At 53.3% G+C, this 115343-nt stretch carries 74 protein-coding genes, 1 tRNA gene and 3 pseudogenes (1 of these 78 running past the window's edge); 68 read left to right on the forward strand and 10 right to left on the reverse strand.

All coding sequences use genetic code 11. The features are described 5' to 3' along the window. A partial coding sequence (locus DMG62_09585) for a hypothetical protein (protein ID PYY23084.1) occupies positions 1-1864 on the reverse strand: 1864 nt, incomplete at its 3' end. A 311-nt stretch (positions 1865-2175) separates the two neighbouring features. Between DMG62_09585 and DMG62_09590 the strand changes: the two genes are divergently transcribed. The 24 genes from DMG62_09590 to DMG62_09705 all read left to right on the forward strand — a co-directional run bounded on the left by DMG62_09590 (position 2176) and on the right by DMG62_09705 (position 38213). Continuing rightward, a complete protein-coding gene (locus DMG62_09590; GenBank protein ID PYY23085.1) occupies positions 2176-3300 on the forward strand; it encodes a hypothetical protein in 1125 nt (374 codons plus the stop codon). Continuing rightward, on the forward strand, positions 3290-5623 hold the full coding sequence (locus DMG62_09595) for a hypothetical protein (GenBank protein ID PYY23086.1): 2334 nt from the start codon (positions 3290-3292) through the stop codon (positions 5621-5623). Before DMG62_09590 ends, DMG62_09595 begins: the two co-directional genes overlap by 11 nt. Before the next feature lie 85 nt (positions 5624-5708). Beyond that, a complete protein-coding gene (locus DMG62_09600) occupies positions 5709-6482 on the forward strand; it encodes a hypothetical protein (protein ID PYY23087.1) in 774 nt (257 codons plus the stop codon). 80 nt (positions 6483-6562) lie between these two features. Further along, the gene (gene asnB, locus DMG62_09605; protein ID PYY23088.1) at positions 6563-8527 is read left to right on the forward strand and encodes an asparagine synthase (glutamine-hydrolyzing); all 1965 of its coding nucleotides are present in this window, start codon (positions 6563-6565) and stop codon (positions 8525-8527) included. Between the two features lie 60 nt (positions 8528-8587). Then, positions 8588-9850, forward strand: coding sequence for a hypothetical protein (locus DMG62_09610; protein PYY23089.1), 1263 nt, complete (start codon positions 8588-8590; stop codon positions 9848-9850). Positions 9851-10387: 537 nt separating this feature from the next. Then, on the forward strand, positions 10388-11116 hold the full coding sequence (locus tag DMG62_09615) for a hypothetical protein (GenBank protein ID PYY23090.1): 729 nt from the start codon (positions 10388-10390) through the stop codon (positions 11114-11116). A gap of 47 nt (positions 11117-11163) precedes the next feature. Beyond that, complete coding sequence (locus DMG62_09620; GenBank protein PYY23091.1) at positions 11164-12402, forward strand: glycosyltransferase family 2 protein; 1239 nt, start codon at positions 11164-11166, stop codon at positions 12400-12402. A gap of 80 nt (positions 12403-12482) precedes the next feature. Beyond that, positions 12483-13193 carry a phosphoheptose isomerase gene (locus DMG62_09625; GenBank protein ID PYY23092.1) on the forward strand — a complete coding sequence of 237 codons (711 nt, stop codon included), beginning with the start codon at positions 12483-12485 and terminating at the stop codon, positions 13191-13193. A 96-nt stretch (positions 13194-13289) separates the two neighbouring features. Further along, positions 13290-13997 (forward strand): hypothetical protein, encoded by a 708-nt coding sequence (locus tag DMG62_09630; GenBank protein ID PYY23093.1) that lies wholly within the window; start codon positions 13290-13292, stop codon positions 13995-13997. Next, a complete protein-coding gene (gene galE / locus DMG62_09635) occupies positions 13910-14989 on the forward strand; it encodes a UDP-glucose 4-epimerase GalE (protein PYY23094.1) in 1080 nt (359 codons plus the stop codon). Before DMG62_09630 ends, galE begins: the two co-directional genes overlap by 88 nt. A 21-nt stretch (positions 14990-15010) precedes the next feature. Further along, the gene (locus DMG62_09640) at positions 15011-16444 is read left to right on the forward strand and encodes a hypothetical protein (GenBank protein ID PYY23095.1); all 1434 of its coding nucleotides are present in this window, start codon (positions 15011-15013) and stop codon (positions 16442-16444) included. Next, positions 16413-17510 (forward strand): GHMP kinase, encoded by a 1098-nt coding sequence (locus DMG62_09645; protein PYY23096.1) that lies wholly within the window; start codon positions 16413-16415, stop codon positions 17508-17510. Before DMG62_09640 ends, DMG62_09645 begins: the two co-directional genes overlap by 32 nt. A gap of 83 nt (positions 17511-17593) precedes the next feature. Then, complete coding sequence (locus tag DMG62_09650) at positions 17594-19315, forward strand: hypothetical protein (protein ID PYY23097.1); 1722 nt, start codon at positions 17594-17596, stop codon at positions 19313-19315. Between the two features lie 40 nt (positions 19316-19355). After that, positions 19356-20129 carry a hypothetical protein gene (locus DMG62_09655; protein ID PYY23098.1) on the forward strand — a complete coding sequence of 258 codons (774 nt, stop codon included), beginning with the start codon at positions 19356-19358 and terminating at the stop codon, positions 20127-20129. A gap of 137 nt (positions 20130-20266) precedes the next feature. Then, positions 20267-22198, forward strand: coding sequence for a hypothetical protein (locus DMG62_09660; GenBank protein ID PYY23099.1), 1932 nt, complete (start codon positions 20267-20269; stop codon positions 22196-22198). A gap of 12 nt (positions 22199-22210) precedes the next feature. Next, the gene (locus tag DMG62_09665; protein ID PYY23100.1) at positions 22211-23494 is read left to right on the forward strand and encodes a cytochrome P450; all 1284 of its coding nucleotides are present in this window, start codon (positions 22211-22213) and stop codon (positions 23492-23494) included. A gap of 51 nt (positions 23495-23545) precedes the next feature. Beyond that, on the forward strand, positions 23546-25012 hold the full coding sequence (locus DMG62_09670) for a hypothetical protein (GenBank protein PYY23101.1): 1467 nt from the start codon (positions 23546-23548) through the stop codon (positions 25010-25012). 13 nt (positions 25013-25025) lie between these two features. Then, positions 25026-28331 carry a hypothetical protein gene (locus DMG62_09675; protein ID PYY23102.1) on the forward strand — a complete coding sequence of 1102 codons (3306 nt, stop codon included), beginning with the start codon at positions 25026-25028 and terminating at the stop codon, positions 28329-28331. Continuing rightward, on the forward strand, positions 28328-29137 hold the full coding sequence (locus tag DMG62_09680) for a hypothetical protein (protein ID PYY23103.1): 810 nt from the start codon (positions 28328-28330) through the stop codon (positions 29135-29137). The genes DMG62_09675 and DMG62_09680 overlap by 4 nt, the downstream gene beginning before the upstream one ends. After that, a complete protein-coding gene (locus tag DMG62_09685) occupies positions 29134-30084 on the forward strand; it encodes a hypothetical protein (protein ID PYY23104.1) in 951 nt (316 codons plus the stop codon). Before DMG62_09680 ends, DMG62_09685 begins: the two co-directional genes overlap by 4 nt. A 171-nt stretch (positions 30085-30255) precedes the next feature. Next, on the forward strand, positions 30256-33189 hold the full coding sequence (locus DMG62_09690; protein PYY23105.1) for a hypothetical protein: 2934 nt from the start codon (positions 30256-30258) through the stop codon (positions 33187-33189). Positions 33190-33388: 199 nt separating this feature from the next. Then, positions 33389-34933 (forward strand): hypothetical protein, encoded by a 1545-nt coding sequence (locus DMG62_09695; GenBank protein PYY23106.1) that lies wholly within the window; start codon positions 33389-33391, stop codon positions 34931-34933. Between the two features lie 61 nt (positions 34934-34994). Next, positions 34995-36272, forward strand: coding sequence for a hypothetical protein (locus tag DMG62_09700; protein PYY23107.1), 1278 nt, complete (start codon positions 34995-34997; stop codon positions 36270-36272). 99 nt (positions 36273-36371) lie between these two features. Beyond that, positions 36372-38213, forward strand: a complete 1842-nt coding sequence (locus DMG62_09705; GenBank protein ID PYY23108.1) for a hypothetical protein — start codon at positions 36372-36374, stop codon at positions 38211-38213. 196 nt (positions 38214-38409) lie between these two features. On the opposite strand, the gene DMG62_09710 is transcribed toward DMG62_09705, so the two are convergent. After that, complete coding sequence (locus DMG62_09710; GenBank protein PYY23109.1) at positions 38410-39852, reverse strand: hypothetical protein; 1443 nt, start codon at positions 39850-39852, stop codon at positions 38410-38412. An 81-nt stretch (positions 39853-39933) separates the two neighbouring features. Continuing rightward, positions 39934-40449, reverse strand: a complete 516-nt coding sequence (locus DMG62_09715; GenBank protein PYY23110.1) for a hypothetical protein — start codon at positions 40447-40449, stop codon at positions 39934-39936. Between the two features lie 229 nt (positions 40450-40678). Here DMG62_09715 and DMG62_09720 point away from each other — a divergent pair, with 229 nt between their 5' ends. The 3 genes and pseudogenes from DMG62_09720 (at position 40679) to DMG62_09730 (ending at position 43580) form a co-directional block, all read left to right on the forward strand. Next, a complete protein-coding gene (locus tag DMG62_09720) occupies positions 40679-41158 on the forward strand; it encodes a hypothetical protein (protein PYY23111.1) in 480 nt (159 codons plus the stop codon). 219 nt (positions 41159-41377) lie between these two features. Then, a pseudogene (locus tag DMG62_09725) lies at positions 41378-43222 on the forward strand (hypothetical protein). Next, positions 43113-43580: a hypothetical protein gene (locus DMG62_09730; protein PYY23112.1), complete on the forward strand. Its 468-nt coding sequence runs from the start codon at positions 43113-43115 to the stop codon at positions 43578-43580. The pseudogene DMG62_09725 and the gene DMG62_09730 overlap by 110 nt, the downstream one beginning before the upstream one ends. Here the strand turns inward: DMG62_09730 and DMG62_09735 are convergent. Beyond that, positions 43469-43753, reverse strand: coding sequence for a GlsB/YeaQ/YmgE family stress response membrane protein (locus DMG62_09735; GenBank protein ID PYY23113.1), 285 nt, complete (start codon positions 43751-43753; stop codon positions 43469-43471). The two genes, DMG62_09730 and DMG62_09735, sit on opposite strands and share 112 nt — an antisense overlap. 224 nt (positions 43754-43977) lie before the next feature. On the opposite strand from DMG62_09735, the gene DMG62_09740 reads away from it, so the two are divergent. Both DMG62_09740 and DMG62_09745 read left to right on the forward strand, forming a co-directional pair. Then, positions 43978-45378, forward strand: a complete 1401-nt coding sequence (locus DMG62_09740; GenBank protein PYY23114.1) for an alpha-L-fucosidase — start codon at positions 43978-43980, stop codon at positions 45376-45378. Positions 45379-45413: 35 nt separating this feature from the next. After that, positions 45414-47393, forward strand: a complete 1980-nt coding sequence (locus DMG62_09745) for an alpha-glucosidase (protein ID PYY23115.1) — start codon at positions 45414-45416, stop codon at positions 47391-47393. 213 nt (positions 47394-47606) lie between these two features. Here the strand turns inward: DMG62_09745 and DMG62_09750 are convergent, their stop codons facing one another. Together DMG62_09750 and DMG62_09755 are read right to left on the reverse strand one after the other, a co-directional pair. Beyond that, positions 47607-49742: a S9 family peptidase gene (locus DMG62_09750; protein PYY23116.1), complete on the reverse strand. Its 2136-nt coding sequence runs from the start codon at positions 49740-49742 to the stop codon at positions 47607-47609. 87 nt (positions 49743-49829) lie between these two features. Further along, positions 49830-51641, reverse strand: a complete 1812-nt coding sequence (locus DMG62_09755; GenBank protein ID PYY23117.1) for a methylmalonyl-CoA mutase — start codon at positions 51639-51641, stop codon at positions 49830-49832. 714 nt (positions 51642-52355) lie between these two features. On the opposite strand from DMG62_09755, the gene DMG62_09760 reads away from it, so the two are divergent. The 5 genes and pseudogenes from DMG62_09760 to DMG62_09780 all read left to right on the forward strand — a co-directional run bounded on the left by DMG62_09760 (position 52356) and on the right by DMG62_09780 (position 56061). Then, positions 52356-53003 (forward strand): RNA polymerase subunit sigma-24, encoded by a 648-nt coding sequence (locus tag DMG62_09760; protein PYY23184.1) that lies wholly within the window; start codon positions 52356-52358, stop codon positions 53001-53003. 20 nt (positions 53004-53023) lie between these two features. Then, positions 53024-53251 (forward strand): annotated as a pseudogene (locus DMG62_09765) (hypothetical protein). A gap of 351 nt (positions 53252-53602) precedes the next feature. Further along, positions 53603-54148, forward strand: a complete 546-nt coding sequence (locus DMG62_09770; GenBank protein ID PYY23118.1) for a shikimate kinase — start codon at positions 53603-53605, stop codon at positions 54146-54148. After that, the gene (locus DMG62_09775) at positions 54145-54858 is read left to right on the forward strand and encodes a hypothetical protein (protein PYY23119.1); all 714 of its coding nucleotides are present in this window, start codon (positions 54145-54147) and stop codon (positions 54856-54858) included. The genes DMG62_09770 and DMG62_09775 overlap by 4 nt, the downstream gene beginning before the upstream one ends. 51 nt (positions 54859-54909) lie before the next feature. Further along, positions 54910-56061, forward strand: coding sequence for an AI-2E family transporter (locus tag DMG62_09780; protein PYY23120.1), 1152 nt, complete (start codon positions 54910-54912; stop codon positions 56059-56061). A gap of 53 nt (positions 56062-56114) precedes the next feature. Here DMG62_09780 and DMG62_09785 read toward each other — a convergent pair whose 3' ends face one another. Then, positions 56115-60362: a carboxypeptidase regulatory-like domain-containing protein gene (locus DMG62_09785; GenBank protein ID PYY23121.1), complete on the reverse strand. Its 4248-nt coding sequence runs from the start codon at positions 60360-60362 to the stop codon at positions 56115-56117. Positions 60363-60672: 310 nt separating this feature from the next. Between DMG62_09785 and asd the strand changes: the two genes are divergently transcribed. The 12 genes from asd to DMG62_09845 all read left to right on the forward strand — a co-directional run bounded on the left by asd (position 60673) and on the right by DMG62_09845 (position 81448). After that, positions 60673-61725 (forward strand): aspartate-semialdehyde dehydrogenase, encoded by a 1053-nt coding sequence (gene asd / locus DMG62_09790; GenBank protein PYY23122.1) that lies wholly within the window; start codon positions 60673-60675, stop codon positions 61723-61725. A 216-nt stretch (positions 61726-61941) separates the two neighbouring features. Then, positions 61942-63270, forward strand: coding sequence for a lysine-sensitive aspartokinase 3 (locus tag DMG62_09795; GenBank protein PYY23185.1), 1329 nt, complete (start codon positions 61942-61944; stop codon positions 63268-63270). A gap of 181 nt (positions 63271-63451) precedes the next feature. After that, on the forward strand, positions 63452-64138 hold the full coding sequence (locus DMG62_09800; protein ID PYY23123.1) for a 4-hydroxy-tetrahydrodipicolinate reductase: 687 nt from the start codon (positions 63452-63454) through the stop codon (positions 64136-64138). Between the two features lie 73 nt (positions 64139-64211). Next, positions 64212-64433, forward strand: a complete 222-nt coding sequence (locus tag DMG62_09805; protein ID PYY23186.1) for a zinc ribbon domain-containing protein — start codon at positions 64212-64214, stop codon at positions 64431-64433. A gap of 43 nt (positions 64434-64476) precedes the next feature. Further along, the gene (locus DMG62_09810) at positions 64477-65490 is read left to right on the forward strand and encodes an alpha/beta hydrolase (GenBank protein ID PYY23124.1); all 1014 of its coding nucleotides are present in this window, start codon (positions 64477-64479) and stop codon (positions 65488-65490) included. Positions 65491-65740: 250 nt separating this feature from the next. Beyond that, a complete protein-coding gene (locus DMG62_09815; GenBank protein PYY23125.1) occupies positions 65741-67837 on the forward strand; it encodes a hypothetical protein in 2097 nt (698 codons plus the stop codon). A 367-nt stretch (positions 67838-68204) separates the two neighbouring features. Continuing rightward, positions 68205-71417 carry a hypothetical protein gene (locus DMG62_09820; protein PYY23126.1) on the forward strand — a complete coding sequence of 1071 codons (3213 nt, stop codon included), beginning with the start codon at positions 68205-68207 and terminating at the stop codon, positions 71415-71417. A 78-nt stretch (positions 71418-71495) separates the two neighbouring features. Continuing rightward, on the forward strand, positions 71496-72554 hold the full coding sequence (locus DMG62_09825; protein ID PYY23127.1) for a hypothetical protein: 1059 nt from the start codon (positions 71496-71498) through the stop codon (positions 72552-72554). A 476-nt stretch (positions 72555-73030) separates the two neighbouring features. Then, complete coding sequence (locus tag DMG62_09830; protein PYY23128.1) at positions 73031-76231, forward strand: hypothetical protein; 3201 nt, start codon at positions 73031-73033, stop codon at positions 76229-76231. A 192-nt stretch (positions 76232-76423) separates the two neighbouring features. Further along, the gene (locus DMG62_09835) at positions 76424-77575 is read left to right on the forward strand and encodes a hypothetical protein (GenBank protein ID PYY23129.1); all 1152 of its coding nucleotides are present in this window, start codon (positions 76424-76426) and stop codon (positions 77573-77575) included. A gap of 472 nt (positions 77576-78047) precedes the next feature. Beyond that, positions 78048-81194: a hypothetical protein gene (locus DMG62_09840; protein ID PYY23130.1), complete on the forward strand. Its 3147-nt coding sequence runs from the start codon at positions 78048-78050 to the stop codon at positions 81192-81194. 177 nt (positions 81195-81371) lie between these two features. Further along, positions 81372-81448: transfer RNA gene (locus tag DMG62_09845), tRNA-Pro, on the forward strand. 38 nt (positions 81449-81486) lie between these two features. On the opposite strand, the gene DMG62_09850 is transcribed toward DMG62_09845, so the two are convergent. Then, complete coding sequence (locus DMG62_09850; GenBank protein ID PYY23131.1) at positions 81487-82845, reverse strand: nucleotide sugar dehydrogenase; 1359 nt, start codon at positions 82843-82845, stop codon at positions 81487-81489. 344 nt (positions 82846-83189) lie between these two features. Between DMG62_09850 and DMG62_09855 the strand changes: the two genes are divergently transcribed. After that, positions 83190-84194 (forward strand): hypothetical protein, encoded by a 1005-nt coding sequence (locus tag DMG62_09855; GenBank protein PYY23132.1) that lies wholly within the window; start codon positions 83190-83192, stop codon positions 84192-84194. Between the two features lie 185 nt (positions 84195-84379). Here DMG62_09855 and DMG62_09860 read toward each other — a convergent pair whose 3' ends face one another. Further along, on the reverse strand, positions 84380-84616 hold the full coding sequence (locus DMG62_09860) for a hypothetical protein (protein ID PYY23133.1): 237 nt from the start codon (positions 84614-84616) through the stop codon (positions 84380-84382). Between the two features lie 65 nt (positions 84617-84681). On the opposite strand from DMG62_09860, the gene DMG62_09865 reads away from it, so the two are divergent. The 5 genes and pseudogenes from DMG62_09865 (at position 84682) to DMG62_09885 (ending at position 95199) form a co-directional block, all read left to right on the forward strand. Further along, complete coding sequence (locus DMG62_09865) at positions 84682-84936, forward strand: hypothetical protein (protein PYY23134.1); 255 nt, start codon at positions 84682-84684, stop codon at positions 84934-84936. A 196-nt stretch (positions 84937-85132) separates the two neighbouring features. Continuing rightward, positions 85133-91270: a hypothetical protein gene (locus DMG62_09870; protein PYY23135.1), complete on the forward strand. Its 6138-nt coding sequence runs from the start codon at positions 85133-85135 to the stop codon at positions 91268-91270. A gap of 375 nt (positions 91271-91645) precedes the next feature. Next, positions 91646-92689 carry a glycosyltransferase family 2 protein gene (locus DMG62_09875; GenBank protein PYY23136.1) on the forward strand — a complete coding sequence of 348 codons (1044 nt, stop codon included), beginning with the start codon at positions 91646-91648 and terminating at the stop codon, positions 92687-92689. A gap of 77 nt (positions 92690-92766) precedes the next feature. Then, positions 92767-93786 (forward strand): annotated as a pseudogene (locus DMG62_09880) (hypothetical protein). Between the two features lie 192 nt (positions 93787-93978). Beyond that, a complete protein-coding gene (locus tag DMG62_09885; protein PYY23137.1) occupies positions 93979-95199 on the forward strand; it encodes a hypothetical protein in 1221 nt (406 codons plus the stop codon). 30 nt (positions 95200-95229) lie between these two features. Here the strand turns inward: DMG62_09885 and DMG62_09890 are convergent, their stop codons facing one another. After that, the gene (locus DMG62_09890) at positions 95230-96138 is read right to left on the reverse strand and encodes a hypothetical protein (GenBank protein PYY23138.1); all 909 of its coding nucleotides are present in this window, start codon (positions 96136-96138) and stop codon (positions 95230-95232) included. A 464-nt stretch (positions 96139-96602) separates the two neighbouring features. Here DMG62_09890 and DMG62_09895 point away from each other — a divergent pair, with 464 nt between their 5' ends. From DMG62_09895 to DMG62_09970, 16 genes are all read left to right on the forward strand, one after another. Continuing rightward, positions 96603-97706, forward strand: a complete 1104-nt coding sequence (locus DMG62_09895) for a sigma-54-dependent Fis family transcriptional regulator (GenBank protein ID PYY23139.1) — start codon at positions 96603-96605, stop codon at positions 97704-97706. A gap of 112 nt (positions 97707-97818) precedes the next feature. Next, a complete protein-coding gene (locus DMG62_09900) occupies positions 97819-98403 on the forward strand; it encodes an antitermination protein NusG (protein ID PYY23140.1) in 585 nt (194 codons plus the stop codon). 38 nt (positions 98404-98441) lie between these two features. Then, positions 98442-99047 carry a hypothetical protein gene (locus DMG62_09905; GenBank protein PYY23141.1) on the forward strand — a complete coding sequence of 202 codons (606 nt, stop codon included), beginning with the start codon at positions 98442-98444 and terminating at the stop codon, positions 99045-99047. 17 nt (positions 99048-99064) lie between these two features. Beyond that, positions 99065-100369 carry a hypothetical protein gene (locus DMG62_09910; GenBank protein PYY23142.1) on the forward strand — a complete coding sequence of 435 codons (1305 nt, stop codon included), beginning with the start codon at positions 99065-99067 and terminating at the stop codon, positions 100367-100369. Then, positions 100366-101976 carry a lipopolysaccharide biosynthesis protein gene (locus DMG62_09915; GenBank protein PYY23143.1) on the forward strand — a complete coding sequence of 537 codons (1611 nt, stop codon included), beginning with the start codon at positions 100366-100368 and terminating at the stop codon, positions 101974-101976. The genes DMG62_09910 and DMG62_09915 overlap by 4 nt, the downstream gene beginning before the upstream one ends. A 4-nt stretch (positions 101977-101980) precedes the next feature. Then, positions 101981-102913: a hypothetical protein gene (locus DMG62_09920; protein PYY23144.1), complete on the forward strand. Its 933-nt coding sequence runs from the start codon at positions 101981-101983 to the stop codon at positions 102911-102913. After that, positions 102910-103767: a hypothetical protein gene (locus tag DMG62_09925; GenBank protein ID PYY23145.1), complete on the forward strand. Its 858-nt coding sequence runs from the start codon at positions 102910-102912 to the stop codon at positions 103765-103767. Before DMG62_09920 ends, DMG62_09925 begins: the two co-directional genes overlap by 4 nt. Before the next feature lie 42 nt (positions 103768-103809). Next, positions 103810-106092 (forward strand): hypothetical protein, encoded by a 2283-nt coding sequence (locus DMG62_09930; protein PYY23146.1) that lies wholly within the window; start codon positions 103810-103812, stop codon positions 106090-106092. A 472-nt stretch (positions 106093-106564) separates the two neighbouring features. Continuing rightward, a complete protein-coding gene (locus tag DMG62_09935) occupies positions 106565-107542 on the forward strand; it encodes a glycosyl transferase (GenBank protein ID PYY23187.1) in 978 nt (325 codons plus the stop codon). Positions 107543-107650: 108 nt separating this feature from the next. Further along, positions 107651-108652: an oxidoreductase gene (locus DMG62_09940; GenBank protein PYY23147.1), complete on the forward strand. Its 1002-nt coding sequence runs from the start codon at positions 107651-107653 to the stop codon at positions 108650-108652. After that, positions 108649-109158 carry an N-acetyltransferase gene (locus tag DMG62_09945; GenBank protein PYY23148.1) on the forward strand — a complete coding sequence of 170 codons (510 nt, stop codon included), beginning with the start codon at positions 108649-108651 and terminating at the stop codon, positions 109156-109158. The genes DMG62_09940 and DMG62_09945 overlap by 4 nt, the downstream gene beginning before the upstream one ends. A gap of 106 nt (positions 109159-109264) precedes the next feature. Then, positions 109265-110473 (forward strand): erythromycin biosynthesis sensory transduction protein eryC1, encoded by a 1209-nt coding sequence (locus tag DMG62_09950; GenBank protein PYY23149.1) that lies wholly within the window; start codon positions 109265-109267, stop codon positions 110471-110473. 52 nt (positions 110474-110525) lie between these two features. After that, the gene (locus tag DMG62_09955; protein ID PYY23188.1) at positions 110526-111578 is read left to right on the forward strand and encodes a UDP-N-acetylglucosamine 2-epimerase (non-hydrolyzing); all 1053 of its coding nucleotides are present in this window, start codon (positions 110526-110528) and stop codon (positions 111576-111578) included. A gap of 47 nt (positions 111579-111625) precedes the next feature. Beyond that, entirely contained in the window at positions 111626-113329 is a 1704-nt protein-coding gene (locus DMG62_09960) for an oxidoreductase (protein PYY23150.1), read from the forward strand. Further along, positions 113304-114458 carry a transcriptional regulator gene (locus DMG62_09965; GenBank protein PYY23151.1) on the forward strand — a complete coding sequence of 385 codons (1155 nt, stop codon included), beginning with the start codon at positions 113304-113306 and terminating at the stop codon, positions 114456-114458. Before DMG62_09960 ends, DMG62_09965 begins: the two co-directional genes overlap by 26 nt. Positions 114459-114478: 20 nt before the next feature. Continuing rightward, a protein-coding gene (locus tag DMG62_09970; protein ID PYY23152.1) for a hypothetical protein crosses the window boundary here: on the forward strand, positions 114479-115343 show its 5' portion. The gene runs 833 nt beyond the window's last position; the window shows 865 of its 1698 coding nt (coding positions 1-865); its start codon is at positions 114479-114481; the stop codon falls past the right edge of the window.

Consider the following 115343-nt stretch of genomic DNA (forward strand, 5'->3'; position numbering starts at 1 on the left):
GAGCTCCATTGCTGTCGGTTTCGTCGATGCTGCTGTCGGTCAAGCGTTTCACGGCACAGCCGAAGGCAGGATCGGTATAGCTCTGGCCCTTGGCCGGCGGTACAAACGTCGCCCAGTTCGTAGGAATATGCACTAGCCCGTCATTCTGCTTGCCGCAGAGCGGAGTAGAGGAGCTAGTTACTCCCGTTCCGCTGAGCGAGACAGCGGGACTGTTCGAAGCGTTACTGACGAAACTGACGCTGCCGGTTGCGCTCGCACTAGCCGTTGGCGCAAACACCACAGAGAATGAGGTGCTCTGTCCTGCCGCAAGTGTCACTGGCAGCGTGAGCCCATTCAGCGTGTAGGTGCTGCTCCCGGTGAGCGACGCGGAAGAGACCGTTACAGTTCCGCCGGACGCAGCAAGCGTGCCGGAAAGGCTGCTCGTACTTCCAACCACAACGTTACCGAAAGAGAGCGAGCTGGGGGTAGCCGTCAATTGCAGGACGGGCGCGGTGACTCCGGTACCGGCGAGTGGAACTGTTACCGAATTGTTGGAAGCATCACTCAGAATCAAAATCTGTCCAGAAGCAGCGCCAGCAGAGGTCGGTGAAAACTTCGCGAGGTAGCTCGTGCTTTGGCCAGGCGTAAGCGTGAGCGGGACAGTGACGCCGCTTCCGCTGAAGCCCGCGCCGGAAGTCGTGATCTGAGAAATGGTCAGATTCGCATTGCCGGTGTTGCTGATTGCTATTGATTGCGTGGCGCTGCTTCCTACGTTGACACTGCCGAAGCTGGCACTGGTTGGGTTGGGGGTGAGTAGACCTGCCGGAGCCGCTGCGCCAGTACCGGTTAGGGAAACGAGAGTCGGGCTATTGGAAGCGTTGCTCACGAATGAGATTTGTCCGGAGGCGCTGCCCGCCGAAGTTGGAGCAAATTGTGCAGTGTAGGTGGCGCTTTGACCGGGCGTAAGCGTTAGTGGAACAGCGATGCCGGTTCCGCTGAAGCCGGCGCCGGATGTCGTAATCGACGAAATAGCCACGTTTGCATTGCCGGTATTACTCACCACGATCGATTGGGTGCCGCTGCTTCCCACGGTGACATTGCCGAAATTGGCAGTGGTCGGATTAGCGGTGAGTTGAACCACGGGGGCGGCTGCGCCTGTACCGGTCAGAGAAACAAGACTCGGGTTGTTCGAAGCGTTGCTCACGAATGAGATCTGTCCAGAGACACTGCCTGTCGAAGTGGGCGCAAATTTTGCTGTGTAGGTAGCGCTTTGTCCGGGAGTAAGTGTCAGTGGAACAGTGATGCCGCTTCCGCTGAAACCAGCACCTGATGTCGTGACCGATGAAATCGTTAGGTTCGCATTGCCGCTATTGCTGATTGCGACTTGCTTCGTCGATGAATTATTTACAACCACGCTGCCGAAACTCAGCGAAGCCGGAGAGGCAGAGAGAGAAGCCGCAGGTGGAGCCGCACCCACTGCAGTCAGCGATATTGAGTTCGGAGAATTCGTTGCGTTGCTGACGATAGCCAAATTCCCAGAGCTAGTGCCGGCAGTCTGAGGATTCGCCATTACGCTGATCGTCGTGCTTTGTCCTGGCGCCACGGTCAGCGGGAGTGAAGGCGCCGAGACACCGAAAGCTGAACCCGTAATGTTTAGCTGGGTGATCGTTACGCTGGCGGTTCCATTTGCGGTCGCCGTGACACTCTTGCTGGATGTAGTTCCAGTGACCACGCTTCCGAAGTCGAGAGTCGTAGAGCTGAGGCTAAGCTGGCTTGTCGCAGAAGGAGCGGGAGCCACGCCTGTGGTTCCACACCCTGAGATCACGATCGCCATTAGGGCAACGAAAGGAAAGAGTTTGCGGACGAGAACAAGTGGATGGTTCACGCGACGATCCTCCTTAGCGGGTTCGGTTGTTACCCTTGTGGCTCCACGTGATCCGAACAGGGGTATGAGGGGCTTGCTAATGACCAAAATGGTAGGCTCAGCGGGTTCGCGATTGCAGATTACGGCGGACCGAAAAGAACCAATTCAGGACAATGTCCGCCGGTAGCGAAGCTCAATGCCGATTCGATACTTTCGTAACGTTGTCTGTTAGAGCGGATGTTATGCGCAAAAGTTCTCTTGGCTTGTCAGAACCCGGAATTCCTTTGGAATGACGGAAAAACACAGGAAATGAAGTGTAACGGCTTTCGCGAATGAGCTCGCTCGTGAAGATTCTCCAAATCGGGAATTATCCACCGCCGCTTTGTGGCTGGTCGATACAGACCAAATTACTTGTCGAAGAAATTCGTCGGCGCGGAATTACCTGCGACGTGCTCAATCTTAGCGAGAACCATCGCAGGAAAAGCCCGGACTATATCGACGTTCAGAACGGTCTCGACTACTTATGTAAGGTGATCCGGTTTGCACTCAGCGGTTATCACTTTCAAGTGCACGTGAACGGCCAAGATACAACGGGATACCTGCTGGCGCTCGCCGCTGCGATCATTGGCCGGCTCACACGATGTCCTGTGGCCTTGAGCTGGCGCGGCGGATATCAGCAGAAATACTTTCCTCGGGCAGAGGCCTCTGTAGCACGTTGGGCTTTTCAGCTGCTGTTTCGATTGGCTGGCCAAATCTCCTGCAACAGCACGCCGGTCAAATCTGCGATTGAGCGATATGGAATCGACTCCGCTCGGGTGTCCGCCATTCCTGGCTTCTCGGCGCAGCACCTGGACTTCCGGCCAGTGGTTCTCTCCGCCGAAATCGAGACTTTTCTAAAACAGCGCGAAATGGCTTTCTTCTGCTATGTCTCATTTCGTCCCGAGTACCAACTGCCAGTGCTACGCGAAGGCATGCAACAGTTCCGAAAACTTTATCCGAGAGCAGGATTCGTTTGGCTTGGATTTCCGTGTAAGGAAATGGCGGCTGCAGTTCGATTCGTGAACGATTGGCCAGAAGGCGAGCGCCAGAGCTTACTCCTGCTGGGGAACCTGACACACGACGAGTTCTTGACCTTATTAAGCCGAAGCTTTGCAGTAATTCGTACTCCTATGTGCGATGGCGTTTCTGCCTCAGTGCTAGAGGCGTTAGCGCTCGGAATTCCTGTCATAGCCAGTGACAATGAACATCGCCCTGATGCTGTCGTAACTTTTCGCGACGGTGACGCAGAGGATCTCTGCCGGAAACTCATTCACGTCGTCTCACACTACAAACAAATCAAGCAGCAGACCCGTTTTGAAGGTGCAGAAGACAATATCGCACGAACAGCTGACTGGTTGCTGGCAGATTCAGCCAGCACTGAACGGTTTGCCCGGAGCAACCTCGCCCATGCGGACTAGCAATTATTTGTACGAACGCTGCCGGCGATTGGCAGGCATGAGTTTGGACGAATTGCGCGTACGTACAGCTCAGGAGTTTACAAAGCGTTGGGATCTTGCCCTGTGTCGATTGGGCCTTCCTCTTCTCAAAGAAGATTCATGGCCATTGCCACACTTTTCCGATTCCTTCTTCTTTAAGCGTGACGAAGTGCCGCGGATTGCGGATGTGCTCGGCAAGCGCGTTCCTGAAGTTGTGGAGCAGATTATCGATCAGGCCGAGCAAATCTGCCGGCATCGGTTCGATCTTCTTGGCTACAAGGGAATTGACTATGGCCAGGAAATAGATTGGCATTCCGATGCGGTACATGGTAAGTGCGCCCCTCGCCTCCCATGGTTCCAAATCCGCTACCTCGATTTTGCGCAGGTCGGCGACGCAAAAATCATCTGGGAACTAAGTCGGCATCAGCATCTGGTCACGCTTGCCAAAGCGTACCGCTTGACTGGAGAAGAGCGTTACTCAAAGGAGCTGTTTCAGCAGTGGTATGACTGGAAGGGGCAAAATCCGTACTGTGTGGGAATTAATTGGGCTAGCAGTTTAGAAGTTGCTTTCCGAAGCCTGTCCTGGCTCTGGGTTTGGTATTTGCTCGACGGCTGTTCGAATCTCCCAAGCCGATTTTCGAAAGATCTTCGACATTCGCTGATATTGAACGCGCGTCATATTGAACGATTTCTTTCAACCTACTTCTCACCAAATACACATTTGCTCGGCGAGGGTGTCGGACTGTTCTTTATTGGAACTTTGCTTCACGGGTGCCAATCGGCAGCACGCTGGAAAGCACTTGGTTGGACAACGGTTTTGAAGGAAGCGCAGCGCCAGGTGCGACCCGACGGCGCGCACTTTGAACAGTCTACGTACTACCACACCTATGCGGTCGATTTCTTCATACATGCACGAATACTGGCTGGATTGAACGGAATTACCGTTCCAGTCCATCTCGACAGAACAATCGAAAAGATGCTTGACGTCTTGCATTCCTTCGGAAGTGCGGGACCCGTGCCTCGATTTGGTGACGACGATGGCGGCAGAGTCTTCGATCCGCGACGTAACAGGAGTGAGCATCTGCTCGATCCTCTGGCAACCGGAGCAGTACTTTTCAATCGCTCTGACTTCAAGAGTCTGGTTGGTGATATCAGAGAAGAAACAATTTGGCTGCTGGGGTCCCATTCGGTTAGGCGATTCGATGAAGTAGATAGCAACAAATCCACGTTTAAGTCATTCGCGCTACGGTCAGCTGGAGTTTACGCGATGTGCCATTCCGGACCTGCTCGACACCAGTTCGTAATCGACGCAGGTCCTCAAGGAACAGGATTAGCTGGACATGGACATGGAGATGCACTGAGCGTCCAACTCACTCTGGACGGCTACCCCATGCTGATAGACCCAGGTACGTTTGTTTATGCGGATACATTTGAACGAGATTTGTTCCGCGGAACTGCTAGTCACAACACCGTGCAAATTGACGGCATGAGCCAGGCAGAACCGCGAGAGCCGTTCAAGTGGCGATATTTGCCGAAGGTTACGGTAGAGAGATGGCTCACCAACCCTGTCTTTGATTTCTTCATAGGTTCACATGATGGGTATGCCCGCCTCAAAGATCCAGTTCGGCATCAAAGATACATCTTCTATCTAAAGTCTCACTTTTGGCTCGTTCACGATGTCCTCAGGGGCGCAGCTTTCCACAAGCTCGACCTTTCCTGGCACCTAGCACCTGGTTCTCTATCCTCAATCTCAGGAGGTGCGATCTTCGTCAGCGCTGAACAACGGGAGGCGCTGGCTCTACTCTCTACGGGCAGCTCGCATTATGCAGCCAGGCTTTTGCAAGGTTGGCATTCACCAACGTATGGCAATAGAGAACGATGCCCAATTTTTCGAATTAGCTCTCAAACGCAGTTGCCCGCAAGCTTTGCGACTTTACTGATCCCATTAGAAGAACCTACCGGGTTTAACGGGACATTGCAGCCGTTTGAAGGGGAACAGACAGGAGTATCAGTTCGGGCCTATACATATTCAACGGCTGCTGGGTCGACGCAACATATGGTCTTCGCCGATGCTGCCGGAAGCTGGCAACTTGGAGGCTTGGTTAGCGACGCCCGATTTTTGTACTACTCGATTGGCAATGCAAACCGGCTGCAGCAATTTGCGTTGTGCGATGGCAGCCATTTAGAAATTGATGGTGAACTACTCTTCAAAGCCACAGATGTTGTCCCGCAATTCAACTGGGTTTCGCAAGAGAATACATCTCATCTTTCTCACTCAAGCGAGCTTTCGGCAGCCCTCGTATAGACACATCCCCGACTTACGCCGCGGTCGCTACTACATGCGCTAGACGCACAAAACCACTGAGAGTCTAGACAAAAGAGGTTGGACAATGCAGATTCACCATGAGGAATTGAGCGACGTTACTCGCTATATCGATAACAAGCGCCACCTCACGCTCGAAGATCACCGCGCTACGTTCGAGGCCTACATCAGGCGCATAGGCCAGTTCAAGATGGTTGACCGGAGTACGAAGCTGCTTGAAATTGGGATCGGTACTGGATGGTTTCCGATCATGTGCAAGGCGCAAGGCCTCTCCTGCAAAGGGCTGGAGATCAGTCCCCAGCTGGTGGAGTACACCCGCGCGTTCGGGAGAAGATATGGAATCGAGCCTGACGTCGAAGTTGGGAATATTGAAACATACGACCTCGGCTTAGCCCAATACGACATTATTATCGCTTCGTCAGTCTTTGAGCATATAGAGAATTGGAAGGAAGCGATGAGAAAGAGTTATGCGGCCTTAAAGCCGGGCGGTGTGCTCTTCTTTGAATCCACAAACAAGTTCAGTTTCAGTTCGGGAGAATTCGATTTTCCGTTTTACGGCTGGCTTCCGGATCGATGGCGCTACCGCTTGCGCATTGCACGGCAAGGAGCGGACATCATGAACCTGGGAATCGACTTCCACCAGTTCACGTATCCATTGTTGAGGCGAGTGTTTCGCGATCTTGGATTCAGACAAATCGTGGATCGGGTGTCACTGGCTAATATCGATGCCATGGCTTCTTCCTGGAAACGACTTCTTATAAGAGGAGCCAGGCAGTTCAGTCTCCTGCGCCAGTTGGTTCTCCTCTTCGTCGATTGCACGACCTTTGTTTGCGTAAAGTGATGTGGGCGTTCTGATTCGCACAGAGTAAGACACCTGACACTGCATAGAAAAGCATAAGTTCTCATTCAATCGAACAAACTATGTGTGGTATCTGCGGAATCCTTGCGATTAGAAATGGAGTGTTGTCGGCGCCCCACGTCGAGGCCATGTCCAGATCCTTGCGTCACCGTGGACCCGATGACAGCGGATTATTGATATTGCCTCCGGTTGCATTCGGATTCCGCCGACTTAGTATTGTTGATCCTTCTGGCGGTCACCAGCCGATGAGCAACGAGGACCAGAGTGTATGGATTGTCTTCAATGGAGAGATCTACAACCATCCCAAGCTTCGTCCCATTCTTGAAACGCGCGGTCATCGATATGTGACGAACAGCGATACGGAAACCATCCTTCATTTATACGAGGAATATGGAGAAGACTGCGTTCATCATTTGCAGGGGATGTTTGCATTCGCAATTTGGGATCGCGTGCGACGAAAGCTCTTCTGCGCCCGGGATCGGCTCGGGATAAAACCTTTCTATTATGCGACGACGGCGGGCGATTTCGTATTTGCCTCAGAAATCAAAGCGCTGCTCGAGGTGCCTGGTCTTCGACATGAAGTGAATCGACGCGCACTCCCGGAATTCTTTGCCTTTGGTTATCTCTCCTCGGCGGAAACACTCTTTAAAGACATATATAAGCTCTTGCCTGGACATCGCTTGTCGATAGATTTGAACGCAGAAGAGAAGAGCCCTCACGTAACTCAGTATTGGGACCTGGACATCTCGCGCTCGGAATCGAGTGTCGCCGAAGCAGACTACGTTAACCAGTTTGACAGTCTTTTCACTGAGACGATCCGAATGCACCTAATGAGCGACGTCCCTCTCGGTGTGTTTCTGAGTGGCGGGCTAGACTCAAGCGCTATCGCCGCCGTAGTTGCGGATCTTCGCAAGGACGCCATCCAAACGTTCGCAGTAGGCTATAAGGAAGATAGCTTCAGCGAACTTCCCTTTGCGCGTCAGGTCGCCAGCCATATCGGAGCTGTCCATAACGAGGTCGTTCTCGGTCCGAATGATTTTATTGAGAGTCTGCCTCAGCTAATTTGGCATGAAGATGAACCGCTGGTCTGGCCCTCGAGCGTGGCGCTGTACTACGTAGCTCGTTTGGCTAATCAGAAGGTAAAGGTGGTGCTCACTGGTGAAGGAGCAGATGAGGTCTTTGCTGGTTATTTGAAATACCGGGCGACTCTCTGGAACATGCGCGCGGCGCCTGTCTACAAAAACCTCTTTCCTAACTTTGCCCAGGATCTTGCACAGAAACTGCCTGAATCACGATTCGTTCCCGATTGGATCCGACGCAAGCTGCGCCATTCGTTTGTGTACTATCGCGACAGTTTCGAAAAGATCCATTTCGACAACTTTTATTCGGTCTTTTCGGGAGATCAACAGCGCGAATTATTTAGTGATGAGGTCGATGGAGAACTACGCGAGATCAATCCTTACAAAAACTCGATGCGCTACTCGCCCTCGAAGGCAGGCAATGGTGATTTACTGAACCAGCTTCTCTATCTCGATATCAAGACATATTTGGTGGAGTTGCTCATGAAGCAAGACCAGATGAGCATGGCCGCATCCATTGAGAGCCGGGTACCATTCCTGGATCACAAGTTGGTCGAGTGGGTTGCTCAATTGCCCGCGAATCAGAAGGTGCGAGGATTATCCGGAAAATACTTGCTTCGCCGCACGATGGCTCGACGTCTGCCGAAGGAAATAATTCGCCGTAACAAACGCGGATTTCCCACGCCAATTCGGCCCTGGTTACGCTATCAATTATTCGACAAACTCACCTCCGTTCTGACCGACGGACGCATGGCGGAGCGCCGACTATTCCGCCCTGGATATGTCGAAACATTGCTCAATGCCCATCGGCAAGGATTTTCCGATGCAACAGAGCGCTGCTGGCGGCTTCTAAATTTTGAACTCTGGAATCGAATTTTCCTGGATCGCGATCAGTCGGCATTCCATCCTGGGATGAATCGGAGTGAGAGCGCGATGGTTGCCGCCTAATTCGGAAACTTACAGAAACGTCATAGTCCGAAAATAGAACCATCCCACAGCTCTTATCACATGAAAATCCTGCTGGCGGTGCCGCGGCCTCTCTTTCCTGCCGATACAGGTGGAAAGATACGGTCGCTGAACATTTTTTCGCGTTTGGCCACACGTGCTGAAATTCATGCTGTCTCTTTTGCGGATCCTGTTTCTGACGCTGCAGGAATCGCTCAGATGGAGGCGACATTCGCAACGTACACACCGGTATTCTGGCGGGAACCGAAGAAATATTCGTTGACTTTCTATGCAGAACTTCTAGGCAATCAATTCAGCTCGATGCCGTATTTCCTGGCAAAGTGCAATCTTCCGCGATTTCGGCGCGCGGTCGAAAAGTTGCTCGCGAGCACTCGGTTCGATCTGGTCTTCTGTGATTTCTTACATACAGCTGTGCCACTGCAGCCACTTGAGTTCAGGCCAAAGGTAGTGTTTGAACACAACGTCGAATTCTTGCTCCGAAAACGCAAGTGGGAGAGGGAGGAGCAACCCCTACGTAGATTGGTGCTCGGCAGGGAATGGAAGAAAACGCACGCCATCGAGTCTGAAGTCTGTAGATCCTTTGATCATGTGATCGCAGTCTCGGACGATGATCAGCGCACTTTGCAGCGGAACTTTGCAGTGCAAAATGTTTCCACCGTTCCTACCGCCGTCGACACTGATTTTTTCCGACCACGTGAAGAAGCGGCGATTCCCAAACGGCTGGTCTTCGTAGGGTCCATGGATTGGGAGCCGAACGAAGACGGAATTCTATGGTTTTGCAGGGATATTTACCCACTCATTCGAAAGCAGATGCCGGGAGTGACCCTTAATGTCGTCGGCCGGAATCCCTCCTCAAAACTTCAGAGGGTGGTTTCAGGAGATTCTTCAGTACAGATTACTGGATGGGTTCCAGACATTCGTCCGCATCTTGCCCAGGCCGAGGTGGTGGTCGTTCCATTGCGGGTTGGGGGAGGAACCCGAATCAAGATTCCTGAGGCCATGGCGATGGGAAAACCAGTTGTCTCGACTCCTCTCGGTGCCGAGGGCCTTCCATTTCGGGACGGTAATGAGCTTTGCATTGCCGAAGAGCCTGAACAGTTCTCCCGAAAAGTTCTCGAACTGTTGGACAACATTACCCTTCGAACTTCTATTGAACAAACAGCCCGCGACCAAGTAGTCGCCGGATATGGATGGATTGCGGCCGTAGATAGACTCGAACAGACGCTCTTGCGAGTAACATCGTCCACACTAACAGGTATGACGATTCAGCAGGACCAAACACACTCAGTGTACGCGAGTCTATGAGTACCTCGAATGTAATCGGAGCAAACGAAGCCATTCCGGTCCCGGATCTGGCTGGTGCAAGCTTCGGAGAGCCGGCCTGCGAATGGACGTTCGTCTTTGTTTGGCTGTTTACGTTTGCAATCTACGCGCGACCAGAAGATATTCTGCCGTCACTCGGTGAGCTGCATTTGACATTCGCTCTTGGTTTGTGCGCCGGCTTAGCTTATTTCCTAGCTCTTGGGTCGGGCGGCACCCGCATCTCCTGGAGTCCACAACTCCAAATAGTCAGCCTGCTCACGATTTGGTTTTTCGTAGGCGTCCCCTTCGCTTATTGGAAAGGCGGAAGCCTTCATCAACTCGTGCATCCCTGGCTGAAGACATTTTTCATATTCTTTCTGCTAACGCAAGTGCTGGTAACTGCCGATCGGATTCAGAAGCTTCTTTGGGCAATTATTCTTAGTGAGCTGCTGGTAACTGCATACTCCATCGTGGAGTCTTCGAAGGTGATGTGGGTCGGTGACCGAATGCTTGGTGTAAGTCTCGGGATTCTCGGTTGGAATTTTCTGGGCATTGCTGCTGCTTCTACGATTCCTTATATGGCCGCATTGTTCGTTTTGCGGAAGTCTTATAGCCTTATCATTTCTGCTCGTCTTGCGTGGCAGTGCTCGAGGGAAAATGGTAGGTGTTGCAACCGTCCTGGCACTGATGGTTTCCGTTAGCCTGGCTCCAACCGTTTTCTGGGAACGTGTCGGAACTCTGTGGAACAGCTCGGAGTTGCAAGCGAACATGACAGCCGCATCGGCGAGAGAATCCACAGAGGATCGCCTGGTCGCATTGAAGCAAGCTGTTGAATACACTCTAGAGCACCCGATCTTCGGCTTGGGGATCGGAAACTTCGGAATTGCCAGTGGTATCGACGTGGGTCAATCCACTGCTTGGCGGAGCACACATAATACTTATGCCGAGATATGTTCCGAAGCCGGCGTCCCGGCGCTGCTGCTCTTCATAGGACTGATCATTACTACATTGCGCAATTTGACCAAGATAATCAGAACGATTGCTGCAAAAGATGCGGAACTCGATCTGATGGCACGTGCAACATTGGTCAGCGTCCTATCGTTCAGTTTCGGGGCTATCTTCGCCCACTTGACGTACGAGTACTACCTTTATTACTTGATCGCCATTGCAGTGGGACTTCAGCAGAGAGCTCGTGCCAGCGTGGAACTGGCAACAACAGACTGGATACCAGAATATAACGCGAATTCCAGCTTACCTAAGATGGTGTAGACCTCGTTGTGGCGCATTACAGTCTAGACATTTTATTTTGGAGCTGCATGGGAGGCGTAGTGTATCACTATGCCGGTTATCCATTGCTGCTTTTCATCGTGTCCACGCTTTCTCAAGCCAAGTCAGATCTGTTGTATTTACTTGGAAGAAGTAACCGGCGTTGTGAACCAGTTATGCGTGAACTTCCGCGTGTCGCTCTTCTGATCTCTGCGTACAACGAAGAGTCGGTTATTCAAGCCAAAGTAAAGAACTGTTTCGAAATTGATTATCCAGTTGACCGATTGGAGATGTTCTTCGGACTGGACGCACCGACCGATTCGACGCACGAGCTCTTAGCTCACATCGCCTGCAATCGCGTTAATGTAGTCGAGTTCATTACGCGGCGCGGAAAGCTTGCTGTCTTGTGCGATCTCGCACAGCGAACTTCGGCCGAGATTCTGGTGTTTACAGACGCTAACACAATGCTTGCGCCGAACTGCATTCGAAACTTTGTGCGCCACTTCAGCGATCCACAGGTGGGCTCTGTCAGTGGCGAGGAGATCCGGACTGTCGGTCCGGGCACTGATCCGGCCGCCGAGTCCGTTTACTGGCGGTATGAATCAGCAATGAAAATTCTCGAAAGCAGGCTCAACTGCTCGCTTGGAGGAAATGGAGCTGCGCTAGCAATAAGGCGATCACTCTTTCGACCGACGAAGCAATCGATTGTCGAGGATTTCCAAATACCGCTCGAAATTCGATTCAAGGGATTCCGAGTCGTTTACGACCCGGAGGTTATTGCGGTCGAGGAGATTACCCCAAATTATGCTGCTCAGTTTGCACGCCGTGTGCGCATAGGCGCAGGCAATTATCAAACTCTATTCAGGAACCTCGACTATCTGAATCCCTTGCAAGGGTTGCTTGCATTCTGTTTCTTTTCCCACCGAGTCCTTCGTTGGCTAGTGCCTTTGTTCCTCGTCACTGCGCTCGTCTGCAGCGTTGTTATGGCGAGAGATCCCGAATTTGGGCTTTTGGCTGTTTTGCAATGCGCTTTTTATCTGATGGCTGTGGCAGGGTATTACCGGAAAAAGGGCGGGAGGCCCGCAGGTCTGTTCTCTGTTCCGCTGTACTTTTGCTCGATGAATCTGGCCCTACTTCTGGGATTCCATGCTTACCTAACAGGTCGGCAGAGTGTTGTGTGGAATGCGACTCCGCGGCGATTCGATTCTCGGACTCAGCAAGAGAGTTTGCTTAACAGACCTGTCGATCTCGAAGCTTCGAGTTCTGCTCTACAACGCCCGGCCGCCTGACACAGTAGATTATCGCCTGACTACAAATCGCACAGGTCGGCCCGATTGAGCGCGGAACGACCTTGAAGGAGACTCCGCAAATGCAAAAGCACACATCAGCATCGATTATCGAAATGCCGGCGCCACCGAGAAGTGGCACTCTTCTCGAGGGTATCGCAGGAACAACAAGAGCGAGCACGGCGATTGCGAATGCTCATAGTTACTTCGCCAATTACAGCGAAGTCATCTCCGAATTGCCCTATAGAGACATTGAGCAAGCAGTAGATGTGTTGTACGAAGCCTACCGGGAAGACCGAAGAGTATTTCTGTTCGGAAATGGAGGTAGCGCGGCGCTTGCATCACATCTCGCCTGTGACTTGGGCAAAGGAACTTGTTTAGCGGGAGCGCGCGAGAGGCGCTTTCGCGTTCTAGCACTGACTGACAACATACCGCTTATAACTGCCTGGGCTAATGACACCTCTTACGAACAAATTTTTGCAGAACAGCTGTGCAACTTCATTCAACCCGGCGATGTTGCTTTTGGTATCAGCAGTAGTGGATCGTCTCCAAATGTTCTGCTAGCCCTTCAGGTGGCTCGGGAGCTCGGCGCAACCACGATTGGATTGACTGGCTTCAAAGGCGGCCAGATGCCGGCGCTTTGCAATATCTGCATCATCATTCCATCGGACAATATGCAAATCATTGAGGATTTGCAGCTCAGTATTTCGCATGCGCTGTTCACAGTGATTCGTCACCGGATCACCGGTCAAAATCTAAGCACCATGACCAGTGCTGCGACGGTCGCTGCGTGAGTCTTCGTAAGAGGCAATCAGGATTGTCAGTGGCGGCTGCTCTGAGTAGGCGTTTCTCCTCTACCTCAAGCGTTCTCTACATTCGAAAATAAGTCCGTGAGTGCGACTCACTTCCGAGCAGTGCTGACTTCCAATAACCAATTCAAAGTGAGAACAGACATTCTCGAATCTGGGAAACTCGCGGTTAGAAGGCCTGAAGAGCTCCACTTACAGCTTCTTTTGAAACGTTGTATAGATCTGGTCGGAGCCATTGTTTTGCTTATTTTGCTTTCGCCGATCTTTATCCTCACGGGATTATTCGTGTACTGCGGCGACGGAGCCCCCATCCTCTATCGCCGACGCGTTGTACGTGTAGTCGGTGAGTTCGATGCTTTCAAGTTCCGAACGATGCGCCGAGACGCGGACAGTATTTTAGCTTCTAATCACGCGCTCCAGGCTGAATATCAGCGTAACTTCAAGCTTGTCAACGATCCGCGTGTCACGAAGCTAGGAGTTTTTCTACGAAAATTCAGCATTGACGAGCTCCCTCAACTATTCAACGTGCTCTTTGGCCAGATGAGCCTCGTCGGGCCGCGCATGATCACCGCTCCAGAGCTCGAAAAGTACGGCGCTTACAGCAGGCTCTTGCTTTCGGTGAGACCCGGATTAACAGGATATTGGCAGGTTTGTGGCCGGCAGAACGTCTCTTACCGCGACCGAGTCCGAATGGACGTTGAATACCTGCAAAACTGGAGCTTGGGAATGGACTTAGCGATTCTGCTTCGAACTCCATTGACGGTCTTAAGAATGGAAGGAGCGTTGTAGTGGAACGAATATTAGTAACTGGAGGTGCAGGGTACGTGGGATCGGCCTGCTGCGCTCGATTACTGCAGCGGGGCTATTCTCCCGAGATAATCGATAACTTTTCTACCGGACACGCACACGCTGTTCCGAAAGCTGTAACCGTACACAACTGTGATTTTGGCGATGGCGTTGGATTAGCAAAGCTCTTAACCTCAAAGACCTTTGACGTTGTATTTCACTTCGCGGCAAAGGCATTGATCCCTGAATCGGTAACAAGTCCAGGATCGTTTTTCGCTACCAATGTCGCGTCTGGCATTGTCATGCTGGAAACTCTTCGGAAATATGGAATTCGTAAATTTGTTTTTTCGTCTTCCGCAGCTGTCTATGGCTCGCCGAAAGTGGTTCCTATTCCCGAAGATCACGAAAAAGAGCCCACGAACGCATATGGGGAAAGCAAGTTAATTTTCGAGCAGGTTCTCAAGTGGTATGCCTCCGCTTACCAGTGGAGCATAGTCGCGTTTCGATACTTCAATGCCTGCGGCGGAGGAGCAGATTGGGGCGAACGACATGATCCAGAGACGCACATCATCCCCTTACTATTGCAGGTGGCTTCAGGCCGACGAGAGTTTTTCGAGATCTATGGAACTGACTACCCAACTCCCGACCGAACATGCCTGCGTGACTACGTAAACGTGATGGACATTGCGGAGGCACACATTCTGGCTTTGCAGAAGTTAGGTTCACCGGGCTTTCACGCTTACAACATCGGTACCGGCACCAGTTATTCCGTCAAGGAGATCTGGGACGTAGCATCCAGTGTCACTGGGAGAAGAATTGAGTTACGAGCTGCGCTACGACGTCTGGGTGATCCGGCGGTATTGTGCGCCAGTCCGAAGAAGCTCATGACTGAATTTGGCTGGAAGCCAATGCACTCCGATTTAGAGAAGATTATTGCGGGTGCTTGGGCCTGGGAACAGGCGCTTTGTGAACGAGTATTTGCAAGGGCCGCCTGAATTGTCGGCACGATAGGGATTATGAACCGGACATTGCGGCAATTGATTTTGAGTGCGGACCTGTTGTGGATTGTCATTTCCTTTGGACTCGCCCAGATCTTGCGGAATCATCTACTTCCCAACTCTGATGTTCTGCCACGATCCACTTATGCTTCTGCAGCTTTGATCGCGGCATCGATCTGGACTTTGCTTTACTTCAGCAAAAACTTAGAAGGCTTCTGCCGTGGATGGTACTTGCCAAGCGTCTTCGCTCAAGTAATTGTGGGCGTCTTCTGCATGATGATTTCGTTGGTGGCCTATGGATTCCTTTCCAGGCACTATTACTCCCGACTGGTGCTGCTCTACTTGGCATGTTTCTTGCCAGCGGGATTCATAACCGTCAGATGTCTTGCATGGTGGCTCGTCAAATCGCGAGTGCACAACTGGGTAAAGCGCCGGGTAATCATTATTGGCTCCGGCCGTATCGTACGCGAACTTCTAATTAAGATTGCCCGTCATCCGGAAGCATCGTTGGAGGTGGTTGGGGTCCTGTTCCCGGCCCTCACGGAATCGGCAAACGAACACTGGAATGAGGGCTGCGGTACCGTGTCACTTCGAACTTTGAACATTCTGAACTTGATACAAGAGAAGAGTGTTCAGGAACTGATTCTCGTTGAACCTGTGCCGCCAGGATCCGAAACAGAGGAGCTGATATCGAGCTGCCAACGGCAGGGTATAAAGGTTCATCTTGTCCCGCATCGGTACGAGCTCTACCTTTCCAAAGCGAGGCTCACAGAGATTGAGGATGTGCCACTACTCTCGTTAGAAGAGCAAACGCTTTCGGTCACCGGATTACAACTCAAAAGAGCAATCGATTTCACAGGAGCACTCTTTCTACTGCTCCTCAGTGCGCCGCTGCTGATCCTTTCAGCAGCAATATTGTGCTGGAACAAGCACGGGAATGTGTTTAGAAGGGAACTGCGGTGCGGTAAAGATGGAATCCCGTTCTGGATGTACCGCTTGAACATCGATCGCGATGGGTCGGTATTGGACACCTACCAGCGAAGCCTTGTGCAGTTCAGCGCCACTGAATTGCCGCAGCTCATCAACGTTCTAAAGGGGGAAATGAGCCTTGTTGGGCCGCGCCCAGAATCGCCCGAAAGGGTGAAGCATTATTCAATGTGGCAACGCCAGCGTCTTACGGTGAGACCGGGACTCACGGGACTCGCTCAGGTAAATGGGCTGCGAGAACAACACTCATCAGATGAGAAAGTTCACTTTGATCTTCAATATATCTTTCACTGGTCTTTATTTCTGGATCTCTCGTTAGTTTTACAAACGGCGTGGACGCTGTTTCTTAGGCTCGTCAATGACAATCGGCTCGCGATCGCGCCTTTACTGAAGCCAACACTCGATCCTGATCTCGCTATTGGAAGGATATGGAATGCTAATAGTACGCAGTCCGGTACGGATTAGTTTTGGGGGTGGCGGGACTGACCTGCCGGCGTATTACGAGAAGTTCGGCGGCGCCGTTCTCAGCACTTCCATCAACAAGCACTTCTACACTATTTTGCAAAAGAGAACAGACGGCAAAATCCAGGTGATTTCGTCAGATCTGCGCGTGGTAGAAACCTGGCGAGACATTTCACGGATGAACGTGAAATGCAGTGCTCTTGAGATTCCTCTTTCGGTAATAAAAGAGCTTGGCCGTGATCTTTCGGTCGATCTCTTCCTCGCTTCCGAGATTCTTGCCGGTACTGGACTGGGGTCGTCAGCGAGTGTCTGTGTTGGAGTCTTAAAGGCTTTCGCCACCTACCTCGATCTTTCATTATCAAAATACGACTTAGCGGAGCGCTCGTTCCACATCGCGCGCAACATTCTCGGGAAACCCGTGGGAAAACAGGATGAATATGCAGCTGCCTTTGGAGGAATGAACTTCATCACATTTAATCAGGATGGCAGCACGAATGTGGAGCCGCTTGAGCTGAGAAGCGATCATCTTCGTGAGTTCGAGAGCAATCTCATGTTGTTTTTTACCGGTGCTGCACATAACTCATGGAAGCTTCTTCACGAACAGGAGCAATCGACAAAGAAGCAGGGCGGCACTACGGTCGAATCGTTGCATCAACTTCGGGATTTCGCTGAACAGATGCGTCGCGCATTGTTAAAAGGCGACCTGCTGACATTTGGTGGCTTGTTGCACGAGAGTTGGGAAGCCAAGAAGAAGATATCCTCAGCAATCTCGAATTCACTGATCGATGAGGCGTATGCATTGGCTCGGCAGAATGGTGCTTTAGGCGGAAAGATCGCGGGCGCAGGAGGCGGTGGCTTTCTGCTGTTATTTTGCGAGCAAAAGCACCAGGAAAAGGTTCGTGATGCCATGGCCAACCTTCAGTTACGCGAGATGGCCTTTGCACTGGACTCGCAGGGCGTGAAAGTTGTGGCCAACGATCCGTTTATCGATAGAGACGAAAAGTGCGGAATGCGGTGGACCTTTGCTCCAGCCTTCAGTCTGCGCACCGCGATGGGCATTCCATCTTGAGATGCATTGCGAATCGCGTATTTCCTGAGCGTATTCGACTATCGACTAACTGAGAGAAACTTCATCGGGCTCTAACCTCAGATATGAAGCCTTTTCAGATTCTACTTTTATCGGGAGTTCGGCCGTCGCGCACGCATAGAGTTGCGAATCGAATGATGCAAGAAGTGCGCGGAGTGAAGGTCTGCGGAATTGTGCAACAGCCCGTGCTCTTGCTCCCAGTGGTTCAGCAATGCCTCGCGGCCGGGCTTTCGGAGCATACATTTAAGTCCTCACAAAACTCCTCGCAAATGCGACGTTGCCTTCATTTGCTTTTCAGATGGTTCATGCATTACATGCTGTGGTGGGTGCACGGGGCTCCCAGTAGTTGGAATGATAAGAAGGAATTCGAACGCGCCGGGCTCATTCGGGAAGGTCAACGCAGTGGGTACCAATTCCTGCAGGTGGACTCTGACTATGATCTCAAGATTCGGAATTTCCTGCGCGAACTCAACCCTGATTTGATCGTCCTCTTGGGCGATCTTCCATTGAAGGACCTCGCTGCATTGCCGCTCTTGATTCGAGTATCACAACGGGAAGGAACCACCAAAGAAAAAAACGTTCAGTTAGCGATCGAATACCTGGAGAGCGGTTCGGATCAATCGTGCCCGATAACGTCGTTCAAGCTTCCAATGCAAGCCTACGACACTCCGATCGGTGTCGCTTTGAAAATGGATTTGATAGCTGACGACTTGCTTGTCCAGATCGTTGCAAATTTGACGTGCAGAAGTGCGGCCGAGACGTCCAGAGAAGTAAACGCATGGATGCAAAGAATGCTCTCCCCCTATATGGAGCAACTCGAACATGCTCCCTCAATCCAGCAACAACCGACCACACCTCGACGCCATCGCTCCGTATGGAAACTGTGTCTCGAAACGATATTCTTGTGCTCGCCATGGTTCGCTGGAAGGAATTTTTATCGCCGCCTGCGGGGCCGATATCCCGTGCTGGTACTAGCACATCACTTGATATCAGATCGGCCGCACTATATGGGGGTTTCTACCGAAAACTTCTGGCATGAGGTTTGCTTCTTACGGCGGCATTATCAGATTGTTGCCTTATCGACAGCTGCGGAGCTTCTACGCTCAGGTCGTGTTAAGGTCCCGACTCTCGCTATTACTTTTGACGACGGATACGGCGAGAATTTTGTGAATTTGCGAGCTGTGGCTGAGGAGTTCGGAATCCCGATTACTTTGTTTGTGAGCACGGAACCAGTAGAAGAGCATCGTGAATTCGAGCACGATCTGAGACGCGGCACCAAGGGTGCTTTCCCGCTGACGTGGGACCAGATCGGATATTGGGATCGAATGGGAGTGGAGATCGGTAGTCACACGCGTACGCACTTCGACTGTGGTTCTGATCGTACGAGACTGGAGCCGGAGATCGTGGGATCAAAGAATGAGTTGGAAGCTCATCTCGGGAAACAGATACGCTTCTTTGCTTTTCCCTTTGGTAAGCAGCGGAACATATCTTCGGACGCGCTGCAGCTGGCAGCCGATACATACATCTGTTTTGCATCGGCGTTCGGTGGCGAGAATTTTCCTAAAAAAGGGATGGACCATTCGCATTTTTTTCGAAAGAACTTCTACCCGCATCCGTGGGAACTTGAACTGGAATTGCAATCCGTTTTTCACCTCGTCGATCGAATCAAAGTGTGGTTCTCGCCTCCGCTACAGGAATCGGCCTACTCAAGCGAGGTGAGTACTATTTCGCCTTTCACTACACAGGCGGACACACGGCACTTAGTTCCCACCAACGAAACGAATTGATAATTCTTCCGCCCCAAGTCTTAGACTTAAACAGTCGCCGATGACAACGCTGACACACGTCGACACTGCCCTCTGCAGCTCGATTAGCCAAGCTCAACCGATCGGTTGCGCGCGAGTGTTGCAGTCAATACGCCTTGAGGCCACTCGAATTGTGAAACGTTCACTTCTTCTCGATGACCGCCTTGCATTTGCGATTACTTCCGCAAATGATGGAGTCGACGGAATCTTACCCCTCGAGGAGAAAAGGCTTTTCACACCTCGTGCTTCCAGTAAGAGATTGAGGGAATGGGCTTCAGGCAGAAGAGCAGCTCGCCTTGCGCTTAAACAGCTCGGTTTTGAAAATTCGCCTCCGATTTTGCGCGGAGATGGGGGAGAGCCCTTATGGCCTGAGGGGGTTGTGGGTTCGATCACTCACTGCTACCCGTGGAGCTTGGCCATGGTCGTGAGATCCTCGGCTCCTTTGAGTATCGGAATAGATTTGGAGTCCCAACTTAGGATGGGAAAAGTTGATATTAGCAGTGTAGTCTGTCGAAAACCGGAGCTTGAATGGATATTTGCCGACGGCGATTGCCAAGCGCGGCTCATGATGATCTTCTCGGCGAAAGAAGCTGTCTACAAGGCTCTTCATCCTGTGTGCCGAAAGTATATCGACTTCCAGGACGTTGAGTTGTCGTGGGTTCCAGAAGAATCCAGATTTGTTGTCCGCTTTTCAGCTGCGTTCGAGGAACGCTTTTTGGTTAACCGCGTATGCAGTGTCCACTGCTGGCAGCAAGATACTTTCGTGTTTACTTGTTCAACTCTGCAGACCTTGTAACATCAGGCCTTAGCGCGCCTCCAAACCTGCGCAAATGTGCTGATTCCGCAGAAGCACAGACCGCAACAACAAATCTCATTGAATGTAAGTCAGTCATCTAGCTGATGCACTCGTAGCGTTCCAAGGAGGGTAATTGTATGTCGCACGTTTCTACACACTCATTCCGGAGTGAATCTTCTCTCGGGAATCTAGACCAGCTGATGCTGGGAATGCGCAGTCCAACGCTTCAAGAGTTGTCGCCGGATGGGTGTGTACACCAGCTCGTGGCTGCTCAGGCCGCTGCAGCGCCAAGTGCGATTGCTCTAACTCATGGCAAGTCTTCTGTGACTTATGAAGAACTTGATCAGCGAGCAAATCGTTTAGCCCATTTATTGCGCTCTCTCGGTGTTGGTCCAGATGTTGTTGTGGCCATTTACTTGAACCGCTCCGTGGCAATGGTTGTTGCAGCCCTCGCGGCTTTGAAGGCAGGCGGCGCATATCTCCCCCTCGATCCGAACTACCCGACAGATCGGCTGACGTTTCTTTTGAAAGATGCTCGGACTCGAGTTGTTGTGACTGGCGAGTGCATGACAAGCGCGTTGCCAGCGCAACCAGAGCACGTCGTGGTGGTAGACCCAGGAGGAAAGATAGCGGTCGATAAACCATCACACTCACTCGACGTCGATGTGAAACCGGAGAATCTGGCCTACGTAATCTATACATCCGGTTCAACTGGTCAGCCGAAAGGTGTTGAACTTACTCACCGAGGATTATCGAATCTTTTGCTCTGGCATCATAAAGCCTTTAAAGTAATCGCTTCTGATCGGGCAAGTCAGATGGCGGCGTTGGGTTTCGACGCTGCGGTTTGGGAAATCTGGCCGTATCTCACGGCAGGCGCGAGTGTGCACCTAGCTGATGGATTTGCGGTGAATGAGCCTACGGCCGTCCGAGATTGGCTGCTCTCTCAGGGCATTACCATTACTTTCCTCGCAACTCCTTTGGCGGAACGTGTTATGACGCTCGAATGGCCTGCAAAGGCAACTCTACGCTTGATGCTCACCGGCGCCGATACTCTTCACCATTACCCTTCGCGTAAGCTACGCTTTCAGTTGGTCAACAACTACGGTCCCACTGAGTGCACTGTAGTAGCTACCTCCGGAGTTGTTCCTGCTACGCCCGAGCAAGCAGATCGCCTGCCAACAATCGGTCGTCCAATCACGAATGCTCAAATCTACATTTTGAACGAGGAAATGCAGCAAGTGGCGATAGGTGAGTCTGGAGAAATCTACATTGGAGGAAAGGGTCTTGCTCGAGGCTATCGAAATCGGCCGGATTTGACTGCCGAGAGGTTTGTTCCTAACCCCTTCAGTCCAGAGCTCGGCGAGAGACTCTATAGGACAGGAGACTTAGCTACTTATCTTCCGAATGGGGAAATCGCATTTCTTGGTCGGATCGATGAGCAGATTAAGGTTCGAGGGTATCGCATAGAGCCGGCCGAAATTGTAAAGGCTCTCGATGAACATCCAGCGGTCCAGGCAAGTACCGTTGTGGCGCGAGAGGTCGAGCCGGGAGACAAACGTCTGGTCGCCTACTTTGTACCTGCTTTGAGCACTCAACCTACTCACACAGAGTTGCGCAACTTCCTTGCTGGACGCGTCCCAGAGTACATGGTTCCAGCGATCTTCGTGAAACTGGATACCCTGCCTCTTAACGCAAGCGGTAAGGTCGATCGCGCCGCGCTTCCGGCTCCCAACACATCCAACACAGTACGCGACGGCGCATTCGTTGCGCCTAGAACGCAAATGGAAGAATCGTTAGTGAATATGCTCGCTACATTACTCGATCTCGAGCAAGTCAGCGTCGAGGACAACTTCTTTCTACTAGGTGGCCATTCTCTGTTAGGTACGCAGCTTATAGCCAGAGTCCGCGACACGTTCGGCATAGAGCTCAGCCTGAAGAGTCTTTTTGATGCACCAACGGTCGCAAAGCTTTCAGAGGAGGTTGAGTCGCTGCTCCTTGCAAAGCTCGAGGCAATGAGCGAGGACGAGGCCCAGCGACTACTTGGGGGCGCCGCGCCGGCAGCCGCATAGCGGGGTTTTGCAATGACAGCACAGGTTCAACCCATATCTACCGCTTCCTCAGCAGACCGCACTCTGAGTCTTTACCATCTCCTTGACCCAGAGGTTCTCGCGAATCCATACCCACTGTTTCATCGACTCCGAAGTGAGGATCCAGTGCACTGGGATCCTTTCCTACACGCCTGGGTCGTGACTCGATACAACGATGTTGTAACCGTTCTTCACCATTACTCTGCCGCACGTACGCCTTCTCCTGAGCAGCTTACCGAAATGGGACTGGGCGCTCTCAATCCAATTGCGCAAGTCATGGTGAAACAAATGCTTTTTCTGGACGCTCCCGCGCACACGCGGATGCGCAGCCTGGCGGCCCATGCCTTCACCCCTCAACGTGTCGAGGTGCTGCGTTCCCATATTAGAGAAATTGCCAATGCCTTACTGGACAAGGTGGAGAGCCAAGGTCACATGGACGTGATCGCTGACCTGGCGGAGCCTCTGCCTTGTATTGTTACTGCCGAAATGCTCGGCGTACCCGTGGAAGATCATCAGCAGCTGAAAGTCTGGTCCCAGGACTTTGCCGAGATGCTCGGAAATTTCCAGCACAATCCAGATCGAGCATCAAGAGTGTTGAGAAGCACTCTTGCGATGGTCGATTACTTCCGCTGCGCAATACGGGAGCAGCGCCTCAACCCGCGCGATGGTCTTGTTAGATCATTAATGAATGCTGAGATTGATGGCGACCGTTTTACGGACGAAGAAATCATTGCCAACTGTATTGTAACTATGGTTGGTGGCCAGGAAACGACAACTAACTTGATAGGCAACGGCGTGCTTTCTCTGCTACGTAATCCAGACCAATTGGAAAAGTTACGATCCGATCTCTCGCTGATCCCCTCTGCCGTTGAGGAGATGCTCCGTTACGAAAGCCCCAGCCAGCATACTGCAAGGCTCGCTCCCGAAGATACAATCCTAGGCGGAAGGAGGATTGCGAAACGGCAGGCAGTGATCGCGGTGATGGCGGCCGGCAACCGCGATCCCGAGAGATTTCCGGACCCAGACCGGTTGGATATCACTCGCACGAACAATCGCCATCTTGCATTTGGTTGGGCGGCGCACTTCTGCTTCGGTGCTGCGCTGGCGCGGATTGAAGGACAAACAGCTTTTGAGCTAATGCTGCGCCGACTGCCCAACTGGATTCTCGAGCCAGAACGGCTTGTCTGGCGGACCAATTTGGGACTGCGCGGATTGACAAAGCTGCGAATCCGCTTCACCGAACAGGTAGCAGCCGCCAATTCAGCGCCACTGAACTAAATACACCTAGCGGGTCATTCCATCGTTATCTGCAAGAACGGAGTAAAAAGCATGGCATCTAGCGCGCCACTCTCGGATACGAAGCGAATGCTTCTGGAAAAATATGTTCGAGGAGAGGCCTTCCGATCTCTACCTCAGGCCAGCACGATAACTAAGCGGCCAGCGGGAGCACCAGCTCCCTTGGCTCCCTCTCAAGAGCGTATCCTACGCCGCGAAAGACAAGTTCCAGAAATTCCGCCGCTTTACAACGAGTCCGTCACAATTTACCGATTCGGTGCTCTCGACATAGATGCTCTTGAGCAAGCGTTTACCGAAGTCATTAGGCGGCATGAAATCTGGCGAACTACGTATACGACTGTGAACGGCACTGCTGTTCAAGTGGTACATCCCGCGCCGGAACACATCCCCATTCCTTTCATTGATCAGCGTACCGTACCTGAGCACCGGCGCCTGGCCGACACTGTGCGGCTGATTTCAGAAAATGCTCGCAGACCCTTCGATATGGAGAAGGGTCCTTTGGTCCGCGCTTCTTTAGTCAGGTTCTACGATGGTGAGTTCCGGTTGTACTTGATCGTTCACCAAAGCGTTCTCGACGGAGTGTCGGTTTATCAGGTTCTGCTCACCGAGCTATCAGCGCTGTACGACGCTTTCTCGACTGGCAAACCATTGCCACTTACCGAGCCCTCCATCCAATTCGGTGATTATGCCTATTGGCAACGACAGAATCTGCAAGGAGAAACCCTGCAGCGGCAGCTGACGTATTGGAGAACCCAGCTCTGCGGTGATTTACCAGCGCTCGCTTGGCCAACGACTAAGCCGCGACCAGCAAAGCAGTCGTTTCGAGGAGCGATTCAGCCGTTCGCGTTTCCCAAGGCTGTTGGCGATCGTGCAAAATCACTGAGTCAACAGATGGGAGTTACGCTGTTCACGACTCTACTAGCTGCATTTGTTGTATTACTCCATATCTATACGAAGCAGGTAGATTTCATCGTTGGGACAGTTTCGCCAGTTGGCCGTAAACGCTCTGAAGTTCAGAATCTCATCGGTTATTTCCTGAACCCAGTTCCCTTGAGGTTTTGGATCGGAGACGGTCCAACATTTCAGGACTTGCTTTTCCGCGTTCAGGAGGTTGTCGCCGGAGCTCTTACTCATGACGATGTCCCATTCGAATATCTGGCGGAAGAATTGCAACCGAGCTCCGATCCCAGTCGAAACCCGTTCTTCACCGTCGCGGCATCCCTCGAGCCCCCGTTAGCGGATGTTGGCCCACATTGGAGTCTCACTCCGATGGACGTCGAATCCGGAGGCGCTCGGTGGGACCTCTATTTTGTCTGGGATAACCGACCCAGTGGAATGATTGGACGCGTTCAATACAATCCGGACCTGTTCGAGTGCGAGGAAATCACTTCCCTCATCGCAGACTTTCAGGAAGTACTTGAGAAGCTAGCGAGCAATCCAGGAGAAAAGGTTTCTAATCTCCGCCTCGAGTCGTCACACTGTTCAGCGGCTTCAATCTGAGCTGACTACGAATATGAGAGAGATGACAAGCAACGACATTACGATTCTTCAAGCGCCGGATTCAGCCCGTGATGTAACGCACCTCTCAGAGAGCAAGCGGAAGCTCCTCGAAGGCCTGATGCGGGGTGCGCGTCTCAATTCTAGTGAGCGGATTCCCGCCATCACTCCTCGTCCAAACCAAACGAGGGTTCCTCTTTCTTTGCAACAATTGCAAGTGTGGTTACACGCTGGAATGGCGGTTGAGGTCCCGTTCTACAACGAGACCATAACTTTTCATCGTCAAGGTCCACTCTCTCCGGATGTATTGCAACGCTGTTTGTGTGAGGTTGTGCGCCGCCACGAAATTTGGCGAACGACTTTCGAGATTCAAAACGGCGAGCCGGTTCAGATTATCAATCCACCTCCGTCCATTTTTCCTCTCGAAGTTGCGGATCTCTCGGAATTGCCAGAATCTCAGCGGGTGCAGAAAGCGGCCGGCCTGGCGAGGGAGAATGCAAGACGTCCCTTCGACGTAGGCAAAGGGCCGCTGCTGCGTGCATTTCTCGTTCGAATGGGACGCGCGGATCACCGGCTGTATATGACTTTCCACCAGCTCATTTTTGACGGTATAACGGCTCAGCGAATTTTCCTTCGCGAAATTGCGACTCTCTATGACGCCTTTTCTGCCGGGAAGCCCTCGCCTCTTCCGGAACCGCTGATTCAATACGGCGACTTTGCCTACTGGCAGCGAGATCAACTGGCACCGGATGTCTGGGCGCGAGAACGGTCTTTTTGGGAAAAGCAGCTCGCCGGAAAGCTGCCAGTTTTGGAGTGGCCCTCTGGGCATCAGCGCCCAATATTGGAAACGCATCGTGGTGAGATCCTGCGATTCACGTTCGAAGAGGCAACAATTGGTCCGGTGAGAACCCTCAGCCAGCGGGAAGGCGCGTCGATGTACATGACGCTGCTCGCAGCGTTTGGGACCGTGTTGCATAGGTACACAGGGCAAGATGACATTATTATCGGAGGACTGAGCGCAGGTCGCAATCGCACCGATACGGAATCAATCCCGGGCTTCTTCGTAAATCCTCTAGCACTCCGCATCGATTTTTCGGGCAACCCAACATTTCGAGAGGTACTCAACCGTGTTCGCACAATGGTGCTGGAGAGTCTAGCTCACGCAGAGCTTCCTTTCGCTCAAGTCGTTAAGCAAGTTCAGCAGAAATCAGACCCCAGCCGACACCCGCTATTTCAGATCATGCTTTCCCAGCAGCCACGTGATTCGGCGAATCCGGATGGATGGGACTGGGCGATCGAGGAAGTCTCCAACGGTGGCTCGAAAATGGATTTGTTCGTGATTCTCGACGATCGCGGCGACGGAATCTTTGGCTCGACTACCTACAATCCCGATTTCTTCGATGGATCGACGGTCTCCCGCTTCGTCGGCCATTGGCGGACACTGCTGCAAGCTGCGGGGTTGAATCCTGATGAGCACATCTCGGAGTTGCCGATGTTGACCGAAGCAGAGCGAAATCAGATCCTGGTCGAATGGAACAATACCCAGCGAGATTACGAGACCGATGCTTGTTTGCATGAGCTCATCGAGCGTCAGGTTGAGCAGAGCCCAGATGTTCCGGCGACCATTTATGAACAGCATCAATTGAGCTATCGGGAGCTGAATGCTCGAGCTAATCAACTGGCACATCATCTTCGCCAACTCGACGTAGGTCCTGAGACCCTGGTCGGCGTCTGCATGGAACGATCAATTGAAATGATCGTGAGCCTGCTCGGCATTCTCAAAGCAGGTGGTGCCTATGTTCCTCTCGATCCTGAGTACCCAAAAGATAGATTGCGCATGATGCTCGATGATAGCCGAGTTCCGGTTCTACTTACTCAGAAGCACTTATTGGAAAAACTGCCAGCCTCGTCTTCACAATTAATCTGTGTGGATTCAGATTGGGAGCAAATCGCTCGAGAGAGTCGCTCGAATCCAGACGGCGTTGCAAGGCCGCACAATGCCGCCTATGCGATCTATACATCTGGTTCGACCGGAAAACCAAAGGGAGTCCTCAATATTCATTCAGCGATCGTGAATCGATTGTTGTGGATGCAGGACGCCTACGGATTGACGAATGACGACCGTGTTCTGCAGAAAACGCCTTATAGCTTTGATGTATCAATCTGGGAATTCTTCTGGCCGCTCATAACGGGTGCCTGTCTGGTAATCGCCAAGCCTGGTGGGCACAAAGATCCGGACTATTTAATGAATTTGATTTACCGGGAGAAAATAACGACTCTTCACTTTGTTCCTTCCATGCTGCAGGCTTTGCTGGAAGTGAACGGTCTTGAAGCTTGCAGTTCGTTAAGACGCGTAATTTGCAGCGGCGAAGCTTTATCTCTCGAAGTTCAGAGGCGTTTCTTCGCTCGTTGTAAGGCCGAGTTGCACAACCTGTATGGTCCAACAGAAGCAGCGGTCGACGTTACCTTCTGGCAGTGCCAGGCTGAACACGACCAACCGATAGTCCCGATTGGCCGTCCGATAGCGAACGTCACAATCTACGTCTTAGATCGAAATCTTCATCCAGTGCCGGTAGGAATTCCTGGAGAGCTACACATAGGAGGGGTGGCTCTGGCCCGAGGGTATTTAAATCGCCCGGAACTAACTGCACAAAAGTTTATTTCCGATCCTTTCAGCAGCGCACCCGGAGCACGTCTCTATAAGACAGGAGACCTGGCACGTTATATGCCCAATGGCGCCATAGAGTTTCTGGGCCGCATCGATGATCAAGTTAAAATTCGCGGATTTCGCATTGAGTTGGGCGAAATTGAAGCGGTTTTGCATGAACATCCGGCGGTTCGCGACGCGCGCGTCATAGTTCGAGAGGACCTCCCGGGTGATCGCCGTCTGGTCGCTTATATCGTAACTCTCCAGGGCGGGACCTCTTCTGGGGAAGAAATCCGCGAATTCCTGAAAGAAAAACTGCCTGGCTATATGGTCCCAACGCTAGTGACCATTGATCATTTACCAGTGACGCCTAACGGGAAATTGGATCGCCGTGCTCTTCCTACGCCTGAACGCGAGGAGCACGAAGAGACATTTGATGAACCTACAGACGAGATCGAACAAATGCTGGCGGAGATTTGGACGGACGTTCTCGGCGTGGAGCGTGTCGGCCTGTACGACAATTTCTTCGATCTCGGCGGACACTCTCTCTTGGCGATGCACGTAGTTGCCCGGTTGCGAAGCCGGCTGGATCTGCGCATAAGACCCAATGAGCTTGCTTTCCAGACGCTCGGACAAATTGCAGCTAGCTGCAAAGAGCAATTGCATTGCGCATGAGCCCGCATAACGGCATAACACCTTTCTATTTCGGTCTGCCCGATAAGCCGCTTTTCGGTTGCTACCATAAACCGCGAGCTGGACGCGACCGTCAATGCGCTGCAGTTATTTGTCAACCAATGGGGCACGAATACATCAATTGTCACCGTGCCCTGCGGCACCTGGCCAGTCGCCTCGCTGATGCTGGCTTTCCCGTTTTGCGCTTTGATTATTACGGCTGCGGCGATTCCGCCGGTGAGCCCGCAGATGGTGGAATCGCTCGATGGATGAAGGACATCTCTGCCGCCATCTCTGAAATAAAGACTTGGACGAGTCTGAGTGACGTCTGCGTGATTGGAGTCCGATTAGGTGCCGCTTTGGCAACCTTGACCGCCGTTCAGAACGGTGGTTTTGAGAGCCTCGTGCTTTGGGATCCCGTGGTGGAGGGACGAGGCTATCTTCAAGAGCTTCTTAGCCTGCAAAAGGAAATGCTGCGTTTCCGCCCCAAACCAATCCGGCGCAAGTGTCTTTCGGGTTTCATTGAAGTGCTCGGCTTTCCATTGTCAAACGATCTCTGTTCCGAACTGGAAAAGATTAATCTGCTGCAGATTTCGAAAAAACCCGCCAGGAACGTGCTAATCATCCGAAGCTGCCAATCAGGCGATGAGGGCGCTCTGGAAGGGCATCTGAATCAAAGTGAAGCTTCGACGACAGGCGACCTACTAGATATTCCCAAGGTCTGGTTACCAACGGTTGATGGCAGCCTATTAGTTCCTAATAAGGCACTTCAATCAGTAGTCTCTTGGGTCTCGAGAATTCACGCATGAGAGAACAAGCTGTCGTCTTTGGCGAGTCGAACTCGCTGATTGGGATCGTAACTGATCCTTCAGAACCGAGTCGGACTCTTAACACAGGTGTCATTTTGCTGAATCCAGGTGTTGTGCACCGCGTCGCCCCTGGCCGCGTTTACGTGAAAATAGCACGAGCCCTTGCGGGAGCCGGTTTCGTCGTTCTTCGGTTTGATTTTTCAGGGATTGGCGATAGTGCGGTTCGCCGGGATAATCTTCCGTTCGAAAAGAGCGCAGTGGCGGAAACACAAGACGCAATAGAGTTTCTAAAGGGCACTCGAGAAATCGAACGGTTCATTCTTCTAGGCGGATGCTCGGGAGCGCGCGTCTCGTTTCGGACTGCCTGCTCCGACCGGCGTGTGGTTTGCGCAATTCCGATTAACTTCCCAGTCAGCGACGATGAAGACAGCAATCCCGATCTGATAAATCAGCGCGTTGCGCAATACTATTGGAAATTTGCTTTTTTCAACCTGAAGAGTTGGATCAAGCTGTTTACTGGCAAAGCCGACTACAGCAAGATATTTAAAGCATTGCGCTCTCAGGCAAGGCGTCGTCTTAGCTCGGAGCGCACGATCTCGTCGGAGTCGCCTCAGCTTGCCGAGGACTTAAATCTGCTAGGTAGTCGAGGCGTTCGGCTTGTCTTTCTGTATTCAGAAAATGATCCACGTCTGGGCGAACTGCGTGAAGCAGGCGGAAAAGGGCTCAAGCGACTGTGTGAGCTGGAAAAGATTCAGCTTGAGGTCATTCGCCGGGCGGACCATACCTTCAGTTCGCTTGACGATCAAGAGCGACTTGTAGAAGCGATTCTTGCCCATGTTGAAACGATAACTCCCGCCAGGGCTAATTGCGCAAGTACTATTCGAGATGGCAATAGAGCGGCTCATCAAGTTCTCGGTTTAACCTGTACTGAAGCGCAGCCTGGCTGATCAGATAGAGGGGCGGATTTCTGGAATGCGTTTGCAGGCTCCTAGCCGCATGATGCTAAATAACACAGCCGCCGTAAACAATGAATCAGAACTCCTTAGCTCCGTCAAACTAGCAGCGAATAAGTATCGACAACTTCTGAAGGTCTTACTCCCCCACTATCAGGTGAAACTATGGCTTGTGTCGAGAATCGTCTAAACGTACAAATGCCCGAGGTTTGCCCATTCGGAGCTACAACTTTGCCCGCGGTCGAGCAGCGTCCATTACCAGTTCAGCTGTTGCCAGCTGAACGCGAGTTCTACGCTTCATATTCCTGGTCTCTGAACATTTATCCAACTGTTCGCGAGGTCATCGCGCATCTTCGCGCCGAGGTTAACAGGTTGAGCGGGGCAGAGGAACCGTGGCAGCGGGCTGAAATGCTGACGAACATCTTTCTATTCTGCTGCGCAATTGCAAACGAAGTTGACGATTATCTTGTGGGAAGACCTCGCGATTTCTCAAAGCTTTCCAAGCTTCCGCTTGGCGGAGCGGTGCTGCGGGCAATACGGCCCTTTGTACGTAATGGCCAAAGATTTCAAGAATGGAGACTGCGAGATCTTCGGGCCTGGAGAGATAGATGGCACGTTGAGTTCGACGAATATCTGCAGAGCTTTGTCAGCGGAGAGTTCCTTTCTTCAGAGACGTCACCCCTGGCTGGGCTGATAACGGCATTCTCGAATCGACTTCCCGCCCAGCTCTTAGATCGGCGCCTCAGAAATCCTGCATTTTTTCACGGTCGCGATCTTACCCACTTTGACATCTTGAGCTTAGGCGACAAATTTGTCACTCGATTCCCGGATCCGAGCAAACCTATTGTGCTTGTGGGATTACGCACCGCCGGGTCGTACTTCGCACCTTTGGTACGAGCATATCTTCGAAAAAAAAGCTACGAAAATGTTGAGTTGGTCACTCTTCGCCCACGCAGTACTTTGAGCCAGGCTGAAAAGGCACACCTTGCTTCGTGTGCTAAACAGGAAATGATAGCTGTCTTGCTGGATGAGGCTCCTATCGGCGGAGGATCGACGGCAGAAGTGATCAAGCACCTGGAAAAGTTAGGTTTTCACGAAGATCGAATCGTTGCTTTGTTGCCCATTCACCGCCTTCACACTGACTGGAAAAAAGGCTGGGATACACAAAGAATTGCAAAGGCCTGTGCTCTAACTCTCGAACCACATGAATGGTACAAGGAAAAAGCTCTGGCAACTGAGTCTGTCGGGCCTCTTCTGAATGAATACTTCCAAGCGCGTGGCTATCTTTCCGCAGAAGTGATTAACAGTTCTAAAGCAGAGCGCTTGAACTTTGAACTGCAATTACTTTCGGATGAAAAATATCATACGCGGCACAAAAAGATTTATGAGGTCCATTTGCAAAAAGCTTCAGGGGATTTCGAAGTCCGCTTTGTCTTCGCAAAGAGTGTGGGTTGGGGTTGGCTTAGTTATCATGCCTTCACAGTTGGCGAGAGACTATCCAACTTTGTGCCTCCCGTGCTCGGGCTCAGAAACGGCTTCCTTTATACTGAGTGGAGACCCCAAGCGAGCGGCCACGTTGCAGAAATCTCCAACGCTCAGCTGAGCACTATTGCATCCTACATTGCTGCGCGTAAGCGCACGCTCCCGTTACACGACGACCCTAGCTCGGATTTAATTCGCGAGAAACAGCACACTGCGCATGAAGAGTTATTGAATACGCTGAGCCGGGCATATGGGTCGAGGATTGTGCGATTCCTCAAGCGACCTGAAGTCCAACGTCAGCTTGCACGATATGCCTGCCCCTACCCTACTTTGATCGACGGAAAGATGCGTGGAGTTGAATGGGTCGCAGGATCTTCAACATTCTTCAAGGCTGATTTTGAGCATCATGGTATGGGGAAGAAAGAGCTTGAGATGACGGATCCTGCCTATGACCTGGCAGAAGCCATTCTTCACTTCAAGCTTTCGGAAGGGCAAGAGCACGAACTCGTTACTCGATACAGCGAAGAATCTGGCGATCTGGATGTAAACAACCGACTGCTTCTTAATAAGCTGCTTGCGGGGCGTTGGTCGATGAATCAGGCCCTGGCGAATATCAGAGACACGCGTTTATTACACCGGGTGCAGGATTCGAATCGGCAATATCTGGATGCATGTGACTTTTTGACGAGACACACAATGCGGTTCTGCGCAGCCTTCTGCAATCGCCCGAAGGCTTCAGCGTGGCGCTCGCCGATAGTTGCGCTGGATATCGATGGAGTCATTGACAAACCGGTATTCGGCTATCCGTCCACCACTGCAGCCGGTATTGAAGCGATCGCGCTTCTCCATTCGCATGGCTTTGTTGTTGCCCTTGATACAGCCCGATCTCTTTCTGAAGTGAAGGATTATTGCCAGACTTATGGATTTGTCGGAGGAGTGGCCGAATACGGCAGTGCAATATGGGATGTGGTTGCTGGACGAGAACGTGCTCTCGTTGGGCCCGAAGCCTTAGCGCAATTGGACCGAGCCAGGAAGGCACTCCGGACAGTGCCCGGTATTTTTATAAACGAGGATTATCAATACTCTATTCGAGCCTACACCTACAGTAAAGAACAAACCTCCGCCCTGCCCACCATGCTCATTCAGAATCTAATCGGAACTCTCAATCTGGATCAGCTTAGATTTCATCAGACAACTCTTGATACTGCGATACTTGCCAAGAGTGTAGATAAGGGTACGGGATTGATCGAGCTTATCAACGGGGTAAGCGTCAATGATCCTGAAATCATAGCGATTGGAGACTCAGAGCCAGATCTCGCCATGTTTCGAGTGACCACGCGATCCTACGCTCCTTCACACATCTGGTGTCGTGCCGAGGCGGAGGCACTGGGATGCCGCGTAGCTACTAAACCTTTGCAGTCGGGATTGCTCGAGAGCGTCCGCTCGTTGATCCATCCAGACGGAAAATGTTGTGAACTTTGCAAATCATGTGAGAAGGCGTGGAGCAAGTCTGATGATTTGATTCTGCGCCTTTTGCAAGTAGCCGATCAGAAAAGGCTTAAATTGCTCATGACCACCGCAGTGAATCCTCGTGTATGGCGGGCTTGTTTGCGGTAATCCTAAATGTGAGTAGTATCCAGCCCAGCTGCGCACGAGTAGCGACGCAGGTCTCTTCTTTGCCTTCAATAAAGCATAGATTTTTCTTGTGGCCGCCTATCTAAATTGCTGTAACTTCGCCGGTCGGGCATGAATGATCGAAAGATGAAAAGAAAATAAGTAAACTTGCGCAGCAGATTCATGGCAACAAAGGAACGTGATGCTACGTCGCGTCTTGCACGCCGCTAATGCCATCATTTTGGGAAATGTGATTACTCGGGCCGGAGGTCTAATTCTGGTCCCGCTTTTCTTGAAATATTGGTCAGCCACTCTCTATGGGGAGTACCTTGCGCTGTTTGCAGCCGCTGGTTACCTGTCCAGTCTGGATATCGGCATGCAGGGGGCGGCTGTCAATCGGCTTACTCAAGCTTACGCAAGACAGGATCTCGATGAATATCAGGCTGTCCAACATACGGCTCTGACGTTTTTCATCATTCTCGCCGCGACCGTTACAGTCCTGGTTGCATGTCTTGCATGGCTATTACCTATCCCAAAATGGATCGGCCTCAGGCTTACACCGCCCGCAATAGCCACGCAGGTTATTATCCTCTTAGCTGCCTGGGTGATGTGGTCAATGCCAGTGCAAGTGGCTACCGCCACTCACCAAACGATGGGAAAGTTGGCGCGCACACAGTGGATCCGAAACGCGCAACAGGTGATCGTGGTAGTCCTCACCTCATTTGCGGTAATCGCTGGTGCAGGAATGAGAACCATTGCGTTCCTACAACTGCTGACCGTTGGACTACTTGCCTTATTCATGATCATGGAGCTGAGGTCTCAATATCCGGCGCTTACGCCTGGAATTACTGGGGCCAAACTTTCTTTGCTCAAGGAACTGATGCACCCGAGCTTCTTGTTCGCACTAATCATGGTCGGAAACTTAGTTGCTTTTGAGGGCAGTATTCTTCTCGTGTCGGCGGCAATGGGCGGTCTCGCGGTTGCCATGCTTTCAATCTCGAAATCATTGGTGGACGTCATCCGTTTAGGTCTGTATAGCATCAGCCTGGCGTTCTGTCCTGATTTTGCGCGAATGGAGGCGCTGGGTGAACTTGAAAAACTGCGAAGGATTCATCGGCTTTTGGTTGCTGGCACGGCCGCTATAACTCTCGCACTCGTCGCCAGTTTCTGGTACGAAGGTCCAGAGTTCATCAGCATGTGGACGCGTGGCCGTATTACTCCCGATGCGATGTTATTGCGGTTGTTTTTGGTCTTGATGGCATTCCAGACCTCATGGGCCGCCAGCTCAACGGTAGCTCGAGCGAGCAACAAGCACAATGCGCAAGCGATCGGCTACTTCTTCGCAGCAGTTATTGGCATTGCTTTTGTTGCGGCATTGCTGCCGCGTCTTGGAACCTGGGCTGTGCCTGTGGGACTGACGTTAGGCGAGGCAATCTGTTGTTACCACTTTGTGATTAAGTCCACGTGCCGCATGATCAATGAGCCTTACGCGCCTTTTGCTGTGCGCTTCTGGTTTGGATTCGTCGCAGTGGCCACTGCAGTCCTCGCTGTGGGATGGATCGTGCACATGATACATGCACCGATGCTGATTCGCTGGATCTTAATGGGGTGTCTCACAATGGTGGTCGCCGCCGCTTGCGGATGGGTAGCCTGGCTGATGCCCGAAGATCGTCTGCTACTCCTGCCGAAGCTCCGCGCTCAGCTCAGCATCTCTGACATCAAGACCTGGCAGCGGCTGAATCCGTAGAGCAACCATCTTGGCCGTTTACATCTTCAATCGCCCCACCAGTGTACTTTTTCGCACATGAATATCTGTCGGTGCGGGCCATTTCTTCCAAACAAAGCAAAAATCGGGCAGAGTATCTGGGCGACTGACATTTCATGTTCAACGGGCCGCCATACTGCAACCGGGAGCGAGATGGACGCGAGTCGGCTTCTCAGATACTTACTTGAGACTAGAGAAATTGATTTTGTCGTTGCAAAGACTGTTCTCCGGCCTTCCGTTGCCAAAGAGAAAGCGGACGACCGCCGCATTGCCCTGGGGCACCGAGTCACCCAATCTCGATTTTCTGCGTGCCAACGCTGTGCTGCTCGTGCTGCTTTTCCACGTGCTCGCCTTTTTCGGCATCAGGAAAATTGGTCCTCTTGATTTGGAAAGTATGGGGATGTTTGGTCTCCTGTCTTTCTACGTGCATACAACTTTCGTACTTATGCTCTCTCTCGAACGACAGTTGGCGAAGTTCGGACCGCAAAGCCTGTTCTTGCTTTTCATGGCGCGAAGATTCTTTCGTGTCTATCCCCTCAGCATCTTCATTGTTGCCATCATCGTGCTCTTCAGACTTCCTTTGGCTGGGCACCCGTGGTCGATGCATTACTTTCATGCTCTTGGAAAGCTGGATATTATTTCGAATTTCTTGCTGGCACAGAACATAACTTCGAGCGAGCCAGTGGAAGGGCCACTCTGGAGTCTCTCATATGAAGTGCAAATCTATCTGTTTTTGCCCGCATTATTCTTGATCGCAAAAAAAGTGAAATCCCCTTGGACTCTGGTGATTGGCTGGGGATTGCTGGCAATCCCAATATTCCTTTTAAAGCGTGCTGGCTATGGTCAAGTGATGCAATATGTGCCGTGCTTCTTGCCGGGAATTGTCGCTTATAAATTCTCAAAACAGGTACATCCTCGACGAGCTTTCTGGGGCTGGCCGGTGTTGCTGTGGAGCCTGGCAGGTCTATTTGGACTCGTGGGTAGACTGGGAATGGGCTGGCTGATTTGCTTGATGATAGGAATGGCGCTCCCGCAATTCACCGATCTAAAAAATCCTGCAGTGCAGCGAGCGAGTTATCTCATCTCAAAATATTCCTACGGCTTTTACTTGAGCCATTATTTCTGTGAATGGCTATCTTTTACTAAACTACGTTATTTACCTACTGGCGCCCAATGGATAACATTCCTCGTTACTGTGACTGTCATTCCCATATTGCTCTACCATGCCCTGGAAGCTCCCATGATGCATGTCGGTAAAAAGCTTACGGAAGCTCAGCGTAACTATGTGCGCAATGGGTTGCTTGCAAGCAGAGCTGCCTGAGCCTGTCTAAACCTTCATTAGCTTTGTTCCCTCCTTTGAAAACTGCTGCGAGTTTGCAGCATACCAACTCTCCGCCTGGATCAAGTTTGTGAGGACCCAATGAAACGCCTATTACTACCTCTCGTGTTGGCGCTCTTTCTGCTGTCACCTCTAGTTCCATTATGGGCACAGCTGCAGGAGCCATCTCCGCCAGTCAACATTATTATCGACTCTGACATGTCCGAAAACGTGGACGACGTGGGCGACCATGCTGTTTTGTGGGCGCTTCAGAACCGTGGTGAGGCCAATATACTTGCGATCGTGGCCTCATCAGCGTACGACTATAGCGCTCCCGCCATGCGAGTAATCGCAAACTATTATGGCCATCCGAATGTCCCGATCGGCGCACACAAAGGCAGCACACCGACCAGTGAGGGCTCTAATACGAGCGTATACGCACAACAAATTGCGAATCAGTTCGGCACGCCGGGAGACACACGGTTCAATTACCCCGATGCAGTAACTGTGTATCGACAGGCGCTCGCAAATGCTCCTGACCACAGCGTCTACATTGTGAGTAACGGCTACTTTCAGCCCTTGCAAGGGCTGCTGAGAAGTCAGCCTGATGGCATCAGCTCACTTACAGGTCTACAGCTTATTGCGCAGAAGGTGAAGCGCCTGGTGTGCTCAGCTGGCACTTTCCCATCCGGAAGCGAGCACAACTTCCGAGTCGATCCCGATGCTGCGAGCTATGTCTTTGCTAATTGGCCAGCTGAAATCGTCTCAGTTGGCTCCGAAGTAGGAGGAGATGTGCCCACCGGCCCATCACCGACATCAGATCCAAACCTGGATCCAGTGAGGGCGGCTTACGGTTATTTCGATGCCTACTATGGCCGGACGGACCTGACAATGTACGCATGGGGCCAGGTAGCGTTGTTATACGCAGTGCGAGGTGGAATTGGAACAAACTTTTCCATCGGCGGGTACAACGGTCAAACGACCGTTTGGGATAGTACACAATCGCAACCAGGATACGATGTTTGGTCCCAATCACCCAGCGTTGGACATTCGTATCTGGAGAAATCCGTTTCTGCTTACACCATGTACACCATTCTTAATCCTATGGTGCAAGGCTCGTCCAGTATCCCAATTCTCAGAAGCATCTCACCCTCAACGATCGCTGCAGGTAGCCCCGCCCAGACAGTAACTTTGACAGGCAACAATTTCTTTAACGACTCACAGGTGTTCTTCAATGGGAACAGCCGTCCATCTACATTGATCAGCGGGACGCAAGTTGGAGTCCAACTGAGCAGTACCGACTTAGCGCAAACTGGGACTGCTACATTGAGCGTCTTAAATGACGCCGAGGGTGGCTGGCGATCAAATAGCGTCAATCTGAATATTGTCAATCCCATGCCTTCTCTGGCCGCCATTTCACCTGCCAGTGTTAATGCCGGGAGTGCCGGCTTTACGCTGAACCTCACCGGCAGCAACTTCGTCCCTGGCTCCTCAGTTCAAGTGAATGGAACCAGCCGAAGCACTACATTTATCAGTGCTACTCAACTAGGTGCTGCTATTCCCGCCTCTGATCTAACCGTTGGAACCTACCTCTCTGTGACAGTCTTCAATCCAGCTCCAGGGGGCGGCACTTCGGCTGCGCTTACTCTGACCGTCAACAACCCAGCGCCTTCGATCTCCAGCGTCTCGCCAAATCCGGTTCTCGCAATGACGGGAAGCTATACCCTGACTGTTAATGGCGCTGGATACAACAGAGCGTCGGTTGTGAAGGTTGACGGCAAGTCAGTTACGACGGTACTTGTAAGTTCAACTCAAATGACTGCTCGAGTGCCTAACAATGATTTGCTTCTCGGGCAGCATGCGATCACTGTGTCAAATCCGACGCCTGGAGGTGGCACATCCAATTCAGTCACTGTAACCGTAGTCTCCACTCCGATCTTCTGATGAATTCAGAAATCGGAGTACTGAAGACCATCCAAAGGGCTTAGCTTAATCATTGATTTTCAATCAAGCTGGGATTCCGCCACTATGGCACGAAACGTAGTCCACACGTGAATGACTGAGTCCCTTCAAGTAGGCCAGCCCGAAAGGCTGGCCTTTTTTTTTCTCAAGATGGATGAACTTGGCTTTTGGCTCGGTTTCAGCAGCTACCCAATATGGCACAAGGAGCAGCGACACTCACCGGCAGAGAACTCTGCCAAGACTGCATGGCCTGATACGTATCCAACACACCGAATCCGTATCCGAGCGCCGGAATCGGTTGCGCATGGGACAGAGCGTCTGCAGCTTTGGCCTGGTTAAGCAAGCCAGCATTTGCCGGGGAGAGGCTCGCCATCAAGGCTACAGTTCCGGAAACAAACGGAGCACTGAACGAGGTCCCCCATCCAAGCGCATAACTCTCGTTCGGATAAGTTGTCAGCACAGCCTCGCCTGGCGCGGAAATCCAAACTGGTGGCGTGCCATAATTCGAGAATGAGGATGGGGTCTTGGAGTTCGAGGTCGAGGCCACGTCAATCACGTTTGGCAATCCGGAGGGGTACACAATCGCCATGGAACCGTCGTTGCCTGCGGAGCCGACGCAGATCAGTCCCTTATTAGTGGCATAAGTAACGGCGTTCGCGAGTTCAACCGATGGGCCTGTGAACTCAAAGCTCATGTTGATGACGTTCGCCCGATGGTTTACGGCATAGTAGATCGCGCGCAGAACATCGGATTCGTATCCTTGGCCGCTCGCATTGAATGCCTTGAGAGGCATCAACGACGCGTTCGGAGCCACTAGGTGGACGATTCCGGCGGTCATGGTCCCATGCCCGAAAGCCGAAAAGCCCGATTGATCGACGACGCCAACCGTCGATTGCTGGACCGTGCCTTCCGAAGATTGATTCAGCGTCGCCGATTGTCCATCAACCACCCCAACGGTGGATTGCGTCACATCCGCCATCTCTGAACCGCCGTCTGTGTTCCGTGTAAAGTCGTAGCCGTAAACCAGATGGGGAGCGAGGATTGTATTATTCGGATCGATACCTGTATCAATCAAGGCCACGGCGGTTCCCGAGCCACTGACGCCAAATGCGGACTGGGTGTCTGCAGTGCGAACAATTTGATTGGGAGTTTGTAGCAGATATCCTTCCCAAACAGTTGCGCCGAAATATGGGACGGGCGTCCTGTCACTCGCATACCACGGCCAGCCAGCCACGCGCGCTGGCGGAGTATTTCCCGTCTGATCCGGTTCCGCGCTACTCACGCCACTAGCGGATAGTAATTGAGTGAGAAATAAAGCAGAGCTAACTACTCCGGAACTCTGCACGACGAAAAGCTGACCATCAGGATCACCAATGTTCTGCATCACCTGGCAGCCCAATTGCGAACACGTGAGGCTAATGTCCGATATGCCTTGGAGATCGCGGACGATGAATCGCGCCGGAGACGGAGTTGGTGTTCCGCGGATCAACTGTGTGTCTAGCCGCAACGATCCGGTCACGGCCGCGAACCCAGTGTCCAAGGCGGCAGTGAGTACCAGACAAAAGAACGCGATGTGAAGACTAGTTATTACTGCATTACGATCAATGGCTCTGTCCTTCATGCTTGCAACGTGCCTCCACCTCTTCTGGGGAACAAGAGCCGCAGTGGGATCCAAATAAGTCTGCAGGCTCTAATCTCATCTCTAAGCGTGCTGGGCTATCGAATCTGCACCTGCACTCGTGTCTTGGCTCTTGCTGGAAGAATCAGCACCTGATGGCGCCTCCAAATTCGTGATTGGGAGGTGCACAGGATGTCTGCGGTCCATTGCCAGGCAGAGTCTTAGATCATTCTTCGCAATAAATTCGAGGTGAAATTCACCGTTATCGTTGCTTACCGTATGGGCAATGCTCCGCCCTCGTTCGTGCAGCGCCACTGGAATCCCGGCCATCGGATGTCCGGGCCTGGCGCTATCTAGCATTTGGCCGACAAGCAATACCCGGTCTGAATCGCCGTTCTTGTCGAGCTGGATGTCGACGTAAACCGAACCAATCCTGTATAGCAATTGTCGTCCGCGCACTGCGGAGGCTCTTGCTCCGGGAGGAAGTGCTTGCGCCTTGCTGTCAAACAAGAGTTCGAAGCACTCAGCTGGGTTGGTTTCGGCTTGCCTTCTAATGGCAATGGAGGCTTTTACGCTCAAAACGATCCGGTCGGCAGGCATGGTATTGGGCTCCTGGGCCCCGCGGAGCGCGATGCGGCAGCATACTTCACCACCGCGCGCAGTGGTGCAGGAGAGTTGATGCTGCGTCGGCTTCCCGCGTTGTTCACCTCAATAAGATTTTCAGCCTGTGGTAGCCGTCACACAGCAGTCAACAACCATTAAGCTAAGGATGGATAGCCTATACGCTGAGCTGAGTTCATCGCGATGAGTCGCAATTGAGAACGGATCTTTGGGAGCTGTCAAAAACAACGATCGAGAGCGCGTTATCGTTGATCCCTTAAATCTGCAGTTCAGTTCTTGCTGTTCAGATTTTCAGGATGTATCTTGCTTCTGTACTTGGGTTATGCGTCGCACCCTCACCATAACGCTGCTTTTGGCAATGGAGCTTCCCTTTGCCATGTCCTTCGCGCAGGGCGCTGCGACGGACCCGTTGCCGATTTGCTGCAGGCGGCTGGGTGCGCACCATTGTGCGGCGATGCAGTCAGAACCTCCTGGTTCCGTGCCTATGATCGGTCAGAGGCAGCAGCCCTGCCCCTATCGGGCGTTTATTCTTCAATGGCGAGCAGACGAGTATCATCCGGCTGGGCTTGTACAGAACTTCCAGCAACTGCTCTCCTATCGCCGCGCTCCAGTCCAGGCTGTCATCGATTATGTGGTGAGCGATGCGCGCACTCATCACAAGCGTGGCCCACCTTCTCCTCTCTCCTAGCAACCGAGTTGTGTCGAGTTGTCAGGGCTAAGCCTCGATTGGGGTTGCAGGACCAGAACGAACTGCTTTGCATTCCACCCGTTCGCTCAGTCCTAGGCTGTGATCTCTTGACCTGCAATCTTTTGTTGCCAGAAATGCAGGAGATAGTCATGCTTCGATTCATCCGTCATCTGGCGGAAGTTACCTTGCTTTCGGTCCTAATTGTTCCTGTAACGGTCCATGCTGGAGACGCTGGCCAGCGCGTCGGTGACTGGCCGCGTTCTTGATCCGAGCGGCGCAGTTGTTCCGAACAGCACAGTAAAGGCACTTGCTGTTGCCACCAATCAGATCTATACCGTTCAGGCCGATGAGCAAGGCCGATTCCGAATTCCGTATCTTCCAGTCGGTCAATATCGCATCAGCGCGCAAGCCAGTGGCTTCGCCGAGAGCTCCCGACAGATTCGGCTCACCGTCGGCTCAGCGTTCGACCTGACGTTGCAGCTCGCGCTGGCATCGGCTGCTACCAGCATTGAGGTAACGAGCGAGCCAGCGATGATTGAGGCAAACCGAAGTCAGGTCGGCCAGACAGTCCTGGAACCGGAAATTCAGAATCTACCTCAGGCGTGGCGATCTTCGGAAGGTCAACTTCCTCACCAACGGGACGGCTGAATTATTTGGGGGAGTTTGTCGATAACCTGGTTTTGCAACGGGGAGCACACACACTAAAAACCGGGAGTGATTTTCTTTACAATGACGATACCATCACGTTCCCGCAATCGCTTCGTGGCTCCTACAATTTTTCATCGCTGGCGACCTTTTTCACCGGAACGTATAACTCGCAGGGATATAGCCAGAACTTCGGCACTCCGGTAATTCACCAAAGCAATCCCAATATGGGTTTCTATTTTCAAGATGAATGGAAGGTTCGACCTGCACTGACGCTGAATGTTGGTATCCGGTACGATTTGCAATGGCTGCAAGCGATCAATACCGACACCAACAATCTCACGCCGCGTATCGGCATAGCCTGGTCACCCTTCCCAAATCGAGGCACTGTCGTGCGCGCGAGCTATGGACTGTTCTACGACCGTATCCCATTACGGCCTCTAGCGAACGCATTACTCTCGGCAAACAACACGATCGACCCTGCACAAGCGCGGTTCCTCAGCTTTTCGTTCTCTCCGACGGACGCCGGCGCTCCCGTATTTCCCGCGGTTGCCAGCGCTTCGCCAGGGATCAGCAGACCAAACTTCACGACAATGGATCCCAGTATTCAGAGTCCATATGCGCAGCAGGCCAGCCTGGAAGTTGAGCAGCAGATCTCTTCCATTGGTTCGCTAAGCTTCAGCTATCAGCATGTTCGCGGCATCGATCTCATCGCGGCCATTAATACGAACATCAATCCTGATGGGAGCCGTCCCGATCCGACGCGTGGCAATATCAAGCCCTATAGTTCCACGTTCGACTCGTACTATGACGGACTGGAAGTTTCTTACTTGCGGCGTCCAGCGTCATTGGGTGTCGATGCGGCTGTCGTACACGTTTTCCAAAGCCATCGACAATCTCGGAGAATTCTTTTTCAGTTCGCCGATCAATAACTTAAGCCTGCGCCAGGATCGCAGCCGCTCAGACGATGATCAGCGGCATAGAGTCGTCTTCAATGCCATGTTGAACTCGCCCGCCTCTGCGGCTCATGGCTTCGTCGACCATCTCACTCACGGCTGGAAATTGAATGGAATACTTCAGTACTACTCAGCTCTCCCGTTCAACATAATTACAGGCACAAACACGCGGCAAGCGACTTCACAACGTCCTTGTGCCCCTGGTTTCACACGTGTCGATACAAATCCGTGCACAGAAGCGTTAGCCGGAGCCGTGATTGGTCGCAACGCCGGCATCGGTTTCGATTCTTTCACTCTCAACACTAGAGTGAGCCGAGAGTTCGCGCTCACTGACCGCGTGAAGCTGGAAGGCATTGCGCAGGCATTCAACACTCTCAATCACCGCAACCAATTGCGACTTGGGGAACTGGGGCTTATCCGACAAGTCCAAATGCCAAAGCGAGCTGCGCATTCCAGTCAGTAAGGAACGCGTGATTATTCGGAAAGAAGCCGTGATCTCAGAGATCGTGAAGGTTCGGCGTCGAAAAATCGGAGAGTCACAGCGAATTTCCCAAACTGGTCAAGCACGAGGAGCTGCGAATTCAACAGCAAGGAAATGCGCACATCTCCAGCGAGAATCGCCCAGCAAGCGAGGAAGAAAATGCAGCCTGAGTAAGCCAGAGCCCCGCTCAACGAGCGGGGCTCTCGCCCGAGGCAAGAGGAAAGTGCATCAAGCCACCTTGCGAAGCCCGCCGCTTCCGCTCGGTCGTCCACTTCCCGTCACAAGACGGAACACCCAAGTCAAAATGACGGCGCCGAGGATCGCAACGAGTATGGTATAAAGCATGCCACCTTGGCCTGAAAAGCCGAGAGCGCGCATGATCCAGCCGCCCACAACTGCACCAACAATACCAATAACGATGTCCATTAGAGGACCATATCCTGAGCCGCGCATAATCTTTCCAGTCGCCCAGCCAGCGATCAACCCGACGATGATCCACCAGAGCAAATGCATAGAACCCTCCTAAATTTGGCGTATGCAGGGTCGGATACGCGCCGCGCGGCTGTTGGTTTGCCAAGCTCCAGCTAATTTCGAGCGTTGCTGTCCAGCAGGTCCTTCGGACAACTCGCATGTCGATATGCTTGGAGGAATGGCTGCGTCTAATCTGCAAAGCGCGAGATCGCTGCTTCTTGCCTAATGAAATGTGCTCTCAGCTCGTCTTGTTAAGATGGGCAGCCATGAAACGTTATCTCCTTCTCCTGGTCGCTTTCTCGCTGCTTGCCGGTCGCACTAGTGCAGTTTCGGCGCAAATCGGCGCGCCTGATCCCGACTCGCCCGAGGCGAAGCAGGCGCGACTTGCCTGGTTCAAAGAGGCCAAGTACGGCCTCTTCATTCATTGGGGACTCTACGCCATTCCCGGTGGCGAGTGGAAAGGGAAACAGATTCCCGGATTGGGAGAATGGATTATGAACCGCGCTCACATTCCGGTGAAGGAGTATGAACAACTGGCAAAGCAGTGGAATCCAGTGAAGTTCGACGCAGATGCATGGGTGCAGCTCGCCCAGGATGCGGGCATGAAGTACATCGTGATTACCTCGAAGCACCACGATGGTTTTGCCATGTTTGATTCCAAGGTCAGCCGCTACAACGTTGTGGCCGCAACGCCCTTCCATCGCGACATCCTTAAAGAGCTCGCTACAGCCTGCCAAAAGCGTGGAATGCCGCTCGGCTTCTATTACTCGCAATCGCAAGACTGGCATGAGCCAGGCGGTGCGGGCAATGACTGGGATTTCGGTGCCGATCAGGGACCCGATAAGAAGGAGCTCAAGGATTACGACGGATATCTTCGCGGCAAGGCCGAGCCACAGGTGCGCGAGCTACTCACCAACTACGGTTCGGTCGCGCTCATTTGGTTCGATACACCGCGCATGATGACCCCCGAGCGCGCACAACGTTTTGCCGGGATTCTACGGACTACCCAACCAAAGACATTGATCGATGGTCGCCTTGGCGCGGCCGGAGACTATGTATCGACGGGCGATAACGTGATTCCGTCAGGCGTGCAGTCTGAATATTGGGAAGTTCCTGCCACTACAAATCACACTTGGGGATTTCGCAAAGACGACCAGGACTGGAAGTCTCCCGGCGAGATCACTTTCAAACTCATCGACATCATCAGCAAGGGTGGCAACTATCTTCTCAATGTCGGGCCGATGGCCAACGGAGTGATTCCACAAGCGAGCCAAGACAATCTGCGCACTGTGGGGCGCTGGCTGAAGCTCAATGGCGAGGCGGTGTACGGGGCGGGACCATCTCCGTGGGGCGACGAAGTGGGCGAGCCCAGTAGTCGCGGGACTAAAGACCTGCGCGGCCAAGCACTCGTGCTTGCGCACAATGAATGGCGGGCAACTACGAAGCCGGGAAAAGTGTACTTCACCTTCTTTCAGGAGCCGCGCGTTCCCTTTGAACTCCCTCCAATGAAGAACACGATCAAGCGAGCCTATCAGCTCGCCGATGGCAAACCGGTTGAGATCAAGGAAGAAGGTGGCAAACGACAACTCGTTCTGGCCCGTCCCATTTCGGACCCGATGGCGACGGTGGTTGTTGTTGAAGTCGAAGGTAATGCTGTGGAACCGTGATTAGGGATGACTATAGCTGCGAGGGACCAATACCAATGAGCATTTGCCGAAGCGCTGCGGAGTTTCTAGCCAGATCTGCAATTTTATTCCCGGTATTCGCATTATGGTTTTCTGCATCCACGGCGGCACAAACAAGTTTCGAATTGCGTTCGCCGGACAATCGTATCCAAGTCAGAATCCGCGCTAGCGCTGCAATCCAGTACGACGTGCTTCTAGGTGGCAGAACTCTGCTTGAGAACAGCACGTTTTCTCTCGACATCGACCACAAAAAGCTGGGTCCGCAACCCAAGGTGATTGATTTGAAGGAGCGCGCCTCCGATCAGGTAATCAAGCCGGCAGTCCGCCAGAAATTTGCGCAGATTCGCGAGAACTACAAAGAGCTGCATCTCAGCATGTCGGGCGAATATGCCGTCGTCTTCCGTGCCTATAACGAAGGAGTCGCCTATCGGCTGGAGACTTCGTTGCCAACACGGCAAGTGAGGATCTACGGCGAGAAGGACAACTGGAATTTCCCTGCGAATTTCATCGTGTATTATCCGCAGGAAGACAGCTTCTTTTCCCATAACGAACGAAAATACCTGCCAGACTTTCTGAGTGGAATCAGTCCTGCTTCGTTAGCGACGCTGCCGGCTGTGGTTGATGAAGGAGGCACAAAAATCGCGATCGCCGAGTCCGACGTCGAGGATTATCCCGGAATGTGGTTGCGCGGCACGAATGGAAACGGGCTGGCTGCAGCTTTCCCTCCCTATCCGCTGAAGGAAAAGCTGGAAGGCGACCGCGACGTCAAGGTGGTCGAGAGTGCTGACTACATCGCCGTCACTTCGGGTACACGAACTTTCCCGTGGCGAGTGATTGGCATCGCGGAAAAAGACGGCGATTTGCTCACGAACCAACTGGTGTGGCTGCTCGAGAAGCCATCGCAACTGCAGGACACCTCATGGATCAAACCCGGGAAAGTTTCATGGGACTGGTGGAATGCCAACAACATCGCTGGTGTCGACTTCAAATCGGGAATCAATACCAAGACTTACAAGTACTACATCGACTTCGCGGCGAAGTACAAGATTCCCTATGTAATCCTCGACGAGGGCTGGTACAAGCTGGGTAACGTGCTCTCTGTGGTTCCCGAAATCGACATGGAGGAAGTGACTGCCTACGCGAAACAGAAGAATGTAGGCGTCATTCTCTGGGTTGTGTGGAAGACACTAGACGATCAACTCATTCCCGCGCTCGATCAGTACGAGAAATGGGGGATTAAGGGCATCAAAGTAGATTTCATGCAGCGCAGCGATCAGCTCGTGATGAACTTTTATCGCAAAGTATGTATCGAAAGCGCCAAGAGGAAGATGCTAGTGGATTTCCATGGAGACCAAAAGCCTGCTTCGATGACGCGCACCTGGCCCAACCTGATCAATGCGGAAGGAGTGCGCGGGCTGGAGTGGAGCAAGTGGAGCGCCGAAGCGGAGCCGGAGCACAACGTCACGTTGCCCTTCACGCGTATGTTTCTTGGCCCCATGGACTACACGCCAGGAGCCATGCGCAACGCGTCGAAGGCGAGTTTTGCTCCAATCTTTGCGCAGCCGATGTCGTTGGGTACGCGCTGCCATCAGCTCGCAATGTATGTCGTGTATGAGGGCCCCCTACAGATGCTGGCAGATAGTCCCACGAGCTACCTGCGTGAGCCTGAAGCGATGCAATTTCTTGCTGCAGTCCCAACTGAGTGGGACGAGACCAGAGTGCTCGACGCAAAAATCGCGGATTACGTCGTCGTGGCCCGAAGGAATGGACAGGATTGGTACATCGGCGCAATGACAGATTGGACTCCTCGCAGCTTGGACATTGATTTGTCTTTCCTGCCTGAAGGAAGTTTCACGATGGACGCGTACCAGGATGGAGTGAACGCCGACAAGCTTGCCAGCGACTACAAGAAGACGACCACTCAAGTAGGGAAGGGAAGCAAGCTTACCATCAAGTTAGCACCAGGCGGTGGATGGACGGCGAGAATCCATCCCTGAGAGTGTTAGGAAGGGCATCGGCTTCATTGCCGCTAACTTACGCGCTTCGGGCCGCCCTCGGCCGAGCACGTTATCGAACTTCGTGACTGTTTGCTCGGGCGATTTCTTGATTTGAATTGGATTGCGGAATTACTCACTCACGACGTTTCCACGTGCCCGGCCGAGGGCGGCCGGAAGCACGTAACCTTAATGGACCGGACCTATGTCCTCTCTCTACTTCCCAGTCGTTTCGTTCCACAAGAAAGCCAACTCATCTGCCGTGTCGTTAACCAGCTGCTGAATCGATATTCCCGAGCTGTGCCCCGCTTTAGTCTCGTAGTGCAGCAACACTGGACGATCGCTTCCATCTTCCGCTTGCAGCAGGGCCGTCATTTTGCGAGCGTGCAGCGGAGCGACACGTGTATCTGAATCGCCAGTGTTCAGCATGATCGCCGGATATTTCGTCCCCGCCTTCACGTTCTGATACGGCGAGTACTTGATCAGATACGCATACTGGTGAGGTTCTTCCGCCGATCCGTATTCCGAAGTCCACCAGCGCCCGACGAGGAACTTGTGGAAGCGAATCATGTCGAGCAGGGGATATCCGACCCAGATCGCACCAAACAGATTCGGACGTTGCGTGAGCGCGGCACCCATCAGTAAACCGCCGTTGGAGCGTCCACGAATAGCCAGCCGCGCAGGCGAGGTGTACTTGTTCGCAATAAGGTATTCTGCAGCCGAGAAGAAATCCTCAAAGACGTTCTGCTTCTTCTCGAACATGCCGGCTTTGTGCCAGGCTTCGCCGTACTCGCCTCCGCCGCGCAAATTAGGTTGAGCATAGAATCCGCCTTGCTCCATCCACCACGCATACTCGGGATTCCAATGCGCGGTCTGCGAAAGTAGGAACCCCCCGTAGGCATACATCAGCGTAGGCACGCTTCCATCCTGCTTCAGTCCCTTTTTGGAAGAGATGAACATCGGCACGCGTGTGCCGTCTCTCGAGTTGTAGAAGACCTGCTTTACTTCGTAGGCCTCGGAGTTGAATGGGACCTTGGGTTTCGCGAAGACTTCGACTTTTCCTGTGGACACGTCGTAGTGATAGACAGCCGGAGGAATATTGAATGAGTCAAAGGTGTAAAACCCGTGCCTGGAATCCTCGCGCCCAAAGACGTCACTGGCAGAGCCCAAATCGCGGTACTGAATGGTGCCCGTTTGTTTGCCATCGAGGGTAAAGATGCGCGTCTGAGTGACGACATCGTGCAGACCAGTCACGAACAACTTCCCGCCGACAATTGAGATTCCCGAAATAGTATCTTTGCTTTCGGGAACAATGACCTGCCACTTGTCCGGAGCCGGATCCTTCATGCTGATCTTCACGACGCGATAGTTCTCCGCCTCATAGTCGGTCAGCACATAAAGGTCATCTTCATAGTTCACCGGCGTGAAACGACTATCGATGCCATGGATGACTTCCCGCAGTTCGGAATCCGCCTTTCGCAGATCCTTAGCGTAGATGTCAACCCGCTTAGCGGGGACGCCGTGTCCGACGGCGATGAGTAGGTAGCGGCCATTTTCTGTGATCTCGGGAGAGATCAACTCCATTTGTCCGAATTTTTCTCCTTTATATTCCTTGCCGAAGACAAGTTCATCCGACTCTAACGGGGTGCCTACCTTGTGGTAGTACACGATCGTGCCGGTAGGTTCGTACTTGGCGTAGTACAGTCCCTCCTTATCCGGCGCCAGGCTTACGCCGCTGTAGCGGGCGCGCGGAAGCACATCGGCAAGGTCTTTGCGACTGCTTACATGCATCAGGTGGACGGTTTGTTCGTCAGCCCCGCCTTCACGCACTCCGTAGACGAGGAGCGAACCATCTTTAGAAACGTCGCTAATGTGAACTGACGTATTCTGATCGGCGCTCAGCTTCGTCGCATCAATCAGCCGCTCGTCACTGCCGTGCAGACCTTTGCGAATGTAAATCGACGCCTGATTCTCGTCGGGTAGACGCTTGTTATAGAAATAGGTGTCGTTGCGCTCAGTTGGAATTCCGATCGTCTCGATGTGCTCCAATTCCGTGAGACGGTTAACGATCTCCGGCCTGATCTTCACCTGCGACAAATATTGCTGCGTATAGCGCGTCTGAGCGACGATCCACGCCCGCGTCTCTGGGCTGTTCTGATCCTCGAGCCAGCGATACGGATCGGTGAGAGAGTGTCCCGAAACGGTATCGGTTATGGGCTTGGCTTCTGTCGGCGGCGGAGGCGGGAGGATGATTCCGTTTCGTCCATGAACTTCTTTTTTCTGTGGGAGGTCAGCTGCCGTAGCAGCGAAGCAGGAAAGAAGCGCGAAGACAAAGACCGACCGGATTTTCATGAGCAAAGTTTTACGGCAGGGAACAGCTAATAGGCAAGAGACCATAAGAAATAAGTCAGCTTTCGACTATTGCCTATTGCAAGCTTCCTACGTGACGCTCACTTCCTCGTAAGTGCCGTATACTTCGCGCAGCGCATTGCAGATTTCACCCACAGTTGCGTAGGCGCGCACTGCATCGATGATGTACGGCATTGTATTCGCGTCGGACATTCTCCCGTCGGCTTTCACCACAGGATCCTGCGCAGCGGCTTTCTTGAGCGCATCGAGGCTGCGCTTGACTTCTTCGTTTGAGCGACGCGCCTTCAGGGCATCGAGCTTCTTCGTCTGGTGACTCGCTACTTCCCGATGGTCGATGTAGAGGATCTTGGGAGGAGTTTCTTCGATGACAAATTCGTTGGCTCCGACGATGAGCTTCTCCTTATTCTCGACCGCCCGTTGATACTGATAAGCGGCCTCGGCAATTTCTCTTTGCGGATATCCGCGCTCGATAGCCTTCACCATGCCGCCCATCGCGTCGAGTTTGTTGAAGTAGTCAAAAGCTCCTTTCTCCATATCGAGCGTCAGCCTCTCGACGAAGTATGAACCGCCCAGCGGATCGACTGTTTGCGCTACTCCAGATTCATACGCGATCACTTGTTGTGTCCGCAGGGCTATGCGAGCTGCATCTTCCGTGGGAAGCGCAAGCGCCTCGTCGTAACTGTCTGTGTGCAGCGACTGCGTTCCGCCCAGAACAGCAGCGAGAGCCTGGATGGCTGTTCGCGCAATGTTGTTCAGCGGCTGTTGTGCTGTGAGAGATACGCCGGCAGTCTGAGTGTGAAAACGCATCAGCCAGGTGCGCGCATTCTTCGCGTCGAAGCGATCCTTCATGAGCTGGCACCAGATCTTGCGTGAGGCGCGGAATTTTGCGATCTCTTCAAAGAAGTCGTTATGTGAATTAAAGAAGAAGCTTAGTCGAGGTCCGAATTCATCGATGTTCAATCCACGGCGCCGAGCCCATTCAACGTATTCGACTCCGTCGTAAATCGTGAACGCGAGTTCCTGCAGGGCAGTCGATCCAGCCTCACGGATGTGATATCCGCTAATGGAAATCGTGTTGAATTTCGGTGTGAAGTGCGTACCAAACTCGAAGGTGTCGATCACCAGGCGCATGGAAGGAGCGGGCGGATAGATGTATTCCTTCTGCGCGATGTATTCCTTCAGGATGTCGTTTTGAATTGTCCCCGAAACTTTCTTCCAATCGGCGCCTTGCTTCTCCGCGACCACGAGATACATTGCCCACAATACCGAGGCAGGCGAATTGATGGTCATCGAGACCGTGGTCTTCTCGAGATCGATGCCGTTGAAGAGGATCTCCATATCCTCAAGCGAATCGATGGCGACGCCGCATTTGCCAACTTCGCCTTCGCTCTCCACCGCATCGGAATCGAATCCCATGAGCGTAGGCAGATCGAAGGCGACAGAGAGTCCGCCGCCTCCGTGAGAAAGTAGGTATTTGTAGCGCTGATTCGTCTCCTCTGGCGACGCGAAGCCGGAGAATTGGCGCATCGTCCAGAGCTTGCCGCGATAGCCAGAGGCGTGGATTCCGCGTGTATACGGCGAATGTCCAGGAAAGCCTAAATATTTTTCCGCACTCCAATCTTCAGGCAAATCAGCCTGCGTGTAGAGTCGCCGCACCGGCATTCCCGAAATGGTTGTAAAGCGGGCATCGCCGTTTCCCTCGAGATTGACTCCAGAGCGCGCGCCGATCGGCTGCTCTGGAGCCTTCTCCAGCGCAGGCAGCAGCGTTTTCTCTGCCCATTCCTTCTCTGCAGGCGAGGGGTGGCGTCCTTCGAATGTGTCGCAGATAGGACTTTCGGCCAGAATTCGAGGGCCGCTCTTGCTGTTCTTCTCAGCGCACATGAGTTCCTGATGCCTGCCTATTCCGGGCGTTTACGACATGGTAGAAGCCGAACGATCCATCATAAAGATGCCGAAGGGGCAGAGCAATGAAGGACGTTGACGTTTGGCGAGTGATCCCTGCTAATCGTTCATCCATCGGATCGCGTTGGTTTAGTCCCGGTTCACCAGAACCGGAAGAGCGTTAACATTCCCACAGCTACAAAAAGGAGGAGCAGTATTACTCCGATAATCAGCATCAGCAGGGCCCGCCTCTCTTGGCCTTCTTTCGGAATCGAAATGCCCAAGAAAGAGACGAACATCCAGAAGAGCGAACGATGAGGATCAGACTGCGACAGTTTTCTCTGACTCCGGACTGCGGGTGACCCGTTCCACTACTTTGACTATAACAAGGTGCCACCGTCTGCGCCTTGCAGGCGCCAGTAAGCCGCGAGAGAGAACCCGTTTTGAATTTCTGAGATCCCTGAGGAATGCTGATAAGTGTTTTCGAGCTGACGGAAATGCATGGAAGCTCCCTATTATCGCGACGTTGGATCGAATCTTTGCGAATCCATGTTATTTCCCTGCCTCTGCGCAGAACTTGCCAATTTCGGGCAGAATCTGAGGATATGGCAACCGAGGTCTGGAAATTTCCACAGGTATCTTCAATCGTTGCAAGCTGATACAACAGGCAGCAGCTCCGGCGCATCGAAGATTTGGAGGGCAGATTCCATCACAGTGCCAACAGCACCGCTAAAGGAAAAAGCAGCCCAGCAGCCAAGAGCATCGGGCAAGAGGGCCTCAGCTTCCGGATTCAGCGAAGCTGAAGCCATCGAGCAGGCAAAAGGTGGAGACGCTTACGCCTTTGAGCAGCTCTATGGACTGCACAAGCGCCGCGTGTATTCTCTGTGTCTCAGAATGACGGGAAATACCGCCGAAGCTGAGGATCTCACGCAAGAGGCGTTCCTTCAGCTTTACCGCAAAATTGCCACATTTCGCGGTGAATCGGCATTCTCCACCTGGTTGCATCGGCTCTCGGTGAACGTTGTGCTGATGCACCTGCGAAAGAAAGGGTTACCCGAAGTTTCGTTGGAAGAGACGCTGGAGCCGCAGCAGGAAGACGGTCCCAAAAAGGATATTGGCGCTCGCGACAACGTGCTCGCCGGCTCGATTGACCGTGTCAATCTGGAGCGCGCAATCGAGAATCTGCCACCGGGGTATCGCATCATTTTTGTGCTGCATGACATCGAAGGATATGAGCACAATGAAATCGCGGAGATGATGGGATGTTCCATCGGCAATAGCAAGTCGCAACTGCACAAGGCACGAATGAAACTCCGCGATCTGTTGAAGCAGAGCAAGGCAGAAAAGGCGGTGCGCCGATGAGCGGCGGAGAACGTAAGAAAATGACGTGCGCCGAGTTTCAGGAAGTCCTGCCCTATATTTTCGAGAGCGGCGGCCACGCGACCGAGATGGAGCACCTGAAGAGCTGCCCCATCTGTACCGATCTGGTACAGGATCTGCGTTACATCGCTGATCAGGCGAAGCTGCTTCTGCCTCTTCGTGATCCCAGTCCCAAGGTCTGGGACAACATCCAGGATTCCCTGGAGCGCGAAGGCCTCGTTCGGCCACAAGCTAAGGCGCAAAGCGCCGGAAAAAAAAAAGTAGCTGAAGTAGGCAATCAGGTGATCGAGTCATCGGGTGATCGGGTGAAATAGATTTCTTCTCAGCTTTACAAGATATTTCCAAAATCGCGGCACCGGGCTTCTAGATCCTCTCATTCACTCAAACGCCTCGCAGCTGTTCACTTCCCCCAATCCCCCAATCCGCCGATCCTCCGATTGGATTACGAAGGTGCACCTTCGCAGGTACTCCCGCCGGTTCCCTTTTGTGCTGAACTTCGGTGGTAGAATCCGGCCGAGAAGCGAATAAAAGCTGTGGTCTTCGACGGTTAGCTGAGCTGTGAAAGCTGTGGAACCCTGGCTATGACGAGCGAAGCGGAGTTAGTTGTCCTCGTCGGATTCATGGGAGCCGGCAAGACTACTGTGGGCAGGGAACTCGCTCGGGTGTTGAACTGGTCTTTCTATGATCTTGACGCGCTCATCGAGGGGCGCACCGGTCGGACAGTTCCAGCGCTTTTTGTTGAGCGGGGTGAGTCGGCTTTTCGCAAGTTAGAAGCTCAATTCTTGCGGGAGCTTCTCGAATCGCTCGGAGACGAGCCGGCCGCTATCGCTCTGGGTGGCGGTGCCTTCGTGCAGGAAGCAGTCCGGCAAATTATCCGCGACCATTCCGCCTCTGTGGTGTATCTGGACGTAGGCCTGGAAGAGGCGTTGCGCCGTTGTGCCTCGGCGCCCGGTTATCGTCCGCTTCTGCAGGACGGCGAGCAGATTACTCTTTTGTATGAGGAGCGATTGCCTTTCTATCGTACCGCGCATGTCGCAGTGCGGACAGACGGAAAGACGCCGCTTGCGGTGGCCCAGGAGATTGCTTCGACGTTGCAGTTGAGTCCAGGAAATCAGGAGGCTGAATGAAATTGGCGTTTACTTCATTCGTCATGATGATGACGATCGCGTGCGCATTGGAGGCAAAGGCTCCAAGTTCACAGGTCATCGACTCGGGTAGCTTTGGAGTTTTTGTGAATGGCCGGCGTGTGGCGACCGAGACCTTCAAGATCGAACAGCGATCCGGTGGAAGCACGGCAAAATCTGAACTGAAGGTTGAGGACGGTTCACTCCAGCGTTCTGAAATGGAACTTACCGACCGTGGAGAAATTATCCGCTACGGATGGCAGCAGGACAAACCGACGAAGGCCGAGCTCTCCGTCGTGCCGAAGGACGAGTTTCTGAGCGAAGTCATCAACACGGGCTCAAACCAAAAGTCATTCAATGTGCCGCACCTCATGCCACACTCGACTCCAATTCTCGATGACAACTTCTTCCTGCATCGGGAGATCCTGATTTGGCGTTACCTAGCGATGGGGTGTACTTCGAAGCCGGAGGGATTGAGCTGCAATTCCGCTCCGCTGCAATTTGGCGTATTGATACCTACTCAGCACGCGTCGGAGGTGGTGACGGTTGATTTCAAAGGCAAGGAAAAGATTTCGTTGAAAGGGAAGGATGTAGAATGCACCAGCTTCCGCCTCCACAGTGACGACAGCAACCTGCTCATTTATATGGACGATCAAAAAAAGGTCATAAGAATGGCGGCCTCAGCCTCGGGCTTGGAGGTCGTGCGAGACTAAGAAGAATCGGGTGATCGGGTCATCGGGTGATCGGGTGAAGTAAGATCGCGAATGATCAGGGCGCCTAACGTGATCGGAAATCGGAGTATTCATTTACTTCGCCTAATGACTCGATCACCCGATCATCCGATACGTATGTCTCCCGTTCTCCATCCCATTCCTAACCGCCGCGCCGACATTCTCTTTACGATCGCGGTCATCGGAGGACTCTACGCTGCATACGTAGTCCGGCACATGCTGTTGCTCATCTACGTAAGCGCTCTCTTCGCGGTTGTGCTGTCGCCGCTGATCCAGCTCATCGCGCGCATTCACATCCGCAAGTGGCGTCCTGGACACGGGATTGCGCTGTTAATTTTGATTGTAGGTCTGGCAACGGTATTGACGCTGTTCCTGGTTTTCGCACTGCCCCCGATCTTTCACGATGCACGCTCAATGGCTTCAGAATGGCCTAAGCGTCTGGCAGAACTTGCGAATCGCGCGCGTAACGTGCCATTTGTGGAAAGCATAGACATAAGTAAGATCGATGACTACATCGCTGCGGCCTCCGGCGGTGCATTCGGATTTTTCACTGGCCTGGCAGGCAGCCTCTTCGGTCTGTTCACTGGCATTGTCCTGACTTCGTATTTCATCATCGACGGCGAGACCGTCTTCACGTGGGCTATTACGTTATTCCCGCTTGATCAACGCGAGCGGCTATCGCGTACCTTGCTACGAGCCGAAGAACGGCTGCGCCATTGGCTAGTAGGTCAGGGCGCATTGATGATGAGCATCGGGGTGTGCAGTTTCGTTGTATTTGGACTGATGCATGTGAAGTACTACTACGTGCTGGCCGCGTTTGCGGCTCTGGCGAACGTTGTTCCCGTTGTGGGAGCTCTTACTTCATTGGGTTTGGCCAGCGTTGTAGCCGCGTTCGACTCTTGGCATAAGCTGCTAGGGGTGCTCATCTTTTATGGTGTCTACTATCAGCTGGAAAACGCGTTTCTAACGCCGCGAATCATGAAAAGCACGATCGATTTGCCTCCGCTTGGTGTCATTACAGCCTTGATGATTGGAGGTGCCTTGGCCGGGATTCTCGGAGCACTGGTTGCGGTCCCAACCGCAGCGCTGGTTGCGGTGCTGGTGGACGAATATCTCGTACAAAAGCAGCGGATCGTAAGCCACGATCACGACTTTGAAGTAAGCCGCACCAGTCACGAGTTCTAATTCGAAAAAAAATAAGGAGGGCCAACCAGCCCTCCTTTTTTAGAGCTGAATTCTCACCACCGCAAACGCAAACCGAACTCAATTTGACGCGAGTCGTATCCGGTTGCCTGAGCACTGACACGACCAAAGGTTGCCGGACTGTTCAGGTTCATAGACGGATCGTCTGGTTGGAAGTGGTTTAGCACGTTGGTCATCATCGCTGTGAAGGTAAGACCGACGCGCTCGGTTGCGCGGATGTCTTTCGTTACCGTCATGTCAAGGTTCCAACGCGGGAAGCCGCGAAGAATGCCAAAGCCATTGCCACGCTCGTCGACTCCCAAAATGAGCCTACGGAACTGGCCGTAAGCGGCAGTAGGATCGCCGAACATGTTGAGCCACTCCGTGGATGTGCCGGTGACGCCCTTGGAGGTTGCTGTTGTCCCCACTGTACCCGTAGGTGAACTCGTGAAGTAGTGGAGCGAATTGCCGGCGTTGAAGCTGCCATTCGTCAGCACTACGTTGTAAATCGAGCTTTGGCTTGGATCCGATTGTCCAAAAGCTTCGCGGCTGGTGCTGGTTCCGGAACCATCCTGCTGGACTACATTCAATGGGAAGCCGCTCTGTGCCGTGAATAACGGTGAGATCGACCAGCCACCGAGCAAGTGTCCTAAGATCCCCTGCTGGGTTTTATAAAACGAGGGCTGGTAGTTGAGAGCGACGTTATAGATGAACTTTACGTCAAATCCGTTCGGTCCATATTCGCTTTCCAGATTCCACGGATCGAGAACTGTACGCGTGCTGCGAGCCTGAACTTCTCCGCCGGTACCGAAAGATCGTCCCCAGGTGAAGTTCGAGCGCGCAGTGATTCCATGCCAATCACGGAAAGTCGCCGTCGCGAACAAGGCATTGTAATTGCCCCAACCGTTGCTGGTATCAAACTCAAATGCCTGGAACTGACGGCAAACGATAACGTTCGCAGCGCATCCACCGGGAGGATTCATTCCCGGATTGGTCCTGCCCAGCTGCCATGAGGTTGAGGTCTCCATTGCATTCCACAGCTCGTAAACGCGATTGGAGGCAATGAGAGAGCGTTGTGCTGCAATCAGCGCAGCGGTACAACTGGAAGCTGCCTTGCAGAAGTTAGAAGTTGGTCCACCTAGCGCCTGTTCAATAAACGGTTGCGGTGAAGGTGTGCTTACGTTTGCAGCAGGGCACACCTGCACATTCAGTCCGCAAATGGCTGTATAGAGGTTGCCGTAAGCATTCGCGAACGTCTGTCCACCAAGCGTTGTCATGTAGGGGACCGCGTCCACGTTGATTTCCTGGAACTCGTTGCGGATCAACTTCCCAATGTAGCCGGTCTCGATGAAAAGTTTTGACGAAACCTCGCGTTGGATCGACAGCGTGAACGAGTCGTTGACACTCGGTCGCGTGTCAGGATCCAATCCAGAGCCGGGCGCCGCTGCCAAATTCCCGTTAACGCCTGGGAAGTAAGGTTGCGCCAGCGTATTAGAAGGAGCGCCGCCGAGAGGTGCGACCAGTCCATCTGTCCCGATTCGGAACGCAGTTGATGGATTTACTCCGCCCGTCCCTAAGCATTGGCCGTTCATCGATGCGCCAACGCACGCAACTGCCTGCATGATTCCTGTGCCTAGCAGGGGTACCAGCACCTGGTTCACGCCGTTGAGCCGGCCGTAAATGCGACTGTAGCCGCCGCGAATAACGCTCTTGCCGTCGCCTAGTATTGACCCAAGGATGCCGCTGCTGAAGTGCGGGTTCCAAGCTGCGGCGACACGCGGACTAATCCCCTTATAAAACGGATCGTAAGGATACTTCCGCCCGCCGGTGACATTGTTCACAAGAGCGAAGCCGAGGACGGGGTCATAAACCTGCCCGGCGAGTGCGGCGCTCTTACGCTGCGCAAGATAATCCTGCATGTGGACCGCATTTCCGCCCTGATCCACCAGCATCACCTGCTTTCCGGATTGCTCGTACGGCGGCATTTCTACCGCGTAGGAGAGACCGTAGGTAAGCGTGAAGCTAGGCTTCATGTGCCATGTGTCGCTCCAGTAGCCTTGGTAGTACGGAATCACGCTCTTGTCTTGTGCGTGTGTACCCAAGGGAAGCAGATGAAGGTCCGAGCCCGCACGCGTGTACAAGCTCTGTGGCTGACTTACGATTCCAAGCACATCGGCGGCGAGCGTCTGGAAATTGCTTTGCTGCGATGCAGGCACAATGCTCGTGGGCGGCAGGAAGCCGGACCATGAAATGCCAGCGCCATCGGTGACCTGATACACATTCGCGGCCATCGTTCCTTGACCATTGTCGTTCCGATCGTGCCAATCGAAGTTCCGCTGATAGAGGCCACCGAACTGGAACAGATGGTTGCCTTTCAGCAGATTCAAATCGTCGCGGAACATGTGATCCTGGCCGTCCCAAAAGCGCGTGCGGACGTCCTGCGTGTTCACGTTGTAGGGAATCAAGGCGTTACGACCGCCTCCAGCCGCGGTGACTTCTCCGCCAATTTCTACTGCGCCACCGAGGCCGGCAATTGGCTGCGGAGGAGCTCCTGCATCGCCCCACTGCCACCAGTTATAGGTATAGCTGTAATGGAAGTCGTTGGTCAGATTGTTGCCAATCGTAGTGTTGAGCCCGAAGACCATGATCGAAGGATACGACGGCAAGTTCCGCGTCGAAGTGTATTGACCCTTGGTTCCCCCCAGGATTCCACCCACATCGGACTGACCAAGATCGGCCTGGCTCAGTTTGTAGTAGCGATAGCTGCCCATGAAGTGCCAGTTCTTCGCGAAGTCATGATCTAACCGAACGACCCAGTTGTTGTCGCTCTGCGGCAATCGGATGGTGTTGCGATAACCAACTGTGTTGAACGTGTCGCCGACGGTTGAAGCCGGAGCGAAGTCGTTCGCGACTGGCATGAATTGCGACCAAATCCGATTCACGATGGGGTTGAGTCCGATGCCGCGAGGGTCACATGGCTGATTGCCTGCCGTGCCACATACATTTGCCGGCTGGTAAGTGACACCGTTTACGGTGACTTGGCCCGGATTCAAATTGAACGGCATCCATGCGTTCGGGGCATAGTTAACGCCATTCAGAGTGATTGGGCTCGAACTGCTGTTCTGGACTTGTATGACGCCAGCTCGCAGCAAGGCAGAGGGAGTGGATCTTTCAAAAGTAGTGATGTTGGGAAAGCGAACACCTTGGTAGAAGCCGAAGATGTAGGTTTTTCCGCCGAGGAAGTTAAAGGGCAGAACTGGCCCGCCAGCGGAAGCGCCGAAACGGTTCTGATGACGGGAAGGTAGTGGCGTGAAGCCTCGCGTGGTGCCGGTGGCAGGATCTGTTGAGGGCGTATGGCCGTTTGCCCAGCTGTTGGCAGAAAAGTTCGTCCCATAATAGTACTCGTAAGCAGTGCCATGCCAGTTGTTGGTGCCGCGCCGGGTCGCCATCGTGACCTGACTACCTGCTGCAGAGTTGAAGTCTGCGGTTTGTCCAGCAATGCCAACCTTGAACTCCTCAATACTTTCAATAGGAGTCGGCACAACGCCGTTGGGAATTGCGCTACCACCTCCGGTGATCGGATTGCCAGCGAAGCCGCTCAAATAAACTGTGTTCGTGCCGTCCATGTCGCTCGAGTTGTTGCCGCCGTCGAGCACGAACATATTTTGATCTGCATTGGAGCCGGCAACCGAACCGGCTTGTCCCGCCGTTCCGTTCACCGGAGTGGTGGCGGGCTGCAGCAGTGCTAAACCGGAAACGTCACGGCTCAACCCAGGCAGAGATTGCGCCATGTCGAAGTTCATGGTAGTGCCGATTGTCGCGTTCATCGTCTGCAGCTGAGCGCCGCTAGCCTGCACCTCGACGACTGTGCTCACAGCGCCAACTTCCAGCGAGATATTCGTATTCGCAACAGACCCAACCTCGACGTTTTGCCTTAGCTTCACGACTTTGAATCCCGGTTGAGTAACGTTGAGCTCAAAGGCTCCGGGCGGAAGGTTGGCAAAGACGTAGCGGCCTGCGGTATTGGTCGTCGTAGTCCGCTTTTCCCCGGTTGAAGTATCGACGGCGGTGATGTTCGCGCCAACAATTACCGCTCCCGTGTTGTCGGTGACAACGCCAACGATGCTGCCGGACGAGCCAACTTGAGCCATCACCGGCATTGCGCACAGCGCAATGAGAAAGCTTAGCCATGCGATGAATTGAATAATGGTTTTGAGTTCCTCTTTTATTACTGTGCTTGGGGTGGGAAAGAATCCTCTGCCGGTCAGAGATGGGCTCTGACACGGCGAGACTTGGCTTGTCATGCGTCCCTCCAGAAAATTTCAGCCGCCGTGTGGCGCCGAAGCAAAATTCCAGACGACTATGAAAAGAAGGAGCCCGCAGCCAAGTCCAGAAAGAGGACTTGGCTTGTATTTGGCCGGGGAGCTTAGCACAAGCCGATAGTCATTGTCAGGGATGAAGTGCGGCTAGAAAGGGCGGAAGCGGTGGAATTTTCGATGACTGCCATTGGTACCGATTATCAGTCCCTCATTTTTAGGTGTTGGGCCCAGGCTGGGCAACCTGCTGCCAGCATTTTCCAAAGCTGCTACCTTAAATTAAAGAAGTGATTCCAAGATGGCGAATAAGATCCCAGTCGGAATACTCGGCGCGACCGGAATGGTCGGGCAGCGTTTTGTTCAGTTGCTCGAACACCATCCATGGTTCCAAGTCGCATGGCTGGCGGCTTCGGAACGCTCTTCCGGACTTGAATATCGCGAAGCTTCGCGGTGGAAGCTGAATACACCCATTCCCGAGCGTGTGGCCAACATGATTATGAGCGACGCTGCTCCGGATCGCGCGCCAAGAGTCATCTTTGCGGCTCTCGACGCAGCTATCGCGAAAGAACTCGAACCGAAATTTGCCAACGCGGGGCACGCCGTTATCACGAACTCCAGCGCTTTTCGCATGCAGGCCGACGTGCCGCTGGTGATCCCTGAGGTCAACGCCGATCATCTGAAGCTGATCGACGAGCAGCCGACACGCAGGCGCAACGGAGGCTTCATCGCCACCAATCCCAATTGTTCCGCAATAGGGCTCGTGATGGCGCTCGCCCCGCTCCATCGCACATTTGGTGTGGAAGCTGTGTTTGTTGCAACCATGCAGGCCGTCAGTGGCGCTGGATATCCTGGTGTCGCCTCACTCGACATTCTCGGCAACGTGATTCCGTTCATCCCGAACGAGGAAGAGAAGCTGGAGGCCGAAACCAGGAAACTGCTGGGGGTGCTGGAAAACGGCGTTGTGAAAGACGCTCCATTCAAAATCAGCGCGCAGTGCAACCGTGTCGCGGTGGAAGATGGTCACACGGAATCAGTTTCGATCAAGCTGAAGAAGTCAGCGAAGGCCGAGGATATTCTGGAGCAGTGGCACTCGTTCCGCGCGCGTCCGCAGGAGATCTCGCTCCCCACGGCTCCTGAGCAGCCGGTAATTTATGACTGCTCCGTCGACCGGCCGCAGCCACGTCTCGACGTGAATCGCGGACGCGGCATGAGTGCAACTGTCGGTCGCCTGCGGCCCTGTGGATTGCTCGACTGGAAGTTCAGCGTGCTCTCACATAACACAATTCGAGGCGCAGCCGGCGCCGCGCTTCTCAATGCCGAGTTGCTCAAGCACGAGGGCTACCTCGATTGAGCGAGATTGCGTGGTTCAGGCCGCAGCCTTCATCCCAGCAACCGCAAAACCGGAGCTTGCCCGGGGACCCGGCCTCGGCCGGTTGCTGCGGACTGCATTGGCAGCAAAAGCGCATATGCTTCGTGAGCCTGCTTTTTCCTGAGGTTCTTGGTGTTGCCTGCCTCCTACTACCCGAGGGCCGGTTCCCCAGCAAGCGCCGGTTTTGCGGTTGCTGGGGTGAAGGCGGCGGTCGGAACCACATTGGGTTCTGGAGTCCCCGATGATCATCATGAAATTCGGGGGTACCTCTCCAAGGTCACCGATCAACTGCTCGCAGCGGGCCAGGCAGCGGGGGCCGGCGATCCTGGGAAGTCGCTCGAGCTGTCACGCGCATTGAGAGAGCGTCACTATTCCACCGCCGGAGAACTCCTCGGCACCGGACTTTTCACGCAATTTCATTCCGAGCTCGAAACCGAGTTTGACGCGCTCGACGAGTTGCTGCGCGGCATCGCCGCCGTCGGCGAGCTTACTCCTCGCACAACGGATCTCGTTGCATCATTCGGCGAACGTATTTCAAGCCGGATAGTGACTTCAGCCTTTACCGTCCGAGATTTGCCGGCGGCACACGTGGATTCGCGCAAATGTGTAATCACAGATGCAAACCACACGAAGGCAGTGCCGCTCTTCCCGGAGATCGATCTTCGCCTTGCGCGTCAGGTGAAGCCGTTGCTCGAGAAAAAGCAGATTCCCGTAATGGGAGGATTCATAGGCGGCACGCGCGAAGGAGCAACCACCACTCTGGGGCGCGGCGGCTCAGATTTTACGGCAGCCATTGTCGGCGCAGGACTTGGAGCAGAGTCGATCGAGATCTGGACGGATGTGGACGGCATGATGACCACTGACCCTCGGCTCTGCAAAGAGGCTCATCGTATTCGCACCATCAGCTTCGATGAAGCCGCCGAACTCGCCTACTTCGGCGCGAAGGTTCTCCACCCCGCGACACTGCTGCCGGCAGTCCAGAAAGACATTCCCGTATTGGTCCTAAACTCGCGTAATCCGGGTTGTGAAGGTACACGCATTACAGCCCGAGCTCCGCAATGCCGCAACTACTTCAAAGCTATTGCCGCAAAGCGCAGGATCACCATCGTCGATGTAGTTGCCACGCGCATGCTGATGGCGCACGGCTTTTTGAAGAGCATCTTCGAAGTATTCGACCACCACCGTTGTCCTGTGGACATGGTCTGCACGTCCGAAGTGAGTGTCTCGTTGACGGTAGATTCAACGGAGGCGATTCCCGCCATTGCAGCCGAATTGGAGAAGCTGGCTGATGTGAAGTACGAAGGACGCAAAGCCATCGTCTGCCTGGTGGGAGAAAACATCCGCGGCACACGCGGCATCGCCGCAAAAGTATTTGGCGCGTTGCCCGAGACCAACGTGCGCATGATTTCCCAGGGAGCCTCCGAGATCAATATCAGCTTCGTAATCGAGGAAGACGACGTTGACGAGACTGTGCGAACACTGCACGAGGTATTCTTCGCCGATCCTGATCCGGCGATCTTCGCGTGAAAGATACTTTGAACACGGAGGACACGGAGGTCACAGAGGGGCGCGGCTCAATTCCGTATTGTCCGTTCCGCGCTGAATGATGGTTAGACCAAAAATCACTTCTCCTTGCCTCTCTGTCCTCCGTGTTCGCTCCGGGTTTTGCTTTTCGCCTCACTTGCCTCCATGTTGAAATAGCCCTCAAATGAATCTTCTACTTATCGGTCATGGCAAAACAGGATCGCTGGTGGGCAATGTCGCGCGAGAGCGCGGCCACAATGTGCAGGTCCTGTCATCGCGCGATAACGAACAGGCGCGTGCTCTCACGGCCGACCGCCTTCGCGACATCGATGTCATCATCGATTTCACGAACCCTGACGCGGTGCTCGAAAACATGCGGGCATGCATTCGCCATAAGAAAGCGATCGTAGTCGGAACCACAGGTTGGTATCAGCATCTTCCCGAAATTGAGCGGCAGGTGCTGGAAGCCAAAGCCTCCTTGCTCTTTGGATCGAATTTCTCCATTGGCGTAAATGTCTTTTTTGAAATTGCCGCAGCCGCCGCATTAGGTGTGCCACTCGGATATATCCCGCGCATCGTAGAACGCCACCACATGCAGAAGAAGGATGCTCCTTCAGGCACCGCGGTTTCGATTCAGCGGATCGTTGCCGAAGTGGGAAACACGAATCCGGAGATTGCTTCTGTACGTGAGGGAGATACGGTCGGCACGCATGTGCTTTTGCTCGATGGCCCTCATGACACGATGATGCTCGTACACGACGCCAAGAACCGTCTGGGGTTCGCCGAAGGCGCCGTACGCGCAGCCGAGTGGCTAAAAGGGAAGACCGGCTTCTACGAGTTCCGCAAAATCTTCCGAGATCTCCAAGCGTAAGCCCACGAAAGTTATGAGGCTGGACCGTCCTCCCCTGTTCGCTGTAACCTATCCCCTGTACCCTCGATTTCGTATGCCTATCTTTGAATACATCTGCAAAGAATGTGATCGCCGCTTCGAAGCCGTAGTTCGCGGATCGGAAGCTCCGGCGTGTCCTGCGTGCTCCAGTCATGATCTGGATCAACAGCTTTCCAGCTTTGCCGTAGGAAGTTCACATAAGAGCTTTTCTTCATCTCCGAGTCCCTGCGGAAGCTGTGGCGACCCGCGTGGCCCTGGCTCATGCTCGATGAATTAAGGAATCGTCTGTTCCCTATAACCTGTCCCCTGTAACCTATTTCTTGGTGTTGTCCTCTGAGCACAATTTCATTCCCCGACGCGGCCTAAGCGGCGGACACACGCAAACCATCGCGGGCAATTTTCTACCTCGAATCAGCCTGCTGCCTGAAGGCGAGAGGCGCCGCTTCCTGGTTGCCGAACATGATTCCGGAGCCAAAGTAGAGGTTGAGTGTCTCTGCCACTGGCAGCCAGAGCGGCGATCGGCGATAACCGATATTGTCGTGCACGGACTCGAAGGTTCGGTCGAATCGCAATACGTCATCGGCACGGGAAGCAAAGCATGGGCCGCGGGCATGAATGTTGTGCGCATGAATATGCGCAATTGTGGCAATACCGAGACTCTTACTCCAACGCTCTACCACTCAGGCCTGTCCGCAGACGTAGGCGCCGTCGTGGAGGAACTAATCCGAGAAGATGGCCTCGAGCGCATTGCCATTGTGGGATTCTCTATGGGCGGCAATCTGGTTCTGAAACTTGCGGGAGAGTGGGCGGATGAATTTCCGAACAACGTGAAGGCAGTGGCGACAGTATCGCCGGCGATGGACCTTGCAGCATCGGCTGACGCGCTGCATTCCTGGAAAAATTGGCTTTACGAGCAGCGCTTCCTGCGAGGGCTGCGGAAAAGATATCGACGCAAAGTTATACTGTTCCCAGATCGGTACGATCTATCCGACTTGAAACGCTTTCCAAGCATCCGCGAATTCGACGACAAGATCACGGCGCGATACGAAGGCTTCGCCGGCGCAGAGGATTATTACCAGCGCGCGAGCTCCTCAAGAGTCCTCGACAGAATTCGTATTCCCACTCTGGTCATCCATTCCAACGACGATCCCTTCATCCGCATCCTGCCTGAGACCAGGCAGAAACTGTTGGCCAATCCTTCCATTACGTGGATCGAGACAAGTCGCGGCGGACACTGCGCATTCCTGGCCGAACCGAACGGCTACGATGGACGATGGGCCGAGAGACAAGTCATCGATTTCATTTGGCGTCTGAACTCAGATTTATCCGAGTAACACCTTAACTCTCCATTAGCTGCCTTAATCCGTGGCGCGAAATCCCATATTGGGATAAGCGCGTCGCGTGAAACCAAAGAAGTGGCCTTTGGAGGCTGCTCTTTAATATTTGCGCCCTCGATTTCTGAGCTGCTGAGTACTAAGACTGCTAAACGTCTCAGGTACTTACAGACGATCACCGCTTCGTGCGGACCCAGCTGCGCCTTGACGCTCTTTCCGCGCCCCAACTATAGTTTTCAATACCGAATCCATGCAGTCTCGTCCTCAAAAAGCGCCGCTTCATCTAGTAGTTTCCTGTCTCTTGCTCATCCAGGTTTTTCTGACTGGGATACTCTTCGCGACCGCTTCCAAAGACGTGAAGAAGCTCCCAGTCCGGTATCAGCAGTGGTTTAACCGGGATGCCGCCTACCTGATCACTGACGAAGAGAAGGGTGCGTTCCTGCACCTTAGTACGGATGAAGAGCGCGACAAGTTCATCGACCACTTTTGGGAAATTCGAAATCCCAACCCAGGATCTCCTACAAATACTTATCGGGACGAGATCTACGAGCGGATTCAATACGCGAATCAAAACTTCGGGCACGAAGGATGGCGAACGGATCGAGGTCGTATTTATATCCTCTTCGGCAAGCCGCAGCAGAAGGCGCTCTACGTGGGTCAGGCCAACGTCAGGCCGATGGAGATCTGGTTCTATTCATCTCCACACAAGGCGCTGCCGCCTTTTTTCTATATTGTCTTCTACCAGCGAGACACAGGCGATGAATTCCGTCTTTACAGCCCGTATATGGACGGTCCGGACAAACTGGTAACCGGGACTGGAGCGGAAAACGATCGTCTGACAGCCTTGAAGGTAATTGACCGGTCATTGGGACGCGAAGTAGCTCGCACTACGCTTAGTCTCCTGCCGGATGAACCAGTTGATCTGGATGCCGCTACCAGTAGCCTTACTTCAGACGTAATGCTGGGTACGATTCGAAATCTGGCGAACAACCCCTTCAACAAGGAAATGCTCGATCAGCATCGCAGGCTGCTCGAAGCCGTCAGTCATCGAATCGTCATTAGCGGCGAATTTCTTGAGGTCTTAACCGCTCCGCTGGTTGATAGCCACGGAGATACGAACCTCCACTACGTCTTGAGATTGAAGAGGCCCGAGGACTTCACGCTGCAGCAGGCACAGGATGAGCAATACTACTTTTCCGTGGAGGTGGTTGCCCGAGTCTTGGCGCCAGATAACAAGCCTATCTTTGAACAGGAGCGCAAGGTTTCACAGTTCCTTATCTCGCAGCAGGTAGAGCAAGTAAAAAACAAGCTGTTCGGATATGAAGGCACTCTGCCGCTACCGCCGGGGAAGTACACCGTCGAGTTTGTCCTCAGCAACGAACTCAACAAGACCGCCTTTCGTGAGCAAAAAGAAATCGTTATTCCTGATCCCCCGGCCAAGGGTTTGCAGCTGACTGCGGTCGTTCCCTTTGCTGAAGCTGAAACCGGCATCACGTCTCCAACCGTGCGACCGTTCACGGCCGCCGGCGTGAAGTTCACGCCGTCATCGGGGGAGGGCGTTGCCCTCGGACAGGGGCGTGACCTGAAATTCTTCTACCAAATATGGGCGCCTCCGGCCGATCCAAGGTCCTATGGCAGCGCCAAATTGATAGCGGAATATGCTGTGGGTCGCATGGGGATGCACGATACCAAGACGCTGCAGGACGAGCTACAGAGAAGTGAATTCGACGCCAACGGAACATTAATTAATGGCAAGAAGATTCCCATTTCAGACCTCAAGCCTGGCAACTACAGGATGGTGGTGACTGTAAGCGATCCGGCAACGCGGGAAAGGGCTTTTTCCAGCTTGAACTTTCGCGTGGTTTCGTCCGAGCCTGCGAATCGGATCTGGGATGTTATCGATCCCTCCGCGAGTGATGACGCCCGACTCGGAGTTGGTGAGAGTCAACGGGCACTATGCTATCTGTCACAAGGAAAAGATTCTGAAGCAATCGGCTGGCTAACGCGCTCCTATCGAAAGGATCCGTCGAACGAAGTAGTTCGCTCCAAACTGGTGGAGCTGCTATTTGCGAAACAGCAGTTTCAGCAAATCGCCGTGTTGTACGGCAACGCCGGCGTCACCGAACATACTGACGAGCAGACCATCCTGCGAATCGCCGAAAGCTTCCACAAACTCGGACAGGTCGGCAAGTCCATCCAACTGCTCGAGGGCATAGTCCCCGGCAGGCAAAGCGGGCCTCTATACCTGACCTTATCGAGCTACTACCAGCAGGTCGGCGAAACTCAGAAAGCCGCCGACACGGAGCGCAAAGGCAAGATGATCGCCTCTCTGCCGCCCAAGTCCTAGTATCATCGGGGATAAGACGCGGGGATATTGGGACTAAAGTAAGTACAATTATTGCAATAGCTTAGCTAAATTTGACAACTCGTAGAAGATCCCTGGCCTTTCGCACCTATTTATTAACATATAATCCCAGCCCGTTCATCCTAGAAATCATATTTCTCGTCCCGGAAATCATTGTAAGTCTCTGAATGTCAAGAGTCTCGTTTAGGTCATCGACGTGCACTCAGCTTGCACAGTCTTCCCCCTATAGCATTCCTTGGCTTTGCGGTTAGCACAGACGGTCGGCTGTTGTGCACAGTCGTGGACAACGATGAAGTTACTTCACCTGCGCCCAGCCACCGGAAGAATTTTTCGAAGGAGAGAGTAAAGGATGAACAAGAGATTTTCGCGGATCGCGACAACTCTGGCTGTTGCCTTGACGCTCGCGCTGTCAGCTTTTGCGCAAGAAACGTCGACAAAGGGCAATTTAGCCGGAGTGGTGGCAGACAAGACCGGTGCGGTCGTAGTTGGCGCCAAAGTGACTATGACTGGTCCAACCGGAACACGAGCAACGGACACAGACAAGGATGGACGCTTCCTGTTCTCTACATTGGATCCGGGCGCATACAACCTTAAGATCGAAAAGACCGGCTTCAGCGCGGCGCAACTGCGTTCGCTTGGGGTCGTTGTAGGAAAGACAGCAACTGTAAGTATCACGCTTGAGCCGGGCGCGGTCACCGAGACTGTCGAAGTAAGCGCCTCCGCAGTTGCGGTGGACACTACTTCCACGGCGATCAGCACTAACCTGACCGATGAGTTCTACTCCAAGGTTCCAATCGGCCGCGGCGTTGCAAATCTGTTTTATACAGCACCAGGCGTAGCCAGCGGCGGAGCTACCGGCAATTCCAATCCCTCGATCTCCGGCAGTTCTGGTCTTGAAAATACGTATGTTGCCGATGGCGTAAACATTACGGACTCGGCTTTCGGCGGCTTGGGAACCTTTACCCGCGCGCAGGGTTCAATCGGAACCGGAATCAATCTGTCATTCATTAAAGAAGTTCAGGTGAAGACCAGCGGTTTTGAGCCGCAGTATGGACAATCGGATGGCGGCATCATCCAGATCGTAACCAAAACCGGCGGCAACGCCTATCATGGCGCGATCGCGGGATACGCTTCTCCCCAGGATTTGAAAGCCAATCCACTGCTGCGCGACGATTTCCGCGTCAACAAAATCGGGAAGCAGCCTGGTGACTCGAATTACGACGCGAGCGGTGAGTTGGGTGGATACATCCCACATTTCAAGGATCACCTGTTCTTCTTTGCTTCGGGCGATCCGTCGTGGAGGATCAACCCACGTCAAACCGTTCCAACCGCTCCTCTGGCAGCTACCTTACCATTGATCAATCAGCGCACCACGACTTACAACTATGACGCGAAGCTTACGTGGCACATCAACGATTCGCACCAGTTAGAAGGTTCGATCTTCGCCGATCCGTCGCATACCAATGTGGGCGCCTTTAACCTCGCATCATTAAACGCTTCGAACAACACTGGCTTCAGCAGACTGAACTATGGTACGCGTAACGTTGTCGGCCGATACAATGGAACGCTCAGCCCAACTTGGCTGGTGAACGGCTCTTTCGCCTACAACACCAACAACTTCACTGAGACTCCGGGCTTTGACGTTTATCAGGTCGTGGACCGCACGACTTCCGTGACCAGGACACTCCAGGGATTTGGCTTGCTGGAGAATCATGACGCCCACACTTACAAAGTGAGTGGTGATACTTCGAAGATCGTCAATGCTCTTGGACAGCACACGTTCAGTGTCGGATACATGTGGGAAAACCCGAACTACACGGATGTGAAGGCGCGATCCGGCGGACGTTACGTCGTTCCCGCTACTAACCTTCAGGGTGGTTCGTGGCTACCCACGACTAACAGTCCGGCAGGTAAGATGTCGGACGCGCAGTTCAACTTGCTCAAGTCTCCAACTGATTCAAACGGCAACTTCACTTGCACGCTGTGCCCGTTGTATCCGGTGAATGGGGTGATGACGCCCGTTTATCTGAATCAGGTTCGTGGTGAGTTTGGCGCGGGTGGCAAGTTACCTACCTTCAGCAAATACCAGGCTGGTTACGTGAACGATTCATGGGAAATGAATAAGCACGTAAACATGAGCTTAGGCGTTCGCTGGGAGCAGCAATTGTTCTCCGGTAACGTGGACACTCAGCACTATACGTTTACTGATAACTGGGCTCCCCGCTTTGGAATCGCGGTGGATCCCAAAGGAGATCGTAAGAGCAAAATCTTCTTCAACTTCGGCCGATATAACTACGAGCTGCCGTTGGATGCAGCCATCCGTCAGCTCTCGGAAGAGCTCGATTTGCTGGGCGCTGACTTCATTCCCGTCATTAACGGCACGAAAGTCACCCCAGTGCTTGACCAAGCTCATTTGATCAACAATGCTACCGGCGGCATCGCCGCAGGCGGCAAAGTTTCCGTAGCAGGTCTGGGCGAGGCCATTGCTCCCGGTACAAAGATGTCCTACACCGATGAGTACGTCATCGGGGCTGAGCATGAGTTCCATGGATTCGTGCTAAGCGCGCGGTACGTTGATCGCCGTCTGCAGCGTGTGATCGAAGACGTCGGCAGCGTTTCGCCGGAAGGCAACCTGATTCTTAGCCAGAACTCGGCCATTGCCAATCCAAGTCCGACCCTGGATCTGTTCGTGAACGAAGTTCAGAAGGTGATCGCTCCGGGCACTCCAGTAGCCAATTTCCCAACTGGCTGCAGAACGGATAACACGACAAACGTTGGGAAGAATTCAGCTGGAGTGCCAGTTGCACTGGGCAATACCGCCGATGCCAACAACAACGTCTTCACTCCTAACTCGATCTGCTTCCTTGATGGTGGCGGTGATGTGGGAGCCGACGGCAAGCCGGACGGCTTTATTAAGCCGAGCCGCGTATACCGCGCGATGGAGTTCGAGGTAAACAAGGCATTCAGCCACAACTATATGCTGCGAGTGAACTATCGTGTTGGCCACCTGTACGGCAACTACGAAGGCGCATTCCGCAACGACAATGGACAAACTGATCCCGGTATTAGCTCGCTGTTTGACTTCACCGCAGGCCAATACAACTTATTAGGGGACCAGTTCAAGAATGGCGACTTGAATACCGATCGTCGTCATGTGGTTAACGCATTTCTCAGCTACACGTTGCCTGAATCCTTCGCTAAGGGCTTGACCCTCGGTACTGCTGTACGCGTACAGACCGGTACTCCGATCAGCCAGTTCGGTGATCATCCGGCTTACCAGAACTCGGGAGAAGTCCCTATCGGGGGCCGCGGACTCTTAGGCCGCACCCTGCCGCAGGGGACTGTCGACTTTAAGGCTGAGTATCCTATGAAGATAGGCGAGAGGAGCACTCTCCACTTCGCAGTCGACTTGTTCAACATCGCTGATGCTCGCAGAATCAACCTGGTCGATCAGAACCGGGATTTGTCGAGCCAACCGGCAAACTCGAACGTCGACTTCCAGGCTCCGCTTCAATTCCAAGCGCCGTTCTCCGCGCGCGTGATGGCCAAGTGGGAGTTCTAGGCGACTAGGCTACACTTCGCTCTTTTGTGTGGGGAGGGCATCGGCCCTCCCCATTTTTTTTCTCGAATTTGCAGATCGATGAGCGCGAGCATGAGATATGGTTTTGGTTACGGTGTAGAGTTCCGGCTCATTTGCGTTGTCCTGTTCTGTTCCACGATTGCGATTGCGCAGAATCGCCAGCAGCAGCCAACCTCGGCGAGTATTCCACGTGAAATCACTGGCCAACTTCGCGTTGCGGAGAGTTCCGCCGGTCCGGCTGGTGTTCTGATCATCCTGAACCGAGGCACTGGGATGGAGGTAGCCCGCTCGATGACTGATTCGCGCGGTCGTTTCCACTTCCAGGATTTGCAAGCCGATAACTATGAGGTCGTAGTTCAGCAACAGGGTTATCGTCCGGTAACCCGCCAGATTGATCTCAACTTCACTCCGTCGATGTTCGTTAATCTGGAGCTCGTACCGTTGCCAGGCGCGCGCGCGGCTTCCGAACCCGCTTCCGGAATCGTCTCCGCGAAGCTGCCTGCAAATCCTGCGGCTCAACAGGAGTTCGAAAAAGGCCAGCGATTGCTCCTTGAATCGAAGGACGTGAAAGACACTATCAACGGCATCGCCCATCTCGAGAAGGCAATGAAGTCCGATCCGGCGTTCGCTCCCACTTATGCGCTGCTCGGCAAGGGCTACATGGATCAGCAAAAGTGGAAGGAAGCGGAAGCGGTGATCCGGAAGGGAATCGATGCCGACTCGAAGGATTTTTCCGTCAGATTCCTATTGGGAGTCTGCCTCAATCAGGAACGCGACTTCGCTGGAGCGGCGAAGGCGCTGCTGAGCAGCCTGGAGATCGATCCGAAGGCGTTTCAGGCTCACTATGAACTCTCGCGAAGCTATCTCGCGATGAATAACTGGCAGATGGCCGAGCCCCACATCGTTGAGGCGATCAGGATTGAGCCACGATTTGCGCCTGCCCACGTCGCCATGGGCAACATTCTCTTGAAGAAGGGTGACCCACATTCCGCGCAGGAACAATATAAGGAGTACCTGAAGTTGGATCCTTCAGGAATGTTCGCTGCTGGCGTGAGGAGCATACTTGACAAGATGAAAACCACCAACCCGTCCGGAACCTTGCCGCAAGAAATTCATTGATAATTCACTGTTTTCAGTGTTCCTAAACTGTAGATTCGCGCATTTTGGGCAGAATTTATGATACCCGAGGTTAATTTTAGAAGTTAGCTGTTATTTTCGCTGTTTTTGCCTTTGCTGCTAGATTTCCGCAGCCCCCCAATCCCTGCGCTTAGTCCTAATCACCTGATCTGAGGGTTAGTCCTAGTTTGTCATTCATCTGGATGTCTTTTTGCCTCCGAGGTTGATTGATCTTAGGATCCACGAGCAGGTAGTTTTCCGGGACAGAATACCGGATTTTGTATGTATAACTTGCGTTCCGTCCCATTTATTGGAAGTCCGGGTTGCTTAATAAATCTAAACATTTGAAAACACAGGCAAATCTTTGTGGAATGCGAACTGCTTTGTTGCCCAGAAGCCGGAGAGATGTTGCCGGTCCGGTTTAAAAGTGAAGATACAAGCCCCGCATTAGTTCCATTCAGTAACTCCTGGAGGTTTTAATGAAGCAACTGAAAGGCAGAAGTAGATTTCTGCTTACCTTGTCGCTGATGTTGACCCTAGCGATAGGCGCGTGGGCGCAGTCGGCGACGACCGGTGGTATCTCCGGCGTGGTGAAAGACCCGGCAGGTGCCGTCGTTCCTAGCGCAAGACTGACCGTCACTGGTGAGAACCTGATCCGACCGCAGACCACGACGACAGAGCCGGATGGTACTTACAAGATTTTCAATCTTCCGCCGGGTATGTATACGCTCGTAGTGGACGCCGGCTCCGGTTTTGCCAAATACGAGCGGAAAAACATCGTGGTGAACCTCGGACGAAGCAACGTGGCGGAAGTTCAGCTTCAGATGGCTTCGGCTACGGAACAGGTAGAGGTGACGGCAGCCAACACGGGCGCGATCGACGTTGACACAACCACGGCCGGTTCAAACGTCGGTGCCGATCAGTTTTTGAATTTCCCGACTACACGTTCGGTGCAGGGCCTGTACAACATTGCCCCGGCAGTTACGCGGTCGGGCTTGCGCGATGCCTCAGGCCGCGATCGCGATCCTTCGGTTGCCGGTTCCTCAGGACCGGAGAACAACTACATTTTGGATGGAGTGAGCACGGCGGACCCGGCATTTGGCGGTGGCGGCGCTAACCTTCCGTTTGAGTTCGTGCAGGAAGTCGAGATCAAGACCGGCGCGTACGGCGCCGAATACGGCAAGTCCACCGGCGGTATCTTCAACGTTATTACGAAGAGCGGAAGCAACCGTATTTCCGGTGATGTGTTCGGATTCTTCACCGGCTCGGGCATGGTACGTGGGGTGAAGAACTTCCCGTTTACTGGATCGGCAGCCAACGGCTTTTCGGAGCAGGACGTGGGCGGCGATATCGGCGGACCCATCGTGAAGGACAAGCTCTGGTTTTTCGGAGCTTTCAACCCGCAACGGCGGAAGAACTTTTACCTGACACAAACGTTTCACACCCCGGTCGAGAATCAAGTAACGACGCCCTTCTATGCAGGCAAGGTCACTTGGGGGATCAGCGATAGACATACCCTCAACGTTTCCACCTTCGGGGATTTCACAACCGTAGACGGTTTCCTGGCCAACGCCGCACTGGCGAACGTTTCCGGCTTTGGTTCGGATCCCACCGCTTTTAAGGGAAAAGACCAGAGTGGCGGACACAATTACACAGTCCGGCTCAATTCGGCGTTCACGCCGCGTTTTATCGCGGAGATTGCGATGGGACTGCACTACCAGCGGCGAAATATCCTCCCGTCCGCTGCCTCGGCTAAAGCCCCACTTATTAGCGACAATTTCGCGGCTCTGGTCGGTGCCACGGTCGCGCCGGTCACGCACACGGGATTCCTGTCGACGGCGAATTCCGGCAAGACGGGATTCATTGATTATGTTGACGGCCGCGGCGGTTCATTGCAACGGAATTTTCTGCAGGGACCTGGCTTCGGGTTATTTCAGAACAGCGATCGCAACCGTTACGAGACCAGCGCGCACCTGCAGAACATCTTCAGCAGGCATAGCATCAAGTACGGATTCGAGTGGTCGCGGAACATCTACAACAACCTCAACACCTCCAGCGGCGTGCCAATCACGTACGCCAATCCTCAAGGCCTGAGTCAGGCTAGTCCGGATAGCAACCAAACCATCAACCAGCGCACTACGAACAACCTCAGTGTGTGCACAACCAGAACGACGACGATCGTGTGCCCAAGCAGTACGGCAGCCGCCCTGCTTCAGTCCTTGCCCGCAAATAGGCTGCCCGCCGGCATTACGAGCGTAAGTCAAGGATCAATTACTGCAAATGAGGCGTTCGGAAACCCGTTCCTTGTGCGCCTGAGCACACGCGTTCGCGATTTCGAACTCCACGCGAACACGTACACCCAGGTGTACTCCGGCTATTTGCAAGACGACTTCAAAGTGCTACGGAACCTCCAACTGAATCTTGGCCTGCGATGGGACCTTCAACAGGGCTATGACACGGATGGAAAGTCGTACATTAAGCTGAACCAGTTCTGGCGTGACATGCAGCCTCGCCTGGGCGCAATCTGGGACTTCACCGGCACCGGCAAGGGCAAGCTGTCAGTGAGCTATGCGAGGTTCCTGGAAACGCCTATACCGCTTGACGTGAACGTTCGTGCCGGTGGCGGTAACAGCCAGACGGACAAAAACTTCAATGTGGATACCTACGGCGCCCCGGCGGGCGCGAACATTGTTCCCGGCATCCGTTCGAGCAATACCGTCGGCGCGGTGAACCTTGGCGCGGATGCAACTCCGATCGATCCGGATATCAGGCCGCAAACCTTGGAAGAATATACCGCTGGTATTGAATTCGCGCCTGCCAACCGCTTCGTCTTGGGCATACGCGGCATTTATCGCAACTACATCAACATCATCGAAGACGGGTCTTTCGATGATGGAGACACATATTTCCTGTTCAACCCGGGCCGTCGCGGCAATGGCGAGACCACGGAAGACAAAGCCTGTGCAGATCCGACGATCGGCTGTTTCGGACCTGCACGTCGCTATTACCGCGGTATTGAATTCACGGCTACGAAGCGATTCAGCAACAACTACCAGTTCATCACTTCGTACACGTACTCGAGTCTTGTCGGTAACTACGAAGGTCTGTTCCGCAACGATAACGGCCAGTCGGATCCGAACATCACATCACTGTTCGATCTGGTAAGCCTGTTGCCGAACACCTATGGACGGTTGCCAAATGATCGGCCGCACCAGTTCAAGTTCAACGGCTCATATCAGACGCCGTTCAAGGTGATGGTCAGCGGCAACTTCTACATCCAATCGGGGTCACCCTTCAATCAGTTGATCCCGCATCCGGTCTATGGCAACAACGAAGGCTTCGCCGTTCAGCGTGGCACCTCAATCGTTCCGCAGGTGACTGCATCCCAGGCAGGCTTCCCGAACATTGTTGATAGCATTGGCACGCAGCGGACACCAATTACGCACGACCTCGATCTTGGCTTCTACCTGCCTTGGAAGATCGGGGAAAATCGTGAACTCCGCTTCACCGCGGACTGGTTTAACGTCACCAACACGCAGCGTGCGGTCACGCTTGATCAGACCTTCTCGCTGAATAGCGGTGTTACTGGCGTTGCCGCCGTACCCAATGCCTTCTATGGCTCGGCTCTGCTTGTCCAGCCGCCTTCGCAGTGGAGGTTTGGAGCGAAGTTCAGCTTCTAGAGCCTCTGCTTTTAGGTGGTTCTCATAGGGGAAGGCGCGATCCGCCTTTCCCTATTTTCTTCGCTGTAAGAACTAGAATCTTCGGAAGCGGTGGACCGGCACATTAGAAATCTGGGGCCATGGCCTTCACATCAACCATGTCGCGCGCGCACTTTTACTGTTTTGAACGTAATTACCAACAGGAGCATTGTGATGTTGGCTCTAAAAATCTTTCGGATGTTGCTCGGCAATTTTCTGCTGCTGTTTTCATCTATCGCTGCCATTGCACAGATTTCTGCCCAGCCGACGACAAACCTTCCCAGCCAGTTGCCGACGGAAACCAACCGTCCGGTTGAAATCAGTGGACATGTTGTTCTTGATGATGGCACGCCGCTGACCGAGCCGGTGGAGGTGCAGCGTGTTTGCGGGAACATTGTTCGTGGCGAGGTCTATAGTGATTCCCACGGCAACTTCACAATTCTGCTCGACGACAAATCCATCCCCGCGTTTCAAAGCGCATCCGAGGGCGGCGGAGCGACGATGATGGGTGCCGATATGGGAAGCCGTGTGTCGCAAACGACAAGGACGCAGCTATGGGGATGCGACGTCCGAGCGCTCCTGCCGGGCTATTCCGCCGGCTCAGTTTCTCTGGCCGGCCGCGACTTCAGTCTGCCTGTCTCGCTTGGCCCCATTACCCTGCACCGTATCGGCGCAGGTGTGGGAACCAGCATCAGTGCGACGGCCCTGCAGGCGCCCGAGAGCGCGCGCAAAGAATATGACAAGGGGCGAGATGACTTCGCTAAGAAAAAATTCACAGATGCCGATAAGCACCTGGCCAAAGCTATCGAGTTGTTTCCGCGGTATGCCTCTGCCCTCGACTTGCGAGGACGTGAACAGCGCGCACGACGCTTGGATACTGAGGCAGAAACATCGTTCGCCGACGCAATCGCCACCGACGAAAAGTATGTCCCTCCATATCTTCACCTTGCCCAACTGCATGCCACGCATGGAAAGTGGCCAGAGGTGATACGTCTGAGCGACAAGGCGATTGAACTCGACGCAGCCAGCTATCCTGATCCGTACTACTTCAAGACGGTTGCGCACATCATGCTGAAACAGATTCCTGACGCCAAACGCAACGTGAGTAAAGTTCTCGAACTGGACAAAGATCATCGTTTTCCCCGGGCGGAATTGATCATGGGCAATATCCTGCGCTCAGAGAAAGACATTCCCGGCGCTACAGAGCACTTCAGGAAATATGTGCAGCTCGATCCAAACGCCCCTGAGGCACCAGACATCCGGGTTTATCTTGATGATTTGGAAAAGCAAGACCCTCAGGGTAAGCCAGCTCCGAAACCCAACTGAAGGGGAAGATTGCCCTCTTCAGCCGGTTGGGGTTGGTTCAACCAGTTGAGTTGCATGCGTTTCGAGAACCGTATGAACAGCCGCTAGATGTAACGGTAAGGCGAATACGCTCCGGTTCCGGTGAGCCGGCATGAAAATGCCGACTTTTTTTGCGAGCGGCGCGCTCTCAGTCGGATCAATCAATCAGCATTCCCGACCCCCTACTTATGGGACAAGGCGTCGCAATGTTGGTAGTAGATACTGGATTATGTATATTGCTTAGTATTCGCTCCCGTTTTTTAGATGTTTCGTCCCACGTGAGAGTGTAAAGCTTTGAAAACAAACGAAAATTCCTCCTGGAAGGGCAAGTGCTTCTACAGCATAAGAATTGAATTGCATTGACCAAAGCTTGCAGCAAGCGCACCCCACCTTTTCAACAGACGTCACCCAAAAGTTTGGCAGCGAGCTACCGGTCCAGGAGGAAGAGAGGCACATGGGAATCAACAAGTCTTTAAAGCTACTGGTTGCATTCGGGTTCCTTTTTGCGATGGCCAGCATGATGTTCGGCCAAGCTGTCACTGCGAGTTCATCTCTTGCAGGGACAGTCACAGACAGGAGCGGAGCTGTAGTCGTCGGCGCGACTGTTATGGCAGTAGACGCCGCCACCGGCAGTTCCCGTACTGCAACAACCAACAACTTGGGCGCATACCGCTTTGACGTGTTGCCTCCGGGGATCTACTCGGTAAAAACAACGATGACCGGATTCTCAACGTCGACAGCTCCTAGCGTCGAGTTGCTCGTCGGGCGTACCACTACTCAGGATTTCTCACTTAGACCGGGCGCAGCCTCCGAAACCGTCGAAGTCACCGCTGCAGCTCCGATTCTCGATCAGGAAAAGACTTCGGTTGGCATGCAGATCACGCCTGAGGACGTGCAGGACCTGCCCCTTAACGGCCGTGATTTCGCCAATCTCGCGTATCTGGCGCCGGGAGCAAAGGCAACGCCTCCCTGGGATCCCACCAAAGTTCGGACTTCTGGAGTAGGCATCAACGGCTCGAACGGTCGCAACATGAACATCACCGTCAATGGCATCGACAACAAAGACAACACCGTCGGTGGCCCGGTGATGCAGCTTCCACTCGAGGCGGTACAGGAAGCAGTAATTTCCACTCAGCGTTTTTCGGCCGCTAATGGTCGCTCTGAAGGCGCTGCGATGAACGTGATCACCCGTTCGGGCAGCAATGCCTTCCATGGGTCTGGGTACTTTTTCGACACGCAGACGGCCCTCAATGCAAATGACAAGCTGAATACCGAGGATCCGGTCACTCACATAAAGACCGGTAACCCGACACCTCAGTTTGAACGACAGCAATTCGGTGGACGCTTTGGCGGACCAATCAGGAGAGACAAGGATTTTGGCTTTGTCGCCTGGGAACGCCTACGCGAGCACACAGCCATCCCAGTAAAGTCAACCGCGTTTGCGGAACTGAGCAGACTCAAGGGATTGAATCTCGGCAACGTCACGTTTAATCCTGACCCAGCCCTGACCATTCCCACCCCCTACTTCGATACTCGCTACAACGCCCGTATCGACCACAACTTCTCCGACGCTCATCGCTTCTTCGTCAGTTACGCCGCACAGAACAACGAAGACCAGAACGACCAATCAGGCAATGCCAACGATCTAACCGAAGGCAATTTCCAGAACAACCATCTCATCGTTACGAACGCCACGCTGAGTTCCGTCTTCAGTCCGAGGCTGGTGAATTCTTTTACCGCCGGGTTCCAGTACTGGAACAATCTGATTGACAGCAAGACCCGCGCGCCACTCGTGACGTTTCCGCAAAGCATCTCGTTTGGCACAAACACGAACGTTCCGCAGCAGTCCTACCAGCGCAAATATCAGTTCCGCGACGATCTCTCATACAACATCGGCAGGCATGGCCTGAAGGGGGGTGTCGATTACCTCTGGGAGCCATCGCTTGGCGGATACTTTGAGTTCAACTCCACGCTGGAGTATGACTTCCAGGATTTGCCCAGCGACATTCTCGGCAACAAGGGCGGACTCTACCCACAGGGTTTCCAAACACCGGGTGCCATAACGGGCATGTCTATATCGAATGGCGATCCAAAAGAAGATCTGCCCGGCGGCGGAAAGATGCTTGGCCTCTATTTCCAGGATACGTGGAAAACGACCAGCAGGCTGACGCTTGATCTAGGTCTGCGTTATGACCGTGACTTCAACCTGATGGCGACGAATGCTCAAGCCGGCAGCCGCACGTACCAGTTGCTGAAGGCGCTCAATAGCCCCTTTGCCGGCATTCCTCAGGACTACAAGAAAGGCTTCAGCCCGCGCGTGGGCTTCGCTTATGATTTGACCGGAAATGGAAACAATGTTCTTCGTGGAGGCTATGGGCTCTACGACGCTCAGACATTCCTCAACATCCCGCTGTTTATGATCCAGCAGGCGAATCCTACGCTGTTCGCGACTGTGTTCTCGATCAGTGGCAGCGGTCCAGGAACAACCTGCACGTCCTGCACAGTGCCCGGTACCAACATCCCGCTGTCTCAATATCGATTAGGTATCGATCCCGTGCCGACGATTCCTGCGCCGATTACGCAGCTTACGGCTGGGGCAGTGGGCCGCCTCATGGCACCTGACTATCGCAACCCCTATTCGCAGCAGTGGAATATCGGGTTTGCTCATTCTTTCAATGCCAACACAGTGATGGAAATTGAGTACATCCACGAGCTCGGGTTGCATGAGGAGAAGCGTCAGATTCTCAACTATATCGATCCCGCTACGGGAACTCGGACGCTCGCCTCAGCCATCACTGCTTACAACACTGCCCATCCAAGTGCCCCTCTCGCACAAATCGCTCGCATCTCGATGGAGTCCTCGGTGGGACGTTCGCGCTATGACGGTATGAACGTGTCCTTGCGCAGACGCATGGCAAATCACTTCACAGTAAACGCTGCCTATACCCTCTCGGAAGGCAGGGCCTACGATGGCAATGCTGCCAGCTATTCCAACACGGTTACCGATCCTCGCTTCCCATTGAATCCAGCAGATTTCGGTCCAGTGCCAAACGACGAACGGCACCATGGGTCGGTCTCCGGCGTGGTGGACCTGCCGTGGGGGTTCGAGGTTGCGCCTATCATGCAGGTAGCGTCTGCGCGTCCGTATGATGCGACGACCGGCTTTACTAACGTGCTCGGCTTTGGCTCGGGACCGCTCGCCGCACATGCGCTGGTCCCTGCGAATGACCATAACAATCTGCTGTTTGGCACCACGCAAACCAGCAGCGCATTAAAGACTTGTTACCTGAATGGCTCATGCGTGGAGACTCACTTTGACCGTCTGCGTGGTTCGCCATTCTTCAATCTGGATACTCGCCTTACCAAAAACATCAAGATCAAAGAAAAATCTAACTTGAAGCTGATCTTCCAGGCGTTCGATCTCACGAACCGCGCCAACTATGGCAACAACTACGATGGCAACGTTCGCCATTTCAACACGGATCCGACGAAGAGTTCCTTTGCAACTCCGCTTGGTTATATCGGCTGCAACGCCAACGGGTGCAACCGAGCTATTCCCATCTCGTTCCGTGCCGAATTCGGAGCGCAGTTCACCTTCTAACCAAAGGTTGTTTTAATGCAGGGCCGACATTAATGTCGGCCCTTTTTTTGTGTTCCGAACACATCAACGGCTAGGAGGTGGAAGTCCCTGCCGAACCTGATGACGTAAACGGCTAGAGAGGCGCAAGGGCGCGGAGCATTGGGGAAGCATCGTCCCGGTGCGTTACAATCAATTTGTCGGGGCGTAGCGCAGCCTGGTAGCGCATCTGCTTTGGGAGCAGAGGGTCGGGGGTTCGAATCCCTCCGCCCCGACCAGTCTATTCTTTCTCTAGAATCTCCGAACCAAACTCAGCTTAGCAGCGGACTATGTTCTCAGCCTTTATCCCCTGAGTGGCGTTGCGCGTGTCCACTACTAGTCTCGCGCGCTTCACGATGTCTTGATAATCGTAGCTGGAGTGGTCGGTTACGATCAGCACGCAATCGAACTCCTCGATCTTCGTTAATGGCGTGCTCTTCATCTGCAAATCGTACTTGCGGCCGCGGCCGACGGTGGGAAAGAACGGGTCGTTGTAGCTGACCGTCGCGCCTTCCTTCTGAAGCAACTCGATGATTGTCAGTGAAGGCGACTCGCGCAGGTCGTCGATATCCTTTTTATATGCAAGCCCGAGCACGAGCACCTTGGATCCATTCAACGCCTGCTTGCGCTTGTTCAGTGCCTGCGACACGCTCGCGACCACGTGATATGGCATGCTCAAGTTGACTTCGCCCGCCAGTTCAATGAACCGCGTATGGAAGTCAAATTCCTTTGCTTTCCATGAGAGGTAAAACGGATCGATCGGAATGCAGTGGCCGCCGAGTCCTGGTCCGGGATAGAAGGCTTGGAATCCGAAAGGCTTGGTGGAAGCCGCGCGAATGACTTCAAAGATATCGATATCCATGCGCAGACAGAGCAGCTTGAGTTCGTTGACCAGCGCGATGTTTACGCAACGATAGATGTTCTCGAGCAGTTTGGTCATTTCCGCCGCTGCAGGCGAAGAGACCGGAACTACGCGATTGAAGATTGAGTTGTAGAGTGCGCTGGCATACTGCGTCGCAAGGGGTTCCAAACCGCCGATTACTTTGGGAATATCGCGCCGGGCAACGTCCGTATTGCCGGGATCCTCGCGCTCGGGCGAGAAGGCGACGTGGAACGTATCATCACCGGAGACGCCGGCGCGTGCGGCTTTCAGCCCAAGGCGATTCTCTTTTTCCAGAATGGTGACAAGAACCTCTTCCGTAGTTCCTGGATACGTAGTGCTCTCGAGTATCACCAACTGTCCCGGACGCAGATTGGGCGCAATGGCATGCGCGGTGTTCTCGATGTAGCTCAGATCCGGTTCGTGATGATCGGTAAGTGGCGTGGGGACGCAGATGATGATCGCGTCCAGCTCCGAAAGTTGGGTGTAGTTCGTTGTGGCCGTGAATCCCGCCGACTTTGCGGCGGATATGTCCTCGGGAAGAATGCGGTGTATGTAAGATCCGCCGCTGTTCAGCGTGCTTACTTTCTGCTGATCGACGTCAAAACCGGTTACGCGAAACCTCTGCTCACTGAAAAGTAATGTTAGAGGCAAGCCTACGTAACCGAGGCCGATGATCCCCACCCGCAGTTCGCGTGCCTTTGTTCTTTCCAGGAATGCTCGTGCACCGACAGGCGATGCGGTTGTGTTTATCATGCAAAAAATCTTAGCACGCAGATTGCCACCCTCCCGAGCTCCAAGGACTTGGTTACTTTCATGTTCTAAGCGAACGGCATCTTCGCAGTTTTTCGCCGGGCAGAGGGAATCACCACCCAGGGGCTGTGATATGGTGGCCTACATCTTCACAATCGCGCCTCTTCAATGACCTGTCTCAGTACGCTTACAGAGGTACAAGGATTGCTTTTGCCTTTCGTACCTGTAGTTTAGGTCATTTCGCTTGAAGCAATTTCTGGCCGGCCATACCGTAATTAACAGGGCAAATGCGCCAAAACCTTCGCTTCTTCTTCCGGAGGATTGGTCGTCATTGAGAGAGGAAACCGGTGAAAGTTCGGAATCTCGCGACAGGGCAGTGGTCTCACTCGCTTCTGGTGCTATTCCTCTACGTATTGCCGTTCCTGGTAAGTGGGTGCGGCAGCACAGGAGTCACGACTCCCACCCCAGGCGGGCAGGGAACACCGTCCGTCAGTGTTTCGCCGAGTAGCCTCAGTTTCACCAATGTTACGGTCGGCACATCCAGCAGCCAGACGGTTACGGTTACAAATTCAGGTACAGCGGACCTGGTAGTTTCCAGCGTAACCTTGGCCGGAGCCGGATTCTCGATGAGCCCCCTGACCTTTCCGCTCACGATCACGGCGGGTTCTAGCCACACAGTTACAGTAACCTTTTCACCGCAGGCTGCCGGAACAGTGAACGGAACAGCGACCATTACAAGTAACGCGAGCGCGACTCCAACTGTGGTCGCAGTTCAAGGGACAGGGGTTTCGCCGACCGTCGCCACGCTCAATGTTTCCCCCTCGACAGTGTCGTTTGGGAAGCTGGTTGTAGGCAATAGTTCTTCGCAGAACCTGACGCTCTCAAATCCGAGCTCGGTGAATGTAAGCGTGTCGGGAATCACGGTTTCTGGCGCGGGCTTCAGCTCCAACGTACAGACGCCGTTCACTGTTGCTGCAGGAACCAGCAGCGCGGTGGCGGTTTTATTCCAGCCCCAGGCAGCCGGAAGCGTGACCGGCTCCATTTCAGTCGCAAGTAGTGCGACCAATTCGCCCGCCAGCGCCTCGCTCAGTGGCACGGGGACAATACAGCACAGCGTTGACCTGAGCTGGAATGCCAGTACTACTGCCACGGTCGCCGGATACAACGTGTATCGTGCACCGCAGTCCGGCGGACCCTATCAGATTTTGAATTCCGCACTGCAGTCGCTCGCCTTCACCGATTCGACAGTTCAGTCGGGAACGACTTACTTCTATGTAGTAACGGCCGTGGACTCGAGCGGAACAGAGAGTTCGTTTTCGGCTGAGGCTTCCGCAGCGATCCCCACTCCTTAACGTAATCTCCAAATCCGAAACAGCATAAATCGTGCGATCTCATTTTGCTGGATTTGCACGGTCGTCCAAGCGCCTGTGGATGACGGGCTGTCGCGTGGATCTCGCCGGGCAAAGCCCGTGACGCCCTTCGAAGCGGTCGTCGGCAGAGATCAGGTCCCGAATCGGGACAGCATAATCTTGTCAATTCACTGCTCTTCCAGGAACAGCGAATTTATCAGCGAATTTAACAGCGAATTTTTGTTGCGCGCGTCTGCGAGCAACGGATAAAACTGCCAACCCCTGCAGCCACACACAGTTACCGCCCATGCCGACGCAACACCCGTTTTGAGAACAGTGAAAAACAGTGATTTAGCAGTGAATTTCTCAAATTCCAATCCGTTGCTCGCCTTTCGAGTTCTCGATGTGAACGAGGCGTGTCCCACCGCCTAAGCGTAGTCGCGCAAAATTCTGATTGATTCCCTAATTGGAAATGTGGTAGCACCGAACTATGTTCGGTGGTGCAGAGCGCGGAACGGCGACCCGGCACGAACTCACCCGTTCGTCGGAAGGTCAAGCGCTCAAAACCGCGAAAGCGGAGTCTTTCCTTCCGCCAGCCTGGTTCAACTTGTCCTCCCTGCATTCGTTCCCGGCCTCGGGCATCTGCACACGCCAAGTCGCATCCAGCGCAAGCCTGATTCGCTCCAAGCGCGGCTACCAGCCAGAATCTCGTTGCCACAAAAGTGCAAATGATTTCACTGGCTAACCCGGGAACCACGCTCAAGTTACCTCGAACCGCTTCTCAGCCAACGACTTACGCTTACCAACTTCAGACGTACTTGGCAATGTTCTTGCACATTTGGGAGCGGACATTTCCGGACAAACGAGAGATAGCTACCTCTTAGCCGTCGTGTAGCTGATCAACGACATTTCCATTCTTCGAAAGTAATAAGGGGTCCTTTGTGCTACTGACGAACCGTCGGCGCTTTGCCGCCGCCGCAATTGCCGCCGTCGCATTTTCTGTATTCATGCCTTGCTCCTTAACCGCTGCCATTAGCTACGTGCAGGGCAATTACTCGTGTCCGCAGTCGGCACAGACGACCGTGGCAGTGACGTACACAAAGGCACAAGTTGCGGGCGACTTGAATGTAGTGGTCATTGGCTGGAATGACGCCACGGCGACGATCGCTTCTGTAACCGACACAGCGGGCAATCAGTACCTGCGCGCAGGGAACCCGACCATCCGAACTGGTAACCCCGCTATCTCTCAATCGATTTACTACGCTAAGAACATCGCCAGCGCGGCGGCATCTGCGAATGCGGTAACCGTTGCCTTTTCGGTGGCGGCAGCTTTCCCGGACATAAGGATCCTGGAGTATGCGGGCCTTGATCTGGCTAATCCGTTGGATGTTTTTGTCGGGTCAACTGGTAACTCGAGCACCACAAGTAGCGGTGCGGTTACTACCACCAATGCGAATGATCTGTTAGTTGCAGGGAATACTATCGAGACGTTTACTACGGGCGCCGGAACCGGCTTTACCAGCCGATTGATCACAAATCCGGACTCCGACATCGCGGAAGATCGAACCACAACGACTGCCGGCAGCTACAGCGCCACAGCCTCGCTCGGCGGCACCGGCGCCTGGGTCATGCAGATGGCTGCCTTCCGCGCTGCGGGAGCAGTCGTCGATACAACACCTCCAACCGCCCCGACCAATCTCGGCGCCACAGCCGCCAGCACCACGCAAATCAATTTGAGCTGGACGGCATCAACGGACAATGTCGCCGTTTCGAATTATCTGGTCGAGCAATGCCCGGGAGCGGGATGCACAAACTTTTCCCAGATCGGTACTTCCACGACGACCACCTTCAATAACTCAGGCCTGGCAAGCGGGACAACGTACAGTTACCGGGTACGCGCCACGGATGCTGCAGGCAATTTCAGCAACTATTCAAACGTCGCCAGTGCCACGACGCTGAGTCCGCCTCCGGTGCCGACGAATCTGAGCGCGGCCGCCAATAGTGCAACCTCCATCAGCGTCAGCTGGAGCGCATCCGCAGGCGCTACCGGTTACACGCTGCAGCGATGCCAGGGCGCAGGCTGCAGCAACTTCGCCCAGGTCGCCACGCCCACAGTTACGAACTACACGGATACGAATCTCGCAAGTGGAACCAGCTACAGCTACCGTGTTCAGGCGAGCAATGCGAATGGCGCGAGCGCATTTTCAACCGCGGTTAGCGCGACTACACAGACGCCTCCGAGTGCGCCAGGCAATCTGACGCCTTCGGTACCCAGTACGACGGAGATCGATCTTTCTTGGACAGCATCGACGAGCTCGGTGGGACTGGCAAATTACATCGTGCAGCGTTGCCAGGGCGCTGGCTGCACGAACTATGCGCAGATCGCCTCTTTCGCCGCCAACATTACGACCTATAACGACACCGGACTTACCGCGAGCACCACGTACAGCTACCGCGTCCAGGCCAGCGACACATTCGGCAACCTGAGCGCGTTTTCCAATGTCGCAAGCGCGACAACCCAAGGTCCGCCATCCACACCTACGAATTTGGGGGCAACTGTCATAAGCGCCACCCAGATTAACCTGAGCTGGAATGCATCAAGCAGCAGCGCGGGCCTGGCGAACTACATCGTGCAGCGATGCCAGGGAGCGGGCTGCACAAACTTCTCCCAGATTGGAACCCCGACAGGCACTTCCTTGAGTGACACCGGCCTCGCGCAGGGCACGACCTACGTTTACCGGGTCCAAGCCAAGGACGTGAATGGGAATCTGAGCGGATTTTCCAACTCAGCGAGCGCTACCACGCAGACTCCGCCGAGCGCGCCAAGCAATGTGAATGCAAACGCGACCAGCGCGACGCAGATCACAGTCACGTGGACCGCCTCATCGAGCACAGTTGGCCTTGCGAACTACATCGTGCAACGCTGCCAGGGATCCGGCTGCACGAACTTTGCGCAGGTTGGCACGCCGACCGCAACCACGTTCAACGATAGCGGCCTAACAAGTACCACCACATACAACTATCAAGTGCAGGCCATCGATACGGCAGGCAATCTGAGCGCGTTCTCAGCGGTAGCGGCTGCGACAACTCAGACTCCGCAACCTCCCTCGGCCCCGGGTAATCTCAGCGCAACGGCAGTCGGAGGCAGTCAAATCAATCTCAGCTGGACAGCCTCGACCAGCAACGTGGGCCTGGCCAATTATGTTGTGCAGCGGTGCCAAGGTACGGGTTGCACGAACTTCGCCCAAATCGCTTCCCCAACTGGAACGAGCTACAGCGACACAGGCCTTTCCGCCGGAACCAGCTATAGCTATCAAGTCCAGGCAATCGACAATGCGGCTGTTGCTGGGCCGTTTTCGAACGTTGCCACAGCCACGACGCTGTCGTCGGTCGGGCTGCTGGTAGCGTATCCAATGAATGAAGGCTCGGGGCCGACAACCGTCGACGTATCCGGCGCCGGCATTACAGGAGTCCTCCAGGCCACTACCTGGACTTCAGCTGGAAAGTACGGCAATGCGCTGTCATTCAATGGTTCCTCGTCCTATGTGGACTTGGGCGCACCTTCGATCCTTAGAACCACGGCCAGCATGACTTGGGAAGCCTGGGTCTTTGCAGTTGCCAATCCATCGGACGATGGACAGATCATCGCTTACTCCAACACCACCGGGTGGCAGTTGAAGACGAGTCCGGATACTGGTCCGCGGACGTTTGGCGTTGCCGTTTCGAGCACAGCTGGACGTGTCCAGCGATATAGCAAAACTGTGCTCACGCTGAATACGTGGTACCACGTGGCCGGCGTGTACAACGCCGCCGCCCAGACGCTGGACATCTACGTCAACGGAGTACTCGATGACGGCGTATTGCGCGGAACCGTGCCTGCAGCTCAGGTACTCCCGACCGGAATAAACGTCAACATCGGCCGCCGCACTGGAGGCTTTTACTTCAACGGAACAATTGACGAGGTGAGAGTCTACAGCCGAGCCTTGTCAGCAGCCGAAATCCAGGCGGACATGAACACGCCGTTAGTGGTACCTACTACACAAGGACCACCTTCGCCACCGGGAAATGTTTCGGCGACAACCATCAACAGCAGTCAAATTAACCTGAATTGGACAGCGTCAACCAGCACGGTCGGAATCGCGAACTACATCGTGCAACGGTGTCAAGGAGCCGGTTGCACGAACTTCGTGCAAGTGGCTACGCCGACCGGGACGAGCTATAGTGACCTGGGTCTAGCGTCGAACACTACATATGTTTATCAAGTGTTGGCGAAGGATACTGCCGGAACCCTCAGCACGCCTTCGAATCCCGCAACTGCAACAACCTCCGGAGGCGCATCCCAACCAATCGTATTTGTCCAGGGGAATTACGCTGATCCTCAGTCTTCGCAAACGACTCTGTCAGTGCCTTACACCAGCGCACAGAGCAGCGGCAACCTGAACATCGTGATTGTTGGCTGGAATAACTCGACCTCCAACATAGCCTCTGTAACCGACACCAAAGGAAACAACTACACGGTAGCTGCAGCGCCGATCTCGATCTCCGGCATTGCCACGCAGACTATCTACTACGCAAAGAATATTGCTTCCGCGGCCGCAGGCGGCAATGCGGTCACGGTGACCTTCACGAATTCAGCGTCGTTTCCGGATATTCGCATTCTGGAATACTCGGGTCTCGATACGCTTAATCCGCTGGATACAGCCGGTGGGCTTACTGGAAATAGCGCAACAAGTTCGAGTGGCAGCATTACCACAGTCAACCCGAACGACCTTCTCGTGGCCGGCAACACAGTTCAGACCCTGACCACAGGGCCGGGGCCGGGCTATAGCACGCGTGTGCTCTCAAGCCCAGATGCGGACATCGCAGAAGATCAGATTGTGAGCGCGGCGACTACCTATTCAGCCACTGCGCCGGTAAGCCCTGCGGGAGCCTGGATCATGCAGCTCGTAGCATTCCGGGCAGCACCGGTGGTTGCTGATTCAACGCCGCCAACCGCCCCCACTAACCTGCTCGCGAATGCGATAAGCGGAAGTCAGGTAGATCTCACCTGGACAGCTTCAACGGACAACATTGGAGTGGCCGGCTACCTCATAGAACGGTGTCAAGGTGCGAGTTGCTCGAATTTTGCGCAGATTGCCACCTCCACTGCTACTGGCTTTAGTGATACCGGCTTGGTGGCGGGGGTGACCTACAGCTATCGCGTTCGAGCTACTGATTCCGCGGGAAATCTGAGTCCGTACTCAGGCACCGCCACAGTGACGACGCTTGGATTTACGGTAACTCCAAAAACGGCGACATTAACCCCAATTCTGACTCAGCAATTTACGGCTACCACTTCAGGAATCACCTGGTCAGTCGATGGCGTGGTTGGCGGTAATGCAACCTCCGGCACGATTTCGACAAATGGGCTATATACACCTCCTTCGGCTTCGGGCACACATACGATTACCGGCACCAGCTCGAGTCCCGTTCAGTCGGTGAATGCCACGGCATACGTTTCCAACTACCCCGGAACTTATACCCGTGACTTCGATAAGCTGCGAACTGGACTGAATCCCAGCGAAACTGTGCTTACACCCACGAACGTGAATGCGGTTCAATTTGGGAAACTATTCAGTAATGCCATAGATGGAACTGCTGATGCGTCCCCGCTCTATGTTCCCTCCGTGAACATCTCCGGCGTTCTCCACAATGTTGTGTATGTCGCTACAGAACACGATAGTGTCTACGCCTTCGATGCCGATGGACGCCAGACAGCTCCGCTTTGGCAGAGAAGCTTTATCAATCCTTCAAGCGGGATTACGAGTGTTCCACCTGGTGATACGGGCGAGTGCTGCGATATCTCTCCGGAGATTGGGATCACAGGCACACCCGTCATCGATCCTTCCACAAACACCTTGTACGTCGTTGTTAAGACGAAGGAGGTCCAAGGTGGATCAACCAACTACTTCCATCGTCTGCACGCTCTCGATTTGAGCACAGGCGCCGAAAAACTAGGCGGACCCGTGAGCATTCAGGCGAGTGCGCCTGGAAGCGGTGCTGGCTCTTCGGGCGGTCAGATTGCTTTTCAGCCGTTGCGCGAAAACCAACGCGCAGCGCTACTGCTGAATAATGGCGTTGTTTATATAGCCTTCGGTGGTCACGGCGATGTAAGCCCGTACCACGGCTGGATCCTTGGTTACAACGCGACGACTTTGCAACAAGTGATGAAGTTCCTCGCGAGTCCCAATGACAATGGGGTTCGTGTGACTGGAGGCGGTCAAGGCGCCGGAGTGTGGCAGAGCGGTGACGGTTTGGCGACTGATTCAACCGGCAACATTTTCTTCGTCACCGGAAACGGCATCTTTGATGTGAACACTGGAGGTCCGGACTATGGAGATAGCTTCGTCAAACTCAGTACCTCCGGCCAGGTGCTTGATTACTTCACGCCACATGACCAGCAGAACATGAATGATTTGGATATCGATCTTGGATCAGGCGGCGTAATTCTCCTTCCCGATCAGCCAGGCGCTCACCCGCACATGGCGATCACAGCTGGTAAGAACGGAACAATTTATCTTGTCGATCGCGACAACATGGGTCATTACAACTCTAATAACGACAATCAGATTGTTCAGACCGTTGTTAACATCTTTCCCAACGGCACGAAGAGTACTGGAAACTTCAAAGCGGCGGTGCACTGGAATAGCAGGCTTTTCTTCAGCGCCGACGCAGATAACATCAAGTGCTTTACTTTGAACAATGGATTAATGTCGACTGCCCCAGTATCGACATCCTCACTTTTCCTGAATTATCCCGGCGCCACGCTCGGACTATCCGCGAATGGCCTTACGAACGCAATACTCTGGGCAATTCAGCGGGTGGATCTGAATCCTGACGGAGGAGGAGTGAGAGGCCCAGGCTCGTTGCATGCCTTTGACGCCACTGATCTGACCAAGGAGTTGTACAACAGCAATCAGGCCAGCGGCGCGCGGGATACGTTGGATTTCACAGCGAAATGGTCGGCTCCGCTCGTGGCGAACGGCAGAGTCTATGTCGCCACCACGGGACAGTTTGCTGCATTTGGTCTGTTGCCGTAAATGGCGCTCTGGCTTAGGGCAGAGACGGATGATCTGCGTCTCTGCTCCGCTTGGAGCGCTTCTGAACCACGGAAGAACATGCAGAATTGTGTCTCCGCGATGTGCAAACTCTTGCACAGGCTACCTGCTCAAGTTTCAGCGCGGGAATTTAGACCTCGTCTAAGCAGCTGAAAATAAGAATTTTGCCATTGACTCTTCGGTGGACAGGCGCTGCCGTCTCTCTTCCAAGTGGCAGGGTACGTGCATTCCGAGGCGTGAGGGTGATCGCAAGGGGACGTCGCTGCGCAAAGTGGCTGCGCGGCTGTGTGTCCGGGGGCTGAGAGCCCCTCGGCCACCTCCAGCCGGATCGCGCGTTTTCGAGATTTCCTGTCAGGCATGATGGACACTTCACAACCTCTGGTCAGCGTTGTCACCCCTGTGTACAACGGGGCGAAGTACCTCGTCGAGTGCATTGAAAGCGTGCTGTCCCAGACCTATCAAAACTGGGAATACATCATCGTCAACAACTGCAGCACGGATGCGACGCTGGAGATTGCCGAGAAATACGCTGCTTCGGAGCGAAGAATTCGGGTTGTCACCAATTCCAGCTTCGTCAACGTCATTGAGAATCACAACATCGGATTCCGGCTGATCTCGAAAGAAAGCGAGTACTGCAAGATTGTCTGTGCCGACGACTGGATCTATCCCGAATGTCTAAGCCGCATGGTCGAGGTGGGAGAGAAACATCCATCGGCGGCTGTGATTGGAGCCTACGTTGTTAGTAGCCGCGGTGTAACGCTCGCCGGGCTTCCTGTGGGCAAGTCGATATTCAGCGGTTACGACGTTTGCCGCTCCCATCTCTTTGGAGGCCCCGAGGTCATGGGAGCGCCTTCGGCTGTGCTGTATCGCAGCGAGGTGATCCGGAAACGCGAAGACTTCTTTCCCGGAACGGCTCCGTCTGCCGATGCCGCTGTGTATTACGAGATCTTGCGCGACTGGGATTTCGGCTTTGTGCATCAGATTCTCTCGTTCGAGCGCGTTCACGACCAAGCTCTGAGCGGTGGACAACGGCAATTACACGCATTCCTGCTGGATAAAATCGCTTTTCTCAAGCGGTATGCCGGCGCCTATGGGACGCCCGAAGAGCAGAGCGAGCGATTCCGTCAACTGATGAACGAGTACTACGGCACGCTGGCCACGGCGCTGGTACATCGCTATCCCAGGAGTTACTGGGACTATCACCAGAAGCGTCTCAGCGAAGTTGGGTTGTCGATTGAAGGCAGCCGCCTTGCCAGGGCTCTTGTGACCAAAGCCTTGAATTTGATTCTGAATCCGAAGCGGGCTTACGCAAGGTTTTTTCATGCGTCGGAGAAGCGCTGGCGACCCTCTTTCTCTCTCCCCAGGATCGCAAGTGAGGAACAGCCGAACCAGGCGCCTTGATCTTGTTTTCAGCTGATGGTTGTGTTGATGAAGGTTAGAAATTCTTTCATGGAGAGTATGTGAAGAGTAAGGAGAAGTTGAGCGCGGGTGATTGGGTGCAGGTCCGTGGTAGAGGGGAGATCCTGCGAACTCTGGATTCTCGAGGCTGTCTGGACGAAATGCCGTTCATGCCCGAGATGTTTGCATTCTGCGGCAAGAAATTCAGGGTCTACAAGCGCGCACACAAGACTTGTGACACTGTATTTCCGATCCGCGGACGACGCGTGGCAGATACCGTTCATCTGGAAACCCGTTGCAACGGAGCCGCGCACGGCGGGTGCCAGGCTGGATGTCTTCTCTTTTGGAAGACAGCATGGCTGATTCCGCTCAACGACGATGGAAGCCCGAAGGACCCTGAGGCAAGGAATGACAACGTTGCCAGCGCCTCGAAAAGGTCATCAGGCTGCACCGAATCCGATGTCTGGAATAACGCTCGGCCTCACAATGGAACATCGGGTCCGAAGTATATGTGCCAGGCAACGCAATTGCCGTATTACACGAGCGATCTGAAGTGGTGGGAATTGTGGCAGTACCTGGAAGACTACACCTCTGGCAATATCGGCCTCTGGCGCATCGTTTGCGGTCTGGCTTACTCCGCGTACTACAACCTCATCCAAGCGGGTATCGGTTTAGGAGCTCCACTGCGTGAGTTATACGACCTCTTTCATCCTTTTCGTGGAGGCAAGAAGTTTCCTCGCAGGACAGGGTCAATTCCCAAAGGACAGGCTACGCCTGCAGCGGTTTTGGATCTTCAGCCCGGGGAACTTGTTCGCGTCAAGTCGCATGATGAGATCCTGCGCACTTTAAATACGGATTGCTCGAATCGCGGAATGCGTTGGGATGCAGAGATGGTTCCGTACTGCGGTAAGACCTTTCGCGTGTTGGACCGCGTCACCAAGATCGTGAACGAGCAGACCGGATTTATGCAGGAGATGAAAACTCCCTGCATCATCCTGGACAACGTCATTTGTCAGTCACGCTACAGTCAGTGCAGCATGTTTTGTCCGCGAAGCATTTATTCCTATTGGCGGGAAATCTGGCTGGAACGAGTTGAGCAGAAGAAGCCCCGTCGAGAGCCGCAGGAGGCGGCTCCGGAATTGTGCAGCTCGCAGAGGGATGCGTCACAGCTTGTCGAGATCGGGCCCGCTCAATGATCAGGACCACTCCCAAAACCGCCTTACGATTGGCATGCAATGAAGTAAGGCTGCGGTTTGCGCTGACGATCACCTCGATAACCGTCCGATTTTGATATGAGCAGATCGCCGCGCATTCTCTATGTAACGTCACGCTGGCCCGATGCTGCGGGTACAGGTGCGCATCTTCGCTCCCTGAATCTGCTCCGCGGCCTCGAACAGATGGGATCTGTTGAAGTGTTGGTTCTGAATGCGGAAAACAGGGACGAAGATCTTGCATTGGGACGCGGGCGCTGGTTGCGGCATTCAGCGGCCATTCGCGTGAATGCCCAACCCAACTCCGGGTTTGTGGACCAGCTCGCATGGACGATCGACCCAAAACGGTCTTATCCGAACGGCTGGTCCATATCGGAGCAAGACGCACAGTATGTGAGAAATAAGGCCAGAGACTTTGATTTGGTTTGGTTCTACAAGCTCGTCTCCCCAGACCTGTTTCCAGATGGGAGTTGGCCGTCCTCTGTTGTGGACATCGATGACTTACCCAGCAGTTATGAGCGCCGCACTCTGAAAATGGCTGGCGGTCTGGGAGAACGCATACTTACGGCAAGGCGCTTGTTTACCTGGCGTAGGCGAGAAAGACTGCTTGGCGATCGCTTTTCAGTGCTGAGTGTTTGCAGCGAAGAAGATAAGCGGTATTTGAAGGATCTAGGTCTCGCCCGACCGATTCATGTCATACCCAATGGTTTCGACGAGCCGCTCGGTGACTGGACGCGGGCCCTGGCCAATCCGCCTCGGATCGGATTTGTGGGGAGACTTGATCATGAACCCAATCGGGATGGCATCCAATGGTTCATAGATCATTGCTGGTCTCGGATAAAGTCCGTGATTCCTAATCTGAAACTGCGACTCGTCGGCCCTGGCACCGAGCTTCTTCAGGACTCGCAGCTGGACATCGAGAGTCTCGGCTGGCTTCCAAGCGTGACCGAAGAGATGAAGACCTGGTCGGTGATGGTGGTCCCAATACGGCTGGGCGCGGGAACCTGCGTGAAGGTAGCGCATGGCTTCAGTCAAAGGTGCCCAATCGTATCGACATCTCTCGGTGCTCGCGGATACGATTGCCTGCACGAACGGGAGATGTATATCGCGGACTCTCCAGAGATGTTTGCCAGTGCTTGCGTCGAACTCGTGCGGGACTTAGATAAAGCTCAGCCGCTCGCAGAAAGAGCATGGGACTACTTCGTGGAGAAGTGGAGTTGGAAGTCAATCTATCCGAAGGTCTGGGCAGCGGCCGAAGATTGCCTCAGCCAGAGCGAGGCAACAGCTTCGTATTCAGTGTGACCTTGGCGTGCCAAAATTGATCAGCCGGACTTACGACTCAGAAGCATGCGAAAGCTCGCGGAAGCCGGATGGTTCTTTCGCAGAAACCGATTCTTCTCGATTTTCGGATCGCCGCAACAGTCTCCACAACGGGTAGAGAGCGGCCAGGCCAAGCAGATAAAAAACGATTCCGCCCTTGTGATGAAAGCTGCCGGTCAGGAATCTCATATCAACATGCACCGCAAGTAGCGTTAGCGTCACAATGCGGAGGGCATTCTTAGCAATAGAGACGGGTATCGCCAGCAGAACCAGAATGAAACGGCGAGAAGACGTGTGCAGCGTCTCGTAACCAATCAGCAGCAGAGTAAAGACCAGGGCCATGCTGGAATTGATGCCGCTACACTCCTTGGCCACCTCGATCGTCACTCCGGGAATGTGCAGCAAAAAACCATCACGAAAAACCGGCACCCCGAGCAGCGAGAACAAGAAATCAGCTGTGGCCGTGGAACTGGTTTGAAGAGCAGCGATGATGCCGCCGGCCACAGATGCCGGTAATGGAACGCTCAGCCAAAGCAGAAACAACGGAAATAAGGCACGCCCCATCGCGCCCCTGCCAAACGCCAATAGAAATATGCCGAGCACAGACAAGAGCAAGGCCGCGTACCTGAGTTCAAGCGCAACGAATGAATTGGCTTTAGGCAGGGAACCGAAGAACGTGACTGCTGAAAGGACGATACCGGCAGCTATCGCAATGGGTCCGAGAAGGACATCGCAGCCGAGATTCGAAAAAACATCCTGGCGTCTCGACCAAAGCAAGTAGAGAGCAAAGAGTGGAACCAGGATCGCATACGAACCATAGCCGTTTTGCAGCGAGAGTCTAAAGATCTCATGCAGCGGCTTCCACGCCGCCGCCACAGCCATGAGTGCCAGGAAAACGAAGATGCCCGTTCGTGCGCGCAACGAAGAGAAATTCAGGAAGCTGTCCCCCGCATACCGGTCACACCAACTAGCAAGCGGCTCAGTTGGCTTTGGACGTTGACTGAATGTCTAGTAGTGCAATTTTGCTTCCACCCTGTCCTCGTCAGAACGCCTCGAAAATAAGTGATCTCAACCTCTCTATACGCGCTTAGTCGCTACTGCGTCCCCCAAATTCTGCCCTTGAGCTTTTGCTGCACCGCTTCTGAGGAAACAGAAATTGCTCCTTCCATGAGCTTCGATTTCCCATTTCAGAGAAATGTGGAAAGAGTTTTCACATTGCAGTGGAAATCATTTTCACACCCAATTGGGGATGCTGGCTGGACCGGGGCTATGGCTGAAAAAAGCAGCGAAAATTCTGCCTGACACATATTGGTATTGCGCAGCTAAATATCTTAAATTCAGCATCTTGCAGATGGGTCGCCGGAATCGTTTGGTTCATCACTCCGATGGCAGCACAAGTGCTCAATAGAGACCGTCGCCACTTCGAAAAAAGCACAGTTACCATGAGCGAAAGCAATTCCTCTGCATATGCGAACGGAGTTTTGAGCCGGCAGGAGATGTCATCCGTGCCGAGCGAGGCAGTGCTCTTTGGCTCATCGCTTCGCATGCAAGCAATCCGCTCGACATTGTCGACTGTGGCGCTGAGCAATGTTCCGGTTCTGATTCATGGAGAGAGCGGCACAGGTAAGGAGTTGCTTGCTCGGCAAATCCACCGGCTCTCAGCTGTGTCGTCCGAGCGTTTCGTGAAAGTGAACTGTCCGGCAATTCCAGGAACGCTGTTCGAGAGCGAACTATTCGGTTACGAGAAGGGGGCATTCACCGGAGCGGTGGCGAGAAAGCCAGGTCGCGTCGCGCTCGCCGATGGGGGAACGCTATTTTTGGACGAGATCGGCGAGCTCGAAGCAGGATTGCAAGCGAAGCTGCTTCAGTTCCTGCAGGATGGCAAGTATTGTCCCATTGGAGGCCAGGAAGAAAAGACGGCCGATGTCCGGTTAATGTGCGCCACCAATCGCAAGTTGGAGGAAGAGATCACGACTGGCAAATTCCGCCAGGATCTCTTCTACCGGATCAACGTTGTGAACCTCCATGTGCCGCCCTTACGCGAGCGCAAAGTTGATATTCCCGTTTTGGTTAAGTACTTCATCGACGCTTTCAACTCAGAATTCAATTGTCGCGCGAAAGTTCTTTCAGACGGGCTGATGAGCGCGCTTCAGGCCTATCACTGGCCGGGAAATCTGCGTCAGCTTGAAAACGTAATGAAGCGCTACGTAATCCTCGGCAGCGAACATGCTGTGTGCTCTGAAATAGAGCAGAAACGGCCGGCCACACAACGGTTCGCCACCATTCCGGACATACCGCCCGGGGGCACGATTTCGCTCAAAAAGGTTACCCGGGAGATGGTGCGTGACTTTGAGCTGCAAGTTATAACCAAAATGCTGGAAGCGCACAGTTGGAATGGTGTGCGCACGGCGCGTGCATTGAATATCAGCTATCGAGCGTTCTTATACAAAGTGAAGGAGTTGCGGCTAAGTTCGCCGTCGCTTCAATAAGCCGAACAAGTTAGAGGTAGCGGCTTTTAAGGATTTGTGCGGTTCTTCGGGAAGTCGGGCTGGCAGTTGAGATTACTTTAGGGTCACGGAGTGTGACTCAGAGGGCGAAGCTATGTCAACCAATCCATCGACCTACAACCCGGCCATCGCAGAGTCCCCGGCTGGATCCTTATTGTGGTACGCAGTTCATACTCGCTCTCGGCATGAGAAAAAAATCGCATCGGAGTTGGAGCGGAAGGGAATTCCCGTTCTACTTCCTCTGTATGAACAATCGCGCCAGTGGTCGGACCGCCGCATGATCATACAGGTGCCCCTGTTTTCCTGTTACGTGTTCGTCCAGATACCCTTGTCCATTCAGAAGCGGGTCGATGTGCTGCAAACCGCCGGCGTCTTAAGGTTTGTTGGTGGAAATGATCTGGGAGTCTCGATTCCGGAACGGGAAATCGAGAACATTCAGTTGCTATTGGAACGAAAGCTGGCATTTGCTCCCCACCCGTTTTTGGAAGTCGGACAGAGAGTGCGCATCCGAGGAGGAGCGTTGGACGGAATCGAAGGGCTGCTTAGCCGCTTTGCCGGAAGCAATCGCCTAGTGCTTTCGGTGCAAACCATACAGCGCTCTCTTTCCGTGACAGTGGACGGCTATGATGTCGAGCCGCTCGAGAGCCGACGCACTCCTCTTGAATCCAGCGTCAATTAGGCGAGTTCTCCGCAATCGTGTTTAAAAGGCAGGGCTCCATGAAAGTACTACAGCTACTCACCATGTTGAGTTTGGTATGCGCAGCCACGCTTCATGCGCAGGAATTTGCAGCGTCCTCGGCGACTGAGGTTCCAAAGGCTGTCGCGGCAGTGCATGCCGACGAATACATTATTGGAAGCGATGACATCCTTGCAGTCAACATCTGGAAAGAGCCGGAACTCTCGCGGACTGTTCCCGTCAGGCCCGACGGAAAAATCACGCTTCCGCTTATAGGCGAGGTACAAGCTAGTGGCCTTACGCCGAAAAAGCTGCAGGACAGTCTTGCTCTTGGCCTCAAGGCATACGTGACAAACCCGGAAGTCACGGTGATCGTTCAGGAAGTAAAGAGTCTCAAATACAACATCGTGGGAGAAATTACTCGTCCGGGCTCCTATCTGCTGACCGAGCCGACGACAGTGTTGAGCGCGATTGCTGTTGCTGGTGGTCTTCGCGATTTTGCCAAGGGAGGGCACATCTACGTGCTCCGGGCAAGCAAAGAGGGCGCCTATCTGAAACTACCTTTTGATTACAAGCAGGTGATTAAAGGGAAGAAGCTGTCACAAAATGTCGAGCTTCGCGCAGGGGATACAGTCGTCATTCCCTAACGCTAGCGGAGTCTTTCATGTTGAAGTACTTGCTTGCCTGGACCTTCATGGGAAGTGTCGCGTTGTTGGCTCAGCAGCCGATGCATCCCGCTGAACTCGGAGTCGGTCCCCTCACGCGGGATGCAGTCGCCAACAACACTTTGGATTATGGGCTAAACGTTTCTTCCACGTTCGACGATAACGCAGTGATAGCAGAAGGGTCGAACAGTGGACGTCAGACAAATGCCACCGTCTCCGTTCAACCGCAAATGCGGATTCTGCTCGATCGCACGCGGTGGAGCTCTGATTTGTACTACGGCCCAAGCTTCACCTACAGCAACAACATACATACTTATAACAATCACTCTCAGGCGGTCGGTGTAGACCTGCAATATCATTTCACGAGACGCCTCTCCGCACATTTTCGAAACGCGTTCTCGTACACTTCGAATCCGTTGGACGCAGTTCAAACTAGCGCTCAACTTCCCGGTCTGGGACTCGTGAATGGTCCAAATGCCTCGGTTCTGGGAGCTGATGTACGCAGTACGACCGAGCAACTTCAAGGCGACGTGGTTTATCTACTCGGGCCCCACACACTACTTGGAGGAAGTGCAACGCTGGCCGATTTGAAATATCAGCCCACGACAGCCACATTACTCCAATCATTTTCACAGGCGTCGCGCAGCTGGTCAGGAAATGCCTTCTATTCCCATCAGCTAACTCGGATGTACACCGTCTCCGTTCAGTACACGGCGCAAGACACAACGTCTGAAATTCCGATTGGACGCTTTGTTTCGCTATCGCACCAAGTCCTCGGTTTTTTCAGTGTATCGTTCAAGCCTGGTGTGAATCTCTCGATATTCGGTGGTCCGGTGCGCTCGAACATGAGCGACGATCTCGTTCTTCCAGGACCAATATCATCTCGGGTTTCGAAATATACCCTTGCGGCAGGATCGAGCCTGAGCTGGCAAGGGGAGCATAGCGGCATCAGACTGACTTTTGTGCAGCGTCTGACGGATGCGGGTCTGGGCGGTGGTGCAGTCGTTCGCACGCAGACGACGAGCTTAGAGGCTCAGCGCCGGCTTTCTCGACGATCTGCGATGAGTTTGATGGCTAACTACGTTTCTAACAACCAATTCGATCCGCTCAGCGAGGTGCGGTTGTCAGATTCAGCGATCGCAGGAATCACTCTGTCGCGCTCGCTCTCTCCTCGATTTAGCCTGAGCTGTTCAGCGATCAGACAGCAGTTCATGGGGAGCGCACCTTTAGGATTGCTGCAGCGAAGTCATGACATTGCTTCGGTTTCCTTGTCCTATTCAATGAGACGGCCTATAGGCCGATGAAAGTCAATCTGATGGACCAGATCGAGCAGAATCCAATCACAATTCGGGGATGGTGGCTGCGCCTTTGCCATAGACGACGGTTGGTGGTGCTCTCTGTTTTCGTGAGTTGGGCGCTGTTTACCGCGGCTGCGTGGTTGATTCCGGCCAAATACCGGTCGGAGACTCTGATTCTGGTTGAACAGCAGAGAGTCCCGGAACACTATGTTGAGCCTAACGTTGCCATAGATATTCAACAAAGGCTTCAGAGCATGAGTGAGCAGATCTTGAGTCGCACGCGATTGATGGCTATCATTGATAAGCTTAATCTCTATAACTTGGATCACGGTCGTACGGATACCGATAGCTTACTGGAAGCTATGCGGAAGGACATCAGCATTGAGCTTGTGAAGGCGGACGGAACTCGAGCCAACCAGGTAGCTGCCTTCAGAGTATCCTATTCTGCAAATAGCCCAAGGATCGCGCAGCAAGTCACTGCCGAGCTTACCTCGCTCTTCATCGAAGAAAACCTACGCAATCGTCAGCAGATTTCTGAAGACACAACGACTTTCCTGGTAAGTGAGCTCGATGTCGCTCGGAAGAATCTTGATCTCCAGGAGCAGCGGCTTCGAGAATTTAAGAGTCGCTACGTGGGTCAGCTCCCAGAACAGACCGCCAGCAATCTGCAAATCCTGGGAGGACTTCAGGCAAGATTACAGGCGGCGACCGACGCCCTTCACCAAGCACAGCAGCAGAGACTCTATTTGGAATCGCTGCTAAATAACTATCGCGTCTTGAGTCCGCAGGCCTCTGCGCCTGGTAAAACGGCGGCTGCTACGCAAAGCGTCGAACTTGCCAGGCGGCTGGAACAGTTGCAGGCACAGCTGAACACACTCAGCGCTAACTACACGCCCTTGCATCCGGACATTGTCAAATTGAAAGAGGAAATCGCTGCTACTGAAAAACTAAAGGCAGCAGTGGACGCCGAGGCCGCCAGGAACAGCTCAGCGGAGAGCGTCGCAACATCGGTCAAGACTGCGCCGAGCGACCTGGGACCAGCGATGCAAATCGAGAGCCAGCTCAAGGCGAATGAGTTCGAGCTCACAAATCGCAACGCAGAGATTAAGAACATTGAGCAGCAGATTGATGGCTATCAGCAACGGCTGAATCTGGCTCCCGCCCGAGAACAGGAATTAGCCGCAATCACTCGCGATCACGAACAATCTCGGACCAACTACGACTCACTGCTGGCCAAAAAGAACCAGTCGGAGATGGCTACAAACTTAGAGAGAAGACAGCAGGGCGAGCAGTTCCGAATGATCGATCCGCCCAGCTTGCCGCAAAAACCATATTTTCCCAAACGACTCGCGTTCAGTTTCGGCGGGCTTGCGGCTGGATTGATTTTCGGCCTCTCGCTTGTAGTGCTCTCGGAGGTAATTAACCCGCAGATATTTGGCGAGCAGGAATTGCGCGCCATTGTTGCGGCGCCGCTACTCGTCAGTGTTCCTTCGATGCAGTCTGCGAATGAGAAGCAGAAGAGAGTTCGGACTCGAATAATCGAGAGTCTCGCTACCGCCGCAATGCTGTGTGTGGTGGCGGTGGTTACGCTGCTCGTTTACCACAAGAGCTAATCGTATGTACAAAACCTTCTATGGTTTCTCGCGAAACCCATTTGAGATCACGCCTGATCCCGCCTTCTTTTATGGCACTTCTCACCACAACGAAGCGCTGGCCAGCTTATATCACGGGATCGATCGTCGAAAGGGGTTCATTGTAGTAACCGGGGAGGTGGGCACGGGAAAGACGCTCCTTGTTCGATGTCTGTTTCGCACTCTTCGATGGCGGAAGATCTCGTTCGCATATGTCTTCAATCCCCTCCTGTCGGTGATGGAGTTTCTCCAATACTCTGCGAATGATATGGGTATACCTGCTGTTTCAAAGACGAAGGGCGAGTTATTGGGCCAATTTAATCGATTCTTGATCTCCCAGTTCAGGCAGAAGTCGACTGCTGTGTTGATCGTCGATGAAGCACAACTCCTAACTTGGGAACTGCTCGAAGAGATTCGACTGTTGACAAATTTGGAGACGGAACAACAAAAGCTCTTGCAAATTATTCTTGTTGGCCAACCAGAGTTGGACAAAAAGCTTGAATGCCAGGAGCTCAGACAGCTGAAACAGAGAGTTGCCTTACGCTGCCGGTTGGAACCACTTTCACGCGAGGAGACCCATAAGTACATTGCATTGCGGCTTTGGCAAGCTGGAGCAAAAGAGCGCTGTCGGCAGATCTTTCCGGAGAATACATGTGAACTTATTTATTGTTACTCAGGCGGAATTCCGAGATTGATAAATGCAATTTGCGAGTCAGCACTCGTGGCGAGCTTCGCCCTACAGAACCATACCGTACCACCTGAGCTGATTGATGAAGCTGCAGCCGAGTTCTGCCTCACTCCATCGCACTCTGTAAGCACGATCAAACGCCACGAGCCGGCGAATCTGCGATGTCTCGAGCTGCCGAAGCCGTTTAATCAGTCTTCCAGCGCAGCAAGAAAAGACCAACACAACTCATGAGTCGCATTTTCGAGGCTTTGCAACAGGCTAATATCGAATTGGCTGGAACCGCTGCCGAGCCTGCTGAATCACCGGAAGGGCTGTCTGCATTCGTAGCCGCGCTGTCAGGCGATCTCGCGGCATTAGAGGAGGCTCCCACATTTGAGATTCCCGAATGTTTAGAGGTGCGCCTCATTGCATGGAAGGAGCCGCACTCTCTAGCGGCTGAGAGGCTGCGGGGACTGGCCGCTCGTTTGCGATACGCGCAGCAACGTCGCGCGCTGAAGAGGATCTTGATCACCAGCGCTGTACGTGGAGACGGTAAGAGCACGATCAGCCTCAATTTGGCGATTACTCTTGCCATGCAGGGGGAAAAAACTCTTCTGATAGATGGAGATCTACATCGGCCGTCCTTGGCTTCCATTTTGAGAATTGATGGGCAGCGTGGTTTTGCTAATGCCAGCGAAAGATCCGACTCGGTTACAAATTGCGTGCAACGGGCGGAGCGGTTGCCTCTCTGGATTTGCCCGGCAGGAACAGCACAAGATCAACCCTTGACACTCCTGCAATCACCTCACACTGCAGAAGTGCTAAAGCAATTGCAAGGATGGTTTACCTGGATTGTGATCGATTCTCCCCCGCTGGCTCCTCTTTCCGACGCTAGTGTGTGGGCTCGATTGTGCGACGGCTTTGTCCTCATCGCAAGGGAAGCTGCGACTCCAAAAAGAGCGCTGCTGAAGGGCATCGAAAGTCTCGAGAAATCTAAGATCCTTGCACTACTTATGAATGATTCCAATCCTGAAGAGGAAAAGTACTACCGCGATTACTACAAGCAATCTTCTGGTGCGGCAGTCCCTGTCACATCGAGGCTATAAATGAAGCAGTCTGAACTTGGATAGAGTAATTCCATAACTTTCATGCGCAGAATTACGAGCCTAGTAATTAGCTTGACAGCCGTCTGCATGCTAGCAGGATGTTCGCGAGATCCACAGGCGAGGGCCAGGCGTTTTGTCGAAAGCGGACAGCATTACTTCGACAAAGGGCAGTACGAGGCTGCAACGATCCAGTTCCGCCGAGCTGTTCAAGCTAACCCACAGTCAGCAGATGCTCACTACCATCTCGGCATGGCCAACTTACGGTTGAGGAAGTTGCCCGAGGCTTACAAATCTCTGACAAAGACGATCCAATTGGATCAGCGCAGCATTCCTGCTCTCGTTCAGCTAGCCGGGTTGGAATTGATGGCCAAGCGAACACAGGAATCGCGATCGCTGTCACACAGAGTATTGGAGCTCGATCGAGCCAATTTGACGGCCGGCATGTTGCTGGGCGAAGCTTCGTTTCAAGAAGAAAAGTATGACGAGGCGGTTCAGGAATTCAAGAATACGGCGCAAATCGCGCCCTCCGATCCGAGGGTACAGGCTCGCATAGCCGATTGTCAGGTCCTACTGAAGTCTTACACCGAAGCAATCAAGAGCTACGAGCTCGCGCTGCAGAACGATTCGGCCTTTGTGTCGGCTTATGTGAGTCTTTCCCAAGTCTACCGAATCCTCAATGATTCTGAGAGGGAGATCACTACGCTTGAGCGTGCTATTCACGCCAATCCGAAGGTGATCGCACCGTATACGTTACTGGCGGGAGCGTATCTGCGCCATGGTTCAGAAGAGAAAGTCTCGGGCATCCTCCAAGAGCTGCGCTTTGCAACCGGAGGCTCGGCGCCGGCATCACTCGCGATCGCAGATTTCTATCGCTCACTAGGAAGCATCCAGGATGCTCGCACCGAACTGCGCAGCATGCTGCGCAAATACCCCACAAATGATGCTGCGCGTTCCAGTTTGATTGAAGTTGATATTGATCAGCAGGAATGGGACGAAGCGGAGAGACTCACTGCGGATCTTCTGAATCAGCAGCCTAATAATCCCGAGGCCCGGCTGTTTAAATCGCGGTTGCTGTTTGTGCGAGGAAAGCAGGCGGATGCGATTTCGGCGCTCGAACAGCTGATTCATGATGCGCCAGACATTGCAATGGCACATTTCTACCTTGGATTGGCGTATGCAGATCAAGGTCAGAATCAGAGGGCTATTGCAAGTTTCAATGACGCACTCAAGCACAATCCTGAGCTAATGGCGGCCTATGTGAGCCTCGGGGAGGCCTATCTTCGTCAAGGCAATGCAAAGCTTGCCATCGAGTCTGTCGAGAGGGCATTCGGTCATAACCCTCAATATATTGCGCCCCTTCTGTTGCAAGCGAATGCCTACCTGCAGCTTGGAGAGGATGGTGCCGCTGAAGCGAAGCTGCGTGCTATTCCTGCTTCCCAATTAAGGAATCCAGTCGTGTTGGAGAGGCTTGGACTTATCGCTCTAAGGCGGCGGCGATTTTCTGACGCCGAAATACAGTTGGAAGATTGCTTACGAATAAACCCTGATTACGTTCTCGCTATGGCTGATCTCTTGCAGCTATACGCCGCTCAGTATCGCCATAACCAGATTATTGCAAGAGTCACGCAGCAAATCGCAAGGTCATCGAAGCCAAGTGCGCTTTATGAAATGCTGGGAGATATCTATTTACAACAGGGCAAAGATGCCAGTGCTGAGCAAGCATTTATCGATGCACTAAAGCACAACCCAACATCGGATGGAGCCTGTTTGAAATTGGCCCAGGTATACGCCAACAGCGACCGTCTTCCTCAAGCTATTGAGAGTGTCAAAAAGGTATTACAGCGACATACGAATTATGTCGCGGGCTACGTTCTCGTAGGCACTTATTATGAGAAATCGGGAGCATCCAATGAGGCTAAAATCTCCTATGAGAAAGCCATAAGTTTAGCTCCTGACTATGCTCCGGCTTTGAATAATCTGGCGTGGTTGTATTGTGAAAACGGCGGGAACTTGGATCTTGCTCTGAGTATGGCGCAGCATGCAAAAGCATCTTTGCCGGCAGACCCCAGCATCTCGGACACGCTGGCCTGGATCGAGTATCGCAAAGGTTTGTATAGTTCAGCAGCCGAAGAACTCCGCAGGTTGGTGCGGCAGGTGCCTGCAAAAGGAGTCTATGATTACCATCTCGGTATGACTCTGCTGAAGGTTGGGGACGTGGCGGAAGCGAAGCACTACCTGCAACGCGCTATAACAGCGAACGCGAATGCGAATTACGCACAAAATGCCAAGGCAGCGCTGGCCCAATTAAACACGAAATCGCTCTAACCTCTTCTCGAGATTCTTGTCCTAGGGCGTGCCAAAGGAACTTCCTTCAACTGCCTATGCAAAGGTTTGCAATTGTCCTGAGTTCTAGTGGAGTAAACCGACATAGTGAAAACTTTTGCAACTCCCATAGTATTGCGTACTAAGTGTCGAGTTTTTAGAGGATTAGGGAGGCGAAGCGGCTCGAAAACGAGCGAAATGAACAGTCCCAGGTTGGCAGAACGATTGCTCGGTCAGTCGAGAGAGTTAGAGCAACCGATTCACTACACGACTGCGATGGGCAGTACAGAACGGCAAAATGGCGACTTTTCCGATCACTGAAGATACAAGATTCCTCCCTGCCAAAAGCGAGTCGGCAGCCGAGCGGCGTCGGCGAGCGAAGAGATGGAATGGAATCATGGAGGAGCACCACTTTCTTCGCATGCTTTGCCTGGAACGAAAGAGGACGGAACGTTCCGGCAATGCCTTCATGCTGATGTTACTTAGCGGACCTCGCGTCTTCCAGAGCGCTGAAGGAGAAAGAGCCATCCGGCAAATCGTTAACGCCGTCTCGCTCGCGACACGAGAGACCGACACTATTGGATGGTATGAATACGGGTCGACAGTAGCAGTCTTGTTTCCTGAAATTGGTCAACCCGAAAATACATCACTAATTATCGGCAAAGTTACAAGCGCTCTGCAAAATGCCTTACGCTTGGAGCAGTTCGACGCCCTCAACATCGTTTTCCGGATCTTTCCCAACCAGGAAGTTGAACCGGACGATGAAGATATCGATTTGATCTTCTACCCCGATGCTTCCGAGCGACACGATTCAAGGAGAGGTGAGCGAATACTGAAACGCGGTATCGATATCATCGGAGGTTTAGTGATATTGACTGCACTCTGGCCTGTTCTGTTGGTCATCGCGCTCCTCATCAGAACGACTTCCAAAGGTCCAATCCTGTTTCGGCAGCGTCGAGTTGGGTTACACGGAAGCTCATTTACGTTTCTCAAGTTTCGCTCGATGTACACCAATAATGACCCCAGGATCCATCAGGAATATGTATCGAAGCTAATCCAGGGAAAGGCCGATCAGGCAAAGACTGGCCAAACAGGGGTTTTTAAACTGACGAATGATCCACGAATTACTCCTCTAGGTAGATTTCTACGCAAGAGCAGCCTCGACGAACTTCCTCAGTTGCTAAACGTTCTCAGCGGAGAGATGTCGTTGGTGGGACCACGCCCGCCGGTGCCTTACGAATTCGAGCAGTACAACATTTGGCACAGGCGACGAGTTGTGGAAGTTAAGCCGGGAATTACGGGACTGTGGCAGGTCATGGGGCGTTCTAAAACAACGTTCGACGATATGGTTCGCCTCGATCTGAAGTACGCAAAGCTTTGGTCGATTTGGTTGGATCTAAAGATCATCCTGCAAACGCCGATGGCCGTTTTCACTGGCGAAGGCGCTTACTGATCGGCATTTCCCCGTCTTTATCAATTACTCGAATGCGCTTCTGAGCTGGACCCATTTCTTTAAAAGCAATCGAGATTTCTACGCCAACTTACATTAAATGAAGGAACTATGATTCGAATTGGTGTGATCGGTTATGGCTATTGGGGTCCCAATGTGGTACGCAATCTCCATCGAGTGGAGGGGTCGCGAGTCGCAATGGTATGCGACAAGAGCCCGGAGATGCTGCGACGGGTTAATCAGACTTATCCGGAAATAAAAACAACAACGAACTCATGCGACGTCCTCTGCTCTGCCGAGATCGATGCAGTTGCAGTCATCACTCCGGTCTGGACTCACTTCGAGCTAGCAAAAAAAGCGCTCGAAAATGGAAAGCATGTTTTTGTCGAGAAGCCGTTTACTTCAGATTCGGCTCAGGCCGAAGAGTTGATTAAGCTCGCCGAGAGAAAAGGTCTATGCATCATGGTGGACCATACCTTTCTCTTTACTGGGGCAGTGAGAAAGATCCGGCAATTAGTTGATCAGAACGCGCTTGGAAGCCTGTATTACTACGATTCGACCCGCGTCAACCTTGGTCTCTTTCAACATGACGTCAATGTGATCTGGGATCTGGCACCGCATGATCTTTCAATAATGGATTATGTGATTGGTAAAAAAGCTGAAGCGGTGTCGGCGACAGGTCAAACTCACTTGAACGGACATGAAGACATTGCTTTTCTGACGGTCTATTTTCCCGGTAAGGTAATTGCTCACATCAACGTGAACTGGCTCTCTCCAGTGAAGGTCAGGACGACTCTTATCGGCGGCGAAAAGAAAATGCTGGTGTGGAACGATCTGGAAGCGGATGAAAAGATCAAGGTTTATGACAAAGGGGTTGATATTAAGAGCCGCGAGGGTGTCTATCAGATGCTGGTTAATTATCGGTCGGGGGACATGTGGTCTCCACAGGTGGAACCTGCCGAAGCACTGAAGACCGAGTTGGATTACTTCATCGACTGTATCGGCAACAGCAAGAAGCCAATCAACGATGGTCATGCCGGCTGGCGCGTAGTGAAGATGTTAGAAGCTGCTAATCAGTCGGTAAGTAAAAGGGGAGAGCTAGTGTACTTATGAATGAATATATTTGCTTGAATAACGTTAAGCTAGGGAAAGATGTCAAGCTATCAAAGTTCATTAACCTCTATGGATGTGAAATCGGAGACAGTACAAAAATTGGTGCGTTTGTCGAAATCCAGAAGAACGCATTTGTCGGAAAGAATTGCAAAGTCTCAAGTCATACATTCGTATGCGAAGGTGTCACCCTGGAGGACAATGTCTTCATCGGTCACGGGGTGATGTTTATCAATGACATATATCCGCGAGCCACAAACAGCGATGGATCGATGCAGACTGAAGCCCACTGGAAAGTCGAGCAGACCAGGATCAAAAGGGGTGCTTCCATTGGATCGGGAGCTACGATATTGGCAAATGTCGTCGTGGGGGAAAATGCCATTGTAGGGGCCGGAGCCGTAGTCACAAGGGATGTACCAGCAAATGCGATAGTCGCGGGAAACCCGGCAAAAGTGCTCCGATACGTTGGAAGTATTGAGCAAGCGGAAGTGATGGCGGTTCCGCGGTGACGCAATGTCACAACTTGTAGAGAATCAGCCCGCCCAGGAATTAGTAGTCCTCCTCTAGGAAATCAAAAGATCAGACTTCCAACGAAACTCATTAGGAGATTATCAATTGAACGTCAGCAGCATTCCATTTCTCGATCTCGTCTCTCCGCACGTAGAACTTGAGGGCGAACTCACTGAAATCTTTCGACGCGTGCTGCGCTCCGCCGGCTTTATTGGTGGTGCATTAGTGGAGGAATTTGAGAACGCCTTTGCGCGGTTCTGCGAGGCTGAGCATTGCATCGGCGCCGCAAATGGAACCGATGCTTTGCGGTTTGCCCTAATAGCTGCTGGAGTGAAAGCCGGCGACGTAGTAGTAACGGTTCCAAACACCTTCATTGCCACGGCCGAGGCCATCTCGCAGGCGGGGGCCCTCCCAGAGTTTGTCGACATTGATGAGCGCACATACAACATGAATCCAGAATCGCTGCGTCGCTATCTCACAGAGCGCTGCGAATTCGCGGATGGCAAACTCGTAAGCATGCGCAGTGGACGCCCTGTTACAGCCATTGTTCCCGTCCATCTGTATGGGCAAATGGCAGATATGGACGCCATAGTTGAGCTCGCGCAGCAATTCAATCTCCTAGTCGTAGAGGATGCATGCCAGGCTCACGGAGCCAAGTACTTTTCAAGACGGGAAAACACCTGGAAGACTGCAGGATCCATAGGTCGCGCGGCGGCATTTAGTTTCTATCCTGGAAAGAACCTCGGAGCCTGCGGCGAGGCTGGTGCAGTGACAACCTCAGATCCCGAAATTGCTCGGACTATCCGGATGCTGCGCGATCACGGTCAGGCAAAGAAGTACTATCACGATATCGAAGGATACAACGGCAGACTCGATGCCCTTCAGGCTGGACTGCTGGGAGTAAAATTGAAGCATCTGCCGGATTGGAACGCTCGCAGACAAGCGCTCGCTTCTGAATATCGAGATCTTCTTTCGATGCCAGATTCGAGTATTGCTCCTCCGTTTGAGCCAGGCTGGTCTAAGGCCGTTTACCATCTCTTCGTTGTTCGTGTAGAGAACCGTGATCAGTTTCAGCGCGACTTAGCAGAAGCCGGCATCGGTACAGGAATTCACTACCCCGTTCCTCTTCATCAGCAGAAAGCATATACACATCTCGGTTATCAGACCGGCGATTTCCCGATCACGGAATTGGCTGCTCCTCAAATTGTTTCCCTGCCGATGTTTCCGCAGATGACTTCCGAACAATTGGAACGAGTAGTGGCAGTGGCCCAGCAGAGTGTCACGGTGAAAGCTGCCGCAGCCGTAGCTCGTTAATGAATCGCCGTCGAGTCATGCAACTACTTAACAGCTAGGAGAGGAGCCCTTGTTGAAGGTTGTCACCATTGTAGGCGCGCGGCCGCAGTTCATAAAGGCTGCCGCTGTCAGCAAAGTATTGCGCAAGCGGCACACGGAAATTTTGCTGCACACAGGCCAACACTATGACTATGAGATGTCGGGAATATTCTTTGAAGGTCTGGAAATGCCGGCAGCGGATGTGAACCTCGACGTTCGATCGGGAAGTCACGCATGCCAAACGGCAAGTATGCTCAAAGGCATAGAAGACATTCTTGTTGCTGAACGGCCGGACTATCTCCTTATCTATGGTGACACTAATTCCACGTTGGCTGGGGCGCTTGCGGCCTCCAAGTTGCATCTCCCCGTAGTCCATATTGAAGCCGGACTGCGCAGTTTCAACCGGCGCATGCCGGAGGAAATCAATCGAGTTGTTGCCGATCATCTATCCGAAGTGTTGCTTTGCCCCAGCGACACGGCCGTTCAGAACCTGGCTGCCGAAGGAATTACTCGCAACGTCCATATGGTCGGGGATGTGATGCTTGATGTTCTGAATTGGGCCAGACAGCGCAACACCGGACTGCCTCCTGATGTCTTAAGCCACTTGAATGTGGAAAAAGGGAAGTATCTGTTGGCAACGGTTCATCGAAGCGAGAACACTGATGATGTCGACAAGCTCTCTAAAATCCTGAATGCCTTCAACTCCGCTAAAGAGACGATAGTTTTTCCAGTTCATCCTCGGGCGCGGAAGGCGATAGAGCGCGCGGGCTGCCAACTCAACTCCAATATTCGGATTATAGAACCGGTGGGGTACGTCGAAATGGTGGGACTCGCAAGTGGGGCGAGATTGATTCTTACCGATTCTGGTGGCCTGCAGAAGGAAGCGTACTGGCTGCGTGTGCCTTGCGTTACGCTTCGCGAAGACACTGAATGGGTCGAAACGGTAGAAGTTGGCTGGAACATATTAGTTGGTTCCGATACGGAAAAGATTACGAAAGCAGTGGGATCATTCACTCCCAATGGCTCACCTCCTGCCCTCTATGGCGATGGATTCGCCGCGGAAAAGTGCGTGAATCTGCTCAATTGATCTTTCGTCAAAAGAGCTGGTTAAGTCTTAAATCTCCGGAGTTACTTATGGAAAATAATGGATTATCGAAGGCGAATGTTGCCGTAGTAGGTGTGGGCTACTGGGGGAAGAATCTGGTTCGTAACTTTTATGAACTGGGAGCGCTTGGAGCCCTCTGTGATCCGGCGGACACGGCTGAAGCGCTTTGCCGGCAACAGTATCAAGGAGTGAAGTTCTATCGCGAGTTCAGTTTGGTACTTGCGGATACAGAGATCACTGCCATAGCGTTGGCGACGCCAGCAGTTACGCACTACGAGTTGGCGAAGGCTGCCCTGCTCGCCGGCAAAGACGTCCTTGTGGAGAAGCCGCTAGCCGTTGAGCTTAACCATGGAGAGGAGTTGGTACGACTGGCCGAAGCCAAGGGACGAATCCTGATGGTAGGCCACATTCTTCGGTATCACCCGGCGATTCTGAAGCTCCAACAACTTATTCGCGAAGGAGCGCTGGGAAAAATTTGTTATCTCTACTCTAATCGTCTCAACATTGGAAAGATTCGGACGGAGGAGAACATTCTGTGGAGTTTCGCTCCGCATGACATCTCGGTAATGCTCGCATTGTTGAACGAAATGCCGAAGCGTATCTCATGTGAGGGCAGCGCCTATCTCAACCGCGACATTGTAGATGTAACTCTAAGTCACTTCGATTTTCCGAGCGGTGTACAAGCTCACATCTTTGTAAGCTGGTTGCACCCCATTAAGGAACAAAAGCTCGTCGTCGTGGGCTCGGAAAAGATGGCGGTGTTTGATGACACCGCCGATGACAAGCTTCTGCTGTACCCACATCGGGTGGAATGGAAGAATCGAATTCCCACTGCGGTAAAGGCGAAGTCTGAGTCCGTCGAACTGGATCAGAAGGAACCTCTTCGCGCAGAATGTCACCATTTTCTGGACGCAATTGCGTCGAGAGTCTCTCCAATCAGCGATGGAGCTGAAGGTCTCAGAGTGCTGCGTGTTCTGGATGCATGTCAGCGAGCACTTCGCGACGGTCAAGTTGCCCTGGAGACTACGGCGGTGAAGTCTCAAAAGCAGGAGCGGCCATATTTTGTCCACGAATCTGCGTACGCAGATGAGGGCGCCGAGATCGGGGCGGGCACAAAAATATGGCACTTTTCCCACGTGATGAAAGGTGCTCGTATTGGTGAGTGCTGTGTCATCGGGCAGAACGTCAACATCGACGGTGGCACGGTCATCGGTAACAACGTGAAAATACAAAACAATGTGTCGATCTACACGGGACTTGTTGTTGAAGATGATGTGTTTCTCGGACCGTCATGCGTGCTGACCAATGTTTCAAATCCCCGATCGCAAGTGAGCCGGCATTCCCTATATGAGACAACTCGCTTGAAGCGAGGATGCTCAGTCGGTGCAAACGCTACTATCGTCTGTGGCATAACGATAGGCCGATACGCATTCATTGGAGCAGGTTCGGTTGTCACAAAAAGTGTTCCCGATTTTGCCCTCGTAATGGGAAATCCCGCTCGCCAAGTGGGTTGGATGAGTCGCCATGGACATCGGCTTGATTCACCAGATACTGACGGTGTGATGATCTGTCCTGAAACTGGATATCGCTATTGCGAAGTTGAGCCAGGAATCCTTCGTTGTCTTAATCTCGACGAGGAAGCCCCTCTTCCAATTGAGTTCAGTAAAGGTACGAAATCATACAAAGAGTTTAAAGAGGAGTCCGAATATGCAAGTGCCCTTGCTGGATCTTAAAGCGCAGTATCTACCAATTAAGCAGGAAATACTTTCGGCCGTCAGCGAAGTGCTTGCGTCCCAGCACTTCATCCTGGGCCCGCGAGTGGAGCAGTGTGAGAAGGCGATAGCTGAGTATTCAAACTGCAAGTACGGCATCGGGGTATCTTCAGGCAGCGATGCCCTGCTCGTTTGTCTCATGGCCGAGAATATTGGACCGGGGGACGAGGTCATCACCACGCCCTATACATTCTTCGCCACGGTTGGTGCAATCACCCGCTTGGGCGCAAGACCTATATTCGTCGACATCGACCCGGTCACATACAACCTTGACGTAACGCAGATCGCCTCGAAAATTACCGAAAAGACTCGTGCCATCATGCCGGTTCATTTGTTCGGACAAATGGCCGACATGGATCCGATCATGGGACTCGCTAGCCAGCATGGCTTGGTCGTGATCGAGGATGCGGCTCAGGCCATTGGGGCGGAGTACAAGGGACGTCGAGCTGGCTCCATCGGTCACTACGGGTGCTTCTCCTTCTTTCCATCCAAGAATCTCGGAGCTGCGGGCGACGGCGGCATGGTGGTAACGAACGAAGCAGCCAGAGCAGAGCGCGTGCGGTGCTTGCGGGGACACGGCGCCAAGCCGAAGTATTACCATCGAATGATCGGTGGAAACTTCCGCCTCGATGCGTTGCACGCTGCCATTGTTTCGGCCAAATTACCCCACCTGGATCAGTGGACTGAAGGGCGCAGAGCCAATGCTCAACGATATGACGTGTTGTTTCAGGAAGCCGGTACCCCGGTGACACGCCCCTCGGTTGTCACTGATCGCCATATTTTTAATCAGTATGTGATCAGCACGCCCGAACGCGACGAGCTTCAGGCGTTTCTCCGGAGCAAGGGGGTTGGCACGGAAGTCTATTATCCAGTACCCATGCACTTGCAAGACTGCTTCGCATATCTAGCTATTCCTCCGGGAGCTTTTCCCGAAAGTGAACGCGCTGCAAAGGAATCACTCGCCATTCCGATTTATCCGGAACTCACAGAAGAGCAGGCAAGGTACGTAGTAGAGTCGATTGACGAGTTCTTCCTCGAGTCGCGGAACATAGTAGGCGCCTCCGCTGCAGTAGCCGCGAGTAGTAATTAGATAACCCTCCGGAGTTGTAGTTGATCGGCGTTTTCGCAAAATCTGGGCAGGACGAAGCGGTTCGAGAATTCTTCGAGCTCTTCAAGACGCCATGGCAGTTCGTTCGAGCTGGCAGTTTTTATGATGTAGTGATCTCGACATTAGACGATGTGCCGCCTGTAGATTGCAGGTTGCTCATTGTCTACGGCTGTTCAGCAAAGCGGGTGGACGCGGGGCATGGAGATGCCTTCCCGCTCCTCAAAACCGCGTCTTTTATTTATTCGGGTGGTGCTGTCCCGATCTACTGTGGAGTGCGCACGTTTGCACCTTTGGCCGAGGTAGTTCGGTATGTCAGTGATAATGGCGAGACGGTTGGATTTTATTCGCGGCCGCGTTCGCTCTTACGGCTTGGATATGACCTGTTCGATGAATCAGAGTACCTGCTGACGGCAGGTCAACCCGAGGAATGGGCGCATGTTCCTACACTCGATCTCCACATTGAGATCCTACGCAATGCCATATTGCAGGCAGGTATACCCCTGCTGGAGATTCCACCTTCTCCTGAAAACTACAGTTTTATAACCTGCCTTACCCATGATATCGACTTCGTTGGAATACGAAGCCATTTCTTCGATCATTCCATGTTCGGCTTTTGTTACCGAGGAACGATCGGCGCTTTCCTCAAGTTCCTCCGAGGCAGACTTTCGCTTGATCTTTTGATCAGGAGCTGGGTGGCTGTTCTATCCTTGCCGTTCGTCTATGCCGGATGGATGAAGGATTTCTGGCAGCCATTCGAATGGTATCTAACGGCGGAAAAGGACCTTCCCTCTACTTACTTCCTCATCCCTTTCAAGAGAACGCGAGGGACAAAGGTTTCCGGCGCTAACGCCGGGCGACGTGCAGCTG

It is taken from the genome of Acidobacteriota bacterium, assembly GCA_003225175.1.
Classification (GTDB): Bacteria; Acidobacteriota; Terriglobia; order Terriglobales; family Acidobacteriaceae; genus Gp1-AA112.

Excerpts from the sequence above, each read along its gene's own strand:
- DMG62_09815 (PYY23125.1), top strand. The coding sequence starts at position 65,741 with ATGCAGTCTCGTCCTCAAAAAGCGCCGCTTCATCTAGTAGTTTCCTGT.
- DMG62_09595 (PYY23086.1), top strand. The coding sequence starts at position 3,290 with ATGCGGACTAGCAATTATTTGTACGAACGCTGCCGGCGATTGGCAGGC.
- DMG62_09805 (PYY23186.1), top strand. The coding sequence starts at position 64,212 with ATGCCTATCTTTGAATACATCTGCAAAGAATGTGATCGCCGCTTCGAA.
- DMG62_09695 (PYY23106.1), top strand. The coding sequence starts at position 33,389 with ATGCTACGTCGCGTCTTGCACGCCGCTAATGCCATCATTTTGGGAAAT.
- asnB (PYY23088.1), top strand. The coding sequence starts at position 6,563 with ATGTGTGGTATCTGCGGAATCCTTGCGATTAGAAATGGAGTGTTGTCG.
- DMG62_09665 (PYY23100.1), top strand. The coding sequence starts at position 22,211 with ATGACAGCACAGGTTCAACCCATATCTACCGCTTCCTCAGCAGACCGC.
- DMG62_09710 (PYY23109.1), bottom strand. The coding sequence starts at position 39,852 with ATGAAGGACAGAGCCATTGATCGTAATGCAGTAATAACTAGTCTTCAC.
- DMG62_09930 (PYY23146.1), top strand. The coding sequence starts at position 103,810 with ATGCGCAGAATTACGAGCCTAGTAATTAGCTTGACAGCCGTCTGCATG.
- DMG62_09735 (PYY23113.1), bottom strand. The coding sequence starts at position 43,753 with ATGCATTTGCTCTGGTGGATCATCGTCGGGTTGATCGCTGGCTGGGCG.
- DMG62_09825 (PYY23127.1), top strand. The coding sequence starts at position 71,496 with ATGAGCGCGAGCATGAGATATGGTTTTGGTTACGGTGTAGAGTTCCGG.
- DMG62_09935 (PYY23187.1), top strand. The coding sequence starts at position 106,565 with ATGTTACTTAGCGGACCTCGCGTCTTCCAGAGCGCTGAAGGAGAAAGA.
- DMG62_09785 (PYY23121.1), bottom strand. The coding sequence starts at position 60,362 with ATGACAAGCCAAGTCTCGCCGTGTCAGAGCCCATCTCTGACCGGCAGA.
- DMG62_09740 (PYY23114.1), top strand. The coding sequence starts at position 43,978 with ATGAAACGTTATCTCCTTCTCCTGGTCGCTTTCTCGCTGCTTGCCGGT.
- DMG62_09675 (PYY23102.1), top strand. The coding sequence starts at position 25,026 with ATGAGAGAGATGACAAGCAACGACATTACGATTCTTCAAGCGCCGGAT.
- DMG62_09780 (PYY23120.1), top strand. The coding sequence starts at position 54,910 with ATGATCAGGGCGCCTAACGTGATCGGAAATCGGAGTATTCATTTACTT.
- DMG62_09850 (PYY23131.1), bottom strand. The coding sequence starts at position 82,845 with ATGATAAACACAACCGCATCGCCTGTCGGTGCACGAGCATTCCTGGAA.
- DMG62_09775 (PYY23119.1), top strand. The coding sequence starts at position 54,145 with ATGAAATTGGCGTTTACTTCATTCGTCATGATGATGACGATCGCGTGC.
- DMG62_09875 (PYY23136.1), top strand. The coding sequence starts at position 91,646 with ATGATGGACACTTCACAACCTCTGGTCAGCGTTGTCACCCCTGTGTAC.
- DMG62_09940 (PYY23147.1), top strand. The coding sequence starts at position 107,651 with ATGATTCGAATTGGTGTGATCGGTTATGGCTATTGGGGTCCCAATGTG.
- DMG62_09945 (PYY23148.1), top strand. The coding sequence starts at position 108,649 with ATGAATGAATATATTTGCTTGAATAACGTTAAGCTAGGGAAAGATGTC.
- DMG62_09835 (PYY23129.1), top strand. The coding sequence starts at position 76,424 with ATGTTGGCTCTAAAAATCTTTCGGATGTTGCTCGGCAATTTTCTGCTG.
- DMG62_09770 (PYY23118.1), top strand. The coding sequence starts at position 53,603 with ATGACGAGCGAAGCGGAGTTAGTTGTCCTCGTCGGATTCATGGGAGCC.
- DMG62_09895 (PYY23139.1), top strand. The coding sequence starts at position 96,603 with ATGGCAGCACAAGTGCTCAATAGAGACCGTCGCCACTTCGAAAAAAGC.
- DMG62_09840 (PYY23130.1), top strand. The coding sequence starts at position 78,048 with ATGGGAATCAACAAGTCTTTAAAGCTACTGGTTGCATTCGGGTTCCTT.
- DMG62_09820 (PYY23126.1), top strand. The coding sequence starts at position 68,205 with ATGAACAAGAGATTTTCGCGGATCGCGACAACTCTGGCTGTTGCCTTG.
- DMG62_09620 (PYY23091.1), top strand. The coding sequence starts at position 11,164 with ATGGGAGGCGTAGTGTATCACTATGCCGGTTATCCATTGCTGCTTTTC.
- DMG62_09920 (PYY23144.1), top strand. The coding sequence starts at position 101,981 with ATGTACAAAACCTTCTATGGTTTCTCGCGAAACCCATTTGAGATCACG.
- DMG62_09755 (PYY23117.1), bottom strand. The coding sequence starts at position 51,641 with ATGTGCGCTGAGAAGAACAGCAAGAGCGGCCCTCGAATTCTGGCCGAA.
- DMG62_09925 (PYY23145.1), top strand. The coding sequence starts at position 102,910 with ATGAGTCGCATTTTCGAGGCTTTGCAACAGGCTAATATCGAATTGGCT.
- DMG62_09715 (PYY23110.1), bottom strand. The coding sequence starts at position 40,449 with ATGCCTGCCGACCGGATCGTTTTGAGCGTAAAAGCCTCCATTGCCATT.
- DMG62_09655 (PYY23098.1), top strand. The coding sequence starts at position 19,356 with ATGACAACGCTGACACACGTCGACACTGCCCTCTGCAGCTCGATTAGC.
- DMG62_09915 (PYY23143.1), top strand. The coding sequence starts at position 100,366 with ATGAAAGTCAATCTGATGGACCAGATCGAGCAGAATCCAATCACAATT.
- DMG62_09965 (PYY23151.1), top strand. The coding sequence starts at position 113,304 with ATGCAAGTGCCCTTGCTGGATCTTAAAGCGCAGTATCTACCAATTAAG.
- DMG62_09910 (PYY23142.1), top strand. The coding sequence starts at position 99,065 with ATGTTGAAGTACTTGCTTGCCTGGACCTTCATGGGAAGTGTCGCGTTG.
- DMG62_09600 (PYY23087.1), top strand. The coding sequence starts at position 5,709 with ATGCAGATTCACCATGAGGAATTGAGCGACGTTACTCGCTATATCGAT.
- DMG62_09750 (PYY23116.1), bottom strand. The coding sequence starts at position 49,742 with ATGAAAATCCGGTCGGTCTTTGTCTTCGCGCTTCTTTCCTGCTTCGCT.
- DMG62_09610 (PYY23089.1), top strand. The coding sequence starts at position 8,588 with ATGAAAATCCTGCTGGCGGTGCCGCGGCCTCTCTTTCCTGCCGATACA.
- DMG62_09885 (PYY23137.1), top strand. The coding sequence starts at position 93,979 with ATGAGCAGATCGCCGCGCATTCTCTATGTAACGTCACGCTGGCCCGAT.
- asd (PYY23122.1), top strand. The coding sequence starts at position 60,673 with ATGGCGAATAAGATCCCAGTCGGAATACTCGGCGCGACCGGAATGGTC.
- DMG62_09745 (PYY23115.1), top strand. The coding sequence starts at position 45,414 with ATGAGCATTTGCCGAAGCGCTGCGGAGTTTCTAGCCAGATCTGCAATT.
- DMG62_09800 (PYY23123.1), top strand. The coding sequence starts at position 63,452 with ATGAATCTTCTACTTATCGGTCATGGCAAAACAGGATCGCTGGTGGGC.
- DMG62_09830 (PYY23128.1), top strand. The coding sequence starts at position 73,031 with ATGAAGCAACTGAAAGGCAGAAGTAGATTTCTGCTTACCTTGTCGCTG.
- DMG62_09865 (PYY23134.1), top strand. The coding sequence starts at position 84,682 with ATGTTCGGTGGTGCAGAGCGCGGAACGGCGACCCGGCACGAACTCACC.
- DMG62_09680 (PYY23103.1), top strand. The coding sequence starts at position 28,328 with ATGAGCCCGCATAACGGCATAACACCTTTCTATTTCGGTCTGCCCGAT.
- DMG62_09590 (PYY23085.1), top strand. The coding sequence starts at position 2,176 with ATGAGCTCGCTCGTGAAGATTCTCCAAATCGGGAATTATCCACCGCCG.
- DMG62_09625 (PYY23092.1), top strand. The coding sequence starts at position 12,483 with ATGCAAAAGCACACATCAGCATCGATTATCGAAATGCCGGCGCCACCG.
- DMG62_09640 (PYY23095.1), top strand. The coding sequence starts at position 15,011 with ATGAACCGGACATTGCGGCAATTGATTTTGAGTGCGGACCTGTTGTGG.
- DMG62_09670 (PYY23101.1), top strand. The coding sequence starts at position 23,546 with ATGGCATCTAGCGCGCCACTCTCGGATACGAAGCGAATGCTTCTGGAA.
- DMG62_09645 (PYY23096.1), top strand. The coding sequence starts at position 16,413 with ATGCTAATAGTACGCAGTCCGGTACGGATTAGTTTTGGGGGTGGCGGG.
- DMG62_09705 (PYY23108.1), top strand. The coding sequence starts at position 36,372 with ATGAAACGCCTATTACTACCTCTCGTGTTGGCGCTCTTTCTGCTGTCA.
- DMG62_09660 (PYY23099.1), top strand. The coding sequence starts at position 20,267 with ATGTCGCACGTTTCTACACACTCATTCCGGAGTGAATCTTCTCTCGGG.
- DMG62_09900 (PYY23140.1), top strand. The coding sequence starts at position 97,819 with ATGTCAACCAATCCATCGACCTACAACCCGGCCATCGCAGAGTCCCCG.
- DMG62_09650 (PYY23097.1), top strand. The coding sequence starts at position 17,594 with ATGAAGCCTTTTCAGATTCTACTTTTATCGGGAGTTCGGCCGTCGCGC.
- DMG62_09690 (PYY23105.1), top strand. The coding sequence starts at position 30,256 with ATGGCTTGTGTCGAGAATCGTCTAAACGTACAAATGCCCGAGGTTTGC.
- DMG62_09685 (PYY23104.1), top strand. The coding sequence starts at position 29,134 with ATGAGAGAACAAGCTGTCGTCTTTGGCGAGTCGAACTCGCTGATTGGG.
- DMG62_09905 (PYY23141.1), top strand. The coding sequence starts at position 98,442 with ATGAAAGTACTACAGCTACTCACCATGTTGAGTTTGGTATGCGCAGCC.
- DMG62_09960 (PYY23150.1), top strand. The coding sequence starts at position 111,626 with ATGGAAAATAATGGATTATCGAAGGCGAATGTTGCCGTAGTAGGTGTG.